Annotated in this window: 93 protein-coding genes and 13 pseudogenes (1 of these 106 only partly in view); 50 read left to right on the forward strand and 56 right to left on the reverse strand. The window is 47.2% G+C overall.

Annotated features, from left to right (window positions below; genetic code table 11):
- A protein-coding gene (speA, locus tag ON05_RS27600) for a biosynthetic arginine decarboxylase (protein WP_236619024.1) crosses the window boundary here: on the forward strand, window positions 1-738 show its 3' end. 1200 nt of this gene lie to the left of the window's left edge; 738 of the gene's 1938 nt are visible here — the last part of the coding sequence; its start codon lies beyond the left edge, outside the window; it ends in the stop codon at window positions 736-738.
- A 129-nt stretch (window positions 739-867) separates the two neighbouring features.
- Here speA and ON05_RS27605 read toward each other — a convergent pair whose 3' ends face one another.
- The gene (locus ON05_RS27605) at window positions 868-3540 is read right to left on the reverse strand and encodes an NAD(P)-binding domain-containing protein (protein ID WP_010475923.1); all 2673 of its coding nucleotides are present in this window, start codon (window positions 3538-3540) and stop codon (window positions 868-870) included.
- A gap of 990 nt (window positions 3541-4530) precedes the next feature.
- Between ON05_RS27605 and ON05_RS27610 the strand changes: the two genes are divergently transcribed.
- Entirely contained in the window at window positions 4531-9747 is a 5217-nt protein-coding gene (locus ON05_RS27610; protein WP_010475921.1) for an ATP-binding sensor histidine kinase, read from the forward strand.
- On the opposite strand, the gene ON05_RS27615 is transcribed toward ON05_RS27610, so the two are convergent.
- From ON05_RS27615 to ON05_RS27630, 4 genes are all read right to left on the reverse strand, one after another.
- Window positions 9744-10394 (reverse strand): transaldolase family protein, encoded by a 651-nt coding sequence (locus ON05_RS27615; RefSeq protein ID WP_010475920.1) that lies wholly within the window; start codon window positions 10392-10394, stop codon window positions 9744-9746. The two genes, ON05_RS27610 and ON05_RS27615, sit on opposite strands and share 4 nt — an antisense overlap.
- A 92-nt stretch (window positions 10395-10486) precedes the next feature.
- Complete coding sequence (locus ON05_RS27620) at window positions 10487-12220, reverse strand: R3H domain-containing nucleic acid-binding protein (RefSeq protein ID WP_010475919.1); 1734 nt, start codon at window positions 12218-12220, stop codon at window positions 10487-10489.
- Between the two features lie 40 nt (window positions 12221-12260).
- Window positions 12261-13397 carry a circadian clock protein LdpA gene (gene ldpA / locus ON05_RS27625; RefSeq protein WP_010475918.1) on the reverse strand — a complete coding sequence of 379 codons (1137 nt, stop codon included), beginning with the start codon at window positions 13395-13397 and terminating at the stop codon, window positions 12261-12263.
- Window positions 13398-13475: 78 nt separating this feature from the next.
- Window positions 13476-13931: an NAD(P)H-quinone oxidoreductase subunit N gene (locus tag ON05_RS27630; protein ID WP_010475916.1), complete on the reverse strand. Its 456-nt coding sequence runs from the start codon at window positions 13929-13931 to the stop codon at window positions 13476-13478.
- 392 nt (window positions 13932-14323) lie between these two features.
- Here ON05_RS27630 and ON05_RS27635 point away from each other — a divergent pair, with 392 nt between their 5' ends.
- The 4 genes from ON05_RS27635 (at window position 14324) to ON05_RS27650 (ending at window position 19439) form a co-directional block, all read left to right on the forward strand.
- Entirely contained in the window at window positions 14324-14632 is a 309-nt protein-coding gene (locus tag ON05_RS27635) for a 2Fe-2S iron-sulfur cluster-binding protein (RefSeq protein ID WP_010475914.1), read from the forward strand.
- Window positions 14633-14883: 251 nt separating this feature from the next.
- On the forward strand, window positions 14884-17103 hold the full coding sequence (locus tag ON05_RS27640; protein ID WP_010475912.1) for a DUF3488 and DUF4129 domain-containing transglutaminase family protein: 2220 nt from the start codon (window positions 14884-14886) through the stop codon (window positions 17101-17103).
- A 332-nt stretch (window positions 17104-17435) separates the two neighbouring features.
- Window positions 17436-18581, forward strand: coding sequence for a response regulator (locus ON05_RS27645; protein WP_010475910.1), 1146 nt, complete (start codon window positions 17436-17438; stop codon window positions 18579-18581).
- 153 nt (window positions 18582-18734) lie between these two features.
- Window positions 18735-19439, forward strand: a complete 705-nt coding sequence (locus tag ON05_RS27650; RefSeq protein ID WP_010475908.1) for a hypothetical protein — start codon at window positions 18735-18737, stop codon at window positions 19437-19439.
- Window positions 19440-19453: 14 nt separating this feature from the next.
- Here the strand turns inward: ON05_RS27650 and ON05_RS27655 are convergent, their stop codons facing one another.
- Entirely contained in the window at window positions 19454-20008 is a 555-nt protein-coding gene (locus ON05_RS27655) for a universal stress protein (RefSeq protein WP_010475906.1), read from the reverse strand.
- A gap of 38 nt (window positions 20009-20046) precedes the next feature.
- Window positions 20047-22497, reverse strand: coding sequence for a phosphoenolpyruvate synthase (gene ppsA, locus ON05_RS27660; RefSeq protein ID WP_010475904.1), 2451 nt, complete (start codon window positions 22495-22497; stop codon window positions 20047-20049).
- Window positions 22498-22723: 226 nt separating this feature from the next.
- Between ppsA and ON05_RS27665 the strand changes: the two genes are divergently transcribed.
- From ON05_RS27665 to ON05_RS27685, 5 genes are all read left to right on the forward strand, one after another.
- Entirely contained in the window at window positions 22724-23620 is an 897-nt protein-coding gene (locus tag ON05_RS27665) for an RnfABCDGE type electron transport complex subunit D (protein WP_010475903.1), read from the forward strand.
- A gap of 176 nt (window positions 23621-23796) precedes the next feature.
- The gene (gene gpmI / locus ON05_RS27670; protein WP_010475902.1) at window positions 23797-25401 is read left to right on the forward strand and encodes a 2,3-bisphosphoglycerate-independent phosphoglycerate mutase; all 1605 of its coding nucleotides are present in this window, start codon (window positions 23797-23799) and stop codon (window positions 25399-25401) included.
- A gap of 105 nt (window positions 25402-25506) precedes the next feature.
- On the forward strand, window positions 25507-25734 hold the full coding sequence (secG, locus tag ON05_RS27675; protein WP_010475901.1) for a preprotein translocase subunit SecG: 228 nt from the start codon (window positions 25507-25509) through the stop codon (window positions 25732-25734).
- Window positions 25735-25751: 17 nt separating this feature from the next.
- The gene (locus tag ON05_RS27680) at window positions 25752-26501 is read left to right on the forward strand and encodes a hypothetical protein (RefSeq protein ID WP_029315328.1); all 750 of its coding nucleotides are present in this window, start codon (window positions 25752-25754) and stop codon (window positions 26499-26501) included.
- A gap of 39 nt (window positions 26502-26540) precedes the next feature.
- Entirely contained in the window at window positions 26541-27689 is a 1149-nt protein-coding gene (locus ON05_RS27685) for a quinone-dependent dihydroorotate dehydrogenase (RefSeq protein ID WP_010475899.1), read from the forward strand.
- 123 nt (window positions 27690-27812) lie between these two features.
- On the opposite strand, the gene ON05_RS27690 is transcribed toward ON05_RS27685, so the two are convergent.
- The 3 genes from ON05_RS27690 to ON05_RS27700 all read right to left on the reverse strand — a co-directional run bounded on the left by ON05_RS27690 (window position 27813) and on the right by ON05_RS27700 (window position 31143).
- Entirely contained in the window at window positions 27813-28742 is a 930-nt protein-coding gene (locus ON05_RS27690) for a hypothetical protein (RefSeq protein ID WP_010475897.1), read from the reverse strand.
- 581 nt (window positions 28743-29323) lie between these two features.
- On the reverse strand, window positions 29324-30304 hold the full coding sequence (locus ON05_RS27695) for a diguanylate cyclase domain-containing protein (RefSeq protein WP_316964626.1): 981 nt from the start codon (window positions 30302-30304) through the stop codon (window positions 29324-29326).
- Window positions 30305-30501: 197 nt separating this feature from the next.
- The gene (locus ON05_RS27700; protein WP_010475893.1) at window positions 30502-31143 is read right to left on the reverse strand and encodes a phosphoribosylanthranilate isomerase; all 642 of its coding nucleotides are present in this window, start codon (window positions 31141-31143) and stop codon (window positions 30502-30504) included.
- Between the two features lie 177 nt (window positions 31144-31320).
- On the opposite strand from ON05_RS27700, the gene psaK reads away from it, so the two are divergent.
- A complete protein-coding gene (psaK, locus tag ON05_RS27705) occupies window positions 31321-31581 on the forward strand; it encodes a photosystem I reaction center subunit PsaK (RefSeq protein WP_010475892.1) in 261 nt (86 codons plus the stop codon).
- A 148-nt stretch (window positions 31582-31729) separates the two neighbouring features.
- The gene (locus ON05_RS27710; protein ID WP_010475890.1) at window positions 31730-32737 is read left to right on the forward strand and encodes a D-cysteine desulfhydrase family protein; all 1008 of its coding nucleotides are present in this window, start codon (window positions 31730-31732) and stop codon (window positions 32735-32737) included.
- 44 nt (window positions 32738-32781) lie between these two features.
- Here ON05_RS27710 and ON05_RS27715 read toward each other — a convergent pair whose 3' ends face one another.
- Entirely contained in the window at window positions 32782-33567 is a 786-nt protein-coding gene (locus ON05_RS27715; protein WP_010475888.1) for a hypothetical protein, read from the reverse strand.
- A gap of 294 nt (window positions 33568-33861) precedes the next feature.
- On the opposite strand from ON05_RS27715, the gene ON05_RS27720 reads away from it, so the two are divergent.
- Window positions 33862-34419, forward strand: coding sequence for a hypothetical protein (locus ON05_RS27720; RefSeq protein ID WP_262562420.1), 558 nt, complete (start codon window positions 33862-33864; stop codon window positions 34417-34419).
- A 179-nt stretch (window positions 34420-34598) separates the two neighbouring features.
- Window positions 34599-37199, forward strand: coding sequence for a bifunctional aconitate hydratase 2/2-methylisocitrate dehydratase (acnB, locus tag ON05_RS27725; protein WP_010475884.1), 2601 nt, complete (start codon window positions 34599-34601; stop codon window positions 37197-37199).
- A gap of 24 nt (window positions 37200-37223) precedes the next feature.
- Here acnB and ON05_RS27730 read toward each other — a convergent pair whose 3' ends face one another.
- The 4 genes and pseudogenes from ON05_RS27730 to ON05_RS38750 all read right to left on the reverse strand — a co-directional run bounded on the left by ON05_RS27730 (window position 37224) and on the right by ON05_RS38750 (window position 41120).
- Window positions 37224-38324 carry a diguanylate cyclase gene (locus ON05_RS27730; RefSeq protein ID WP_010475883.1) on the reverse strand — a complete coding sequence of 367 codons (1101 nt, stop codon included), beginning with the start codon at window positions 38322-38324 and terminating at the stop codon, window positions 37224-37226.
- Window positions 38266-39904, reverse strand: a pseudogene (locus ON05_RS27735) (IS5 family transposase). Before ON05_RS27735 ends, ON05_RS27730 begins: the two are co-directional and overlap by 59 nt.
- Before the next feature lie 208 nt (window positions 39905-40112).
- Entirely contained in the window at window positions 40113-40679 is a 567-nt protein-coding gene (locus tag ON05_RS27740; RefSeq protein WP_010480255.1) for a molybdopterin-dependent oxidoreductase, read from the reverse strand.
- Window positions 40680-40961: 282 nt separating this feature from the next.
- Complete coding sequence (locus ON05_RS38750; protein ID WP_201768006.1) at window positions 40962-41120, reverse strand: DUF2809 domain-containing protein; 159 nt, start codon at window positions 41118-41120, stop codon at window positions 40962-40964.
- 474 nt (window positions 41121-41594) lie between these two features.
- On the opposite strand from ON05_RS38750, the gene ON05_RS27745 reads away from it, so the two are divergent.
- Window positions 41595-42272, forward strand: a complete 678-nt coding sequence (locus ON05_RS27745) for a BON domain-containing protein (RefSeq protein WP_085945254.1) — start codon at window positions 41595-41597, stop codon at window positions 42270-42272.
- Between the two features lie 70 nt (window positions 42273-42342).
- Here ON05_RS27745 and ON05_RS27750 read toward each other — a convergent pair whose 3' ends face one another.
- The 5 genes from ON05_RS27750 to ON05_RS27770 all read right to left on the reverse strand — a co-directional run bounded on the left by ON05_RS27750 (window position 42343) and on the right by ON05_RS27770 (window position 47172).
- Entirely contained in the window at window positions 42343-43143 is an 801-nt protein-coding gene (locus ON05_RS27750; protein ID WP_029315694.1) for an SDR family NAD(P)-dependent oxidoreductase, read from the reverse strand.
- Window positions 43144-43156: 13 nt separating this feature from the next.
- A complete protein-coding gene (locus ON05_RS27755; protein ID WP_010480264.1) occupies window positions 43157-44146 on the reverse strand; it encodes an LLM class oxidoreductase in 990 nt (329 codons plus the stop codon).
- Window positions 44146-44982 carry an enoyl-CoA hydratase/isomerase family protein gene (locus ON05_RS27760; RefSeq protein WP_010480266.1) on the reverse strand — a complete coding sequence of 279 codons (837 nt, stop codon included), beginning with the start codon at window positions 44980-44982 and terminating at the stop codon, window positions 44146-44148. Before ON05_RS27760 ends, ON05_RS27755 begins: the two co-directional genes overlap by 1 nt.
- Window positions 44983-45187: 205 nt before the next feature.
- Window positions 45188-46060, reverse strand: a complete 873-nt coding sequence (locus tag ON05_RS27765; protein ID WP_010480268.1) for a DUF4437 domain-containing protein — start codon at window positions 46058-46060, stop codon at window positions 45188-45190.
- Window positions 46061-46161: 101 nt separating this feature from the next.
- Window positions 46162-47172 (reverse strand): zinc-binding alcohol dehydrogenase family protein, encoded by a 1011-nt coding sequence (locus ON05_RS27770; RefSeq protein WP_010480269.1) that lies wholly within the window; start codon window positions 47170-47172, stop codon window positions 46162-46164.
- Between the two features lie 107 nt (window positions 47173-47279).
- Between ON05_RS27770 and ON05_RS27775 the strand changes: the two genes are divergently transcribed.
- Window positions 47280-48164, forward strand: a complete 885-nt coding sequence (locus ON05_RS27775; RefSeq protein ID WP_010480271.1) for a LysR family transcriptional regulator — start codon at window positions 47280-47282, stop codon at window positions 48162-48164.
- A gap of 93 nt (window positions 48165-48257) precedes the next feature.
- Here the strand turns inward: ON05_RS27775 and ON05_RS27780 are convergent, their stop codons facing one another.
- From ON05_RS27780 to ON05_RS27805, 6 genes are all read right to left on the reverse strand, one after another.
- Window positions 48258-48866 (reverse strand): SMI1/KNR4 family protein, encoded by a 609-nt coding sequence (locus tag ON05_RS27780; protein ID WP_010480273.1) that lies wholly within the window; start codon window positions 48864-48866, stop codon window positions 48258-48260.
- A 166-nt stretch (window positions 48867-49032) separates the two neighbouring features.
- Window positions 49033-49743, reverse strand: a complete 711-nt coding sequence (locus tag ON05_RS27785) for an SIMPL domain-containing protein (RefSeq protein WP_010480275.1) — start codon at window positions 49741-49743, stop codon at window positions 49033-49035.
- Window positions 49744-49900: 157 nt separating this feature from the next.
- Window positions 49901-50392, reverse strand: coding sequence for a hypothetical protein (locus tag ON05_RS27790; protein WP_139026139.1), 492 nt, complete (start codon window positions 50390-50392; stop codon window positions 49901-49903).
- Between the two features lie 189 nt (window positions 50393-50581).
- Window positions 50582-50842, reverse strand: a complete 261-nt coding sequence (locus ON05_RS27795) for a hypothetical protein (protein WP_029315695.1) — start codon at window positions 50840-50842, stop codon at window positions 50582-50584.
- A 33-nt stretch (window positions 50843-50875) separates the two neighbouring features.
- Window positions 50876-51202, reverse strand: coding sequence for a hypothetical protein (locus ON05_RS27800; protein ID WP_262562426.1), 327 nt, complete (start codon window positions 51200-51202; stop codon window positions 50876-50878).
- Between the two features lie 240 nt (window positions 51203-51442).
- Window positions 51443-51976 carry a hypothetical protein gene (locus ON05_RS27805; RefSeq protein WP_010480283.1) on the reverse strand — a complete coding sequence of 178 codons (534 nt, stop codon included), beginning with the start codon at window positions 51974-51976 and terminating at the stop codon, window positions 51443-51445.
- Between the two features lie 221 nt (window positions 51977-52197).
- On the opposite strand from ON05_RS27805, the gene ON05_RS27810 reads away from it, so the two are divergent.
- Window positions 52198-53373 (forward strand): FtsX-like permease family protein, encoded by a 1176-nt coding sequence (locus ON05_RS27810; protein ID WP_010480285.1) that lies wholly within the window; start codon window positions 52198-52200, stop codon window positions 53371-53373.
- Between the two features lie 57 nt (window positions 53374-53430).
- Window positions 53431-54213, forward strand: coding sequence for an ABC transporter ATP-binding protein (locus ON05_RS27815; RefSeq protein ID WP_010480286.1), 783 nt, complete (start codon window positions 53431-53433; stop codon window positions 54211-54213).
- Between the two features lie 166 nt (window positions 54214-54379).
- Here the strand turns inward: ON05_RS27815 and ON05_RS27820 are convergent, their stop codons facing one another.
- From ON05_RS27820 to ON05_RS27830, 3 genes are read right to left on the reverse strand one after another with little or no spacing between them, the layout of a single operon-like run.
- Window positions 54380-54811 (reverse strand): HNH endonuclease, encoded by a 432-nt coding sequence (locus tag ON05_RS27820; protein WP_010480288.1) that lies wholly within the window; start codon window positions 54809-54811, stop codon window positions 54380-54382.
- Entirely contained in the window at window positions 54801-55040 is a 240-nt protein-coding gene (locus ON05_RS27825; protein ID WP_010480289.1) for a hypothetical protein, read from the reverse strand. The genes ON05_RS27820 and ON05_RS27825 overlap by 11 nt, the downstream gene beginning before the upstream one ends.
- A gap of 50 nt (window positions 55041-55090) precedes the next feature.
- On the reverse strand, window positions 55091-55249 hold the full coding sequence (locus ON05_RS27830; RefSeq protein WP_236619148.1) for a hypothetical protein: 159 nt from the start codon (window positions 55247-55249) through the stop codon (window positions 55091-55093).
- Here ON05_RS27830 and ON05_RS27835 point away from each other — a divergent pair.
- Window positions 55186-55434, forward strand: a pseudogene (locus ON05_RS27835) (ABC transporter ATP-binding protein); the annotation flags it as partial. The gene ON05_RS27830 and the pseudogene ON05_RS27835 sit on opposite strands and share 64 nt — an antisense overlap.
- 390 nt (window positions 55435-55824) lie before the next feature.
- Here the strand turns inward: ON05_RS27835 and ON05_RS27840 are convergent.
- From ON05_RS27840 to ON05_RS27850, 4 genes and pseudogenes are all read right to left on the reverse strand, one after another.
- Window positions 55825-56202 (reverse strand): hypothetical protein, encoded by a 378-nt coding sequence (locus ON05_RS27840; RefSeq protein WP_010480295.1) that lies wholly within the window; start codon window positions 56200-56202, stop codon window positions 55825-55827.
- Between the two features lie 156 nt (window positions 56203-56358).
- Window positions 56359-56586, reverse strand: coding sequence for a hypothetical protein (locus tag ON05_RS38755; protein WP_010480297.1), 228 nt, complete (start codon window positions 56584-56586; stop codon window positions 56359-56361).
- 260 nt (window positions 56587-56846) lie between these two features.
- Window positions 56847-57118 (reverse strand): annotated as a pseudogene (locus tag ON05_RS27845) (hypothetical protein).
- 32 nt (window positions 57119-57150) lie between these two features.
- A complete protein-coding gene (locus ON05_RS27850; protein ID WP_010480301.1) occupies window positions 57151-57672 on the reverse strand; it encodes a hypothetical protein in 522 nt (173 codons plus the stop codon).
- 87 nt (window positions 57673-57759) lie between these two features.
- On the opposite strand from ON05_RS27850, the pseudogene ON05_RS27855 reads away from it, so the two are divergent.
- Window positions 57760-58005 (forward strand): annotated as a pseudogene (locus tag ON05_RS27855) (ABC transporter ATP-binding protein); the annotation flags it as partial.
- A gap of 146 nt (window positions 58006-58151) precedes the next feature.
- On the opposite strand, the gene ON05_RS27860 reads toward ON05_RS27855, so the two are convergent.
- The 3 genes and pseudogenes from ON05_RS27860 to ON05_RS27870 all read right to left on the reverse strand — a co-directional run.
- Complete coding sequence (locus tag ON05_RS27860) at window positions 58152-58958, reverse strand: hypothetical protein (RefSeq protein ID WP_236619149.1); 807 nt, start codon at window positions 58956-58958, stop codon at window positions 58152-58154.
- Window positions 58959-59490: 532 nt separating this feature from the next.
- Window positions 59491-60663 (reverse strand): transposase, encoded by a 1173-nt coding sequence (locus ON05_RS27865; protein ID WP_010474356.1) that lies wholly within the window; start codon window positions 60661-60663, stop codon window positions 59491-59493.
- 102 nt (window positions 60664-60765) lie between these two features.
- Window positions 60766-61260, reverse strand: a pseudogene (locus ON05_RS27870) (IS630 family transposase); the annotation flags it as partial.
- A 100-nt stretch (window positions 61261-61360) separates the two neighbouring features.
- On the opposite strand from ON05_RS27870, the pseudogene ON05_RS27875 reads away from it, so the two are divergent.
- Window positions 61361-62514, forward strand: a pseudogene (locus ON05_RS27875) (IS4 family transposase).
- Between the two features lie 19 nt (window positions 62515-62533).
- Here the strand turns inward: ON05_RS27875 and ON05_RS27880 are convergent.
- Window positions 62534-63043, reverse strand: a pseudogene (locus tag ON05_RS27880) (transposase); the annotation flags it as partial.
- 232 nt (window positions 63044-63275) lie between these two features.
- Here ON05_RS27880 and hpnA point away from each other — a divergent pair.
- Together hpnA and ON05_RS27890 are read left to right on the forward strand one after the other, a co-directional pair.
- The gene (gene hpnA / locus ON05_RS27885; protein ID WP_010482240.1) at window positions 63276-64271 is read left to right on the forward strand and encodes a hopanoid-associated sugar epimerase; all 996 of its coding nucleotides are present in this window, start codon (window positions 63276-63278) and stop codon (window positions 64269-64271) included.
- Window positions 64272-64387: 116 nt separating this feature from the next.
- On the forward strand, window positions 64388-66352 hold the full coding sequence (locus tag ON05_RS27890) for a serine/threonine-protein kinase (RefSeq protein WP_010482238.1): 1965 nt from the start codon (window positions 64388-64390) through the stop codon (window positions 66350-66352).
- A gap of 151 nt (window positions 66353-66503) precedes the next feature.
- On the opposite strand, the pseudogene ON05_RS27895 reads toward ON05_RS27890, so the two are convergent.
- Window positions 66504-66677 (reverse strand): annotated as a pseudogene (locus ON05_RS27895) (DUF4334 domain-containing protein); the annotation flags it as partial.
- A gap of 54 nt (window positions 66678-66731) precedes the next feature.
- Here ON05_RS27895 and ON05_RS27900 point away from each other — a divergent pair.
- Together ON05_RS27900 and ON05_RS27905 are read left to right on the forward strand one after the other, a co-directional pair.
- On the forward strand, window positions 66732-67040 hold the full coding sequence (locus tag ON05_RS27900) for a transposase (protein ID WP_010482233.1): 309 nt from the start codon (window positions 66732-66734) through the stop codon (window positions 67038-67040).
- A gap of 76 nt (window positions 67041-67116) precedes the next feature.
- Entirely contained in the window at window positions 67117-67629 is a 513-nt protein-coding gene (locus ON05_RS27905) for an IS3 family transposase (RefSeq protein WP_262562492.1), read from the forward strand.
- Here ON05_RS27905 and ON05_RS27910 read toward each other — a convergent pair.
- Window positions 67601-68659 (reverse strand): IS630 family transposase, encoded by a 1059-nt coding sequence (locus tag ON05_RS27910; protein ID WP_262562434.1) that lies wholly within the window; start codon window positions 68657-68659, stop codon window positions 67601-67603. The genes ON05_RS27905 and ON05_RS27910 overlap by 29 nt on opposite strands.
- Before the next feature lie 46 nt (window positions 68660-68705).
- Here ON05_RS27910 and ON05_RS27915 point away from each other — a divergent pair.
- Both ON05_RS27915 and ON05_RS27920 read left to right on the forward strand, forming a co-directional pair.
- Window positions 68706-69059, forward strand: a pseudogene (locus ON05_RS27915) (integrase core domain-containing protein); the annotation flags it as partial.
- Between the two features lie 193 nt (window positions 69060-69252).
- A protein-coding gene (locus tag ON05_RS27920; protein WP_262561039.1) for an ISAs1 family transposase occupies window positions 69253-70342 on the forward strand; the annotation gives its coding sequence in 2 pieces (ribosomal slippage) (window positions 69253-69792 and window positions 69794-70342; 1089 coding nt in all).
- 89 nt (window positions 70343-70431) lie between these two features.
- On the opposite strand, the pseudogene ON05_RS27925 reads toward ON05_RS27920, so the two are convergent.
- The 3 genes and pseudogenes from ON05_RS27925 to ON05_RS27935 form a co-directional block, all read right to left on the reverse strand.
- Window positions 70432-71462, reverse strand: a pseudogene (locus ON05_RS27925) (transposase).
- A gap of 13 nt (window positions 71463-71475) precedes the next feature.
- Complete coding sequence (locus ON05_RS27930; protein WP_010482193.1) at window positions 71476-71742, reverse strand: hypothetical protein; 267 nt, start codon at window positions 71740-71742, stop codon at window positions 71476-71478.
- A 128-nt stretch (window positions 71743-71870) separates the two neighbouring features.
- Entirely contained in the window at window positions 71871-72269 is a 399-nt protein-coding gene (locus ON05_RS27935) for a hypothetical protein (protein WP_029315888.1), read from the reverse strand.
- Here ON05_RS27935 and ON05_RS27940 point away from each other — a divergent pair.
- Window positions 72264-72779 carry a transposase family protein gene (locus tag ON05_RS27940; RefSeq protein WP_236619204.1) on the forward strand — a complete coding sequence of 172 codons (516 nt, stop codon included), beginning with the start codon at window positions 72264-72266 and terminating at the stop codon, window positions 72777-72779. The two genes, ON05_RS27935 and ON05_RS27940, sit on opposite strands and share 6 nt — an antisense overlap.
- Before the next feature lie 45 nt (window positions 72780-72824).
- Here the strand turns inward: ON05_RS27940 and ON05_RS27945 are convergent.
- From ON05_RS27945 to ON05_RS27955, 3 genes and pseudogenes are all read right to left on the reverse strand, one after another.
- A pseudogene (locus tag ON05_RS27945) lies at window positions 72825-73247 on the reverse strand (Uma2 family endonuclease); the annotation flags it as partial.
- A 39-nt stretch (window positions 73248-73286) separates the two neighbouring features.
- A complete protein-coding gene (gene recF, locus ON05_RS27950; RefSeq protein WP_010482188.1) occupies window positions 73287-74411 on the reverse strand; it encodes a DNA replication/repair protein RecF in 1125 nt (374 codons plus the stop codon).
- 6 nt (window positions 74412-74417) lie between these two features.
- The gene (locus ON05_RS27955) at window positions 74418-75047 is read right to left on the reverse strand and encodes a ribonuclease H-like domain-containing protein (RefSeq protein ID WP_010482186.1); all 630 of its coding nucleotides are present in this window, start codon (window positions 75045-75047) and stop codon (window positions 74418-74420) included.
- Between the two features lie 120 nt (window positions 75048-75167).
- Here ON05_RS27955 and ON05_RS27960 point away from each other — a divergent pair, with 120 nt between their 5' ends.
- Together ON05_RS27960 and ON05_RS27965 are read left to right on the forward strand one after the other, a co-directional pair.
- Window positions 75168-75437, forward strand: a complete 270-nt coding sequence (locus ON05_RS27960; protein ID WP_010482184.1) for a YciI family protein — start codon at window positions 75168-75170, stop codon at window positions 75435-75437.
- Window positions 75438-75648: 211 nt separating this feature from the next.
- Window positions 75649-76200, forward strand: coding sequence for a hypothetical protein (locus tag ON05_RS27965; RefSeq protein WP_010482182.1), 552 nt, complete (start codon window positions 75649-75651; stop codon window positions 76198-76200).
- A 17-nt stretch (window positions 76201-76217) separates the two neighbouring features.
- On the opposite strand, the pseudogene ON05_RS27970 reads toward ON05_RS27965, so the two are convergent.
- The 4 genes and pseudogenes from ON05_RS27970 to ON05_RS27985 all read right to left on the reverse strand — a co-directional run.
- Window positions 76218-76634: pseudogene (locus ON05_RS27970) on the reverse strand (transposase); the annotation flags it as partial.
- A gap of 28 nt (window positions 76635-76662) precedes the next feature.
- Window positions 76663-77310, reverse strand: coding sequence for an ISAzo13-like element transposase-related protein (locus tag ON05_RS27975; protein ID WP_010482544.1), 648 nt, complete (start codon window positions 77308-77310; stop codon window positions 76663-76665).
- The gene (locus tag ON05_RS27980) at window positions 77294-77854 is read right to left on the reverse strand and encodes an ISAzo13-like element transposase-related protein (RefSeq protein WP_262562439.1); all 561 of its coding nucleotides are present in this window, start codon (window positions 77852-77854) and stop codon (window positions 77294-77296) included. The genes ON05_RS27975 and ON05_RS27980 overlap by 17 nt, the downstream gene beginning before the upstream one ends.
- Window positions 77855-77937: 83 nt before the next feature.
- Window positions 77938-78517, reverse strand: a pseudogene (locus tag ON05_RS27985) (IS630 family transposase); the annotation flags it as partial.
- Between the two features lie 80 nt (window positions 78518-78597).
- Here ON05_RS27985 and ON05_RS27990 point away from each other — a divergent pair.
- The 4 genes from ON05_RS27990 to ON05_RS28005 all read left to right on the forward strand — a co-directional run bounded on the left by ON05_RS27990 (window position 78598) and on the right by ON05_RS28005 (window position 81547).
- On the forward strand, window positions 78598-79368 hold the full coding sequence (locus ON05_RS27990; RefSeq protein ID WP_010476672.1) for a hypothetical protein: 771 nt from the start codon (window positions 78598-78600) through the stop codon (window positions 79366-79368).
- A gap of 87 nt (window positions 79369-79455) precedes the next feature.
- Window positions 79456-79878: a hypothetical protein gene (locus ON05_RS27995; protein ID WP_010476673.1), complete on the forward strand. Its 423-nt coding sequence runs from the start codon at window positions 79456-79458 to the stop codon at window positions 79876-79878.
- Window positions 79879-80021: 143 nt separating this feature from the next.
- The gene (locus ON05_RS28000; protein WP_010476674.1) at window positions 80022-80717 is read left to right on the forward strand and encodes a hypothetical protein; all 696 of its coding nucleotides are present in this window, start codon (window positions 80022-80024) and stop codon (window positions 80715-80717) included.
- 254 nt (window positions 80718-80971) lie between these two features.
- Window positions 80972-81547, forward strand: a complete 576-nt coding sequence (locus ON05_RS28005) for an isoprenylcysteine carboxylmethyltransferase family protein (RefSeq protein ID WP_010476675.1) — start codon at window positions 80972-80974, stop codon at window positions 81545-81547.
- A gap of 69 nt (window positions 81548-81616) precedes the next feature.
- On the opposite strand, the gene ON05_RS28010 is transcribed toward ON05_RS28005, so the two are convergent.
- The gene (locus tag ON05_RS28010) at window positions 81617-83266 is read right to left on the reverse strand and encodes an AarF/ABC1/UbiB kinase family protein (protein ID WP_010476677.1); all 1650 of its coding nucleotides are present in this window, start codon (window positions 83264-83266) and stop codon (window positions 81617-81619) included.
- 1 nt (window position 83267) lies between these two features.
- Between ON05_RS28010 and ON05_RS28015 the strand changes: the two genes are divergently transcribed.
- Complete coding sequence (locus ON05_RS28015; RefSeq protein ID WP_255345105.1) at window positions 83268-83402, forward strand: hypothetical protein; 135 nt, start codon at window positions 83268-83270, stop codon at window positions 83400-83402.
- Between the two features lie 51 nt (window positions 83403-83453).
- On the opposite strand, the gene ggpS is transcribed toward ON05_RS28015, so the two are convergent.
- Window positions 83454-84956 carry a glucosylglycerol-phosphate synthase gene (gene ggpS / locus ON05_RS28020; RefSeq protein WP_010476679.1) on the reverse strand — a complete coding sequence of 501 codons (1503 nt, stop codon included), beginning with the start codon at window positions 84954-84956 and terminating at the stop codon, window positions 83454-83456.
- 276 nt (window positions 84957-85232) lie between these two features.
- On the opposite strand from ggpS, the gene gghA reads away from it, so the two are divergent.
- From gghA to ON05_RS28035, 3 genes are all read left to right on the forward strand, one after another.
- Window positions 85233-87752, forward strand: coding sequence for a glucosylglycerol hydrolase (gene gghA, locus ON05_RS28025; RefSeq protein WP_010476681.1), 2520 nt, complete (start codon window positions 85233-85235; stop codon window positions 87750-87752).
- A gap of 17 nt (window positions 87753-87769) precedes the next feature.
- A complete protein-coding gene (gene glpK, locus ON05_RS28030) occupies window positions 87770-89278 on the forward strand; it encodes a glycerol kinase GlpK (protein WP_010476682.1) in 1509 nt (502 codons plus the stop codon).
- Window positions 89279-89810: 532 nt separating this feature from the next.
- A complete protein-coding gene (locus ON05_RS28035; RefSeq protein ID WP_010476683.1) occupies window positions 89811-93842 on the forward strand; it encodes a DUF4347 domain-containing protein in 4032 nt (1343 codons plus the stop codon).
- Window positions 93843-93859: 17 nt separating this feature from the next.
- On the opposite strand, the gene stpA is transcribed toward ON05_RS28035, so the two are convergent.
- The 3 genes from stpA to ON05_RS28050 form a co-directional block, all read right to left on the reverse strand.
- The gene (gene stpA, locus ON05_RS28040; protein WP_010476684.1) at window positions 93860-95143 is read right to left on the reverse strand and encodes a glucosylglycerol 3-phosphatase; all 1284 of its coding nucleotides are present in this window, start codon (window positions 95141-95143) and stop codon (window positions 93860-93862) included.
- Window positions 95144-95190: 47 nt separating this feature from the next.
- The gene (locus ON05_RS28045) at window positions 95191-96804 is read right to left on the reverse strand and encodes a B12-binding domain-containing radical SAM protein (protein ID WP_010476685.1); all 1614 of its coding nucleotides are present in this window, start codon (window positions 96802-96804) and stop codon (window positions 95191-95193) included.
- Between the two features lie 149 nt (window positions 96805-96953).
- On the reverse strand, window positions 96954-97637 hold the full coding sequence (locus ON05_RS28050; protein WP_201767984.1) for a CDP-archaeol synthase: 684 nt from the start codon (window positions 97635-97637) through the stop codon (window positions 96954-96956).
- Here ON05_RS28050 and ON05_RS28055 point away from each other — a divergent pair.
- From ON05_RS28055 to ON05_RS28090, 8 genes are all read left to right on the forward strand, one after another.
- Window positions 97623-98909 (forward strand): diacylglycerol kinase family protein, encoded by a 1287-nt coding sequence (locus ON05_RS28055; RefSeq protein WP_262562446.1) that lies wholly within the window; start codon window positions 97623-97625, stop codon window positions 98907-98909. The two genes, ON05_RS28050 and ON05_RS28055, sit on opposite strands and share 15 nt — an antisense overlap.
- A gap of 112 nt (window positions 98910-99021) precedes the next feature.
- Window positions 99022-101256, forward strand: a complete 2235-nt coding sequence (locus tag ON05_RS28060) for a hypothetical protein (RefSeq protein WP_010476688.1) — start codon at window positions 99022-99024, stop codon at window positions 101254-101256.
- An 88-nt stretch (window positions 101257-101344) separates the two neighbouring features.
- The gene (locus tag ON05_RS28065; protein ID WP_010476691.1) at window positions 101345-101980 is read left to right on the forward strand and encodes a CDP-alcohol phosphatidyltransferase family protein; all 636 of its coding nucleotides are present in this window, start codon (window positions 101345-101347) and stop codon (window positions 101978-101980) included.
- A 105-nt stretch (window positions 101981-102085) separates the two neighbouring features.
- The gene (gene lipA, locus ON05_RS28070) at window positions 102086-102961 is read left to right on the forward strand and encodes a lipoyl synthase (protein ID WP_010476692.1); all 876 of its coding nucleotides are present in this window, start codon (window positions 102086-102088) and stop codon (window positions 102959-102961) included.
- A 26-nt stretch (window positions 102962-102987) separates the two neighbouring features.
- The gene (locus ON05_RS28075; protein WP_010476693.1) at window positions 102988-103587 is read left to right on the forward strand and encodes a hypothetical protein; all 600 of its coding nucleotides are present in this window, start codon (window positions 102988-102990) and stop codon (window positions 103585-103587) included.
- A 182-nt stretch (window positions 103588-103769) separates the two neighbouring features.
- Window positions 103770-104231: a hypothetical protein gene (locus ON05_RS28080; protein ID WP_010476694.1), complete on the forward strand. Its 462-nt coding sequence runs from the start codon at window positions 103770-103772 to the stop codon at window positions 104229-104231.
- Between the two features lie 58 nt (window positions 104232-104289).
- Window positions 104290-105621 (forward strand): 30S ribosomal protein S12 methylthiotransferase RimO, encoded by a 1332-nt coding sequence (gene rimO, locus ON05_RS28085; RefSeq protein WP_010476695.1) that lies wholly within the window; start codon window positions 104290-104292, stop codon window positions 105619-105621.
- Window positions 105622-105962: 341 nt separating this feature from the next.
- Entirely contained in the window at window positions 105963-107378 is a 1416-nt protein-coding gene (locus tag ON05_RS28090) for a DEAD/DEAH box helicase (protein WP_010476696.1), read from the forward strand.
- 65 nt (window positions 107379-107443) lie between these two features.
- Here the strand turns inward: ON05_RS28090 and ON05_RS28095 are convergent, their stop codons facing one another.
- Window positions 107444-109726, reverse strand: a complete 2283-nt coding sequence (locus tag ON05_RS28095; RefSeq protein WP_010476697.1) for a transglycosylase domain-containing protein — start codon at window positions 109724-109726, stop codon at window positions 107444-107446.
- 304 nt (window positions 109727-110030) lie between these two features.
- On the opposite strand from ON05_RS28095, the gene cobS reads away from it, so the two are divergent.
- Together cobS and ON05_RS28105 are read left to right on the forward strand one after the other, a co-directional pair.
- On the forward strand, window positions 110031-110783 hold the full coding sequence (gene cobS, locus ON05_RS28100; protein ID WP_010476698.1) for an adenosylcobinamide-GDP ribazoletransferase: 753 nt from the start codon (window positions 110031-110033) through the stop codon (window positions 110781-110783).
- 488 nt (window positions 110784-111271) lie between these two features.
- Window positions 111272-113296 (forward strand): Rne/Rng family ribonuclease, encoded by a 2025-nt coding sequence (locus ON05_RS28105; protein ID WP_010476701.1) that lies wholly within the window; start codon window positions 111272-111274, stop codon window positions 113294-113296.
- A 15-nt stretch (window positions 113297-113311) separates the two neighbouring features.
- Here ON05_RS28105 and ON05_RS28110 read toward each other — a convergent pair whose 3' ends face one another.
- A complete protein-coding gene (locus ON05_RS28110) occupies window positions 113312-114040 on the reverse strand; it encodes a dienelactone hydrolase family protein (protein WP_010476702.1) in 729 nt (242 codons plus the stop codon).
- Window positions 114041-114231: 191 nt separating this feature from the next.
- Between ON05_RS28110 and ON05_RS28115 the strand changes: the two genes are divergently transcribed.
- The gene (locus ON05_RS28115; protein WP_010476703.1) at window positions 114232-115248 is read left to right on the forward strand and encodes a GntR family transcriptional regulator; all 1017 of its coding nucleotides are present in this window, start codon (window positions 114232-114234) and stop codon (window positions 115246-115248) included.
- Window positions 115249-115343: the final 95 nt, after the last annotated feature.

A 115343-nucleotide genomic window follows, 5' to 3' on the forward strand; every position in this document is an offset into this window, starting at 1 on the left:
GAGAATTATCAGGAAGCCTATCATGATGCGTTGCAGTTCAAGGAAGAAGCCGTTAGTCTGTTTGGGTTTGGCTATCTGAGCCTGGAAGGGCGGGCCAGGGTCGAGCGACTCTGTGGAGCCTGTTGTCAGAAAATACTTGCGATCGCACGACAAGACGATGATGTGGCTGTCGACTTAGAAGATCTTGAACGCCGAATGGCGTCGCTTTATTACACGAATCTGTCGGTGTTTCAATCGGCCCCTGATACCTGGGCCATTGATCAGCTGTTCCCGATTATGCCGATTCACCGCTTAGAAGAAGAACCCACCCAACGAGGAACACTTGTCGATCTCACCTGCGATAGTGATGGCAAAATTGATCAATTTATCTATTCCCGCGACACTAAACCCATTCTGGAGCTACATACCTTAAAGCCCGATGACCCCTATTACTTAGGGATGTTTCTGAATGGTGCCTATCAAGAAGTCATGGGTAATCTGCATAATTTGTTTGGCGATACCAATGTCGTCCATATTGATTTGACGCCGATGGGGTATCACATTGCCCATGTGGTTAAGGGAGACACAATTACCGAGGTGCTGGAATATGTCCAATATGATGCCGACGATCTGATTGAAGAAATTCGCAAACAGTCTGAGGTGGCATTGCAAGAACAGCACATCACATTACCAGAAGCTCAGCTACTCCTCAAAAATTATGAGCGTAGCCTCAGAAGCTATACCTATCTCAAATCATAAGGCTGGCAAGTTGATCTGCAAGTGCTCAACATTATCTGATTTGGCGCTTGCAGACCCAGCTCAATCAGAAACTCTCCTCCATATTTCTATGAAGGAGAGACCATCATTCAAGGGAAAAAATGGATTACATTAATTCAAGACAGCGACTTCTGGTTGAGTAGCCGTAGTTGGCTTGGCAAGATGTTTCATCATGTATTCAATGGTTTGTGGTGTCACCCAACCATGATTCACTAAAATTTCTCCTAAGCGTTTGTTAGAGGTTTGCTGCTCTAGTAATGCTTGATCGACTTGCGTTGATGTCGCTAAACCTGCTTCAACTAGATTGGCTCCCAGCTGAGCACAGGTACTTAACTCAGGATTGTCCACTAGCGTTTTATTGACTTGGTTCAATAAGAACTGAATGGTTCGCTCTTTCACCCAACCCCGTTTTTGGATAACCTCTCCTAAACGAGCGGTGGCTTGCAGTTCTTGTTCTGCTAAGGCTACTTCTAGCTGTTCTGAAGTTAGCAGCCCTGCTTCAAGGAGACGGGCTCCGATGCCTTGAGAGTGAGCCAGCTGCTCTGTCAGGAATTGTGACAGTGGTTGAATATGAACCTCTTCTTTCCATTCACTAGCGATATCTTCAATGACATGATGCTCAGCAATTAAGGCACCCTGACAGTAACGTCGAATAATAGGGTGAATACCAGAACTCAACTCAGCTCTTGCTAAATCATCTTTGTGGATTCTATCAACTGCAAAGGGATCTGGGCTAGCATTAATTATGTCTAAGCCAAATTCCAAAGTAATTGTGTAGTAATGATTATTTCTACTCAATGATTTCTCAGTTACGTAATCGACGGGAATATCCTGATAATAATTTGCAGAGCTACCATCATTAGACACAACAATGACATCACAAAGATAACCAGTTTGCTGCCATAAACCAGAACTTGAATTAACTCGGTTTAAGATTAAATCAGTGAATTTGCCAGCATCTGTACTAATCAACTGATGAGGAAGGGATTGACTATAATATTTCTTCTCAAGAATATTATGAAGTGCTCGGATATTGTAACGAAAACCATGAATGAAGCCAGACTGCTTTTTCTTAAAGTCACGCATGTGCATCAAGACCCCAGCAAAGTATAGATCTGGCACATTAGTTGACTCCCACTCACTAGTTTGATTAGGGAACCTTTGATTGATAGTTAATTCTGGTTTGCAAGAATCATCAAAAATTGAATCATCAAATTTAAAGCCTGTACAAACAATTACGCGATCATAAACTAAAGTTTCTTTTTCACCATCAGCATGCGAATAATCAAAATGTACAATATATTCTCCCTGGACATACTCAATATTTTCTATATCTGCATCAATTAAAACATTCTGTGATTTTAATTGATATGTATCGAGCAAATTATTGTTAACGGCTCTCAGATGACCAACATACTTAGTCTTCCATGCCATAGAGATGGGATTAGGACTTGCAATGTGAAGCAGTGAAGTAGTGCTAACCAAGTTATCTGCAGTTTCAAAACCAGAATTCCCTTTGCCGATAATCAAGACACGCTGATTAGCAAAGTCATCTGCATCAATGGATATATCAGTATAGTTTTCAGCATACTCAATTCCAGGTATATTCGGAACATATGGAATAGCAGTACCTGAAGCAATGATTAGCCTTTTTGATTTGTAGCAATTACCGTTCTGATCATAAACTGTAAAGGTTTTATTTTTCGATACTTTACTCACCTTGCAGTTATATTCAATGTTAAGATTGAAATATTTAGCAAAATCACCGAGATATTTTACGTAATCAGTTGAACTTGGGAAATAGTCCTTGCTATAAAACTTAAATAACATATCCTCGCTATCACTTAGAAGTGAGTTCCAATCCCATCTTAAATTGATTTCAGGATCGGTATAGCCAGTAAATCTTTTATTTATTGATATGAGTTTTTTATGTCTAGGATACTTTTGGAAAAAAGTTCCTGGGTTATTCCCAGCCTCTAGTATTTTGTAATCTCTTCCTGCTCTCTCTAAGAAATATCCCATTTGAAGACCTGCGGGGCCGGCCCCAATGATTAGATACTCATGCTCATTCTCAGAGAAGGATTCAAACATATTTTTATCTATATACGACATTAACTCATGAGTAAAATCGGTAAATACATCAAAAACTTTATCTACTAAAGCGTAACAGTTAGATAAGTTATAAGAGCTAGGAAGATGTTCAGAGAATAACGCTTCCTTAAGCTCTGAAGAATCTGTTTCAAGTGAATGGCTTTCCTCAGCTTCTAAATGTGAATCTCCAAAATATAAGTAGGATTGCCCCGTCTGTTCTTGAAGCTCGCTACCTACAGATGCAATAAAAGATGATGAAACCTGTGCTGTAGCTTCAATCGCTTCAATAATGATGAGCTTCTCAAGAGAAGTAGTTTGGGCAGAGCACTCTATCAATTTTCTGCATAAGGCTCTAGTTTGTACTGTTTCTTTTCCCCATACAAAACGTAGCACCTCTGAAAAACGCATAGATTTGTCAAAACCTAACTTCTTGAGATCTCGAAGAAACCAAACCCAGTGATGATCATCAGCATAGGTATGCTTATTGATCATTAACTGTATCTCGTCATCAGTTGGTTCTTCTCTCAATACACTTTTATTCAGCTCACCAAAACTCATAACAAAAGGAGCTGCACAAGGTGCAAATGAAAGGCGTGTTCTTGGGTCAACTTCTTTATTTTGAAGAAAATTAAAGAACGGTAATTTTTCAAATGTTTTCTTCTTCATTTCAATGTAAGCAAGAACATCCTTCATAAATGCAGTTCTCCTGATTGAGATTGATAGGTATACAGGTACACGAAATACCAGAAGAAATTCTCTGTATTTTCTTCCGTAATAAGATAAAAACTTGATCATCAACCTAAATATCGATGATCAAAAGAACAAATTGATCTTGGCCCAAGATGAAATAGACTCGAAGATATTGATAGAAGGCTACCAAACATCTACCAGAAAAATTAAGAGAATAAATTCCTACTATTCCTAATAAGAATAGTTAGAATTTATTTGATTGCTGATATATAATTCATCCGTAAGATTACTGATTATAGAGATAAGACAAAAAATATGTTCCGAAAATATACGGATAAAAAATAGATAATTGTAACAATATATTAAGTATTTTTATACTAAAAAATATTAATATTAAAATGGTAAGTTTATACACAAAAAAATTAAACTACCCATGTTGTATGTATAACTAGATACACTATGAAATTAGTCTTGGAGTAACTACTACTAGGAGTTTTCTCTCATATACATACTGTGATTTTTTGAGTTGAAAGGAATTATACAATACACAGAAAAAATACTGATATGTCTAAGAGTAAGTATTAGAATGAAAATTAATTTCAAGTTTTTATAATATATTTAATAAGTAAAATAGTAAAGAAAAAATCATGGATAGATGATATTTTCATCATTGAAAATATTTTAACTTCAGTAATATTGTTAGTAGTATATAAATCTATAATTTATATACTACTAATATTGCTTCTATTTAATAAAAGGTAGTTTTTATAAAAAAATAGTAAATCAATAAAAATAGTAATCGTTTCTTGTTTCTTTGAAAAATGAAAATTGATTTATTCCTGTATATAATTTATACCTAACTTTGTAGATGGAGATATAACGATAATATTTATTGGTATCATTAGCCTTGAAGGATAGTGTTCAATCTAATAATCTGAATTCCAAACTAGTACAGATTTTTATTCATCTTTCAGCAAATAATAGGTAATAATCATGCTGGAATTCCCTGGATATACTCTTCAAGAAGAAATATATATTGGACCAAAGACAGTCGTATTTCGTGCCATCAAAGAATCTGATAATGAATTCGTTATTTTAAAGACGGTTCAAGCTGAATACCCTTCAATTACTGAAATCAGCCAATTGAGGTATGAGTATCAAATCAGTCACAGCATTGATTATTCAGGGATAGTAAGGACCCATTCGTTAGAAATCTACAAGAATAATATTGGGATAGTTAAAGAAGACTTTAATGCCATAACACTGAAGGAGTTTTTTCAGGCCAATGCAACATCCATATCTTGTTTTCTTGAAATTGCGATCCAACTGGCCGACATACTAGGACACCTTCATCAGAAAAATATCATCCACAAAGATGTAAATCCGTCCAACATACTCATTAATACTGAAACAACCCAAGTAAAAATTACTGATTTTAGCATTGCTTCTCGGCTACAGACAGAGACCTACCAACGCAGTGACTATACACTTTTAGAAGGGACGCCAGCCTATATATCTCCAGAGCAAACGGGACGGATGAATCGTGCACTGGATTATCGTACTGACTTGTATTCTCTAGGAGTAACTTTTTACGAATTGCTCGTAGGCCATCTTCCTTTTCAGACTTCAGATATATTAGAACTCATTCACTATCACATATCTGAATATCCCTTACCTCCTGATAGATCAAGTTCTGGCGTTCCTACTGTCTTGTCTGATATTGTCATGAAATTAATGGCAAAAAATGCTGAAGAACGCTATCAGAGCGCATTAGGACTGAAAGCTGATCTTGAGTACTGCTTAAGTCAACTAACAAGTAGAGATCATATTCCTCTTTTCACACTGGGCAAGCTCGATCATAATAGCCAATTTCTCATTCCACAGAAGCTATACGGTCGTGCAACCGAAGTATCCAGATTACTTTCTGCATTTGCAAGAGTAAGTAACGGTGATACAGAGCTAATGTTGGTTAGTGGTTACTCGGGAATTGGTAAGACCTCTATTGTAAATGAGATACATAAACCAATTCTTCAGAAAAGAGGCTTTTTTGTTCGAGGTAAATTTGAACAGTTTCAAAGGAATATCCCATATTTTGCTTTTCTTCAAGGATTTCGGGAGTTTACTAAGTATTTGCTTTCAGAGCCACCTGAAATTATCGATTCTTGGCGAATGAAATTACTTTCTACGCTAGGTAACAATGGTCAAATTATCATCGATCAAATTCCTGAAATAGAGTTAATTATTGGTTCACAGCCTGAAGTGCCAGAGTTAGGCACTATTGAGGCTCAAAATCGTTTTAACCAGATATTTCAATCATTCATTCGTGTATTTAGCCAAGCAGAGCATCCGCTAGTAATATTTTTAGATGACTTACAGTGGGCAGATTTTGCATCTCTAAAATTTATCGAGAGAGTATTATTAAATCCTAATAATCATCATTTGTTATTGATTGGAGCTTATAGAGATAATGAGGTAAATGCAATCCATCCGTTAGCTCAACTAATTAGTAGTACGAATAATAAGACTACTAAAGCTACTAATATTTATTTGAAACCCCTACAATTAAATGCAGTTCATCAGTTGGTTCTTGAGACTTTGCATAGTGATCCTGATGATTCCATATTATTGTCTGAGCTTGTATACAACAAGTCTGGAGGAAATCCATTTTACCTAAATCAGCTGCTTTTAGCCCTTTATCATGAAAAATGTATTTACTTTAATTATCAAGAAGAGAAATGGGTTTGGAATATACAAAAGATTCAATCGGTGAAAATTTCTGATTTTAGTATTATTGATTTGATTATAAAAAGTATTGAAGAATTACCTGCTGAAACACAGAGGATACTAAGATTCGCAGCATGTATTGGAAATAATTTTAACTTAAAGACTCTTTCAATAATTTCTAAGAAATCAATGCATGATACTGCGAGAGAACTGTGGCATGCTCTTCAGAAAGGTTTGGTCTTGCCATTAGATAAAAACTATAAAATTCCACTTGTCTCTATGAGTAGGAAGAGTGAGATAGAGGATAATATAAACTATCAGTTTTTACATGACAGAGTCCAACAATCAGTATATTCACTAATACCAAGTGAAAAGCGTAAACGTTTTCATCTAAATATAGGAGAGATTCTTCTCAATAAACGAGCTGAGATAGAGAAATATAATGATAATGATATATTTGATATTGTTAATCAGATGAATTTTGGGATTGATCTTTTAATTAGTCAATCTCAAAGAACACAACTAGCATATCTTAACCAATCTGCTGGTAAAAAAGCAAAACATTCGGCAGCCTATGAAGCAGCTAAGCAATACTATGATATTTGCCTAAAATTACTTCCTGATACAAGTTGGCAAGATAATTATGATTATACAATAAATGTCTATCTATCAGCCTTAGAACTGTCATATTTGAACATTGATTTTGAATGTGCTTCATCCCTCTTAGAAAAGATACTAAGTGTAGCAAATAAACAAGAAGATATTGTTCAAGCTTATGAATTTCAGATTCCATACTATTTCACACAAAATCAGCCTGTTAAAGCTATCAGTACTGCTCTAAAAGCACTGAAGATGCTAGGGATATCACTTCCTTATAGGCCCAATGAGATTGACATCCTTATCGGAATTTTGAGGGTTAAAATATTCCAGAAAAATATAAAAATAAGTGATTTAGCTAATCTTCGAATAATGGATGACTCCAGATATCTATTAGCAATGCGGATACTAATGGCTGTCATACCAGCTACATTCGTGGCAAATCCAAAGTTGTTTCCTGTTGCAATTTCTAAAATGGTTGAGCTTTCCCTGAGATATGGAAATTCTCAGTATTCAATCTTCGCATATAACAGCTATGGTACTCTTCAATGCGGCCCGTTACAGAACTTTAATGCTGGATATAGCTATAGTATTTTAGCTCTTGACTTACTCAAAAAATATAATGCTGTTGAATTTTCAGCTAAAGCATATATGGTCTTTAATGTGTTCAATAGGCTATGGATTGATCATATTAATAAATCTGTTGAATCTCTGCCTACAGGGATAACAATGGGCCTTGAATATGGAGACTTGGAATATGCATTACATTGTGCTTCTTTTTGTGGGATTTTTAATTTTTTGAGTGGCTCTACCTTGGATGATGTTAGAGAAAAACAGAAGCAGTATTCTGAATTTTTGTTGGCAAATAAGCAAGAGTTTCAGCTATATCATAGTAATGTATGGAGACAAGCTTCTGAAAATTTAGCCAATAACAAATTTATAACTTATAAGCTTAAAGGATCTTTTTTTGATGCCCAAAAAGACTTGCCTTTATTGCTAGATTCTAATAATGAATTATGTATTGTAGCCTGTTACTTAGCAAGTTCAATGCTTGCATATATCTTCAATCAATTTCGATCGGCATTGATGTTTGCAAATTATACTGATAGTTATATTTCAGGTGTACCAGGTCTTATATATATCGCTATTCATTATTTTTATATGTCGTTATCTATTTTATATCAGTACCCAAATCTAGAAAAAGAGACTCAAAAACCTTTGCTAAAAAAAGTAAAAAAAATAATCAATAAGCTTGAATTCTGGTCTAAAAGTTGTCCAGAAAATTTTTTTCATAAGTATCAATTAGTGAAAGCAGAATATTCACGAGTTTTGTTAAAGTATCCAGAGGCTATGGATCTTTATGATCTAGCAATTTCTGCTGCTGCGAAATCTGGTTATGTACAAGAAGAAGCAATTGCTAACGAGCGGGCCGCAGAATTTTATTTTGAAATTGGAAGAGATAAAGTTGCCCAGGTCTATTTAAGTGATGCATATTACGGTTATGCTAAATGGGGGGCGATCGCTAAGGTTCGCCAATTAGAAGAGCAATACCCTGCTATTTTCTCTCGATTACAGAAGTCTTCTCATGCAATATCCTCTATTCAAACTACTGAAAGCTCTTCTACTACAACTGGCCTGATCGACTTAGATTTAGCTTCAGTCTTAAAAGCCTCACAAGCTATATCTGAAGAAATAATATTAGACCAACTTCTGGAAAAATTAATGCAAGTTTTGATGCAGAGTGCAGGTGCTCAAGCAATTTTTCTGATTCTAGATAGAAGCCATCATTTTGTTATAGAAGCCTCAGCAACAAAGGACAGTAAATCTATCCGGCAATCAATACCTGTGGCTTCTAGTGCACAAGTTCCTTGCTCCATAATTAATTATGTTGCCCGAACACTAGAACCTGTTTTCTTAGGAACTGCTACTACATCAAATTTCTCCAATGATCCATATATCCAATTACACCAAATAAAATCCTTGCTTTGTCTACCCATGATTAATCAAGGACACCTCATGGGGATGGTTTATTTAGAAAATAATCTCGCTTATGATGCTTTTCGAGGTGATCATTTAGAAGTATTACGCTTGTTATGTGCCCAAGCTGCTATTTCCCTTGAGAATGCCTATTTATATGAAGATTTACAGCAATCTCAAGCTAGAGAACAAGCTGAGCGAGAAATTAATGAATTGAAATCTCGTTTTATCTCGATGACTTCCCATGAATTCCGAACCCCTTTAACAGCTATTTTAGGGACAACAGAGTTAATCAAGCATTATGGACAAGGGTGGGATACTAATAAGCAACATACTTATCTAGATCGTATCCAAAAGAATGTTAAGCATATGACTGGACTTCTAGATGATGTCTTAGTTTTGAGCAAAGCTGATGTCAATAAAGTTGAGTTTAATCCTAAACTAATTAACCTTAAAGTTTTCTGCAGTAGTCTTGTTGAAGAATTTCAACTCAATACTAAACGCGATCAACAGATTGAGTTTGATGTTTTTGGGAATCAACATGAGGTCTATTCTGACGAGAAAATTCTGAGACAAATCCTCAGTAACTTATTGTCCAATGCCATTAAATATTCTCCTGAAAGTACTAGTGTTCGATTTCAGGTCAATGTCAATGAAGAAGAGGTAACCTTTTTCATAAAAGATCAAGGAATTGGGATTCCTGAAGCTGATCAGCAGCATCTGTTTGAATCATTTCATCGCGCTACAAATGTTGGACAAATTCAAGGTACAGGCCTAGGTCTCGCAATTGTTAAAAAGTCCGTTGAGCTGCATCGGGGGACGATCGATTTTGAGAGTATTGCAGATAAAGGCACAACTTTTATTGTCAAGCTGCCGATTACTACAGAAGCATTAGGCCTTGAAACCCATTAGCCATGTGCTGCTTTTTCAAAGGCTAACGCTGCATCTATGGTTGCATCGACCTGGAAGAGTTGTTCTGAGATCGCAGGTGATACTGTAAACGTATCGAGGGATTGCTGAGTAAGAGCAGTAATGTCTTCAATGCTGCGAATACTAGCAACTAAAAGCTTGGTAGAACTCTTGACTCCGTTCAGACCTCTTTGCATCGAAATGATATCTTGCCTACCGTCTTGTCCCAGATCTGTCATGCGTCCTAAATAGGGGGCGGCATAGTCAGCCTTCAAGGCAGCAGAAATCAATGCCTGGTGAACAGCATAAACCCCAGTTAAAGTTACCCGTATTCCTTGTTGGATTAATTGGGCTGCAGCTTCTGTGCCTGTCAACGTGATAGGTACTTTGACGACTACGCGGGAATCAATCGCTGCGATCGCAGTTCCTCGACGAACTAAATCCTCAACTTCAGTCCCCCAGGTCTGTAAATGAATTTCTTGAGCACCTCTCTGAAAGGCGGCTGTGGCTAGCCCTTGGAGTTGGTCAAGGGTGCAAGGAATATGGGCTCTCTCCAATAAGGTTGGGTTGGTTGTAACGCCATAGAATAAGCCCTTGCTCAACCAAAAATCCCAGGCCTTGATATCTGCGGTATCTAAAAATAGGTACATAAAGCCACTTCCGCGTAACCCTTGCCAGAGAATCTTACCCGAAATAGGGGGCTATCCCATTCGTTTTTGGATCTGTGTAAATGCCACCCGAACTAAGCCGGATAAATCCGTAGTCGGCGGTTCGGATCTTCTCCAAAGCTACGAGACTGTAAGCGGTAATGCTCAATCAATTCATGCTGCATTTTGCGAATACTAGCAGAACGGGGGAGTAGCTCCACTGGCTGCTTTTTGGGGATAACGATTTGTTCAACCGCCAACCTGGCTTCTTCCAGCGCTTCGATCTCATCGTCATCATTACTGCCGGAAAACAGCTTGAGATCCACCAATTCCGGGGTACCTGGATCATCCATATTCACTAGTCGGCGTAAACCTCTGGCAATTTGAGGGATGGTGCTCGACTTAACGGTGTGGATGGGGACCTGGCGGGTCTTGGCTAGATTGCGCAATTTGGAATGATGCTTAAGATGCGATCGCAAGGCAAATATCACATCCGCATGATCCATATCCTTGGTGAGCACAATCGGTAGATTCAAGGTGGTAATCACCTGATCGAGTTGAGACCGACTCACAGCATAGGGATAGACATGGAGGGGCAGATCCTCGCCATTGGGGCCAGCAGCAAAATGGAGGGTATTGCCATACTGATCTTGCTGCTGCAAAGACGCATCCAGTAGCGTTTGAAACTCATTGAAATCTGTTTTAGCTGGGGCAACCGGATTGGGGACGGGCTTCATCCGACCTGAGGATCGCCAGCCACTGGGAGCAGACTCAATGGGCGTCGGCTCAACGATAGGCGAGGTCGATAGTTCATGGGTGATGGTGACCTTGCCGCTCTCGCTAACCGTCCGGACTTGGGGATTCGGCATCCGACCGCGCAGGAGGTTGTCAATTGTGTTGGCGACCTCTTCATGGACAATCCACCGGGACCGCTCTAGCATTTCGACGGCGATATCGAAGGTCGGAGGCGCCTTCCGCTCTAGCACACTTTTTTGGCTACCTCGGCGACGGGCTTCATCATCTCCAAGGGTGACGGACTGAATCCCCCCGACCAGATCAGACAAGGTGGGGTTTTTCAGCAAGTTCTCAATCCGGTTGCCGTGAGCAGTACCGATCAGTTGCACCCCTCGTTCGGCAATGGTGCGGGCCGCTGCCGCTTCCAGTTCGGTGCCAATTTCATCAATCACGATCACTTCTGGAGTATGGTTCTCCACTGCCTCAATCATCACCTGATGTTGCAGTTCAGGACGGGCCACCTGCATCCGCCGAGCCCGACCAATGGCGGGGTGAGGAATATCGCCATCCCCAGCAATCTCGTTGGAGGTGTCAATAATCACGACCCGCTTAAGCAGGTCATCGGCCAGGACCCGGGCAATTTCTCGCAGGGCAGTGGTTTTACCGACACCGGGACGTCCCAGCATCAGGATGGAACGGCCACTTTCCACCAGGTCACGAATAATTTCGGTGGTGCCTAACACCGCCCGACCGACGCGGCAAGTGAGTCCAATAATCTCCCCTTGACGGTTGCGCATGGCGCTAATCCGATGCAGGGTCCGCTCAATACCGGCCCGGTTATCGCCACTGAAGTGACTGACCCGCTGGATGCAGTAGTCTAAATCGTCTCGGCTAATAGGTTCTGTGGATAAATATTCGGCTTGGCCAGGGAAGCGAGCTTCCGGTTGGCGACCCAGATCCATCACCACTTCAATCATCACACTGCGTTGGGGATGGTGTTGCAGGTGAGATCGCAATGTCTCGGGCAAAATATCGAGCAATTGTTCAAGATTATCGGTGATTTGCTGGTTTTCTCCTGATGCTTGTTCAACCATGAATTTGCAGTAAATGAAATAACAAAGGGCTAGCCGCGAGCTAGCAGATCCGAGATGAGCTCCCCCGGCTCACCGATGGGACTAGCGGTAAATCTTGGCCAAGCGTGCTCCTAGGCTGAGGTTGATTCAAGCCAGGCTTGAGCTGGGCCACCAATGCAGAGGCTAGAGAGACGGCCTCTTGTAGTAATTGAGCATGATCTTCGATCTGATGGGTCGATAAGGTTTCCAATTGAGTTTGCAGGGGGGCGAGGAGGTTTCGGGCAAAACTGCCGTAGGCGACCCCCGCGATATAGGATGCATAAATGGTCATGGATGAACTCATCAACCGAGGATGCAGTAACCCTTTGGCTTTGAGTTTAGCAATAGTATGCCGATTTGTGCCGCCGGCCAGTTGGACATAACCGGGTAATTGTGCTTTTAAAACTTTTTCGGCTAGGAGTACGGTCGCTCGGGTGGTACCGTCCCCAATGTCTCCACTCATGGGGCGGCCATCGGTCTGCCAGATGAGGGTAGGGGGTAACGGCTCCATCAGTTGATAGAGACTCGCTAGATAATCCAGAAGACCCTCCCCATCAGGACAGCTGACCGCCAAGACCTGTAAATGGGGCACAAAGGGTTGGAGGGCTTGCCATAACTGCTCAAAATCGGCCAAATGTCCCACTTGGGTGTGAATTTCTAAGGCTTGCACCACGCCAGCCTGAATAAAGGGGCCGACGATGTCGGGTTTAGCGGTGTGGGACACCGTGGCGATTTGCTCGATGGGGCAAACGGGTAAACAGCGGCCACAACCATAACATCGATCGGTCACGATGCCGGGACTGGGAAATGCGATCGCATCTGCAGGACAAACCTGCACACAGGGTTGAGGGCAGTCAGACGGACATTGTTCAGGCTGGAGGGTCGCCTTGCGAAAATGCGGATCCTCACCCGCATTGAGGCTCACCATCAACAGGGGACGAGGATGGGTAGGGGAGAGCTGGAGCGCGATTGCGATCCCATCTTCCGCGACAGCAATTACAGCTGGATCCGCCGCAACATCAATACAGTCGGCTCCTGCCAGGGTATAGGCCAACACCAGATTGCGGACAGCGGGTAAATGCTGATAACTGGCTCCACAAATTAACTTGAACCAGGTGCCTTGAGCGAGGGACTGGAGAGGAGAAGCAAAATCAATCACCCTAACAGCCTAATCTGAATTGATTAGTCCTGGGTTAACCTTTTGCCTTGTCTTAAGGGAGTCGGGATATACAGGTGTCTAAGCTGCAGCGACGATGTCGGAGAGGGGCTGCCATTCAAAAGTCCGCGCACCCCCTAGCTCAACCACTACCTTTAAGCGAGGCTCAGAGGCTGTAATGGCGCTAAGGTAGGCCAGTTCTTGCTTCGCTAGTCGCTTCCCGTCATAAAGCCATAAGGCTAAGCCCTTAGCTTGGGGGGGCAAATTCTCTAATTGATAGGTAACGAAGGGGGGCAAGAAATAAGTGCGAATTTGATTTTTGCCTAAATGAGGAGGGCGCACCCCATGGACATCGGTGAAGTAAGAGGCTAAATCCCCCATGCCTGGGGCTGACACAAATAATGTCAGGTAGCCCGTTGCCCGGAGTCGGCGCTTGTAGCGGCCTTCAAATCCGCCTTCAGACGGAACATAAATGCCAACAGCGCCCGATTGTTCAATGGTGCGAATGAATTTTTTCCCGGTCGCAAGCAGTGGCATAAGCAGAAATTTATCTTGAGTGTTGATGGACGCATAAATACTTACCCTAAACTTACACGAAATCCAGGGTTTCTGTTCACTTCTTCCCCATCAATTCAGCGATGGGAATCCGCGGGATTGGCTCAGTCCGATGTTGAGTCACCTCGATAGCGGGGAAAAACAGCCAAGAATCGTCCAAATTACCGCCATACCAGAGCCAATTAATAGGCTGCTATTCTTCCAGACTCCGGCATTCAGTATTTTCCCTGAGGATATTTGTAAAGATTTGTGAATAATTGATAAGTAATTGATAGATGTTGCTTGCCTTCTACCGATCTTCAGGGCAGGGGGGAGGTGGTGTCTTCCCCAAATAAAAGCACTTATTCATTTTAATGCGGAGATAAGCACTAGCAATGATTTACGATGTAACGTTTCGAGATGAAACAACTGGGGAAGAGAATACCATTTGTGTCCCAGAGGATGAGTATATTTACGATGCAGCGGAGTTAGAAGGCCTAGAACTTCCCGCCTCTTGTCGGTCTGGATCTTGTATTACGTGTGTCGGCAAAGTTGTTGATGGTGAAGTCGAGCATGATCGCTCTATTTTGAGCGATGCAGAAGAAGAAGCCGGTTTCATGCTGACCTGCTGTGCTTATGCTCGTTCCAACTGCACGATTTTAGTTAAGCAAGAAGATGAACTCTTAGATTTTGCTGCTGTGTAGTTTCCCGTCAGAGACGGGCGTGTTGAAACTTTGTCAACGAAGTTCACTGTAGGGCTTGGGCCCTTTGGAAACGTGGACGCTCTGAGCAGCTCCCATCTTTGGCCTGATAATACAGTCTGGGTCGTACCCCTAAGGTCACCCACCATCCCTGGCTTCTAGATTGGAGAGGTTCTGTTTAGGGAATATGTTAGGGGTCGCTGGGTAAACTAAGGCTGCCCCATAGGATGATGCCGTTACCTTGAGAACAATTGATGCAGCGTTCTGTCTTATCTCAATCTTGGCGTCAACGGTTACAGCCTCGGTCGCTCCCTCCTGAAGACTCCAGAGCGCTGCGTTTAGGAGTGCAAATCCTGGTCTGTGTGGGAATCCTGGCGACCGATTCGGCGACAGGGAGCTGGCACAGTTTATGGGCGATTCCATTGAGTTTGATGGGGGCCACCTGGAGTTGGCGACAGCGGCATCGTCGAAATATTGCCGCCAAATGCGGGATTGCCATTGGTATGATCCTCGTCTTGGTCGTCTTTCTCAACCGTTTAGCGGGCCAAGCGGGGGATTCGCGTATCCTGTTGACGGAGTTGCTGATTCAGGTGCAAATCCTGCATGCCTTTGACCTCCCCCGACGTAAAGATTTGGGGTACTCGGCGGTGATTGGCATCATTTTAGTTGGAGTCGCAGCCACCGTCAGCGAAACCATGGTGTTTGGGGGATGGCTCTTACTGTTTATTGCTTGCGCCTTACCCGTTCTTATCCTCGATTATCGATCCCGTCTAGGGTTGAAGCTGCTCAAACGTCGTTCGGTGAGCTTGCCCCCCGCCCAGATTGGCAGGATGCTAGTGGCCGTGGTGACCGTGGGATTGGTCATTTTTGCTCTGCTGCCCCGCTTACCTGGATACCAGTTGAGAACGTTACCCGTGAGTGCGGCGATTGATATTCCGGGTAAGTTTGATGCCCAGCAAATTGTTAATCCTGGTTATGGTCAGGGAGATAGTGCCACTTGGGATGGCACAGGGCAAGACGGCGAAGATCTGGAGGGAGAGATTATCTTTGATGATCAGTTTTATTACGGGTTCAGTCAACGCATTAATCAAAATTTGCGAGGTGTCCTCAAACCGGAAATTGTGATGCGAGTGAGGTCCCAAGCTCCTGGGTTTTGGCGGGTCTTAGCCTTTGACGAATATACAGGTCAAGGCTGGCAGATGTCTCGCAATGATAAATCCGAAACCTTGAGCCGACCAGCGTGGTCCTATCGGTTTGTGGTGCCTCAACTCGGTCAGCGAGGCCGCACCAAAGAAGTGATTCAAACCTATTCCATCGTTTCTCGCTTTCCCAATCTGATTCCTGCCCTTAGTCAAGCCCGTGAAGTCTATTTCCCGACTCGTGAAATTGCTCAAGATCCAGAAGGGGGATTTCGGTCGCCTGTGCAGCTTCAGGATGGACTAACCTACTCGGTGATTTCAGATGTTCCGTATCGCGATCGCAAGCAGTTACGAAAAGCCTCCCGCCAGTATCCTCAATTTATTCGCCAGCATTATCTGCAAATCCCAGATGGCATTGCGTCTCAGATTAAAGAGCAGACCGAAGCCCTCTTAGAAAAAGCCAATCGTCCTCCCATTTCCGCTTATGAGAAAGCCCTGTATTTAGCGCAAAGCCTCAAACAAACCTATTCACTGCAGCCTGATCTGCCGGTGCTTGAGGCAGAAGAAGATTTGGTGAGTGCCTTCCTATTCAGGTATCAAGGAGGCTATCCTGATCACTTCTCCACAGCCTTAACCATGATGTTACGCTCCATCGGCATCCCCGCACGCCTAGTCACGGGATTTGCCCCTGGGGAATTTAATGCGTTCACGGGGCTATATGAAGTGAAAAATGTAGATGCCTTTGCGATGGCGGAGGTCTACATTCCCCAGTTTGGTTGGTTTACCTTTGATCCTATTCCCGGACATGACTTGGTTCCCCCGTCCGTAGATGACGACTACACCTTCTCGGTGTTGAAGACCTTATGGAACTGGGTAGCGGGTTGGTTACCCTCGCCGATGATGAATGGATTGACGGCAATATTTGCCATGATCGGTGCAGGGTTGGCCCAAGCCTTAGGATTTTTTACAGGGGGTTGGCAAGGCTGGATGGCAGGACTACTGGTGCTGAGTGCTATCGCGGTACTCGGCTGGTTGGCTCCTCAAGGCTGGCAATGGTGGCGCTATCGGCGACGTCTGGCAACGTTGCCACCTATGGAAAAGCTATACCAGCGAATGCTGCATGTATTAGCGAATCGAGGTGTACCTAAACGCCCCCATGAAACGCCATTTGAATATACCCATCGTTTACATCAAAAAGGGGAAGGGGCAATCGCTGACCTCGTAACTGAGATTTCCCAGATTTATGTAAGTTGGCGATATGGCCATCAACCTTGTGACTTCAGTGACGTTCATCTCAGATTTCAAGCCCTCAGGGAAAAATTGAGGTCGCAGTAGGTCTGCACACCTTAAATGAGCTGACAATGAGGCTACAAAATATTTTTGGTTTGCCTACTCTTTGAAGTTTTACTCAAAAGTAAATTCTGATGGGTTTTTAGTCCATACTAATACTAAGAATCATCCGTATATTGCTGCTATTTGTTACCAAGAATTCGCTCCTAGAGCAAAAATACGTGATTTTACGCATATGTTCTCAGGGTTAAACGGTCCATCCTAAGAATGAAGGCATGTACCTGAAAAAGTTGTTCTAGATCAAATCTGCCACTTGCCATCTTGCTGAGCTGGTAACTGCCAATGCTCTGACTATTAACTACCAAATCAGTTAGTTTATGACCTATACCTCCAGTCTTCCAACACCCACCCAACAGGACAAACCACAGGTCGCACCTGCCAAAGTGCTACAGAAAGTGATCTCTGAGCAACGGTCTGGCCGCATCACTATCACTGATTCTCGTGATCCGTCGATTAGCTGGCGGGTGTATCTAGGCGGTGGGCAAATGCATTTTGCAGAGAGCACAATGGGACATGCCGAGCGATTACCCTACGTGCTCAAAAAGCAGCTACCCGACTTTAATTTATCTGAGCCTCTACCGAATAATACGTCAGAGTATTCCTATCTGTGCAAGTATTGGCAGGCCAATAATTTACCTCTTAATTTCTTCCGAAAACTGTTGGCTATTCTGACTCAAGAAGCCTTGATGCAGTTCTTAGCTCTCCCCCAAGGCTACTTAGAGTTTGAGCCCAATGTAGGGTTGGATCCACTGTTGCTATCTGCTCCGTTTCGGCAGCTGGTTTTACCGGTCCGTGATCAAATTAATCAATGGGCACAGCTGCAGGCTGTCATTGGTTCTCCCTTCCAGAAGCCCCGTTTGGAAGACCCCGATCAATTCCTAAAATTAGCTTGGAAGGAAAATGGCCAAGGGCGACACTTACAAAATATCGTCAATCTATTAGAACAAGACCTTTGCTTCTATGAGTTGGCCAACCAGGTAGATATGGATGTCTTGACGCTGGTGTCTGATTTAGCGCCGATGGTCCAAGCTGGAGCCATCAGTCTGCACCCGTATCGAGTGATCGAAGAGCAAGTTCGCCCCGTGGTTGCTTGTGTAGATGATAGTCAAACCATTCAACAATTTGTGAAACTGTCCCTAGAGGCAGAAGGCTTTGAAGTCCTGCAATTGATGGATCCGAAACAGGCATTAACGGTCTTAATTGAGCAACAACCCAACGTCATTCTTATGGACATTGAAATGCCGAAGATGGATGGGTATGAGCTGTGTCGCATGGTTCGCCAAGTCGATATGCTCAAGGAAATCCCTGTTGTGATGTTGACAGGTCGAGAAGGTCTGATTGACCGGATGAGAGCCCGGATGTCTGGATGTACCGCCTATTTGACCAAGCCATTTAATCCTCAAGAATTATTAGCCTTGGTACAAAAATTGTCGGCTGAAGGCGCAGCCGTATCCCAGATGTAGTGTTCAAGAGTTACTGTGTACAGTAATCGCTGCATCACAACCATTAGTGCAATCGCCCGACAGGGCTTATTACCAGCGAGTTCCTTTTCAGTGCGCGTTTCAAACTCTCTGATCGTCATTGTCTACGAGGGTAAGTAGACTGGAACCACAGTGATGGGTGAGGGTGCTATGCAGCGTTTATGGTTTCAATTCTTGCTAGTGGGTTTATGCCTTACGGCTTGTCAACTGCAAGCCAGCGAACTTCCTGCCACCACGCAACCGCCGGATCAGGGCAAAATTACAGCATTACAAACTGAATTTGAGCAAGAAATGAAAATGCAGCTTGCTCAAAAAGATCTTGATGACTATAGCTTTACGGAATTGTCTGATATTGCTTTGAGCGCTGCGAAGAAAGTGTATGGGGCTAACCCACAGCTTATGAAGCAAAAAGCTTTGTTTGATTTGCAGCAGATGACAGTTTTAGACGCTCAAATCTTATCTGGTTACCAGGTCAAAGAATCCCTAAACATTAGGGATTTGGAGAAGGGAATATCTGGCTTTTCCCCAGCGAAGTCTGAACAAGTCTTGGAAGACTTTCTCCCCCTCTTCTATGGTAAAACGCCGGGGGATGTGGCCCTCAGATTGAAGCAGATGATTTATTTGCGTCATACGGGGCCTAAGCAGGTGGGGCAACGAGCCATCATTAGCCAGTTTATTCCTGACCGGACCTACCGGATTCAGGCCAGTGATCCACCGCAATTGGCAGTCAAAACCTTTGAGGAAGACATCTTCGTTATGACGGTTCAAGTCACGGAGTCGGGACTCATCAAGCCTTTGCAAGTAAACTGGATGCAACCTAAAGAGGTATCCCAGAAATAGCTAGCTCGACTAGATTATTGCCAGCCCCCTAAATTGGACATAAGTTGTCGGTTGAGATGATCTGGGATGGAGTTTGGGGGAGGCGTCTCAGTTTCTCTACAAATCAGCACTGAACAGGGGGCATGATGCATGACGTAATTGCTGACACTCCCTAATAACCATTCACTCAGACCGGCTCGTCCTCGACTCCCGAGCAAAATTAAGTCAGCCTGCCATTCCTTCGCCACTTCGCAAATGGTTTCACCAGGAGCGCCCTGTTTTTGGGTGGTTCTGACAGACACGCCTGCTAACCTTGCTTCTTCAGATTGGGCCTCCAGAATATCTTGGGCGGTATGGGCATATTGCTCCCACTGTTGCTGATAGACCTTAATTGAGGTGGCTGATAACCCTGGATAGTAATACATGCTAGGGAAGGACGTGGGGGCATCAGGGGCATCCTGGTCATCCATGGATAGTACATGTAATAACATCAAATTCGCCTGGGTGGTGGCAGCTAAATCAAGGGCTTGATCAAAGACATCCAGAGCTGTTTCTGAATGGTCAAGGGCAACTAATATCTTGCGGAACATGATGAATACCTCCGAGGGGCGTGGAAAACGATATGAGACTAGGACGGTTGAGACGATGACAGGTGCGTTTCAGCTTGGGCAATCGTGAACCTTGTTTTGAGCACTGAATCAGGATTGAGACTGATGGAGTCAATCCCTTGTTCAACGAGGAAATGGGCAAATTCTGGGTAATCGCTGGGGGCTTGGCCACAAATACCGACTTTGCAGTGATGGCGTTTGGCCTGGTCAATCACTTGACGAATCAGGGATTGCACACCTTCATGACGTTCATCAAAGAGGTGGGCGACTAAGGCTGAGTCTCGATCAATCCCTAGGGCTAATTGGGTGAGATCGTTGGAGCCAATGGAAAACCCATCAAAGATTTGGCTGAATTGATCCGCCAAAATGACGTTGCTGGGTACTTCACACATCACATAAACCTGGAGGCCATTTTCCCCCTGGACTAACCCAGCATTCGCCATTTCTGCAATAACTTTGCGGCCTTCTTCTGGTGTTCGGCAGAAGGGCACCATGGGGATCACGTTGGTTAAGCCCATCTCGTCTCGGACGATCTTGAGGGCTTTACATTCCAAACCAAAGGCTTCTCGAAACGTATCGTCGTAGTAACGAGATGCCCCCCGCCATCCCAGCATGGGATTTTCTTCCTGAGGTTCAAATTGCTGACCGCCGAGTAAGTTTGCATATTCATTACTCTTGAAATCAGACAGTCTGACAATGACAGGCTTGGGATAAAACGCAGCGGCAATAATGCCTACCCCATGGGTGAGCTGATCCACAAAGAAGTCTGGTTTGAAGGGATAGTGGCGAGTCAGGTGGGCAATTTCTTGTTGAGCTAACGGATCTTCCAGTTGATCGAAATGGATTAAGGCCAGGGGATGCGCTTTGATATGGTTGGCAATAATAAATTCCAAACGGGCGAGGCCCACGCCATCACAGGGCAGGGCTGCCAGTCTAAAGGCTTGGTCAGGATTTCCCACATTGAGCAGGATTTTAGTTTGGGTGGTGGGGAGCTGTTCTAGTTGGGTTTCTTGAACGGTAAAGGACAGTAGCCCATCGTAAATATGGCCGACTTCCCCTTCACAGCAGGCAACCGTGACCAGCCGACCGTTGGGGATCTGGTCGGTGGCATTGCCACAACCGACAATAGCAGGGATGCCCAATTCCCGAGCAATAATCGCGGCATGGCAGGTTCGCCCACCTTGGTTGGTAACAATGGCTGCTGCCTGCTTCATGATCGGTTCCCAATCGGGATCCGTTTTATGGGTGATTAAGACGTCCCCAGGCTGAAACGCACTGATTTGACTGACATGTTTAATGATTTGCCCCCGTCCCTGGCCAATCAATTCCCCTACGGCTCGACCGGTGCTCAGAACTGGCCCGGTTGTATCTAACTGATACGTCTTGAGCAGGGTGTCCGATTTTTGCGACTGTACTGTCTCCGGCCGGGCTTGGACGATATAGAGTTCCCCGGTGAATTCATCTTGAGCCCATTCAATATCCATGGGGGTGTAGGTGCCCCGCACGGCAGAATAATGATCTTCAATTTTGCAAGCCCATTGGGCGAGGGTAAGAATTTCTGGGTTGGTGAGGGTGAATTTCTGGCGATCGCCTGCAGATACGGGCACATTTTTCGTGAGTTTACTGCCCTCTTGGTCGTAAACCATTTTGATCTCTTTACTGCCGAGTCGCTTAGATAGAATTGGCTGATAGCCCTGTTGGAGTGTTGGTTTAAACACCAAATATTCGTCTGGGTTCACGGCACCTTGGACCACGGTTTCCCCGAGCCCGTAGGCTGCCGTGATCAGGACTGCTTGATCAAATCCAGTTTCGGTATCGATGGAGAATATCACCCCAGCGGTGCCGGATCGCACCATTTGCTGGACCCCTACAGCTAGGGCCACTGTGAAGTGGTCAAACCCTTTTAAGGTGCGATAGGAAATCGCGCGATCGGTAAAGAGAGAGGCAAAACATTTATGACAGGCTTCTAAGACCCCGCGAAGGCCTTGGACATTGAGATAGGTTTCCTGTTGCCCCGCAAAGCTGGCATCCGGTAAATCCTCTGCAGTGGCGCTGGAGCGAACGGCTACAGATAAGGATGACTGTTCACCACAGTGCTGACAGAGTCTGGAATACGCTTCACTGATAGCTAGTTCTAATCCGGGAGAAAAAGGAGTGGTCAGGATCAGTTCGCGGGCCTGCTGTGCTCGTGTGCGGAGTTGTGGAATATCTTCTACGTCTAACCCTTGTAAGAGCTGACGAAGGGGGGCTTCTAGTTGGGATTGTTGCAGAAAGGTTCGATAGGCATGGGCTGTGGTGGCAAAGCCGGTGGGTACTTGGACACCTTGCGCTCCTAGCTGTTGGATCATCTCTCCTAAGGAGGCATTCTTGCCGCCAACCAGGGGAATGTCTGCAATGCCAACCTGATCAAACCAAAGAATGAAGGACTGATGTTTGGTTGTTGGCGGTTGTTGGGGAGAGATAGGAAGCATGGGGTCTAGGTCCCGCTCTCTGGTGAAGATCGGAATCAGAATATTTGTCTTCTTTATATCCCGCTAATTTGAGAAACTTGTGAGGATTTTCGAAGACCTCGTTCAAGGAATCTGAAGCCTCAGGCCTCCTGTAAACAGGCTTGGGCTGGTAACCATTTAGGTAACCGCTGACGTCTAAGTTAGAAGTTTGGGATAAATTGGGACCATTCCAGCCAGACGAGGGTCTATGTCCTTTCAAGATGCGAGAGATTATCAAATTCTGTTTCTCAGCTTATTTTTAGTGCTAGGTATTGGAACGAAGGATTGGACCCTACGACCCGAAATGATCGGGGTTGCGATCGCAACCACAATTCTCGTCCAAGTATTAGCCTCTTATGGGACCTATCTGTACCAGCAGCGGCGTCAGCCGAACAATCGAGCCTTTAATCCCTCGATTCGCAGCGCCCTAATTACGGCATTAGGGTTGAGTTTGCTGCTGCGAACAGATCATTGGAGCACCATGATGCTGGCAGCGACCTTGGCGATCCTGAGTAAATTTGTCTGTAAGTGGAAGGGCAAACATTTTTTTAATCCAGCCAACTTTGGCATTATTGCCGCCCTCATCTTGACCTCTGATGCTTGGGTTTCCCCTGGGCAATGGGGAGCAGTGGGCTGGTATGGCCTTTTATTTGCGGGAGCGGGTGGGGTCGTGTTGCATCGGGTGGGGCGATGGGACACCTCTGTGATGTTTTTAGCCACCTATGGGGTCTGTCTGTCCCTGCGGGATCTGTGGTTAGGGTGGAGCTGGGATGTGTGGTACCACAGTTTGTCGAGTGGATCTCTGATCTTATTTGCCCTGTTTATGCTCACCGATCCCCGATCGATCCCGGATGCCCGAGGAGCCCGTCTGCTCTGGTCTAGTAGTATCGCGGTCGTCACGTTTGTGCTACAAACGAAGCTGTATTTATCCACCGGAATTTTCTGGGCATTGTTTGCTTTAGCCCCCTTAACGGTGCTGTTCGATCGACTTTGGCCTGCGCCTCGCTTCACATGGACCCCTCCACCCCTATCTGATGAATCTTGCTTGGAGGTATCATCGGCTCAGCCAGAGGATGGAGCAGACTTTCTGCCTTCCCATCCATAAGCGGGTGTTAATCTCGATATTGCTGGGGCAACCTAGTCTTAACCTGAAAATGATATTAATATCGAGGTCAGGATAATCTTGCTTTTTCCTTTAGATCCAAGTTGTGGTCTGTTCTAAGCGGAATTCTGAGTGTTATGATTGCATCACAAATAAATCCTTGAGGAAAACGATCCTGTATGACGTCGACACCTGTTTCCCCGGTGGTGCTAGTCATATTAGATGGTTGGGGCTACCAAGAAAATTCAGATGGTAATGCCATCGCAACAGCCAACACCCCAATTATTGACAGCCTCTGGACAGCTTATCCTAGTACTTTCATTCAAACCTCTGGTAAGGCCGTAGGCTTGCCTGCAGGTCAAATGGGTAATTCTGAGGTGGGCCACCTCAACTTAGGCGCTGGCCGCACCGTCCCCCAAGAGCTAGTCCGCATTGCAGATGCGATCGAAGATGGTAGCTTGGCGACCAATCCTACCTTGGATAAGGTTTGCAAACAAGTGTCTCAAGCCAGCACCAAATTGCATTTGATTGGCCTGTGCTCAAAAGGGGGCGTTCATGCCCACTCAGACCACCTTTTAGCGTTACTGAAGCTCGCAAAAGAGCATAATATTTCCCAAGTCTGCATTCATGCCATTTTGGATGGACGCGACACCCCTCCAAAAAGCGCGAAAGACGAAATTCTGCGATTACAGAAACAGATTGCCCATATTGGGGTGGGCCAGATTGTGACCCTGAGCGGTCGCTACTTTGCCATGGATCGTGATCGTCGATGGGATCGGATTCAGCAGGCCTATGACGTCATGGTGAACGATCAGGTGGCTGTCCCTCGGGATTGGTCTTCCCTAGATGCGATCACCGATGCCTACGATCACAAAACCACAGACGAGTTTCTTCCCCCCACTCGTATTGCTCCTGGGGCAATCGAGGCCGGGGATGGCGTGATTTTCTTTAACTTCCGGCCTGATCGAGCCCGCCAATTGACTCAAGCTTTTGTTGATCCCAATTTCGATGGGTTTGCGCGAGAGCAGGTGAAGCCTCTTCACTTTGTCACCTTCACTCAATATGATTCAGATCTGCCCACGGATGTCGCCTTTAAGCCCCAAAATCTAGACAATATTTTGGGGGAAATTGTCGCTAATCATGGTTTGAAGCAACTGCGATTGGCTGAAACCGAAAAGTATGCCCATGTTACCTATTTCTTCAATGGTGGCATTGAAGATCCCTTGCCTGGAGAGGATCGAATTTTGGTCCCTAGCCCCATGGTGTCTACCTATGACCAGGACCCACCCATGTCGGCGGCTAAGGTAACGGAAGAAGCGATCGCAGCCTTAGATAAGCGCATCTATTCTTTGATGGTGATTAACTACGCCAATACGGATATGGTGGGTCATACAGGCATGATGGATGCCACGATCCAAGCCGTTGAAACCGTAGATGGATGCCTTGGTCAACTCCTCAACCAAGTGATTAACGTGGGAGGCACGCTTTTAATCACGGCGGACCATGGCAATGCCGAACGGATGTGGGATGAGACCGGAAATCCGTGGACAGCCCATACCACTAACCCTGTGCCTTTCATTTTGGTAGAGGGGGAAGGGCGCAAAATTCCTGCCCATGGTACGGATGTGCAATTGCGAGCAGATGGCCGCTTGGCTGACATTGCCCCGACTATCTTAGATATTCTGCAGCTTCCCAAACCGGAAGAAATGACGGGATCAACCTTAATGCAGCCTGCAGGCTTTGAAGTTCGTCAGAACAAGAGTCCTGTCCGGATTCATCGCTAAAGGTTATACTTTGTGAGTATGTCTTGCCCAATAGGATGGGTAGACCGTCGTGCGGCTATTGATTTGCCGTCAGTATTTTTTATCGTTTACTAGGGTTTCAGTTGGATGCTGACTAACGTAATTCAAGGCGTATGGTTCTTCTCTGCCGTAGGGCTTATTGCCTTGGTACTCTTGCACAGCCCCAAAGGGGACGGTTTGGGGGGGATTGGTGGTCAAGGCCAGCTCTTCACGAGTGCTAAGAGTGCGGAAAAAACCCTTAATCGCATCACTTGGACCCTCACCCTAATGTTTATGGGCTTAACCGTAGTTCTCAGCGCTGGCTGGCTCGGTTAACGGATGAGCTTAACACAATGGGGTGGCCTAGTCTGAGGAAGTGGCCTGCAGTGATGGGCTTAGGGCTCATAGGCCTTGTCGTTGCTGTTCTTGTGCATTTCGGCTGGGTCCGTCCCAATCATGCGGCCCTCCAAGCTCCTGCGGCCCAGGTGCATCCGTTGCCAGCTGCTTTAGAACGGTGGCAAGATCCCCAGGAACAAGGAGATTATTTCGATCAGATCAAAGTCACTCGCGTGGGGTATCTGGTCTGGAGCCAATTTCCTGTCAGAGTCTATGCTCAGCCTGCGCCAACGTCTTTGCCATTAGTCCAAGAGAAATGGCCCCAGGCGGTTGATCAAGCGATTCAGGCTTGGCAAGCGTATTTTCCTCTGGAAGTGACAACTGATCCGAACCAGGCCGATATCGTCATCTCGGCGGTTGATCCCACTCAACGAAGTCAGGGACGTGTTCGCTCAGCAGAGACGCGCTTTAAGCTCTATGTGGATGACCAGCAGCGGTTGTCCCATCGCTGCACCATTCAAGTTCGAGCCAATCAAACAGAGACCTATATTGCTGCGGCGGTTCGCCACGAATTGGGCCATGCCCTGGGGATTTGGGGTCATAGCCGCTTAAAAACCGACGCCCTCTATTTTTCCCAAGTGCGGACACCCGCTCCTATTTCTGCACGGGATATGAATACCCTGAAACGGGTCTATCAGCAGCCAACTCGCCTGGGCTGGCCGGTGCAACAATCGTCAGACACTTCTGCGCCCCCTGCTGAACCTTAGCGGGCTATACTCTCAGTGCGATGCTGGTCTGAGAAAACTGTGGATTTATATCAACAAGGGTTACAACCTCTTTTATTTTCGGCTTTGAAAGCTGACCCAGAAACGGTCCATCGTCAATTGATGCGGACTTGTGCTTGGCTGGATCGGACTGTGGATCAGGGGTTAGCTCAAGGCTTGCAACGGCGGTTGGCCTCTTCTCTACAGGTAGAAGACCCTCGGCTTTCGCAATCTTTGTGGGGTCTCTCCTTTGCCAACCCCATCGGATTGGCGGCGGGGTTTGATAAGGATGGGGTGGCAACCAATATTTGGCCTCGTTTTGGGTTTGGATTTGCGGAAGTAGGAACAGTGACCTTCCACGCTCAATCGGGTAACCCTCAACCTCGCTTGTTTCGTTTACCTGAGGATCAAGCAGCGCTGAATCGGATGGGATTCAATAACCAAGGGGCTGCTGCGATGGCGAAGGTAATTGCCGCTTCACTGGACCGCCAAGCTCGTTCCTACCCCCTAGGGATTAATTTGGGTAAGTCAAAAGTGACGCCCCTCGAACAGGCGGTCGCAGATTATGTGGGGAGCTTTCAACTACTGAAAACCTATGGGGACTATTTTGTGGTGAATGTGAGTTCACCCAATACGCCAGGGTTGCGATCGCTTCAAGCCGTCGAACAATTGGCCCCCATTTTGGCGGGTCTGCAAGCCGAGAATACGGAAGGCAAACCCCTGCTGGTAAAAATCGCCCCAGACTTAGAGTGGGAGGATATTGCCGCGATTGTGGAGTTGGCTCAAGCCCATCAGCTCGCAGGCATTATTGCTACGAACACAACGATTCGGCGGGATCTGAAAACAGAGCGGATTGCCGCTACGGGGAATGCACCTATTGAAGAAGCAGGTGGGATAAGTGGTGCCCCGGTGCGATCGCGTTCCACAGACGTGATTCGATTTATTCACCAACACACTCAAGGCCAACTGCCAATTATCGGAGTGGGCGGCATCTTTACCGCTGAGGATGCTTGGGAAAAACTCTGTGCGGGGGCCAGCTTATTACAGGTCTATACAGGCTGGATCTATGAAGGGCCGTGGATGGTGCGCCGAATTTTGGAAGGATTGCTGGTAAAAATGCAGGAGGAAGGTATTCAGCAACTCTCTGAAATTGTGGGCCAAGATGATGACAAAAACCAGCAAGCTCTTTAATTTGCTTCTATGTAAGATTTATCGTATTGCTTCATTCATCAGTTTTTCATAATCATTGCTTACACACCCTGCTCAGAATGAATTCAAATTAATACCATTCAAATACAATTACTTGTGAAGTAACTATTGGTGAAGTCTCATCAAAATATCATTTTGCATTTGCTGCTCATCTTCAGGTTTAGCTCTTCGACGGAGCCAGTTCTTCCTACTAAAATGCCATCTCCCTATATCTAAAACTAAAGTCCTTAGATCTTTTTGAAAGGTACTGTCTTCAAAAAGATCTAGAACTGTATTGTAAATATTAAGACTACTTACACCCGCAATACCTGGTGCTTTTTCAAGTGAGTACATGAGGAAATCTTTGAAATCTTTGTTTTTAGGATCTAAAACTATATCCTTCAGTAAAGATACTAAGAATTTTTCATACAAATCAGGATCCGGTCTATCAATAGATTTAAGAGTAGATTTGAATAGTAACTGAAGATCCTTGTTTGCAGGATTATTAGCCATTCTTTGCAACAATAAGGAAGAGTACTTTTCAAAGAAAAGATCTATTGTTTCAACTACTTTGCGCTTAACAAGATTATCATCAGATTCAGGTAATGCCAAGTTCTCAATCGATTTTGAAATCTCTAAAAAAACTTCGTCACTATTATTATCTAAACGTGCAGTCAGGGTTTCGATCTCTTTTTTCTTTCCTAAAAGTGATTCGATTTGTGATAATTTATCTAGGCTATATATCTTTGGAGGTTCTTGAATACTGGAATACCAATATCCAGTTTGAAAAACCAACATCTTCACATCTTGATTATCAGGATTATTGATGAATATTTCTAAGACACAATCATAAACTGCTCTTGAGTTCAAGCTTCCTAAACTTTTTAGCTTTCTCAAGCCATTTAGAAAATCTTGATGCCTTTCAGGTTTTAATGGTTCAGCCTCTAAATATTCTAATAGCTCGTCGCGCTTCTTTATGGCTTGACTTTCTAAATAAACTGAAGCTCCAATATATATCCAAGCAAGAGCATCTCCTGCTTGAGTCTTGTTATACATTTAAGCTAATCCTCAAAATAGTGATCAAGATATAAATAATTTAGATAAAACTATATTTATCTTTTGTGAATTTCTCTTTAGCCTTATCATTCCCCAATCTCAAATATATTTTAACTTGTTGTTATTTTTTAAGGTCAGAGCCTAAATCTCCGTCTCATTTTTTATAATCAACTGCAGAACAATCAAGATGCACAAATTTGAGCAGGGATTGTCAAAGTACCGAGAGGAAATTTTGGACTTTTATGTGTACATACATCGATCCTCATAATAGACCTCTTTAATATCTCAGCTGACAATATAGACTTGCTGACAACAATGCAGGGAGAGGGTGTGCAGCAACTGTCTGAAATTGTGGGTCATAAATAAGTTGGGTAGTCTACTAGATATGGGAATGTAGATGGTTCTTACCAGACCAACGTCAATGCTCCCCTTCTCTCAATGTCGTTAGGAATGGTCGTATCCATAGCGGCAAGCCCCCAACTTTAAAGACTGCAGCCATCAGTTTGTTGATGCCTCTCAAAAAATAAGACTAGGGCTATCGCAAGGGAGGTATTGAAGAAGATGGGAAAGATATCGCGGCATTAATCTATTGGAGTACCGACTACTATCCGATCACCTCCTTCAGCTTTAGCTTTAGACAGGGCTTTATCTGCAGATTGATAAAAGCTTCCGGCCCCCATCAATTGAGTACAAGGAAGCACACTAGCAATCCCCAAGCTAATCGTGATGACATCTGAGAAAGCATTAGATTGATGAGGAATGGCCAGAGCCGCTACAGCTCCTCGGATTTTCTCTGCGATGTGGAGGGACCCTTCTAAAGACGTATTCGGGAGAAGGGCTGCAATTTTCCCGCCACCATATCGGGTGGTAAGGTCAGCCGGACGATTGAGACTCTGATGGATGGCATTATCGACTTGGGATAGACACTGATCGCTTTGTATATGACCGTAGGTATCAACGTAAGTTTCGAAGCCATCAATCTCGCAAATCATCAGGGATAAATGAGATTCCTCTCTGACCATCCGTAGCCATTCAACTTGGATTTGTTTTAGAAAAAACTGTCGATTGGTCAGTTGCCTAAACTCATACATAGAGGATAGTTGGAGTAGTTTGTGAGTTGTCTCTTCGAGTTGTTTCTTAAGCCGATTATTCTCAAGATGGATGTGTACACTCTGCTTCAGGATAGGCCAGCGGATAGGCTTGGTAATGAAATCAGATGCGCCACTCTCAAATGCTAAATTCACTGATTCCTCTTCGTCTAACCCTGTAATTATTAGGGTTAGAGGGGTGGCATTAGCTGGTGATTTCAAAAGTTTTCTGCAACATTCAAAACCGTTTATCTTGGGCATCCTGGCATCTAGAATCACAAGATTAGGCATTATGTTCTTGTATGCCTCTAAACACTCTTCCCCATTGGAAGTGGTCATCACTAGGTGACCATCCTTCTCCAGAAGTTGGGCTATATGATTACTGATTTCTTGATCAGGCTCTGCAATTAAGATGATGGATTGCTGACTCATGATATTTATGTCAGCTGAGGAGAATAAATGGTCCTGAGTCATCTTTACCGGATGTAATTGAGATGGAGCATTTTACAGTTCGTATTGTCAGAACATAAATGAGGCGTTCTCAAAATAACTGTACTTTTAGTGCAAAGCAATGTAGTGATTCCAAATACTAGAAGCAGAATAAAGGGTTATTCAGTCCTTTCATGAATTTTCTGATACGGAGTAATTTACACAATTACCCATACAACCCACTAATGAACCTGCTGAAAGAGCTGCTCTACTTTTCGTAAATCTTTATTCCCTGGAGCCTGTTCCACCCCACTTGAGAGATCAATTCCTGATGGCGTTAAAGCCGTTACGGCTTGTGTCACGTTATTAGGGGTGAGACCACCTGCTAGGAACCAAGGAAGCTTTGGTGTAAAAGTCTTGAGCAACGTCCAATCCCAAGTATGCCCGGTTCCGCCTAAGGCTTGAGGCGTATAGGCATCGAGGAGCAGGGTGTTTGCAACGGTCTCATAGGGCGTGATCTGAGCAAGGGTTTCAGCACTACGAACCCGAAACGCTTTGATCAATTCAACCTCTGGTAATTTCGCTTTGACTTGCTGACAATACTCTGGTGGCTCGTCTCCGTGAAGTTGGACTCCGGTTAACTGGCCGACTTCTACAGTTTGTTGAATCAGGTCTAGATCTGCATTGGCAAACACACCAATCCGGCTTAGGGGGGCTCCCTTTAGAGTTTGCGTGGGTAACGCTTGGGTAACCGCCTGAATCTGCTGGGGCGTAACGTAGCGGGGGGACTGAGAGACACAGATAAATCCGAGGGCATCGGCACCTAGGGTTGCGATCGCAACCCCTTGATCAGGCTGAGTAATGCCACAAATTTTGACTCGCATAAAATCCCCTGCATACCATGTATTTCTTTCAGCATAAGGTGGGATCACTTTTATGGCGAAATGTTAACTCTTAAAACAAAACAAAATTTTGCGCCAGTTCAATTTTTATAATTTTGTCAGCGACGTTACAGATTTTTAGATTTAGTCCGTTTCGCTGTTTTTAGGAGAACAATTTTGATGCATCCCATACTTTTGACGACCTTCGAAAGTCATCCCTGGACCGTTAACACAGGGATACTGATGCTGTTTATTAACTTGCTGATGGTGTTCTTAGGGCGTTATGCCATTAAGTATCCAGGCCAAGGCCCCGCTTTGCCCATTGGTGTGCCGGATTCTATGAAAGACTTTGGTGTGCCTGAAATGCTGGCGACTGGGGTGTTTGCCCACTGGATTGGTGCTGGAATGATTTTAGGTCTACGGTCTGCCGGAGCCCTCTAACCCCTCCTTGGTATTAGTCTGTATTTGTAATAGTCACTTTCCCTGTTTTTTACCCTAAAAAAGGCTAGATTGCGGGGATTTTTGATGGCAATATCCCTCTCATCTTCTACTTTTTTAGAATGCGGGTATAGCTGGTCTCTTTCTAAATATGCTATTTCACCATTTACCCCGTCGATCCCTAGGATTTTTCCCAACCCCTATTGTTGAGCTACCTCGACTGTCCCAAGTGCTGGATGGACCCAGAATTTTGATGAAGCGGGATGATCAAACTGGGTTGGCTCTGGGAGGCAACAAGACCCGAAAGCTAGAATTCTTAATCGCAGAAGCGCTACACCAACACTGCGATTGTGTCATTACGGCAGGGGCATCTCAATCGAATCATTGTCGACAAACGGCGGCAGCTGCAGCCATGGTTGGACTGGACTGCCATCTAGTTTTAGGAGGGACGCCATCTGAGCAGGCTTATGGGAATTTATTGCTGGATGAGCTTTTAGGTGCTCAAATTCATTGGACAGGGACGGATCGCAAAGGGGAGCAGTTGAGTGCGATCGCATCCCAGCTACAAGCCCAAGGTCGGCATCCCTACGTCATTCCCTATGGTGGGTCCAATGCGTTGGGGGCAGTTGGCTTTGTGGCGGCGATGGCTGAATTGCAGCTACAGCTTCAGGCCATGTCAGTATCCGTGGATGCGATTGTGTTCGCGTCCAGTTCAGGGGGGACACAGGCGGGGTTGACCGTTGGCAAATCGCTCTTGGCGATGGATGTAGAGCTGATTGGCATTCGTATTGATAAGGCTGAAGATCAGCCGTTGAGTTACCCAGATCAATTGGCCGAGTTAGCCACTACAACGGCAAAGTTGCTCCAATCAGATCGCCAATTTCACTCCACAGACTTTCGCGTCGAAACCGCCTATCTGGGAGCTGGGTACGGCAGGGTTGGAGATCTAGAGCGATCGGCGATTAACCTCCTGGCGCAATCAGAAGGCATTCTTGCCGATCCAGTTTATTCGGGTCGGGCGATGGGTGGGTTAATCGATTTAATCCGAAAGGGGCAATTTAATCCCCAACAAACCGTTCTGTTTTGGCACACGGGAGGACAACCTGCCCTCTTTGCACCACAATTTTCCTTGCAAAAGACCAGTTCGTTTTCAGAATGATGGGACTGGCTCAACGAGCATTATAGGTTTCATCTAGAGGGTCGCTACTCGGCAGTCCCGGTACTGTAGGTTCCTGTGGATGGGTTGTATTTATACTCCAAGGGACTAAGGCCAGAGGGATTGGAGCTAGAGGAGGACAGGGTGCTAGAAGAGCCAGCGCTGTTCGTTCCAGACGAAGGACGGGTATCGAAGGAAGACGTGAGTGGTTTGGGTGCTGTGGATGCTTTAGAGGTAGAAGCAGAAGGGGAGGTGAGGCGAAGATTAGGATCAATGGGCTGATTAAATTGTTGGATGGCCTTGCCTTCTTCCGTTAAGCCAGCGGGGGAGTCTGCTGCAGGTGGGGCAGATGGGGCCTTTGCGGTCGGAATATTCTGGGTTGGAGTATTAGCAGCAGGGATATCGGGGGGAGCAGGTTGACTGATACCCGAGGGAATCGGACTGGGAGCTGGCACTGCATTGGGGGGCTGAGCAGGGACTGTCGCTGCAGTGGGTGAGTTCGTTTCTGCCAGGCTGGTGGGGATTTCAATGGTGCTGGGAGGGACTTTTGAGGTCGCGGGGCTTGTCCCGAGGGGATTGGCAGGTTGAGATTTGGGAGTTCCTTTAACGGGCTGATTAGACGTCGGAGTCGATAGGTTGGTTTGGGGAGGAAGGTTTAGGGTTGGGAGTTTTGCGGATCTAGGTGCAACAGAACCCGACGATACTGGGGGCTTGCCCTCTTCCTTATTGGCTTGGTTATTACAACCATATAACCCAGGTAATGTGGTTAAAGCGACGCCTACACTGAGCAGTAGCCGCGTTGATAAATAGGTTGAATTAGAGTGATGGAACATTATCTTTGCCTCCCACAGCAGTAATTATTTAGCCTTTGGCTTTATCTAAAAAAAGGCAATATTTATAGCAAAATTATCAGATTTTGGTTTTTGATGATGTAATCTAGCTGCTTTTGCAGCCAGGCTTGATAGTTCCATACTGCATTCCAAGGAACGCACACAGAGAAAAGATATTGGCGGATTTTTATCCCTATGTTCCAGACTTATCGAACGAGATTAAAACGCGCTGGCTGGTCACTGATTCTATTTGGGCTACTCGATATTTTGATCCTGATTTATCGAGGTGAAAACGGTGTGAAGTCGATATCCGGTCTTGGGGGTGTAGGCGCAATCGCCGGGGTCTTCCTTTTAAGAGGGAACTTAAAGGTGACGAATGGGGTTGCTTGGTTCTCAGCTTTTTACTGGATGTACCGGGTCTTCTCCACCGTTATTGGAGTAGTGGTGTTTCAAGATCAAGACCTGTGGATGACTCAATTTCGCCTATATCCGATCTTGAATACGGTCTCATGGAGTTTCACTGGAGTTTTAGCCATCTACTTGCCGTGGTTGTACTTTCAACTCCGCCATCCACAGATCCTGGCTGCCCTAAGATCATCTGGGATGAAAGCACTGCCCCCCATTAGCGCATGGGTGGGAGGGGCTGGATTTGCGGTCATCCTTAGCGTCCTTATTTATCTTGTCTTGAGCAGTGCTGATGCGGCTGAAGCCTTGCAACGCGCCAAGCAGCAACTGGGACCAAACTACACCTATCGATTAACTTCAATGGGTTGGAGCGGTTCACAGGTGGAAGCGACCGTTACAGCCTACAACCGCACGACCATCAAGACTATTGATGTGGAATGGACGAAATGACCTGGCAGTATGAAGCGACACAATAGACTCTGACGATCCAACGATATATTGGATATAGTGGCTAAACCTTGTTTGATGCTGATACATCTGTCCAGATGTCTAGGCTCGTGATTCAAGTGTTGAGTAAATTAACTGTACTTTATATTGATTGAGAACGCTTCATGGGATCTGGTTTGGAAATGCTGACATCTTACCGCCAACACGCTCAGGAACGGGCTGCTTTAGGCATTCCGCCGCTGCCGTTGACGGCTGAGCAGACAGCCGATCTATGTGAGCTGCTCAAGTCCCCGCCAGCGGGTGAAGAAGACGCGTTAATGGCATTGCTGCGAGATCGCATCCCACCCGGCGTTGATCAGGCAGCCTATGTGAAGGCTTCGTTTTTGAGTGCGATCGCAAACAACGAAACTACCAGTCCCCTCATTACCCCCATCGCTGCGGTTGAACTCCTCGGCACCATGATGGGCGGCTACAACGTTCAGTCTTTAGTGGACCTACTTAAATCAGACAATGCTGAACTCGCTACTGCTGCCGCCACTGCCCTCAAGCATACAGTCTTGGTTTACGACGCCTACCATGATGTGATGGAACTCGCTCAAACCAATGCCTATGCCCAGTCCGTCGTTGACTCCTGGGTCGCAGCAGAATGGTTTACTAGCAAACCGAAGCTGCCCGAATCCATCACCGTTACCGTCTTCAAAGTACCGGGAGAAACGAATACGGATGATTTGTCTCCCGCCCCCCATGCCACTACCCGCCCAGACATCCCGCTCCATGCACTAGCCATGTTGGAAACCCGGATGCCAGATGGCCTAGAAACCTTGGCTCAGCTTAAGCAAAAAGGACACCCCGTTGCCTATGTGGGAGATGTCGTCGGTACCGGATCATCTCGCAAATCGGCTATTAACTCGGTTCTCTGGCATATTGGCGATGATATTCCCTTCGTGCCCAACAAGCGAGCTGGCGGCTATATCTTAGGGGGCAATATTGCACCCATCTTCTTTAACACGGCGGAAGACTCAGGCGCCTTGCCCATTGAATGTGATGTCTCTGGCCTCGAAACTGGGATGGTGATTACCATCTATCCCTACAAAGGCGAAATTACAGATGAGGCAGGCACAGTTCTCACCACTTTTACCCTCAAACCTGAAACCATTACTGATGAGGTCCAAGCGGGAGGCCGGATTCCTTTACTGATTGGTCGGTCCCTGACAGATAAGATTCGCATTGAGCTGGGGATGGAGCCGAGTGATGTCTTTACTCGACCCACCCCACCCCCCGATTCTGGAAAAGGCTTTACCCTAGCCCAAAAAATGGTGGGCAAGGCTTGTGGTCTTCCGGGGGTTCGTCCTGGTATGTCCTGTGAACCTCTTATGACCACCGTGGGGTCGCAAGATACCACTGGCCCTATGACCCGCGATGAGATGAAAGAGCTTGCTTGCTTAGGCTTTAGTTCTGATCTGGTCATGCAAAGCTTCTGCCATACCGCAGCCTATCCCAAGCCCGTTGATATCGATACCCATACCCATCTGCCCGATTTCTTCGCTTCTCGGGGTGGCGTCGCCCTGCGCCCTGGAGATGGCATTATCCACTCTTGGCTTAACCGGATGCTGCTACCCGATACCGTGGGCACAGGGGGCGATTCCCATACCCGCTTTCCTTTAGGCATTTCCTTCCCTGCTGGATCGGGTTTGGTGGCTTTTGCGGCAGCGATTGGGGCCATGCCTTTGGATATGCCGGAGTCGGTCTTGGTTAAATTCACTGGCGATCTACAGCCTGGAATTACCCTGCGGGATATCGTCAATGCTATTCCCTACGTGGCTATCCAAAAGGGATTGCTGACCGTTGAAAAACAGAATAAGAAAAATATCTACTCTGGCAGAGTCCTAGAGATGGAAGGATTGCCGGATCTAAAACTAGAGCAAGCCTTTGAATTAACGGATGCATCGGCAGAGCGATCGGCCTCGGGCTGCACGATTAAACTCAGCGAAGAGACCGTAGCCGAATATCTACGCTCTAATATTGCCCTACTCAAGAATATGGCGGCCCGTGGCTACCAGGATGCCCGGACGATTTTGCGCCGGGTGGCCAAAATGGAAGCATGGCTGGCAAATCCGACTCTGATGTCAGCGGATGCCGATGCAGAGTACGCCGAAGTGGTAGACGTAAACCTCAATGAGATTTGCGAACCCCTAGTGGCGGCTCCTAACGACCCAGACAATATCAAAACTCTGTCTGAAGTGGTGAATGACCCAATTCATGAGGTGTTTATTGGCTCCTGCATGACCAATATTGGTCACTACCGGGCAGCAGCTAAGGTCTTGGAAGGTGCAGGAACCACAAAAGCGCGGCTCTGGATCTGTCCACCGACTCGTATGGATGAAAAGCAACTCCGAGAAGAGGGCTACTACGGTATTTTTGCCGCAGCTGGGGCACGAACGGAGATGCCAGGCTGTTCCCTCTGTATGGGGAACCAAGCCCGTGTGGAAGATGGAGTAACAGTGTTCTCCACCTCAACCCGAAACTTTAACAACCGGATGGGTAAAGGCGCACAGGTTTATTTAGGTTCAGCAGAGTTAGCCGCTGCTTGTGCATTACTCGGTCGTATTCCCACCCCTGAGGAATACCAGGACATTGTTGCCAAGAAGATTGATCCATTTGCGGATGATCTGTACCGCTATCTCAATTTCGATCAGATTGATGGCTTTATTGATGAAGGTCGCGTGATTCCTTTAGAGGAGCTACCTAAAATTGAAGATATTTTAGGGATGCCCGTGAGCTAACAGATCAAGACCTTACAACAACGTCTAAAACTCGTTAGCACACGCACGATTGCGGCCCTGAGCTTTGGCTTGATACAGTGCCTGATCGGCTTGCTCGATCATCTGATGGGAATTCAGTTCTAATTGTGGAATCCCACTAGCAATGCCAATACTGATGGTGACATAGTCACTGATGATGGACTCAGCATGGGCCAAGGCTAGCTTTTGTAGGTTCTCTTGAATAACCTTAGCTTGAGCTTGAGCCCCAGGTAGCTGGGTATGAGGCAAAATAATCACAAATTCTTCGCCACCATATCGAGCTGCAAAATCACTGGGTCTGCGCATACAGTTGTGAATGGTTTGGGCAATTTGAAACAAGCAACTATCCCCTGCTTGATGACCATAATGATCGTTGTAGGCCTTAAAGCAATCAACATCACACAGGAGTAAAGATAAGCAAGATTGTTCCCGGAGCATTCTTTGCCACTCTTGGGCAAAAACGGCATTAAAATGGCGTCGATTGGCAATTTGCGTAACATCATCAATGGTGGCCAACTGTTCTACTTTTTCTAATAAGCGCTGACGGGCACGCACAAATTGCATCAGTAGGTAACCGACCAACAAGGTAAACCCGCAAAACAAAATGGTGATGATGCTCAATAGCTGTAGCGAATGGGAATGACGTCGGATTCGACTTTGATATTGCTTCCACTGTTGGCGTTGGTGAAGCAGAGAAACTTGATTGATATCGAGTTCTAGGTTGTCAAGCTGGTCAATAATTTGAGTCTTGAGCTTAGTATTGCTGGGGTCTAGCTGCCATCGTTGGATCTCAGGTTTTAACGACAACCAAGATTGAATTAAATGATCTTTAATGGTGGCAACTTGAGTATTTAAGTTGCGAGCTAGGGAGTGCCGTTGAATAATCGTGAATCGGCTTTGCGTAATCTTCAACTGTAGATTTAAGTTTTTGTTATTGGTAGTAGAGTTACGGGTCATCTGAAGTCGAAGACGATTCACTTCCCTCTGGAGCTGATTAAAATCATGGACGCCTCTAACTAAGTTAAGCTCTAGGGACTTGTCTTGCGTCTCAATTTGTTGCCGTAATGATTGTCCACCAGCAACAATTCCGATCAGTAGGACTAGCATAGGGTTTGCTGAAAAAGTAAATTGAGCTAATTCCTGGCATCAAATCGTACAATCAACCCAGTTGTGACGGCCAGGGCCATATTCCTTCACTGGCCCTAGAAAAGCCCCAAGGCAGCCCTGGCAGCTCCATAACGCTTTCCAACACCAGCAATCCCACCCAAAAATGAATGATAAAAGGTGGCGGAGCCACCGCTCTAGATTCATCACCAAGAACGTGATAGCAATCGCACTAGCAGCCGTATCCGCTAACTTCGCCATCACTCGATTCAAGCCAAATCTTCGCTTGGCCTGCCCAAACTTGCCCTCAATTTGGACTCTCACCTTTTCGTCCTCCCGTGCTTGTTGCTTGAGTTGGCCCTGCACCTGGGGTCTTGTTGAGGTCTTCCTAACGGTGGTCCACTCAATCGGATACCTCGAGCTTTACACCATCGTCGATTAGCTCGGGTTCGATAGATTTGGTCGGCATGGACTGAGAGAGGATAATGGCCAAAGCGACGATGAAAAGCTTCCACTTGATATTGAAGATGCTGGGATTCATTGAACGCATCCCAGCTTAAACGTTCCAGAAACACACATCCGTTGACACAACTGAGGGATAGCTTGGCCCCAAACTCAACAGGTACTCCAGCTTTGCCTCGGACCATCGGTCGGACATGAGGCTGAGTGAGGCTGACAATACGGTCATCTACTCGACGCACGTGCTGTTGATACATCCACTCTTGCTGTCGAAAGACTTCATGAATCACCAGCAACAGACGGTACTGTCGCCGGGACAGTCGGGACAGAGACGCTCCTAAAGCTATCAATCCATCAATGTGGGCTAGATTCCGACGCACATAGCCCAACTGCTGACGAATCCCTTTACGAATCAGCTTGCGACTCGGTTGACGTTTCTTGGCAATGGCCAGATAAGCTTTGCGGGCCTTTTGGCGGTAGGTGCGAGGTTTGCCCTTGAGAGACAGCATGACTTGAGCATATAAAGCATCAAGGATGGCTTCACTCGCTTTGCGGGCATCATTGAGCAGATCTAAGTCTGTCGGATAGCGAATATCGGCTGGCGCACAGGTCGCGTCTATCAACAATTGGCCCTGGTTGGGAGGGGCAGGAGGCTCATCTTCGTCATCTTCAGGAGAAGGAGATGACTCAGGGGACATCACAACAGGAGAACCCTCAGATGCGAGCACTGATTCCACGACTGCGTCGTTGACTTGAGTCAGTAGCTCTAGATTCAACCGTTGGCGAAAGTGAACCAGCATGGAGGCATCAAACGGAGCACTCTCTCGATATTCACTAAAACCCAGAAAGTACTGCAAGTAGGGGTTCTCTCGAATCTGTTCTACGGTCTCTGCATCGGATACACCCAGTTTCTCTTTGATGATTAAGGTCCCTAAGGCCACACGAAAGGGTTTGGCAGGTGCCCCCATGGTCTGACTGAATTGCTCTGCATACTCTGACTCAAAGCTCTCCCAAGGAATCAGCTCGGCGAGTTTGACCCAGCGATTCTCTTCTGATAGTTTGCCTCCGAAGGGCAAGTAGAAGTTCTTAAAGGACAGTTGACCGGGGGATGGACGACGATACATTGGGGTGCATGTGCAAAGGTTTTGAGTATTTTGAACGATTTTCCTTGCACTTCTCAAGGGCGCTCAACACTTGGATACACTGCAAATATTCAACCTTAGACTTTCGAAGCAAGCCCTAGCATAATTCCAGGGAATAGAACGAGTTGCCACTGCGTTATCCAGGACTGTCGGGCCGCTGGTCGAATGCCAGAATGATAATGCATAGCTATTACTGCACATTAATTTCTGCGATTTGCCAGATCCAGTAGGATTCTTCTGCAAATTCTGATACGGATGGGAATTGTTGATATGGAAATACCAGCATCGCGGGTCCCCTGTAATCAGACTGCATATTTTTACCATCTTGCTGTAGGGCAAAAAGAACAGGATATTGCTTGAGCCAAATGATGGGGACCTGAATGTTGTAATCGTTCAGTGCTTTGAGGTTCAACGTTGTTGCTTGGGAGTCGACCTGCCAGAGATCGAGCAAGTCTCGCATCAAAACACCTCGAAATATATGATTTTGCTGTTCAAATAAATCTAGAACAGAATATTCGACTAACCCAAGGGATTCGATGGTTTGCCGATCCATGATGATGTGATCGTCTTGATTGGTGTTTCCCAATCGACCTGTGACTTTAAGGATTGGTTCACTGTTTGGCAAAGGAATGGGTTGACCTGCCTGCAGTTGTGGGGGTGTTATTTGAGTGTAAACATCGTTAAATTTAGCGTCTGTGGCACAACCTCCTATGAATAAGACCAGAGCGGGTACTATCCATTGTTGACGATTATGCATGGTATTTGCAGCAACAGCATCTTTAACCTACCAAAAGATATTAGTCTTTTTTGCAGTAACAAATATGCAGTACTTATTGAAACCGATAATCTCCTCCTCGCTGCTATTGATTGCCTTAGTTGCAACGACAACACATTGTATCGTTAGCATTTAAATCTGGGTTAGGCGTGATGGATTTGCCTGTACAATGCTGTTTACCTGAAAAAAGGTTGGGTCTAATTACTTAACGGAAGACCACTCTTTTGTATGGGTCCCTATGGATTTCTCAAGGTAGTGCAGAACCTAAATACCCAGCCTATAGGCTACTAAATCTTCCCAACTAAAGGTGGTACCTATGACTGTTCTCGCCAATGATGAGGATCCTAATCCTAGAAGTTCTAAGATTTTGAAATACTGTAAGACTTCAACTGCAATTGTGCAAACACCGATAGCAGTGGTCAAAATTGCAACCTTAAAAATGCTCTAACGATTGTATAAATCAAAATAACGACTAACAGTTCACCGATATACGGACGGATAAAGCAGTCATCAATATGGAGTGCAATATACAGCTCTATCAAAAATAAAATGATCGACCAGTTCCAGTAATAGGTATTCAATCTCATATCAAGAGAGTGAGGCGATTCGATAGCATCATGCTAATCGATGCTTCGCAATTATTATGACCCGAAGCTATAGATCGCTTATTTCAGGCACAATTGTTATCGATCTGCACCGAAAAATAACAAGTTACAGGTCTGCTCAGACGACTCTCAGATTTTTGCGGTACCCTGTAGTTACTGAGCTTGGGTGAAGTTCATTACCAACGGCTAACTCACTTAGCTAAACATGATGTTCAATCATCAGTCATGGGGTAATGTACGGGGGAATGAATGATGCAATCTCCCACGGCTGTACTCAAACGGAGGTAACCGTATGAAGTACCCATCCCTAGTATTGGCATCCCTGCTAGCTGTCTTCACTGTTGATGTGGCAGTCGTTAAAGCAGAAGATCTGGCGCAATCTCCTACAAACGAAACCGTTCTATTGGCAGGTAAGCATAAAGGTGTGCGGCGGGGTGGTTTTAAAAACCGACGTCGATTTCATCCTCGCCGTTTTAGACGATTTCCCAAGCGGAATTTCCGGCATCGAAAGTTTCGACGTTTCCCTGGACGCCTTCGCCATCGACCTTTCCGCCACCGATCCTTTCACCATCGTCGCCGGTTTGGACGACGGTTTCGCCACTACCCTTATTTCCATCGACGATTTCGGCATTATTCTCCCTACTACTATCCTTTTTCTCGAAGACTGTACCTGCATCACTCAACCTTTCCCCGTCGGCGCTCCTATATTGCACCGGAACATCGCGGACCAGAAGGTCAATACGATCACCAGGGCTTAGCTAAGCGGGTAATTTTAGGGTTGGTTGCTGATCCAGATCTGAAGCCCTTGGTGGCAACGCTTGATATTCAACAAAAAGGGGACAAAGTACTGCTGAGTGGTGAAGTGCCAGATCAAGAGGCTTTGGATAAGGTCATTGAACTGGTCAAAAAAACTAAGGGTGCTAAATCCGTTGATACCACAGAGGTGGTTGTGCTGTCTGAAGTTGAATAAAGGGCGATAGCCTCTCCTTTTGCATTTAGACAGGAAAACTTTCTTGATATCTAGTTTTATTAGAGCTGACTTATAGGTCTGCCAACAAGGTCTCAATAGCAGTCACAACTGTTTGGCATTTCTGCGGATCGAGTACATCGGCATGGGGCGACGCAAACTGACCTTTATCGTTGTCAAAATATTGACCTGAGGCAACCGCGAATTCATCTGCTAGGGCTGCGCGAGTCAATATGTCCGCGCCAATCCGTAGATCACCCCCAGCTACGCCAAAGCCCTCTTTCACCATCTTGCTGCCCAGCATGGACCCAGGATTGACGGCGATTATGGTGAGGCCATCCCCTGTAGGAGAAAGGGCCAAACTGCGAGACCACATGGTTAGGGCCAGCTTACTTTGGGCATAAGCAGTAAAGTCCTCAGTGAGCTGGACTCGTCCAGCCAAAGCCTCTAGATTCACCGGAGATTGGGCTGCGGAGGACACGTTAACGATCCGTCCAGAGGTAGGCATCAGCGGGCGAAGCTGCTGGGTGAGGAGATAGGGTGCGATCGCATTTACCGCAAAGCGGACATCCAGCCCTTCCGGCGTAACTGTATTAGGTGTTTTAAAGACCCCTGCATTGTTGATCAGGACATCCAAGGTAGGGTGGTTTTTAGCCACCGCTTGAGCTAGTGAGGCCACATCAGCCATCCGAGATAAATCGGCAACATAGCTGGCAACACTGCCCGGTAGAGCGGAGAGGGATTTTGCGGCGGCCTCTAGCTTGGTAGGGTTGCGTCCATGCAACAGCACTCTGTGACCTTTTGAAACTAATATTTTGGCTGTCTCTAAACCGATGCCGTCGGTGGAGCCTGTAATCAGGATTGTTTTTGTCATGGTTTTTGCTTCCTTAATCACCCGCGAATTCTGGCAAGATATCGTCGGCTAGACGTTTTAGGGTTGTTTCGATATCTGCTTGGTTAAAGCGCAGGTTCAGCGCTACATGGTTCATGCCGATTTGTTCCAGGGATTGGAGATAGGCCCGCAGATGGTTGACTCCTAATCGGAATCCCAGATGGATCGGTTGTGGTCGGGTGTTGGGGTCTTCGGTGAGATCTACATATAGTGGCTGCATGATGGGTTTGTCAGTACCGTCTAATGCTTCAACCCGTGCCTGCCAATCGCGAATGACGCGTGCTTGCATCACCGTATCGCGGGGATAGGTCATCCAGCCGTCCCCATTTTGTGCAATCCACTCAGGAGTTTGCTGACTGCCTCCCGTAATCAGTAGGGGCAGTTTGCCCGAGGTGGGTTTGGGCAGCATGTCCATTCCACCTTTCAAGTGACCAAAGGCATTGTCAAAGGTGGGGGATTCTTGACTCATCTGCCGGATGTAGTCAAAGCTCTCTCGAAACGCTGCTCCACGATCGCTAAAGGAGCGGTTAAGGGCTGGATACTCCTCTGGTCGATCTCCCGAAGCGACCCCCAGAATCAGCCGTCCCCCTGACATTACATCAACAGTCGCGGCGGCTTTAGCCACATGGGCTGGATGTCGTAAGGGCAGAATGATACTGGCCACCCCGAGGGCGATGCGCTGGGTTTGGCCTGCCAATAGCCCTAGATAAACAAATGGGTCGTAGGTCTGCCCGGCATCCCCAAAGGTGGGCACGTTGAAGGGCACATCCCGTAACCACACCGCTGCAAACCCGAGGGCCTCGGCTAGCTGAACCCGTTCAAGATGACGTTCCAGGGTGGGGACAGGTCCCTTTGCATAGGTCTCGATCGGCACCACGAGACCGAGGCTTAATCGGTTGGGACGGAATACGGCGTTGTAGGCCCGATTAATGGGTTGAAACCCGGTATCTTCCACAGGCTTGCGAGTCTTGCATTCTGTGTTCATTATTGGATCTCCTGCACACTAATGACCATGTCTTGCCAATTGTGTTGATTGTTCATGTCGAACTGAGCACCATTTTCATCTGCCCAGGTAAAGCGCTTTAAGGCCGGGGTTTGACTGGTGGCCTGATAGAGCCAATAGGCTTCTTCCTGCAGGGCTTCATCAATGGGTTTGTCAATGGAGGCGTAGACGCTTTGTTTGCAGGCGTTGATCGATTCAGCGGGCCAGAGGGCGATCCGGTTAGCCAAAGCCTCCACAAATGGGCCAATTTCCTCTGGGGCAAGGGCTTTGTTGATGGTGCCATAGGCCTCGGCCTGGTCCGCGTCAAAGTCTTTTGCACCTAAAATAATTTCCAGGGCTCGCCCTAAACCGATCTGACGGGCCATTCGCGATGCGCCCCCGCCACAGGGAAGGATGCCCATGGCAACTTCCATCTGCATAAATTTGGCTTTACCCCGAGCGGCAAATCGCATATCGCAGGCCAGGGCAAATTCATGACCACCGCCACGGGCAAAGCCTTCAATCTTGGCAATGGTGGCTTGGGGCAGCTTGCTGATCCGCTCTAGTACCACCTGTAAATCCAGGAGTTTGACTTCGTTGCGAGAGACTGCGATCGCAGACATGTCTTTGAGGAAATTCGTGTCGGCATGGGCCACAAAAATTTCGGGATGGGCGGATTGAAACACCACAACTTTGATGGTGCGATCCGTTTCCAGCCTTTGGGCCAGCATATTGAGATCCGCTAGCATCGGCAGGCCCTGAATATTAACGGGGGGATAGTCGAAGGTGACCCAAGCGATGGCGTTTTTGATTTCAACATTGAACGTGGTGTAGCTCATTTGCGATTTCCTTATTTCGTGATTAATTGGGATGGTTTGTTTGGGTGTGAAAGATTTGCGATCGCACCTTCGATTCCTTCCGGCCATCGGACCCAAAGCCTTCGTTGAAGCATGGGGAACCGCTCCACGGCTTAAGGCTTTTCGTGAATCGATAAGAATATGACTGATGGTTGTCTGGGTAAAACTGGTGCGATTACTGCTTGGACTACGACGAAACGACGTTATATTTGCCCTGAGCACGCACGTAGATAACGCACTCCTCTTTGGCTTCACATGAAACTTTATGCACCGTCTCTCTTTCCGAGCCAAAATAGCTGCCTGGCTCCAGGATGTTGGTCTGACCCGAGTGGAGGCTGGGTTGCCCCTGAATCACAACCGCACGGAAGGTTGAGCTGTGGCTCTGTATTTCTCCCGTAAACCCAGTGGGCAGCTTAATTAAGGTTCCGTTCAATTGGTCCTCCTGGGGGGTACCCCAGAGAAAGGCCACCTTGGCTCCGTCCGGCATTTCAGGCTGATCGACCCAGGTGATATTCGAGGCATTCAGCCAAACTAGATTCGATTTGTCGACGTTAACTGGCCGTTCACCATTGTCAAACGCAGCTTCCGGTGGGCGGACCAGATAGGGGCCTTCCTCAATCTCTATATACGCCAGGTTATTACTATCGTCGGCAGCGGTAACGTGGACTTCTCCGGCGGGTTGGGTCCAGAAAGACCCTGCTGGCAACCACATTTTATTCGCATCCGGATCATCATTATGAAGGAGGCCCTGAATGACCATGCCCTTATAGGTAACATTGTGGATATGAGGGGGCGACGAGAAGCCGTCCACAAACTCCACGAGAAATCCGGACGGTCCTGAGCCAGTACGATCGCCCCAAAGCTGACCTGCCTTTGGGCTTTTGTCGCCACGGGCGGGGTTGAGTGGTCCCCACTGAACATCAGACATTAGGAGGATCTCAGCGGTAGCTTTCGGTTTCGGAGCAAGACTTTGGGATGAAACCATCGTGTTACCCAGGACGGTAATGAAGAAGGCCAGCGCCAGGATGAGAACTGTTTTGATGTTCCTGATGTTGAGCATTTTGATTTCTCCAAGCGAGTGAAAGAATGCAGTCCCCGAGGTTCCCAGGGGGGCGCGATCAACCCCAGTGGGCTATCCCCCCTTAGCAACCGGAATAAGGTTTAACCAGCTGCCGCCAGCCCATCCAACACGGTCTTGCCAATGGCCTTTCCGCTTTCTTGGAATTCATGGGCAGCTCGTAGATTTTCAATATTCAGACTGCCACCATGGTGATTGACCGTCGAGATCAGCGTGCCATTGTCGAGTAGTTCTGAAACTCGATTCAGCAACTGATGCTGGACGTCCATATCCTCGGTTTGGAACATTGACCGAGTAAACATAAATTCCCAGCTCAAAGAAATAGCCTTGGTTTTAAGAGAAGTCACATCCAGAGCGCCTGGATCATCAATCAGCGCCATATGTCCCCGGGGCTTAATCAACTCTCGGATGGCAGCAAAATGCTTGTCCGTGTGGGTTAAGGCCGCTACATATCGGGGGGTAATGCCCAAAAACTTCAGTTCTTCGTCTAGGGGGTTACGGTGATTAACCACATAATCGGCTCCCATTTTCTTGACCCAAGCATGGGTATCCTCGCGAGATGCTGTCGCAATCACAGTTAGCCCTGTGAGTTTCTTGGCAAGCTGAATCAGAATCGAACCCACTCCCCCCGCACCGCCGATCACGAGAAGTGCTTCCCTCGCACCTTCGCCTTCTTTAAGCCCGAAGCTATCAAATAGCATTTCCCAGGCTGTAATACTGGTCAGGGGGATGCCAGCGGCTTCTGTAAACCCCAGGGAGGAGGGTTTGTGACCGACGATTCGTTCATCGACGACCTGAAACGGGGCATTAGTCCCAGGGCGAGTAATGTCACCGGCATAGAACACTTCGTCACCAGGCCGAAACCGGGTCACATCTGAGCCTACTTCCTGTACGACTCCAGCAGCATCAAACCCCAAAATGCGAGGTTCACCATCGGGTTGCGCACTGGCCCTCAGTTTGACATCCACTGGATTCACTGAAACACCCCGGACCTCCACGAGTAAATCTTTTGGACCCGGTTGGGGCGTTGCTGTTTCAAATTCAATCAGGACATCTGCTGCTGACCCCGCATCTTTATACCCAATGGCTTTCATTATTTCGCCTCCTATCGAATTATTAAACCGTTATCCGCATGATAATTATTTAAATTAGAAAGATAAACAGGCTTTTCGCGAAATAATAATTCGGATATTTTTGATAAATGGATATTTTGTCCCTCCGTTTATTTCTCAGGATTGCTGCCCGCGGCGGGGTCTCGGCAGCGGCGCAGGATCTTTCCCTATCTCCTGCCAGTGCCAGTGCCCGTCTGGTGAAACTCGAAGAAACGTTGGGCTTTCGGCTGTTTAACCGCACGACCCGAGCCGTTTCTTTAACCACGGATGGTGAGGCATTTTTGCCCTACGCCCAGCAGATGATTGAAACCCTAGAGACGGGGTTGAGTGCCGTCAAGGGACAAGGGACCGAGGCGGAAGGGGTACTGCGAATTACCATGCCTGGCTCCTTTGGTCGGATGTATATTATTCCTGCCTTGGCTGAATTTCACGCCCGCCATCCGCGAGTCAGCCTGGATTTACGCCTATCAGATGAGGTCTTGGATGTGGTGGAAGGGGCCTATGACCTGATTATCCGCAATGCCCCCTTGGCCGATAGCAGTCTGATGCTGCGAAAGCTAGCTGCTGATCGGCGGATTCTGGTTGCTTCTCCTGCCTATCTTGAGCAGTATGGTATGCCTGCAACCCCTGATGATTTGGTGAACCATCAATGTGTCAGTCTGGCTGAAGTGACCAAGTGGAAGTTTAAAAATGGACAGGCCATTAGCGTTCCCCACTCGTTTATGGTCAATGACGGTGAGGCTCTGCGTAAAATGCTGGAGCAGGGATTGGGAATTGGCATTAAGTCTGTCTGGAATGCCAGTGAAAGTTTGAAGTCTGGGCTGTTGGTTGAGGTATTGCCAGACTTCCCACTGATGGTAGATGTTTCTATCTGGTTGCTGTACCCCAGTCGCCGGATTATTGCTCCGAAAGTTTATGCCATGATTGATTTTTTACTGGAACGGTTCCAGCCAGTGCCGCCTTGGGAGCGCTAGTGAGGAGAAGGCGAACCCACATAAATGAGCAAAATTAACATCTACTGCTAAGCACAAACTATTAATCAATTTTGTGAAGCATCAAGTCGCGTCTTATACATACTTAAGTCTAATTCTAGAAACTTCTTGTGGATCCTCTTCTAAAAATTCAACAATAGTGCCAAATTGATCCATCACCTTTGTCTCAAAGTAGTAAGCACCGGATTCATAGCACTCAGCAATTACAGTCATCATGCTAGTTAAGCTAGGATATCTCGCTTCAAAGATTAAATCTCCGCTATTCCAGCTTAAAAAGAATACAGGAGAGGAGATACACATATTTTTGTCACCAAGAACTAGAAAGTATCCCAAATCACTGCTCAAGATAGGAAACCATGGCCGATGGTAGGCTTTGTCTTGTAAAAAAGTGCAGTTTTTCTTGAACTCCTTTAAATGCTCATATTCCTTGAGTGTCTCTGCCAATGGTAAAAACCAAAAGCCGGGGATAAAATCAAGTGAAATATCGTGGAATTCTGGAATCTGAATACCATTTCGCCAATGATAGAGTTGATAAACTTCTTGAGGTAATTGGAACGGCAGATTAGCTATATATCCTTGAATATCTTGAACACTAAGACCTGCTTGTATAAGCTCTATCAAATCTTCTCTATCTTGTTGCCAAATATCAATGATTTTGTCCAGTGAAGTGAGTAATGATTCCATGAGGATAGACGTCTCAATATTATATTGAATGGCAGTTTGAATTTAACGAATGGCCTTACTGGAATGAGTCAAGACCTAATAAAAATGTAGTCTGTTCGTCGAGCATTCATTTGTAGGTCTGGGTTAAATGCAAGCCCATTCAATAATCAAAAATCACTTCTAAACATCATCGACCTCTATTGAAGATTGACTTATATGACACTGCTGGTTTGATTTCATAGCGAACCCTCAGTTTTACATATACCGTTCTATTGTTGCCTTTTAGATAACTGGCTGGCTCGTCATCAAAACCAGCGGAACCTGCCGCCCACATCATTGCGCCAGAATCACCCCACCAATCTGGGTCGCCATAGCTACCGGAACTACGGGTATTCCTTTTCCACTCTTCAATTTCTAGGACTTCTCCCAGAACACAAGAAGCCAATTGAGCTAGATGTCCAGCTTTTTCCCTCGTATTTTTCAGGGCGGCTTCTAATGCCTCAAAATCAGCACCCTCATGGGCTGCATAAATAGGTTGTCTCTCGGATATCTCGACTGTAATTCGCTTGCTCTCTCTGTAGCGATTAATCTGCTCAGTTGCTTTATAGACAAGCTCTCGCTTGGAAGAAATGATGGTAATCTTCGTCCGAGTTTCTTGCCCAGCCTTTTTTCGCTTCCACCACGGAACAACAGACTCTCGACCGCCAAAATAAATTTCTTCTTGAGTTAAGCCACTTCCAAGCAGCTCATTAACGAGAGTATTTGCAAGTTGCCTATTTTCTTCGCCTGCACTTTCCTCTTTAGCTGCTCTAACTGAAAGCTCTATATCAAGAACGACTTTTTCAGGGAATTCTTGGTAGGAACCTTCGCCAACAACCTCAATGTACTTTTTCGGCATAGCTATTACTAGGGTGATTCTCAATGATGGGTAACGGTATTCGAGATAGGGGTATGAAATGAACCTCTACAAACCTGTGCTTAAACCATCCTAAGCGCCTACCCGAAGACGAAAGCATACGTTATCAACCTTTTGGCCTGAATTAGGCCTCATGATCTCAGTCATAACCAAAAACTAAACGCTCCGCTAAATCTTTATCTGGACTTGCGCAGATAAACTCCCGAAAAATCGTAAGCACAAAACCCCAATCATGGAAACACTCTTGGTCATCCTCGGTTAAACGAAGACCGAACAACCATGTATGGCGGTTGCTCACCTCAGATACAAGACGCTGGACCGCCTCCCACTGCTCGACAGTGGGAGGCTCTGTGAAACCTGAAGTTGCAGGTATGGCTGCAATCAGCTCTTGAAAACGCTTGGGTGTAATTAACTCAAAATCGGAATCCGAAATCAAAGAACTCGAAAATGGGCCGTGAAGTTCTGGTGTGTGTGATGACTTTGGGCCGACGAAACTATTACCAAATGCCTCACTAAGCCGATACTCTCGAATGATCTCTTGTGGAGACTGGCAACGAGGAAGTGAAACGTGTTCATGCTCGCACCAACCATAGTCCCATAGCGGGAGAAGATTTCGAGGCGACTCAGTCATGGGTGGGGAAATTCGATGTTTCGAGGTGATCAACAACTGCTAGACGAGATTGACGTAGTTCTTCAAATTTTTTGTGCAAGATTGAATCTAGAGGATTTGGCAGCTCTACCTCGTGACATGCACTCCGCCATAGGTTCAAAATTGGCCTTAAATGTCATAATCCATTCCTGGTATGGTCTTTATGGGCTGTTATCTAAAACACTCTATCCAATCAAACTGAGTAGCGCGACTAGAACCTGGTGGAATCTGCTCATTCGCATATCGAATGATTTTGGCAACCGAAGATGGACGAATAATAAGACCAATCTCGTTAAATTTAACCGTGCACCATAGCCGCTTCCCGCAGCTCTCACACCAAATTCGGACTTCATGCTCTGGCCACATGAGTTCCTCTACCATCCACTGATATTCAGCACCAGCAACAATAATTTTTCTGGTTTTTCGCTTCATCAATACTGTGATGTAAAAGGTCACTGCCTGAAGCTAAGGTGTAAAGCATGACCGAGAACATCCATATTCAATTGCTTGCCCTAGACCTTTCAAAGAGTACCAAGGGAAAAAGCAGCGAGGCGTTCCATTGGCAACTGTACACCAGGCGCTACGAGAAAGTTCCCAGTTTCCCTGTGTATCTTTTTTAAATTCAACCAGCATATCCTGCCCACCTGTCTCAACCATAAATGCAACGATTCGTTGATCGTTGTACTCAACTACTTTGAAGAATTCTGGAGGTAGCATCCACTCATTAGAATTATCCTTCAAGAGTTTTTCAACCTCTTGCCCTTTTTGTGCAGTTAAGAACTCCCATTTCACATATGAGTTACCTAGAAGGAGCAGTCCTAACAAGATCAGAACCCCATTAATCTTCTGTTTTGTTGTAAGTTTTTTCACTTTGTAGAATGAGTTAGATTTTTCTCAGCACAGGTGAAGTCGTTTAACTCTAACCCAATCCTTTGACTTTTCATGGTTGAATATCTCCACAACGGTAATTTTAATCCTCCATATGGACATTTAGCCCCAGCGGATCTGAGTATTCGGTTGTGATTTCCGGATTCAATTATCAAACCAAAATATTATCCTTGAAGCATCATTTCTGAACCGATGATCAATGGATTGCATGAAGTCCATTACCATTTGAAATTCATCCGGCGCATTCAATAAATCATATCCAGCGTGTTTGCAGGCATCGATTATTTCATTGCGAGTCAAATAGCTGGCATGGTGCCAGTCGGGATTTGAAACGTAACGATGGCCATCCTTGTACTCTTTGATATGAGCATTACATTTGGCGACATAGTGCTTGGCATCGGATTCATAGCACCATTCATGCATGAGGTCTGTCCGCGAGTCGTCGGCATCATCGGGAATGATTGTGGTGTAAAACTGCTCGTGAATATCTTGTGATACGTCGTCGGGTAAACCACGGGGTACGAAAAGCGCGGGCACATCATCGTCGTAGCTGTGCACACCAGCGAGTGCTGTGAATAGGCGATAATCGCGGCTGACAGAAAAGAAGTTGGCGATTATAGGTTCGATGCCCCATGAAGGGTGGCAGTATTCGAGAAATAAGTGAATGTCGCATCCCATCTGTATGGACTCCTCGTGGATCTGATGTTTCGGCTGTGAGTGAATGAAAATTACAGCGTAAACCCGGCTTCTTTTCAGATTACTCTCAGCAAAGTTCTGTAGGTTTAGGTAATCATGCTTATACTGTTAGGTGCGAAAAAAGAGTTTGCTTCCACCTAATTGAGATGATTTAAGTCCACTGGTGAGCCATTGCTCCCTAAATCTCCCCCCGACGTAAACGAATGGTTTCTATCGCCCGCAAAAATTTATTCCAGGACCTACCTCGCTTTATTGTTGCCCAGGCAGGCATCATGTTTTCCGTTGGGTTAGTCACCATTCAAATTGGTATCCTCAATGGGTTTACCCGTTCATCCACCGTACTGATTGAAAATTCCGATGCAGATATCTGGGTGACCTCCGAAGAGCTACGCCATTTGGCCTTAACTCTACCTTTGGAATACAAACAGCTGGCTGAAGCGAAAGAGGTAGAAGGGGTCGATCGCGCAGAACCCCTAATTGCTCAATCCACCGTGTGGCGGGATAAGTCCAATCAGATTGCCCCCATTCGGATTATTGGCTTTAACCCCGAAGATACCCTGTTTCGACCGCGTACTCTTTTGGAAGGAACCCTAAAGGATATCCAACAGCCCTATAAAATCTTTGTAGATCAAGCCGATCTTAAACTCCTGGATGTCTCAGCAGTCGGTGATCGGGCTGAAATAGGATCCTACGAAGGAGAGATTAAAGGGATTACAACCGGGACCCGCTCGATTGTGGCAAGTCCTTATATTTTTACGTCTTTACCGAATGCTACGGCCTATCTGAACTCTCCCATCGCTAAACCGGATGAGACCCCACCGGATCCGCCTGATTTAACGGATCAAAACCGGATTACCTATATTTTGGTCAAAGCGAAATCCGGTGAAAACCTTTCCGCCCTGAAAGATCGCCTAGAAGAGGCCCTACCGGGTACCAAAGCCTTTACGCAAACTGAACTCACAGAATTAACCCAAACCTATTGGCAGCAGAGTACTGGGGTCGGCTATATCTTGGGTTTAGGTGCAGTGGTAGGCATTGTGGTTGGAACCGTTGTGGTGGGCCAAATTCTCTATTCCTCCGTCACGGACCATCTGCGGGAGTTTGGCACCATGAAGGCCATGGGCTCGTCTGATTGGTATATCTATCGCGTCATCTTAGAGCAGGCACTGTGGATGGCGGTGTTGGGATATTTGCCAGGTATGGGACTTTGTGTAGGCTTAGGGGCTTGGACAATTCAGGCTCAAGCGATTCAGATCTTGATTAGTCCGGCAACGGCGGCCGGGGTTTTTGTCGTCACCGTCGCCATGTGTAGTGGAGCAGCGATCTTTGCCATTCAAAAAGTGACTCGACTCGATCCAGCCCTCGTCTTTAAGTCGTAAACTGATTCGGAAACAAAACTGACTCAACTGGGAAACCTGTCAAGAGAGATATACCTGATGCAACTTGCTTTTCGCCAACGACCTCAACCGATGACATTGATGCCCTCCACTCCTGATACTGCTGGTGATCTGGCCACGCCTGCCATTCAGGCCAAAGGTATTGAAATGGCATTCCAAGTCGGCGATCAGCAATTCAAGGTTTTGAAAGGCATTGATCTAGAAATTAAGACTGGGGATGTCGAATTACTGATGGGGCCGTCAGGCTCGGGGAAAACGACGCTGTTGTCCATCTTGGGAGGAATCCTGACTCCCACGAGTGGGCAGGTTTCCTTACTCGGCCAAAGCATCACGGGACTACCTCGCCATAAGCTTTCCAAGTTTCGCTTGCAGAATATCGGCTTTATTTTTCAGGGTTTTAATCTCTTTCCTGCCCTGACGGCGGCGGAGAATATTGAAGCGACCCTGAATTTAAAGGGGATTCGCGGTCGGGCCGCAAAGAAGCAATCGATCAAGCTACTCAGGCAAGTAGGGCTGGCGGATAAAACCCGAAGTCTGCCGCGGGACTTGTCTGGGGGGCAAAAGCAACGGGTTGCGATCGCACGAGCGTTAGCCGGAAATCCCAAGCTGATTCTGGCAGACGAACCCACGGCTGCCCTAGACTCTCAGCGGGGCCATACGATTATGGAACTGCTGCGCAAATTAGCCAAGGAAGAAGGCTGCACGGTTCTCATGGTCACCCATGACCCCCGAATTATGGATATCGCCGATCGCGTCGTCTATGTAGAAGATGGGCTGATCACACCTAAGCCTGCCAACCTCTCCTTTGCGCATGATCCTTAGTGATGGATCTTGGCCTCATTGATACAAAAGGGTAAGAAGAAAAAGAATAATGGTGGAGTCGGATGGCGGTAGTAATTTTAGCTTTCAGTTAACTGCTTGTGCTCCGCCATGGCAACACAGTGTTAGACAACTTGCAAACCAATAGCTTAAGCGCTAGGGCAAAGACTTATGGTGAATGAAATCCTGTTTTGGTCCAAAATCGCCTTGTCTCCCGGATAGAATCTTTTTCTGGATAGCGAGTGTCATTCAAATCCAGACGAACACAAGTTGCACGACCAACTGCGGTCATTCCCTTTATCAACATACCTTGATCGACCCAAGTGAAATGCTCATCCCATTTCTGTAATCGAGGATTAAAGATAGGCACTGTAGCTTGTGACTCTGGATCAATGCTTGCAACAAAGTTATAACGTCTTTCATTGCAGCGACGACATGCCAGTGCAAGATTCTCAAGATCATCAGATCCACTTAAAGATTTGGGTGTAATGTGATCAATCGTAAAGCGGCTTGCACTCAGACGCTCTGATGAATGGCAATATTCGCACAAATACTTGGCTTGTTCTCGGACTGCCCTTTTCGTTTCATCGCTAATTGGCATGCTGAGCCGCAAGCATTGCGTTCATATGGGTAAAAATGCGATCTAATTCTGATATGGCATCTAGCTCTGCTATTTCCTCAAGGGAAAGTTGGTCAGCCTTTTTTTTATCTAGCAGACTTTCCATGCGAAGTTGAAGCGTATCAGTGAATTTAAACAAATACCAATTACCGACTGGTTCGAGCCGAATTTCGTGTATCAACGAGGATGGCTGTTTCAGTGTTGTAACCATTTTTTCTTTCTGAAACCGTAGTTGCAGATATTTAGAGTTCAATTACATCGTCATTCTAACTTGGCAAACCTGACCGACTCAGAATGCAGAAAGACCGTGGTGTTCAATAGAGTGATCAACCGTTCATCGTCACTCAATAGAAACTGCGATCGCACGAGCGTTAGCCGGAAACCCCAAGCTAATTCTGGCAGACGAACCCACTGCTGCACTGGACTCCCAACGAGGCCATACGATTATGGAATTGCTGCGTAAATTGGCCAAGGAAGAAGGTTGCACGGTTCTAATGGTTACCCATGACCCCCGAATTATGGATATCGCCGATCGGGTGGTCTATGTAGAAGATGGACTGATTACACCGAAACCTGCTAATCCTTCTTTTGTGCATGAGTCTTAGTTCCGGATCTTAGCCAATCTATAAAGACCGATCAAAACGAGAGAAATATCAGTCAAGATCCAAATTGCTCTAAGTTTTTATCAATTTCGAACATCGCAGATTGCACACACGTTATTAAATCTTTCTGAATCTCATTCTGAGTTTTATAGACTACGCGTTTATCGATCCTGGACAAAGATTGTCTGTGTATGACTCTTACTCCTATCCAACCGCTGGTCTTCAATAACTCTACTTCCCAATGATGCTTGCTTATCTGTAGCTCACGGAAAATATATTCGACCAAAGCCTCCCTAGAAATATTTTTTGGCTTCTTTCTACTAACCATTGAATACTAGGGTCATTATATGAATTTGAAATTATTAGTTTTCAGATGAAAATTAGATAAATGCCTTAAAACTCACCTTCAAGAATGAATTGAGTTTGTGTTGAATGTTCACGTATGAAGTCAACAATCGCCTCCAGCATGGCAATATACCATTCATCTGAAGCAGTTTTATCAGACTCCTTAAGCAATTTGATGTTCTTCTCTAATAGATCAAGATCGCTCTTGTTTAAAATCAGAAGATCACCGTCACAATCATCGTGCTTAGTCGTATATACGTACCTAAGGTTTTCGCTCTCATCATCGTCTTCATATCGAATGAGATGATATTCTCCAATACCTAACTCCGTATTGATTCTATGCATCTCGGAAGCTTGAGTCCCAAATCCATATTTCCAAACAATCTCGTATTCATCGCCAATCTTACATTCAATATATCTACCCATAAATGCTCTGTAGTGAAATTGAATAATTGATAATAAGATGCCTTGAATTCAATCTTTTACTAATAGTACTTGTGGCTTGCATTAAAACGCTCTGGTAAATGGCAATATTCACACAAATACTTGGCTCGTTCTCGGCATGCTCTTTTCGTTTCATCGCTAATTGGCATGCTGAGCCGCAAGCATTGCGTTCATATGGGTAAAAATTCGATCTAATTCTGATATGGCTATTTCCTCAAGGGAAAGTTGGTCTGCCTTTGTTTTATCTAACAGACTTTCCATACGAAGTTGAAGCGTGTCACTGAATTTGAACAAATACCAAGTATCGACTGGTTCGAGCCGAATTTTGTGTATCAACGAGGATGGCTGTTTCAGTGTTGTAACCATTTTTTCCGTTCTGAAACCGTAGTTGCAGATAGTTTGAGTTCAATTACATCGTCATTCTAACTTGGCAAACTTGACCAGTTCAGAAGGTAGAAAATCCGTGGCCTTTAGTAGAGCGATCAACTGCTCATCGTCTCTCGATAGGAGTTGAGATCGCACGAGCGTTTGCTGGAAATTAAAGTCAAACAGAGTTTTACTATTCGAGTTGCCAACTGGGAGGGAAAGTGTTTATTCATAGGGAAAATTGACAACTCCATGAATCATTAATCCTTTCTCAGGCTTCTCGCTCCAAAATGATAGACCGCACTATGTCCAATCCGAAGGGTCCAAGGCTGAGCATCGGGTTGACGTTCAAAGAGCCAATCGGTTGCCCCATGAGCGTTTCATTAACCTCAAACTCTCCAGTTTCAATATCGATCGCCACGATTTTGCCCTCATTTTCTGCTTCGACTTGTTGCCGAATGCCAGACTCGTAGAGTTCTTGCCCACGTCTGGCTAACTCTTCCTTACTGTGGCGTCGTTGGCGAACTGCCATGGGTAGCTCCGAGACTTTGATTTATCGCATTGTTATACGCTGTTTTGGGAGGCATATAGATGCCAGTCGAACAAATGGGAATCGCCCCTATTGTAAGTGTCACCATAGTAGTTGAGCATCGATTCGTTGTCATTCAATAGTGGTTGATTGCGAATACCCATCAATGCGTTGCGGATAGCGGCAATAATATCTGATCCAACAAATCCGAACACGTCTGTAATGTCGTTTGAAGTGAAAACAGCACCATCGGTGGCTACCCACATCACGCCACCTTGTTTGTGTGTAAATGCAATACCTATAAATTTTGTACGGAGTAAAGATTGCCATCTTTCCGCATAAGCACATAGCGGCTGAACGAGTTGAAAATGTATGTCATTGGCCGCACATTCCAAGCCGATTGATGATTCAGGATGAATGTGAATATCATTGAACGAATCTAAGATGTCCCAACCTATGTGGTTATGGTGGTTTGAGGATGGGTGAAAGCCACGTGATTCACCTGTCCATCCAGCGGCAATGAACTGAGATTCGAACTCTGGTGGTGGTTTAATCACGATTCACTTAGCTTAGGTGGTTGACTATGCTGACAAGTGGAAAATTTGCCCGATTTAAGTAAAGCATGGGGCAAAGAGCTGAGCTAGATCGCACGAGCGTTAGCCGGAAACCCCAAGCTAATTCTGGCAGACGAACCCACTGCTGCACTGGACTCCCAACGAGGCCATACGATTATGGAATTGCTGCGTAAATTAGCAAAGGAAGAAGGCTGCACGGTCCTCATGGTCACCCATGACCCTCGAATTATGGATATTGCTGATCGGGTGGTCTATGTAGAAGATGGACTGATTACACCAAAACCTGCCAATCCTTCTTTTGTGCATGAGCCTTAGTGATGGATCTGGTCTTCGTTGGGTGAGCCAAGATAAAAAAATAATGCCACGCATGTATTGGGTTACCACCAGCGATACTCAATTTCAGAAAATATTACCGTCGGTAACTCTGGCGCATATGGTTGTTGGGTTACGGCTTGAAGATTCTATCCTGTGAGATGCCCCCACGTACTGATGATGTCATCAACATCCGAATCGGCTTCAACAATTACTGCTGGGCAGCCAGTGTCAGGGACAATAGCGATCGGGCCACATTGTTGAGCAATACGCTGCGCGACTTTGATAATGAGTTCAGGCCACCCTTTTTCGAAAAAGTATTCGCAAGGTTCATCGGGCGAGGTGTATTTCAGGACTTTGACTATCGTCCAAGGCCCGTCTTCCAGTGAATTTGGATCATTAATCTGTGCCTGCCAAACTCCTCCGCTGGTGTTGAACGACACACTGTGATCGGTCAGTGTTTCAAGAGCCATCTGGAGCTGATTCGGCGTAGGTGGAGAGCCATTGGCTCTTGGTACGGAATGCCCTTCTTCGGCAAGCCATTCGCGTACTTCGCTGGTTACGGGAAATGCGGAATAGAGAACGCCCATTACTGTTTTGCTGGTTGTGGTGTGTAGGAAAGTGCTGAACTTTATCGCATAACGGATTGTGGTCAGGGGCGCGAAAAATAATGAAAAAAGACACGACAAACAGCTTGCTTCAAGCGTCCCTTGCACCACCATGTTAGGCCGTGACAAATTTAGATCGCAACTCATTTGGACATCTCTCAGTAATGCAAATAACCCCCCAAGGCTGGTCTTTTCCTCTGCCGGAAATACCCTGGATCGTAATGAACAAGTCAAACGCAGTAGCTGCACTTTTTGCAACAAACGCAAGCACTGCTGTATCGGAACATGACGCTGATACCGTCGAGTGTATCCAACGCGGGTCATGGTGAACATGGAAATCAAATTCAAGGCCCTGTGCTGTGTCACGAGCAAATGTGTAATCTGTGAGGCCTGTACCGGAGAAAACTATACTGGCTGCTTCGTCAACAGTGCCTTGAAATTTGTAAGGTGGGTCGCTTTTTCCGAGATGGGAGACGGAAATGTCATGCCCCTCTAATGCACTTAGGAATCTACTAACCTGCGACATTGTCGGCTTTGCAATGTATGCATAGAGGATGTAGGACATAGCTGCCTAACTACTAATTATATGGATGGTAGCTGATATACTCCGAACGAGTTGAAAGTTTACTTTTTAGATGAGCTTCAAATTCCTTGGTAGAGAGAGTTATAGCTCAATCTGAAATGTTAAGCTCTCAGCCGTTGACAGTATAACACTGGCTGTAGGGGTATTATCCGCCAACTATCGTATAAATCTAGAGGTTAGGGCATTATCAAGCCAACGCCGGATATACTCTAGACGGCTAAGATATTAACTTTCTTAAAGGACTGAAACTTGAGTGATAGAAGGCTGACTGCCTGACAGATCTTTGTATTCCATAGCTCATAAAGCTTTGCACTGTAGAGAGCGGATACGAGAGAACCAGATTTTGTTGTAGTGTTTCTTTTGAGCTTTTTTAGAGGCAAAACACGGTTGCGGATCCTTGGTGAATAAGGGGACTGGCATCAACAACTCCCGTCCTTTATGGACCACCCCCTTGAGCCACCGCAATCCAATCTTGAGATAGCTAATGCCTCTGTGCCAATGGGGATCAACCTGTTGGCGTAGCCCTTTAATATGAACAGCCATCCCCTGAGCCGTGCTGTATAGCAGTGCCACAGCAGCAATCAGGTACAGCCTCTCCAGAGCATCAGCACAGCGAATTTTCGACTCTTCAAGCTCAAACACACCAGATTTACTATCGAGGAATAATTCTTCCACCCGAAACCTCAAGGCGTATTGCCACAAGGTTTGTAACGAGGGTGATTCATCTGTAATCACTGCCCATGGTTCTTTTACGCCTCGGATATTCGCCAGTACCAAATTGCACCGATAGAGGCCATCATCCCAAAGCCCGACATTACGGTAGAGGAGAGCTTCTCCTTTGGATGGCCATAACCTACGGACTTCTCTTGGACATTGACGGGGGCCATGGAGAAGGACATCACATGGGATACGCAGACAGTAATGCCAACGGCTCTGCTGTAACCAGCTCATCAGTTGATGGTTCGCGAACCCACGATCTGCTAACAACATGACATCTGGATGCTGCCGTAATAACCAACGGGCCTGACGCAATAGCGGTTGATATTCCTCAAAAGCAACCGCCGCACTCTTGTGCTCTAATACTTTCCATAACAACGGTACTGCTCTGCCACAGCAGACAACGGATACATGAATCATGCAGTATTCATTCCATAAAACCGTGGTATCCATCGCTAGGTAAAGGCGATGGGTTCGCCAGTTCTTAAGCGCTAGAAGGACCAAAGGGACATACAGTTTGTGGACATCAATGAGCGGATTGCACAGAAAGCGTTGCCAGCGACGCTCGACACTTTGGGCTTTTTTTGCTCGGCAGGGGACATAGGATTCCCAAGCAGATAAGCATAATCGTTCACTGCAGATTAAGGCGCTCACCATCCATCCCAGGGTCATGAGATGACGCAAATCTCGATAATGGCTGTGTTGACGTAAAAAGGAGAACAGTTGACGATAAATTTGGGTGGAGCCTGACATTTGAGTAACGCTGATTTGTGCTTAAATCTAGCTTCACATGTCGCTCCACTCTTTTCTCAAAGACTATGAAAATAAAGGCTTTGAGATACTTCTGTCAGGCAGTCAGGATAGAAGGCTTGTGAGTTTCGCCTTATGCTCACCATTGCACTGGTCGAGGCACTGTTGAATGGCCCCTTTGAAGGCGGGAAAATCAGCATAATACTTCGAGTAGAGACATTCTTTGCGCACAAAGCGCCAGAGCCGCTCAATCAAATTCAACTGGGGTGAATAGGCGGGCAAATAGACTAACTCAATATCGACGATCTCGGCAAAGTCTGTCACCAGTTGGCATTTTTGATATCGAGCATTGTCTAAAATCACGCTGATGGGTATGACTGGATCGAGTAGTGCGAGCTTGGCTAGCAACAGACACATGCTATGAGAGTTGATGTAGGTGTGGTTGGTGATGCTGATGACGTCTTTGGTGATGGCGTTGAGTGCACCGAGAACATTGAATCGTTGACGACCAGAAGCAGAGGGAATGAAGATCCGACGGATGCACCAGAGAAACCCCAGATAAGCCCGGTGAACAAAATGAGCAGCATCCACAAAAAAGCTTTGGAGATGACAAGGCGCTTCAAATCTAGAGTCAGTAGTAGATGTAGCAGTCTAATTTCAAAGAAAATAGGGTGGTCGAAACGACTACCCTATCCAAAATATGTTGCCAACATGCTACCAAAAAGTACTACGTGCTCACCTGAGCGAAAGCCAATATTTGACCTTGCAACTGTTGATACTGTTATTGCAAAGTCATCGCCAAATCCAACTGGCTCGGCTAGCCAGCATGTTTCCTCAACCGATTCATTACAGCAGTCGCATCCGCAACTTGCAGCGGTTCTTAGTCCTACCCCAGTTGAGTGTACGTCTGTTATGGTTTCCCATTCTTAAGCACTGGCTTTCAGAAGAATTCAAGACAGGCCATGGCAATCGAGCCTATCGCCGAGCCCGCCTCAAACGCACCGTTAATGGCTATGTGGTGATGGCCGTTGACCGCACCGGGGTAAACATGCCTTGCCTGTGTACTGGGAACCCTTGCCTAAATCAGGCAGTAGTAGTCTCAAACAGCAACTCCGTTTGTTGAAAACGGCTCTAAAAATCTTCAAACCCTATCCAGTTGTGGTACTAGCAGACCGAGAATTCCACAGTCCTAAACTGGCTCTGTGGTTGAGCCAACGACAGGTTGAGTTTGTGCTCAGGCAAAAAAAGAGTGCTTATGTTCAACTCCAGGGTGAAGTGGACTATCAACCCCTCAAACAGAGGGGATTTGCCCCAGGCCAGAAAGGGTTCCTTCGCGATGTCTATTGGGGAAAGCGAGACCAGTTGGGACCGTTTAACCTCGCGTTTTACTGGAAGCGACAGTATCGAGGCAAGGGGGGAAAAGATCCTTGGTTTATCATGACGAGTTTACCGACACTGGAGCAGGCTCTCTCGCTTTACGCTTGCCGATGGGGAATAGAGATGATGTTCAAAGACTGCAAGAGTGGGGGATACAATCTCGAACGAACGAAAGTCAATGATGCTCGTTTCCTTGCTTTGGTACTGGTGATGGCGATGGCCTATTGTTTAGCAACAGTCGCTGGCTATGGTTTGAAAAAATTGAAAGTCAACCACTATGTTGCTCGGCTCAATGAGCACTCTCGGCGGCGGCCTCGACACAGTGATTTTGGCACGGCGTTGTTTGGACATTTATGGTGTTGTGGCATGGAAATTTGGACCTCATTCGCCACTGAATTAATGCAACTGATACCCCATAAACGACTCAATTATCAGAGGGGCATGAGGGCGCTATCACTGATTCAGACTATGTTGTAAAACCCTTGTCATCCCCAAAGCGAAAGTGCTCTTGTTCCTCAATTTTCTCGGGCAGACTCGACTTTCCCGGCACATACCCCACTTTTCGATAGCAACAACCGATGCGCTTGAGGAAAGCTTTGATCTGGGTTGGACTACGCTTAATGCCCGTTAATTGTTCAATGACGGCTTGAGCTTCTGCACTGGTGCGGGGCGGGTGTTGCTCAAAGTAGGCTCTCACACTATCGCTATAAGCGTTGAGTGAACTGGGTTGACCTTTGTATTCCAGGGTCTTCAGCCCTTCAATTCCTCCTTGTTGATACAGACGAAGGGTTTTGGCTAAGGTCGGACGGCTAATCTGACAAAGCTGGCAGATTTGGGTATGGGAAAGACCTTGACTCTTCAAGTAGAGAACTTCCATCCGTCGCTGCACCCGTGGGTGAGGATGATGATAGCGTTCGTAGTTAAGGTGTTGGATTTCCTCTACGGTGAAATCAATTTTAATCATGCAAGTAGGAGAGTAGGTTGGGGGATACTCCCAGTGTGCCAAATCTCTTCGTGACTATGTTAAGTCACAAGTCGTCCGCAGTATAACTCCGATTCTAAGGGTATTATCTGGTTGTCAACTATGTTCAGAAGACCCAGATTGAAAATCTCAGGATAGAAAATCTCTGTACGAGTAAAGTGTCTGCGTTGAAAGGGGTTTTGTTCTCTTTGCTAATGCCTGTAAGGTAAGACATTAATCTTCTCTACCCTACTCGAAGGGACAAAGAGTCTGAGTTATGGCCAAATTAAATGTTTTTGTAACCGGAGCAACTGGCTTTGTCGGCGCGAATCTAGTCCGTTTACTGTTGTCGGAAGGCCATCAAGTACGAGCTCTGGTCAGACCCCAAAGCGATCTGACTAACCTAGCTGGGTTAGACGTGGAGCAGGTGATTGGACGACTTACAGATGATGACTTGAATCAAAAATTACAAGGGTGTCAGGTACTCTTTCATGTAGCGGCCCATTACAGCCTCTGGCGGGCAGATCGCGATCAGCTTTGGCAGAGCAATGTAGAGGGCACGCGCAATCTCCTCCAAGCAGCCCGAGACGCAGGGATTGAACGCACCGTTTACACCAGCTCAGTGGCCGCCATTGGCGTTAAAGCAGGGAATAGTGCCGATGAAACCTATCAGAGTCCGGTGGAGAAGCTGATTGGTGACTATAAAAAATCGAAATATTGGGCAGAGCAGGAAGCCCACAAAGCCGTTCAACTGGGCCAAGATATTGTGATTGTCAATCCTAGCACCCCCATTGGCCCTTGGGATATTAAACCTACACCTACAGGCGATATGATTCTGCGGTTTCTGAGACGGCAAATGCCCTTTTATTTGAATACGGGGTTGAACCTTATCCATGTTCAAGACGTGGTTCGCGGCCATTTGCTAGCCCTAGAAAAGGGAAAAACGGGAGAGCGCTATATTCTGGGCAATCAGAATATGACCCTAAAAGAAATGCTGGATGTGTTGGCTGAGTTAACAGGGTTGTCCGCTCCCAAAGGCGAGATTCCTGCATGGATTCCCCTGACCACAGCCTGGATCGATGAAGTCGTTCTAGCGACGGTGGGCAAAACCCCCTCTGTGCCCTTAGCTGGGGTACAAATGGCCAAGCAAATGATGTTTTACAACCCTACCAAAGCGATTCAAGAGTTAGGACTGCCACAAACCCCAGTCCGTCAGGCACTGCAAGAGGCAGTCGATTGGTTTGTTAGCCACAACTACGTTCCCCAGACATAATACAGACTGCAATGTTTTGATTATTAATCCTGCAAAATGCATAGGGCAGCGTTAAATTAACGATAGAGTAATGTGTTCCTCCTGAGACTCGCAAACTCTAGCTCCAGAGAAGAAAAATGGTTTGTTGCCTAAATCCTGACTGCAAAAAGCCAATTAACCCTGATTTCCACAAGTTTTGTCAGCAATGTGGCACGCCTATTGTTCACTTGTTGCGGGATCGTTTTAAGGTGATCAAGCCCCTTGGTCGAGGTGGCTTTGGCAATACCTATCTCGCGGAAGATCTAGATCGACTGAATGAGCCTTGTGTGGTCAAAAAGCTCACCTACCAAGCAACGGAGGCTTGGGAACAGAAAAAAGCGATTGAGATGTTTGCCAGCGAAGCCCGACAGCTTAAGCAGTTAGGGCATCATCCGCAAATCCCCAAGCTGACGGCCTATTTCCAGGAAGGGCAGAATTTATATCTCGTTCAGCAGTATGTGGATGGCCACAATCTGATCGAACTGCTTGAGCAGAACGGAGCCTTTAGTGAACAACAAATTCGCCAGGTTCTACTGGATGTATTGCCCGTTTTGCAAAGTCTGCACGATCAAGGGGTGATTCATCGCGACTTAAAGCCCGACAACATTATGCAACGGCGAGATGGTAAGCATGTGCTGATTGATTTTGGTGTGGCAAAACTGCTGAAGCAAACGGCAGTGGCTCATGCTGGGGCTGGCACCATCGTTGGTTCACCAGGCTATGCCTCACCCGAGCAGATTCAGCGGGGACGCGCGACGCCCGTGGGCGATTTGTACGGTTTGGGATCGAGCTGTTTCCACTTGCTTAGCCATGTCTCTCCCTATCACCTGTCCTTAGAGTTCAATTACCTCTGGAGTGAAGACTGGCAGCAATATATTGCTCAATCCCTCAGTCCTGACCTCCAGAAAATCCTTGATAAGCTGCTGCAAATCGAACCGGCGCAACGTTATCAGTCTGCCAATGAAGTGTTGCAAGATCTGAGGGTTGCACCGGAGTTGCCATCGCCAAAAATATCCTTGCCCACTCGCTCTACTTTGCCTGGGAAAATTCCCCAACTGTCTGGGAAAGTGTGGGCTGCGATCGCATCCCTCGGTTTAATAGGTGTATTCGGGATTGGATACGTCGCGATACAGGCCAACAATACCGTATCCGTATCGCCCATGAGCCAATCAGAAGCTCTACTTCGGAGTGGGTATGAGAAGTATCGAGCGAAGGATTATGAAGGTGCGATCGCAGACTACGACGAGTCTATCGACCTAGATGACCAGAATGCCGATGCCTTTAACGAGCGCGGGCTAGCTAAATACGGTCTCCAGAACTATCAGGCCGCCCTGTCCGACTACGACCAGGCTTTGACCCTAGACGACCGACATGCCAATGCTTACGGTAATCGAGGGCTGACGAAACATGCCCTGCGAGACTATCAAGGGGCTGTCGAAGACTACAATCAGGCGATTCGCCTCAATCCTCAATATGCCTATGTCTATCACAATCGGGGAGTCTCCAAGTACAACCTCAAAGATTTGCAGGGGGCGCTTTCAGACTACGATCAAGCCCTACGTATTGATCCAAAGCGTGAAGATACCTTACGGAATCGAGGTCGTATTCACTATGACTTAGGAAAGTTCCGCGCTGCTTTAGCAGACTATGATCAGGCGATTCGCCTGGATGGAAAGCATGCTAATGCCTATAATGGCCGCGCCCATGCTAAAGGCAAACTGGGGGATTGGAAAGGTGAGTTAGCAGACTTTGATAAAGCGCTGGAGCTAGATGATCAGCTGATAGATTCATACAATGGTCGAGGCTTAGCTCAATATAATCGTAAAAATTATCGAGAAGCCATCCAAGATTACAATAGGGCGCTTCGCATAGAACCGGACTATGCGGTTGCCTATTTCAATCGTGGATTTGTCAAAGAAGTTCAGAACGATGTTGAAGGAGCAAAAGCGGACTTCCAAAAAGCTGCGGATCTCTATCAAAGCCAGGGCAATCAGCGTCGGCAAGATGCTTTGCGAGAGTTGAGACGGCTCCAAAACTCTGAAGCTAAACAAGTTGGGAATTAATACATCACGCGTAAATTTTCCTTGATCCAATTTTCTTGTGGATCGAGAATAATATCTGAATTCAGCGAGCATAAATCTCCATAGGAATTATCTCAGCTAGCATTCCAATGACTGAATAAAACTCCGAACAAAATATTCAAAAGAGTATGGATTAATGTTCTCTCACAAGCACAAAAAAGAAGGGAATTGGAATATCTTTGGAGTCCATAAGCCCCAGAACCGTATCATCATCTACCTTTCTGAAGGTGTCGTGAATGGGCAAAGAATCGTAAATCATCGTTGCACTAACCTTGTGCCGATATTCCATCATGCGTAATCTTGACCTTTACTCGAAAAAGTGGACATTCCCGAAGAGTCGATAACCTAGGAGAATGTTTACATGACACAAAGACCCCGTCGAACCTTTACTACTGAACAGAAGGCTGAGGCCGTCAAAATTGTTCAACAGTCTGGTAAATCTGTTAATCAAGTGGCGAGAGAACTGGACTTAACCCCGAGTGCCTTACGCAAATGGATCAAACAAGCCCAAATTGACCAACACCCTATCCCCGGTGGCCCCTTGACATCTGCTGAGCGTCAAGAACTCAACCAATTGCGTCGAGACCTCAAACGCGTTCAGATGGAACGAGATTTCCTAAAAAAAGCAGCAACCTTCTTTGCTCAGGAAAGCTCAACCCCTATGAGTTAATCAAAGCAGAGAAGGTGAACTTCCCCATTGTCTTGATGTGTAAAGTCCTCAAGTTATCGAGAAGTGGCTACTATGCCTGGGTAAAGCGAAAGCCCTCCCTAGACACCAGGAGAATGAAATCTTGTCAGAGCAGATTCAACAGATTCATGATGAGAGTCGTCAAACTTACGGCTCACCCCGAATTCATGCATCGTTGGTTGAAAAAGGATTTCCAGTCAGTCGCCAACGGGTGGTCCGACTCATGGCAAAGCTAGGGATTTGTGCTCAAGCGAAGCGTCCATTCAAAGTCACTACTCATTCTGAGCATGATGGGCCGATTGCCCCGAATATCCTAGACAGGACGTTTACGAGCGAGAAACCTGACCAAGCTTGGGTTGCAGATATCACCTATATCTCGACCCATGAAGGATGGTTATATTTGGCCGTCATTATTGACTTGTTCTCTCGACGAGTCGTAGGTTGGTCCATGGCTGAGCATATGCGGACACAATTAGTTCTCAATGCCCTAAAGGCTGCCTTATACCAAATCCGACTCATTAAATCCCGAAATATCTCATCTGTCAAACTGGCCACCAATGGTAGTGAGTGAGAGCTTGAATGTCTGATTGCATTGTCATTAAAGTTCGACAGCGCTGCTCGAGAACATCTTCGAGGTCTTCCAGGGTCTCAAAACACCGATTAGCCAGTGGTTCATCCGCTAGCCGCCACAACCGTTCAGCGGGCTGTAGCTCTGGAGAATAGGGGGGTAAAACCTTCAGATGAATGCCAGGTGGCACCACCCGATTCTTACAGGTATGCCATCCGGCTCCATCGAGAACGAGAAGAATCTGTTTGTGCTTTCCCGCTCCAACTTGCTGAGCAAAGCTTTGTAGGGCTTGATTAAACCATTCTCCATTGACCCGAGGCAGAATGAACCATTCGGTATTGCCAGTTGCGGGATGAACGAATCCATACAGATAGGTCCATTCATAGCGATGGTCCACCTCAGCAATTGGACGCTGACCCACAGGTGCCCAAATCTTTCGAATAATGGGTTTAAGGCCTAAACGATGTTCATCAAAAGACCAAACTTCGACCTGAGCATTAGGGTAGCGTCGCTCCAATTCTGCTTTGTACTCAGGCAGTTTTTTAAAAGCGGCTTGGGCCTCTGGTTCACCTTTACGATGATGAGGACGTGGGCATTGCAAGGACTGCTCCAATCGCTTGAGATAGTCCCAACCGCGTTGGGGCCACACCTTCTCGACTCCGGTCATCTGAGCGATGACCTGGGCTACTTTAGGTCCGTTCCATAGACCACCGTCGGCGGGTGGGGTTTGTAGACGAGTCAACAATTGTGCACATTGGTCTTGAGTCAGAAGACTGCGAGATTGATGAGGTCGCTTATCTTTGCGTCGGTTGCGTAACCCATGGGCGCCATTGTGGTTATACTCCCTGACGATTTCTCGAGCGTAATCGTAGTTGAGACCGACCACTTGGGCTGCTTGAGTCAGGGTTGTTTGCTCACTGACGAGCCATAGTAGATGCCAGCGGCGCGATTCTACTGGGTCTTGGCTGGCTCGGTAATGAGACTTCAGCTCGTCAGGCGAAAAATGGGGTTCGAGATATAGTTTTCTTGGCATTCTCTAATTATGCATTATATCGGAGTTATATAAATCGGATTTGGTATTAGGACAACGGATACCAGCACAGACTGGATTAATCTTTCATTCTGACCGAGGCAGTCAATATGCCAGTGGGGACTATCAACAGGCTTTAATCAAGAAGGGAATCACTTGTAGTATGAGTCGTCGAGCCAATTGCTGGGATAATGCGGTGGCTGAAAGCTTTTTGGGGACCCTCAAAACTGAGTTAATTTATCCCACAACGTTCCCTAATCGAGCGATGGCTAAGACGGCTATTGCAGAATGGATTGAGGTTTTCTACAACCGACAACGACTTCATTCAACCCTTGGATATTGCGCCCCTGTCCAATTTGAAGAAAATTACTGGAGGACACGAAATCAAACACTCGCAGCTTAAATGAACTGTCCACTTTTTCGAGTAAAGGTCACGTCTTGCGTCGAAAGGTTGCATTACGTCGTCTCATGGAGGCATTAAACGCTTCAACATGATTAGCATGTATCTCTTCGTTAGACACCTCATGAGCCAGGGTTGTTTTACGTTACTCCTAGAAAAAATAGGATGGTTCTACTGACCAACAGTAGAGAGACCGATGAGCCATCTAATCGATACTTTGAAGCAAGTCCCGGATTTCCGCAGTGCCCATGGCCGTATTCATCCGTTATGGCTGCTGTTGCTATTGATGGTGATGGGCATGCTTGCTGGATATCAAGGGTACCGTCCGTTAGAAACCTTTGTGAGCGATTATCGCCAGCCTTTAAGTGAGCTATTGGGGCTTGAGAGCCTCGAAGTTCCGTCTCACTGTACCTTTCGTCGAGTGATGAAGGGGCTTGACTTCCAAGCGTTGAGCCACCAATTTGAAGCATGGATGCTCTCGAAAGCCCAGACTCACTCTCCCGATAATTATGCAGCCTCCATTGATGGCAAACGGATTCGTCAGGGGCTGACAGATGCCAAGGGGAAGCAGCGTTTTGTAGGGTTGGTGAGTTTATTTGCGGTGGAAGCAGGCATCACCCTCAAGCTCGAAGCCCTCACTCAGGAGGATAATAGCGAAATCAAAGTCGTCCAGGCACTGTTGGAAACCCTTCAACTCGATGGCTTGCTGATTACCATGGATGCCTTACACGCCCAAAAAAACACTTGAGAAGATTGTGGCCTCGGGTAACGACTATCTTGTGGCGGTCAAATCCAATCAGGGAAGACTTTACGACCACCTCCAGACTTACTTTGAGTGTCTTAAACCCATGGCTGAGCACATCCACTCCGCCCAAAGTAGAGGACGAGATGAACATCGGTGTATACAGGTTTATGAGCCTGTCGGCATAGCCTTACAGGAATGGGAGGCAATTCGCTCTGTGCTTTGTGTCCAACGATGGGGCACTCGCAAAGGAAAGGAGTATCACAATACGGCCTATTACATCAGTTCAGCTGCCACCTCACCCCAGCATTGGCAATCTCTGGTCCGAGAACATTGGGGCATTGAAAATCGGTTGCATTGGCCGAAGGATGTTGTTTTTGGCGAAGATGATTATCGACTCGAAGATGAACAAGCACTGCTCAATTGGTCAGTGCTTAGAACTATTGGGATTAATATCCTGCGGCTAAACGACTATCAATCCCTCAAAACCGCGATGACTAAGCTGGCTAATCGGGTCGATATTATTTTTTCGCTGCTAACTTAAAACAGCCCTGCCTCATGAGCTGTATCAGGATGCTCTGGAATAGGTGATTGATACAGGACTAACGCATTGACAGAAATTACCCCCAATGTTCAAGAGAGCCATCCCAGCAGTGGTTGTTCAAGAATGAATTGTCGAGCAACCTCTTGATATAACTTGCGTTGTAGGGCATACCAGTTGTCTATCTGTTGATGCCAAACTTGTAATTCCAGCTCTACAAAAGCCCTCAGCGCACAAAACACATGGGTATGAACAGCCTCAGTTAAACGCACACGAAACCGCTGAAGTCCACACAATTGTTTGCCTGCACGATGAAAGCATTCAATGCCCCAATGGAGTGTGTGTAAATGCTCAAACTCAGCTTTACCTGCAATAGCAAGCTCCTTCGGGTCTGGCGCATACAGAAGGTAATAGCGACACGATTCGTTTTTGAATCGCTGGCAAAAAACCTTCACGATGCCCACCCCTTTGAGGTAAACATGTAATCCTTGTTCAGGGATGACAAGGGTATCCACGCGTTGATACTGGCTCTGGCCCAATCGCACCTGTCGATTTTGGCAACACCAACCAGGAATCCCAATTGCACGTCTTTGAGTAAATTGAGATTGGCCTTGGATGCATACCAAGCATCGCTGGTGAAGGTCGTCGGTCGAAGCCCCCAAGCTAAAACCTCTTGGAGCATTTCCTGGAGATATTGATTCTTGGTTTTGCCCTCCTGTTTGTCATAAATACGATAGTTAATGGGGACTCTCAAGCCATTGGGACTGGTGTAGTACAGGGTGATTAAGGGGATTCCCAAAATCGGTTTGCTATGTTTGCTACTCCAGTAATATCCCAACAGGTCCATTTTCTTGGGGTTGCTGTAGAGTTTCTCAAGAACAGTATCATCAGCACTCAAAACGCCTCCGGTCAGCTCAATCCATTCATTGTCTGCAAGTAAATCAAATAGATCTTTGGGCTCATAGCGTTCTCGAAGCAAAAAGCGGTTGATGCTGTCGTGAGAAACATCTTTGAGGATTTCTGCCATATGGCTGCATCCATCTCCTTGGGGTTGAGCTAGGAGATAGCGGACATAAAGGTCTTGGGTGCACTGAGCAGTTGAAGGCTTGCTGGGTATTCGCAACAGAGGGAGAACATTAACGGCCTTTATCTTTCAACCCACAAAATAAAACCCGTGTCAATGCGTAAGTCCTGTGATACTTTTGACGAGGACGCCCCTTCTTTGTTTTGGCTCCTTTGTTTTTAATGCGCACTCTTACCCCTTTCGGCAGTCGTTTGAGAGGCCGCCCCGGTTTGCCATTGCGAATGATGTCATGGCAAATATCAAACAGAATATTGCCATAGCGCCTTTCTCCATCCGTTAATAGACTCAAATTGTCCGTTTGCTCAATCACTCGAGCCAAACACTATAACGCCTTCTCAAATAATTGCTGGTCTTTTCGCCCACAATGCAATTCCCACAGAAACCGACTCCCCCGTTCCATCAGAACAATTGTCCAACCTTGCGACTCTGAGGGCGGTTTGTTTTTGTTCACCTTGGATAAAGCTTATCCCCCTCTATTTCTTGGTCAATGAACCGATGGACTAACGAATAGAGCATTAAGGTCGGCTTGAGGCTAGATAGGCGTCTTTCCCAATCAATCACACTTTTTTTGGATACATTGTGGGTGCGAGCTGTGGCATTCAGGCTCATCCCTTCACTCCTGGCTTTGAGGATGGTGATAATCCAGCTTAATGGGGTTTTGAGTCCTGAGATCGGAGTTGCAAACGTCTCACTGAAATAGATGTCACATCGACGGCAATGGAGGATAGTCCGTGAACCATGCCCTTTTGTTAGATAACGAGTGTGGGTATTGGGTGTCACCATAAGTACAGCATGGACAATAATGAACAGAAAAATCCATTGAAAGAACGATGTTATAGAATGCATCGATTATCTCTCAAATTAATATATAGAAAGCTTCTCTGCTGCCCCACTCTACGGAACCAGTACCAAAAAGCCCACACGGTCAAAAACAATATCATCAGCGAACGAGGAGGCAAGGTATTGTTTTTGAGTGATACCTATGAAGGCAAAAAGCATGATAAGAAGATTGCTGATGAAGAAGGGTATCGGTTCCCAGAAGGGAGTAAGCTTTGGCAAGATACTGGGTTCCAAGGATTTGCCCCAGGTGGGGTGAGCATCAAGCAACCGAAGAAGAAACCTCAAAAAGCAGAATTGACAGATCCACAGAAAGAGGAAAATCGACAAATTTCAAAGGTCCGAGTTGAGGTGGAGCATCAAATCGGGGGGATTAAGCGTTGTCAGATAGTGGTTCAGAGATTTAGAAATTGGGTTGACCATTATGTTGATGACGTGATGGAAACGGCTTGTGGGCTTCATAATTTCCGGTTGACTCACCGGCGCGGGAAAATTACCGGGCAATTTGGAACTGCCTAATCACAAACGTGAAAGTAAAAAGCGCTTCTGCAAGGTGTCTATGCTATTTCCGATAAGGTCTATAATATTCTTCGTCACACGAGTATGACTTTGATCAGGCGATAAAATTTCAATCGTCCAATCAGGTGCAAGCGAAAAAGCATTCGCCACTTCTCCACTGTCATCACAAAGAATTCGACTCCATGTAAACACCGCAATATCAGGAACCGTTGATCGTCCACCATAGACATCCGCAGGATGGCTTCTCGAAGGGTACGTGCAGCGTAACTCAGGGAAAGCACAAGCAACTCGTTCTGGCTTAACCACCGCATTAATCGCAGCTAATAGCTCACCTTGGATACGGCTATGTTTTCCTTGAGGCATTGGCTTTTGCAGGATCTGCTCTTCAATATACTCACTGGCTGGTTTAGTCTCCGGTAACCTAAGGAATTCTTCCAGAGTCAGGGATTTAGAAGGAACTTGAACCATTTTGAGAGCATCGCTAACAGTGCTAGTTACAGAATAGCGTTAGGGTGAAAACTGGACCTGCCCTGCTTTCACCGTCAAGACCTGTGCAGAATCTAGCCATTTAGCATCAAAAGCACCTAAGTGAGTGGTCGTAATCAGGGTTTGAAAGCGGGTCTGAATCGCATCTAAAAGCTGGTTTTGCCGATTCAGATCCAGCTCCGCTAGCACATCATCTAGGAGCAGTAAGGGGGCTTCTCCTACCACTTCCTCAATCAACTTCAGCTCCGCCAGCTTCAGAGCCAAAACTAACGTGCGTTGCTGGCCTTGCGACCCATACTGACGAGCTGGAGTGCCATTAATAAGCAACGTAACTTCATCCCGATGAGGACCAACCAGGGATAAACCTTGCAATTGCTCCAGCATCGACTTTTCCTCCAGTTGGCTGAGGAATTGAGGGTAGAGCTGCTCAGGAAATTGGGGGTCGTAGCTGACATTAGGGGTGTAGAGAATTTCAAGCTGTTCTTGGTGACCGCTAATGGTTTGGTGCCAGTGGCCCGCCAGGGGGACTAACCGCATCAACATCCGCTGACGTCGCTGAATCACCCGTGAACCACTCGCTGCCAGCTGCTGGTTCCAAAGAATAAGTTGCTGGGGGTCAACCTGAGGAGCATTGTCAGCACGATGATGCTTCAGATAAGCATTGCGCTGCTTAAGGACCTGCTGATATTGCTGCAGCAAATGGGCATAGACAGGTTCCAACTGCACCAGCACTGCATCAAGCCAATTCCGTCGCTCTCCTGGACCTCCCCGCACCAGATCCATATCAAGACTGGAAAACTGGACAATATTGAGGTGCCCCAGAAAATCGAGCTGGCGACGAATCGTTTCACTATTCACAGAAACCGTGCGACGACCATTGGCCCGCAGAGTCAAACTCAAGTCGAGAGGACCACTCTCCCGTTGGAGGGTTGCTGTAACCTGACTGAGGGATTCACCTTCTTTAACCAAGTCGCGATCGCGGCTGACCCGATGAGATTTTAAGGTTGAGAGCAGCTCCACTGCTTCTAGTAAATTGGATTTGCCCTGGGCATTTGGTCCCACCAAAATCGTTTTGGGAGCAGAGAACTCCACCTGCTGGGCGACATAGTTGCGAAATTGGATCAGGTGAAGCTGCTGGAGATACACAAGGGCTTAATGCTCAAAAATATTGTCAAAATGCATCAGATCCAGGGTGACGATGGTGGGTAGGCATTGGAAGCAAGCCATCGCTAATTCTAGGCGCTCTTCCCGCTCCAGCATCTTCACAAGGGTGGCTTGGGCCGATAGCAAATAGCGGACATCATTCGATGCATAGTTCAACTGCTCTTCTGAGAGGTTTTCCGCATTTCCCCAGTCAGAACTTTGGGCTGACTTGTCGAGTTCTTCACCCACTAACTCTCTGACTAGCTCCTTCAGACCATGACGAGGGCTGTAGGTTCGCACCAATTTACTGGCTATTTTTGTGCAGAAGATCGGCATGGTTTCAATATCAAGGTGATGCAACAGCGTGGCGATATCAAAGCGGGCAAAGTGAAAGACCTTTAGGACTTTGTCCGCTTCCATCAGCTGCTTCAGGTTAGGCGCATCCATTTGTCCCTGGACAATTCGCACCACGGTGACTTGGCCTTCAGGATTGCAAATCTGAACCAGACAGAGGCGATCACGATGGGGCTTCAATCCCATGGTTTCGGTATCCACTGCAATCCGATCTGCCTGGAGATAGTCCTGGAGAAAGGCGTCGCTAAGATCGCGATCGCAAACCTGAAACTCACTAAGTGCCATTCAATGCCCCCATACGTTCTGATGGGCATTGTACAGAAATTAGGGAAGGTTCAACCAAAATAGCCTCAGAAAAAGACGGCTTGACCGCTATAATCACCACAGAGTATTAGGGAAGCACAAATGCCGAAGTACGTCATGTGGGGTAGCTACTGCGATGGAGTGCTAGAAAAGCGGGCTCCCTATCGCCAAGCTCATTTAGATGGTCTCAATGCCCAAAAAGAAGCGGGGACGCTGATTACGATTGGCCCGACTAAAGATATCAAAATGGTGTTTGGTATTTACGACGCTGAAGATGAGGATACTGTACGCAAGTTGGTGGAGTCGGATCCGTATTGGCAAAACGGCATTTGGACCGAATACGAAATTCGAGAGTGGATTCAAGCCCTTTAGGTCATTGCTCCATCCCTATTACTTGAAGAACAGCTTGGTGTACTAGCGCCCGCCGATATTACATCCAATGAAGGCATTAAGGTGGATTATATTCTGTACTCAGTCGATAGGCTTATTTTGATCGAGATTGAGCCTGGCATTGCATAGCTTAAGTCTAAGTATCAAACAAACAAGGTCAAACCTCATAAAACGCATCAGCCAGAAGGGGAGTATGTCCACTCAGTTCCAATACAATCCCCTTCATCCTGATGCACTCAACACTTTGATTGAAGATGGCGACGCCTACGATATTTTCTTAGACTGCTTTGGCCGTGGCAAATTTTACAATACCCAAACATGGCTCAATACTTTTCCTAATGTGACAGGTGATATTTGGAAGTTTTGCCAGGAAGAAAACCATGAAACGATTGTCCCCTATGGCTTACACCAATTTCTCTCAGGCGAACTGATCACTGGTGGATACTGCCCGCATACTGCTCCTGTTTTTCTCGTGAAAGAGATTCACGGTGTAACAGCGGTAAATGCAGTATTTGGCGGCAGAATACATGAAGATGACGATCACCTCAGATACTGGTTGCCTGATGAAGTACAGGAAGTTCATCGAGCGTTATTGCAAATCCTTGAGAGTAATTTGTACAAACGAGAAGCGCAGATCGGTACTGACTATGGTGAAGGATGCTATGGAGACATCAGAGAATTAGCTCAATGCTATACGAAAGCGGCCAAGCATGGATATGCAATGCTAATCACCATCTCTGATTAATTTCTCAATATAAGTACTTAGCTAAAATTAATTACATAATCATCGCCGTAGGTTTTCAAAACTCTTTCCACATATTCGACCAAAGATGACCACCCCCAGTAGGCACTCATTTCAATCCACTGATATTTCATGAATTGCCACAGACGCTCAATCAAATTTAGATGGGGAGAATAGCTTGGCAACTCAAACAAGGTAATTCCCCGTTCGGCCCACTCTGCCTTCATCTCATAGATTGCTTGGCTCGTATGGATAGGGGCTTGATCCATCACAATGACGGTGGGCAACTCCACGTCAGCAAAGAAGGTATCAATGCAATGACTGACAACCTCACTGGTGATGGTCTGTTCTGATGTATAAGCATGTAGCCCTTGTCGTCGACTCAAAAACCCCAGAACATTCAAGCGTTTACTTGAGCGAGTCGGGATTTCCAGATAAGGGATCTACAAATAAATAAGGTACCCATCAATTGGGCACAATCTTGATATCCCATTTGGGTAACGCTTCAGAACATAGCCATTGTTGTTTGTAGGCTTCTAGCTCATCTGAGGGCACAGTAATGTTCTTTTCATAGGTGCCCTCAATCAAATGAACCAAAGGCTTCAATCCATTCCAGGTCATATTCGATGCCCACTGGACAGCCGTATCAATGGAGTTGAGGATAGTGCCATTCCAATATTGTTCCAAGGCTGCCCAACATCGCTCAATCGGATTGTATTTGCTGTGATAGGGCGGATAGTAAATCAGATGAACCGATAATCGTGTCATTTGGACAAACTCAACCATACGCTTGATAAATTGTGTGCGGTTACTGCGCACTGCAGAGCCGCCATCAAGGTTAATTTCTAATCCCTCTATCTGAGGATAGTTATCGTGATGTTCGCGCCACCAAGCCTCTAAACAATCAACAATAAAATCAGTAGTTTCAGCAGACTGACCAAAGTAAATTGACAGTTGCCCTGCGAGCACATCGAGAATCCCGAAGGGTACCAAAATAGCGTCCCAATGGTCATCATGGTCATTGGCTTTTGTCGCGTCTAGGGTACGAGCTTTGCCGCCACGAGAGAGGTTGCCAATTTTAACTTTGGCTTTGCTATCAATCGAGATGCGCAATAGGTTGGGGGCCGCATCGGCAGCATAATTGGCTTGAGCGACATTGCGAAAATCGCATCGGTTTGCGGCAGTTTTTCAGGGGTTTAACTTTTGGGTTTTTTAAGCGATAACCCATTCGATTCAATAGATTGCCGATGGTTTGACGGGTTGGTAATGCCTCATCGCTGTAGCCTTTCTCCTCAATCAATGCCTCACGCACGGCCCTGGCACTGATACGGGTGTAGTACAACGTTGATTTGAACTTCGGATCAGCTTGGGCTTCACCATCAACTAAATCCCGAATGTCAGTTGCTAAATGGGGTAGTTTCGTTTCGCTAAGCTGACGACCTCGGGCTTGATAGTTGTCAACGCATCTAATGCCAGTCCGTCGTTCATCAAGGCCCAGTTGAACACTGGTACGTCTCCAACCTAAATGACGCTCAGCTTTGCGGGCAGAGCCGTCCAGGTAGTCTTCAGCCACTTTTGCCATGAATGCTCGCTTGTGTGGGCCTGTCAGTTTCTTGGCGGCATCTCGAAACGTCTCTTTTATAGGGGCATCTAGCATCAGATATCCTCAAAACAATCGGTCAATCATGTATTGACTTGTTTCTTAGATTCGCAGGTACTTTATTTCTTGGCAAGTCCCTAAGTCCCTATGGGTTGCCATCCATAGGGAATACAGGGGACTAACGAAAAACCACTCTCATCCATAAAGAATAGGTGGATGTCTCCCTTCTCTTCTTGTTTCTTGAGATGTTCTAACTGCTGTTTTTTCGAGGTAGTCGGCATATAAAGGCTGGCCTGATGTCCCTTGGCGAAAGCGATGCCAGCTCATGTCCATCTGCTTCAAGACGCGTTTAACGGTGGCCTTTGACACGCGTACTGACCACTGCTGTTCAATCTGAGCTAGCACCCGATTGAGTTGGATGGGAGATGCCTGAGTCCACTCATAAATCTGCTGTTGTTGGTCGGGATTAAACATCGGTTTTCGACCTCGGCCTGGGCGATTATAGAGTCCTGCAAAACCACGGTTATTCCAAGCCTTAAGCCAGTTGTACACGGTTTTAGGACTCACACTAAAAAGGGAGGCTAAGGTGTAGGGACTCCAACCCTGGGCAGACAAAATGAGGCAATGGGCGCGTTGTCTGACCTGATGATGGCGACTACAGTGATAAATCCGATGCAATAAGCGTAAGCTTTCGGTGGAGATAGGACGGACTAATGACATCAAATCAATGGATGTAAAAAAGAGGACTCAGGTAGTTTACAACCTGGAAATTCTATGTAATTAATTTTGTCCATCTGCTTATGTCTATTCATGCGCTTGCTCATAAACGAGGATTTGGCCTGACAGGTGGTTTTTGGAACCGTTTTGGCGTCATTCTCATTGAAGCTCCTATTCACATTGTGAGTGGTACTCTGGCTAAACACTTCCATGCACAATGTTCCATAGAAGCCTTGCCAGCATCTTTAGAGGAGCAAAACAAGCATTTTCTCTGGCAGTATGTCGGACACACTTGGACTACTTGGTGGGCATTTTCATCGGAAGAGGTCGCGTTTGCCCTGGCTCTTTTTCTAGAAACGAAGGTGATGGTTCTCACCCATCAGGGAACCAGTGACTGGACCACATTCAAAGTTTTTGATCAGGATAAATGGGTTGAGCACTATGAATTTGGACATCACGGCTTTGATGATCCTGATCAAAAAGTCGGAGATCTGGGTTGGGGGATTGGATTTTGGGATCTTGAAGTCACCTATGAATACTTAGCATCTCCCAATTCTGAGTTTCCCATCCAAACTCGACATTTATTCAGCAGTGCGATCAGAAAGCTGACAGAAAAGAACATTCATTCAGCGCTACACACTAGAGCAAATGAAACAGGTTTTCTCAATACGACTCTTCAGTGTTTCGGAGCCTATCTTCCAGATTGCGTTGAAACACCTTTGACCTACTCCCGCTCGGCTACTGATTTCCAACCAACCCAATCAGATTTTGCACGAATTGATTCCGTTATTTTACCGGCAGAAACGTTTTATTGGCAGAATATGCTGCCTGTTCTACAGCGTGTAACCCTATAAATAAAGAGGGTTGAACAGTGTCTGAGGTATCATCTTTCCAAGCAAGACAAATCACCAGATTCGTTCCTATGTGCAAGACTGGCAAACATGAAAAAATGGCACATCATTCATCATCAACAGCGCAGATTCAGTCCCGTGAGTTGGTGGGTGCACAAAGCGGTTCATGACACTCCTCCAACGGCAGAATGGAGGAACGCAGATCAGTATGACCCCGCCTTTCCGCCCTGCATCTTTGGCAAAGGATTTCCCTACTTGTTAGTAACGGTTGATGGGTTTGCCTTAGAGTTTGCCTCATCCTATGAAGTCAGGCACTGCATTGAGATATTGCAGCAAAAACATTTACCGGCAACGAAAAACTTAGTTTGCAAAAACAGTACAACCTACCAAGGGTTTAATCACTGGTTAGCCATTTTTCCTGCGTCCCTCAAGTCATGGAAACAGCGCCAAAGAACAGTGAAGATCCTGACCCAGACGTTGATGGAGTTGGAACAAGACGACATCCATTTTTAGCCCTTGCTTATCTTGCAGACGTTTTGACCTAATCTGCTATACTCAGCGATTAAATCCTGGGTGTGATGTCTATCAATGCGTCAGTCAGGGCTAGATGAGAGTATGGCAACAAGACTGGGTATCGGTTAAGAGATTTTGTCGCCATGATCAAGCCATCTGTCATATCTAAAGGTTGGTTATCGGTATTAGTCGTGTTGATCAGCACTCCTTTACTCTGGGCCTGTAATCGAGTCCCCATCGTTAGAGAATTCTCAAACGATCAAGCTCAAGCAACCGATCCAAAGCCCGACAAAGTCCTACAAGCCTTTGAATCCATTCCTGGTACGCCTTATCTAGTCGCCAATATCGCACAAGTGAAAGCGGGAAAATCTCGCATATCTTCTTCCGAATTCTATTCGCGAAAAGGGGGCGGTATTGCTAACCTTGTCTTTCTTGATTCGAGTTCCCTAGAGTCTCACAGCCTATTTGACACGAATCAATACACCATTGTTGAAGCCAAACAATATCCTCTCGACGAATCAGCCTCCAATCCAGAAGCAAAGAAGATCAAGAAAACGGCTCGCTTTGTCTATCAGGTGCTCAAGAAGGATACCAATGGAGACCAGTACTTAGACAGCAGAGATCACCGAACTATTGCGATTTCAGATGCTTTTGGTAAGCAGTATGTTGAAGTCTTGACTGATATCAGTCAGCTTTTCAACTTACAGCCTTTAACTGGCAATCGCTTGCTAGTGGTGTATGTCAAAGATGGAACGAAAATGGCGAGTATTCTGGATCTCAATCAAAGAAAGGTCGTCCAGACCAATGACCTGACCAAACTTGGAGAAGATGTCGAGTAGTGGAATGGTAGAGCCTTGTCCAAAAGTCACTTTCACAGATCATTTCCTTGAAATGCAGACATCTATGACAACGTATCAAAGAAATGATATCTAGATTGACCTTCGAATAAATAACAACCACGCTGCACCCATCACCAGGTGCCAACGCTGTTAGAGTAATGGCAACATATCTCTCTGCCTTGGCGATCCACCGTATTGGAAGACGACCACATTAGCAAGCCATTCTCAAGATAAAACCGTTGGGTCATCTAGTCATGCAACCGACTGCTCTTTTGATTTACCCCCTAATCATCGTTATTTTTGGCATTGAACGAGTCCTCCGAAAAGGGCAAACAGCTTTAAACCTCAACCCAGGAGAGATGGATAAGGGTAGCTCCAAGCGTCTCTGGGCCTCGAGTCTGTTCAATCTTATTATTATTCTTGCGGCACCTTGGTTCGGTTCGTCGACAATTGGGTCTTTCCCATCTGCATGGATGGGCTGGTTCGGCATCATCACCATTCTGTTCGGTATCGGATTACGGTCTTGGGCCGCGCTCACGTTGGGGCAATACTATACCCGCACCCTTACTACGCTGGAAGATCAATGCATCATTGATTACGGACCTTACAGATGGATCCGCCACCCTGGATATTTAGCAACATCTATTATTGATATTGGTGCAGGTCTAGCCGTTATGAATTGGCTTGTTTTGCTGGCTTTACTGTTGTCTGGACTAACCGCCAAGGTTTATCGCATTCAAGTCGAGGAGGAAATGTTAACCGTTGCCTTTGGACCGTCTTATCAACAATATGCAGATACCACTTGGCGATTATTGCCCTTCTTGTACTGAGTAGAGCTAACGTCAGTAATGCTTGAATTACACCTAAATATCCCATGGCGTTACACCTAAAAATTCGAGTCAGCGGAGATTCCCCGATCGCAAAATACTAACTGCCAACCACAGTCCCAAAAGGCTCGCCACGGCAAACAAAGTATTACTCAACCAATACAAAGCCGTTTGTTTCTCCGCCGAGATCATCGCCGCCCCCATAATCAGCGACCCCACCAAAATACTGAAGGAGAGGCGATTGGCCGCGTTATCGACCGTAATCCGTAAGCCATTTAGACCCAATAGATTTAAGTTCCACTGCAAAGATTCTGACGTCACTTGGTCCAGGAGTTGTTCTAACTGACGGGGCGATCGCAAGGACAAATTCTTCACATCTAGGGCCGTTCTGAGCAGCGTCGGCAAGGGATCTTCCCCAACAAACTGACGTCGGAACAAATCGCTCATTAACGGCTTAATTTCATCCAGGACATTAAACTTGGGGTCAAAAGTCCGGGCTGCTCCTTCCAAGTTGGCTAAGGCCTTGACGTATAGACCCACATTGCCCGGTAGCTTGAGCTTATTGGTACGGGCCACTTGCAGCACTTCGTACAGCACTTCTCCCAGATTAATTTCCGCCAGATTGCGGTTATAGTACTTGCGCAGCAGGGCTTCAAAATCACTTTCGAGCTGGGCCAAGTTCTCTGCCCGCCGAGTTTTCGCCAACTGCAGCGTCAAACGACTACAGCGCTGGGCATCCAGATCCACAATCGCCAACAGCATTTCCGTTAAAATCTGCTGGGTATTAGGGTCCAGGCGTCCGACCATGCCGCAGTCTAGAATTGCCGCTCGACCATCGTTCAGATAATACAAATTGCCGGGATGGGGGTCAGCATGGAAGAAGCCATCCACATAAATTTGCTGCAAAAAAGCCCGAAATAACAGCGTTGTTACCTGCCGCCGGGCACTATCGATTCTGGGTTCTTGTTGAGAAAAAGGCAGGTTTGCCGACAACAAGGGCTCTCCGTCTAGCCACTGCATCACCAGCACTTTCTGGGTGGTCAAGGCCAGATTGATTTTGGGGACCACGAGCTGCTGCGGATCAAACCAGCGGCTGGTGGAAAGATTCTGGCGAAGCTGCTCTGTATGGCTGGCTTCAACCGTGAAATCCAGTTCATCTAAAAGGGCATTGGCAAACTCTGCCGCCAAGGACTTAAGGTCGTAATCTTTGCCAATATCCGTTCGGGATGCCAAATCCGCGAGGGTATTGATCAGGGCAATATCTTGATTGACGATGACATCAATCCCCGGTCGCTGCACCTTAATCGCCACTTGCTGTCCGTTTGCCAGGATCGCTCGATGAACTTGGGCAATGGATCCTGATGCCACGGGAGTCGGGTCAATTTCTTTGAACTGAGACCGCAGTTCCTGGGCAATCTGCTGCTGAATCACCGCCTTGATTTCCGGCCAGGCCACAGGTGGCACTTTGCTCTGAAGGGTAGACAGAGCGTCAATATAGGGGGCAGGCAAAATATCCGGTCGCGTACTCAAAAGCTGGCCTAGCTTGACATAGACTGGCCCTAAATCTACCAAAATATTGCGCAGCACCGCAGGCGTCGGCAAAGCAGGCTGATCCGCTTTGCCGCCCGTTAACAGCTGCTGCATATAGTCCCAGCCATTCCGGAGGACCACTTCAATAATGTCGCGTTGCCGGGAGGCTGTTTGCGTTAACCCTGAGAACACAATGCCTCCTTTGAGGTTAGTTGAACCGTTCGAACATCTTGCTGTTGCGATCCTAGCTCAAAACTCCCTGGGGTCATTGCATTGGACTCAACAGCCTGGGAAGTGGGCGATCGCAGACCAACATCACACCTATTAATTCAAACGCTTTAATTAGGTGCAATATCGCGAATTGAAAAAATTGGGCCGCCTAGGAAACAGAAGCTTGATTCGACGGAGCCGACTGAATCGCCTTGAACTTCTGCAACAGATGATTGGCCCAATAATCGACGTCGTACTTCGTAACCGTTTCAAACATTTTAGTCATGGCAGCTTGGCTTTCCTCAGGCGACATTGCCAAAGCTTTGTCTATGGCTTCATCCATCCGATCCATTGAATAGGGATTTGTGAGAACGGCTTCTGGTAGTTCCACTGCCGCCCCCACAAATTCCGATAGCACCAGAACACCGGGCTGTTTATCCTTAGCAATGATGTACTCCTTTGCCACCAAATTTAGGCCGTCCCGTAAAGGAGTTGTCCAGCAAATATCAGCGGTTCGATAGTAACAAAGCAGATCATCTAGGGATAAAGGCTGCGTATATAGCAAAATCGGCGTCCAGCCCAACTTGGCAAAGCGGCCATTAATTTTTCCAACTAGTTGCTCAATTTGACTTTGGGCTGTTTTATAGACCCGCATGCCTGTAGCTGGTGTTACACAGGTCATCACGAAGTTGATTTTTCCATGAAGATCGGGGTGACGCTCCAGTAAGCGACCAAAGGCTTCTAACTTCTCGCGGTTGCCTTTGACATAATCCACGCGACCCGCCGCGATAATCAATTTGCGATCGCCTAGTTCTTCCTTGATTTCGGCCAACCGCTTCTGGGCAGAAGGCTGGTTCAGGGTTCCTAAAATATGCTGGGGATTGGTGCCGACGGGGAAGGCATCGATATTGACCAGCTGACCTTTATAGCGGAGGTAGGTCGTCATATTCGGTTCAGCCAAGGCCGTGCCCACTGGGGTGATGTGCTCAGGAATCGGACCTCGCTCAACCACTTCGACGGGTCGGAGACTACGGGCCACGTTCACGAAATTTTCGGAGTAGCGGGGAATATGGAAGCCGACGATATCACAGCACAATAGACTATCTACAATCTCTTCCCGCCAAGGCAAGATATTGAAAATATCCACTGAAGGGAAAGGTGTGTGGTGGAAGAAGGCAATCTTGGCATTGGGTTTGAGCTGGCGGATGTAGTGAGGGGCCATCCACAGGTTATAGTCATGGATCCAAATGAGGGCATCATCGGCAGCTTGCTCACAGGCAGCCTCTGCAAACAGGCGATTGATGGTGTGAAAGTTTTCCCAATCTGAAGATTCATAGGTGAAGTGATAGGGGAAAGAATGGAGAATTGGCCAGAAGGCCTCTTTGGAGGTGATGTGATAGAAATGCTTGACTTGATCGGCGCTCAGGGGAATGCGGCAGACATTATAATTACCCTCGCCTTCTACTGTGACTAAGGTTTCGAAGTTACTCCGTTGCTTGGCCGTTACCTGTTTCCAAGCAATCCAGGTTCCCTGATTCACACTAGCAAAGAAGCTCTTTAGAGTTGGCAAAATGCCATTGGGACTTTTTTTGGGCCGATAGTGAACTTTACCGTTCTCAATCACCTCATCATAGGGTTCACGGTGGTAAAGAATCACCAGGGAAGATTTCATTAAGATGGCCTCCTATGCTTTATGGTCATCCAGATCGATGGGACTACAAATGTTCGAGCGCCCAACCCATTGCTGTACCTTTAATTCAATGCGACTGGAATAGGCGAGTTGAGTCTGACCCAAAACGACTTGCCTCCAAATCCCTAGCAATTTAAAGATGACCTCAAGATTACCCTATGCCAACATGCCTCCCACTGCAAATTAAGAACCGCTAAAATACTGCGGCTTTCTGTTAGGCTGGACAACAACAAAAATGTCATTCACGTTGCAAAAATTGTGGTTGATTCTGCTTTCCCCGAGCCCGTTCTGGATGACCAAGAAACGCAAGTCTTACTCGACTGGGCCGCCAATATTGATCAGTCGGACGCTACTTATTTTCAAACGGGCCAACTCCTCGCCACCCGACTAGGCGCCCATTACCGAGAAGATGGCCTCACGGAGATCGGCTTCTGGACCCCTGGACTCGCCGCTGAAGTGATTCAGTCCGAACGCAGTATTTATCTAGAAGTCTTTACCCCCCTAGAACCCATCGACTTTCAGGCAACTGAGCAAGAAATTACCTGGCAACGCGATCGCATCTCTCTTATTCTCCAAGGTGAATATATCTGGGGTGTGATTAAGGGACTGCGACCCGGTACCCGCGAGGAAGCAGGTAGTTTCTACTGGCTGCGCTATATCGACTACCAAGGGCATGTCAAGACCATCCGTGATCCATTAGCTTACTCCCTCCCTTACGGTGTCTTTGCCCCCGCCGAACTTTACGATAGCGATCGGCTCCAGCGTCAGCGGGCTGATTTAGACTATTTCAAAACCACAGGAGCCCAAACCAAATCTCGCAAAGGATTCTTAGCCTCAGACCTCGAAAACCCGCCGCCTCGCCTCCCCGCTCCGATCTGTATCCTGCAGCTTCATGTTCATACCGCGTCTCCCGAAGGCACCCTGGCAGGTCTAACACGCATCTACCAGCGTATCTCGGACAAACTCGCCCAAGGGAAAGACCTTACCCCAGTGGAGCAAAATTATGTAGGTTACGACGCCATTGAGCTACTGCCCATGGAGCCCACCATTGAATACCGCTTGGACCAAGACAACCACCACCATGAATTCTTTGCTCGTCCCCCCGAACCCACTAGCCTGACGGACGAAGATACCCAAACCATCAAAATTACCCTCCGCAAACCCAACACCCAGAATTGGGGCTACGACGTCCCCATTATTGGCTCTGTGGCCACTAATCCAGCTGTCTTAGAAACCCTGCGTCCCGACGAAACCATTGACTTTATTGCCACTCTCCATAATTTTTTCACGGGTCCGATTCAAGTTATCTATGACCTGGTTTACGGCCATGCCGACAATCAGTGCGAACATCTGATTAGCCGCCAATACTTAAAAGGCCCCAATATGTATGGCCAAGATTTAAACCATCAGTTGCCTGCTGTCCGGGCCATTCTCCTAGAAATGCAGCGACGCAAGAATAATACCGGGGTCGATGGCATCCGAGTGGATGGGGGTCAGGACTTTCGGTTTTTCAATCCCCTCACTAATCTCGTGGAACAGGACGATGGTTACTTACGAGCCATGGGCAATATTGTCCAAGAGATACAAGGCAATGAGCGCCTGATGTTCACCATCTTTGAAGATGGTCGCCCTTGGCCTCAAGAAGGTTGGGAAGAAACCTCCCGCTATCTAGAGTTGGTTGAACTCGAACCCCATTCCTACCAGTGGGGACCGCTAGTGTTTGCCCACAATACCCCCGCCCTGAAACACTTTTGGGATCAGAAATGGCGGCGCGTCTGTGAAGTGATGTTCCAAGGCTCTCACTGGATTACCGGCTGTGCCAACCATGATACGGTTCGTCGGGGCAATCAAATTGATCCTGAAGGTCCGATTAATTGGCATTTGGGAGACACCCTCGTTGAGGTAACCAAAACTGCCTACGACAATCCCGCTATCAAGCTATGGGTTTTAGGATTTTGTCCTGGGTTACCCATGGAATTTCTCAATGCCAACTTTCGCGGCGCTTGGGGCTTTTTCCGTAATACGGATGAACTATATGGCGTCAAAGTCGTATCCGAAGAAATTGGCTTCCTGGATTGGCAACTCACCCCCGAACTCTTTCAGCCCCCTGAGGTGTTTCCTCAACTCAAGGCCCTCGGATTTACAGACTTAGAGATGCTGCGACAGTTTGCCAAAGCCTTGCAAGCCACCATGCTGGAGTCAGATTATAACTTGGAAATTGTTGCTGAGACCTGTCGACACTGTTTTGGGGGAGAAGCGGGTGTCTGTGCCAACGTCAGCTTGGAGACATTGAGACATTCAGATCGCCCCGAATTCCTAAATGATTTAGATGTGCCAAAGCTTAAACAGTTTGCTCGCGCCTTTATGGAAGATGGCTACGATTTTTCCAATGTTAAGCATTGGGGAGATAGCTTAGATCCGGACCAGGTGGCCTTTAATTTAGCGGCCCGCCAATATCGATTTGCCCACCCTTGGCTAGGAGAGAATTTAACGGAACGCGATCGCTTCAACCGGATCACGGAAGATGCCTACACCCTCTTCTATGGTCACCGCACCCAACATGATCCTGACATTGAACAGCCCGAAGATATCGTCATGGTCAGCCATATGGGGGGTGAACCGGCCATGGTCACCTTAGGGGACTGGTTACAGCTGGAATTAAGCGAATGGCGGGTGGCATTGACCTCTCCCGGCTTAGAAATCGGGAATGATGTCGAAAGCTTAAGATCTTTTGAACTAAGGGACACTCAAGGGGTACTCCTAGAGAAGATTGTGTAAACCCTTCGAGGAAGATCATGACTTCATCCACCTATATCATGGCCTTGGATTTGGGGACCACTGGCAATCGTGCCATTCTCTTCGACCCAGACGGCCAGATTGTTGATCAAGCCTATAAAGAGCTTCCTCAGTATTATCCTCAGCCAGGATGGGTGGAACATGATGCCTTAGAAATCTGGCGCGATACCCGTTGGGCCATGGAAACGGTAGTCGCCCAAGCCCAAATTGATCCCGCTCAGATTGCCGCCATTGGCCTCACCGTGCAGCGAGAGACCTGTCTGCTCTGGGATAAAACTACGGGACAGCCCTTGCACAAAGCCATTGTTTGGCAAGACCGGCGTACAGCAGCCTACTGTAATCAGCTAGCAGAACAAGGCCATACCCAGGATATTTACGATCGCACGGGCCTAGTCCTGGATGCCTATTTTTCCGGGAGCAAGTTAGCCTGGCTGCTCACCGAGGTGAAGCAGCAAAACCCCAACCTTAATTTAGACAACGTTATTGCTGGCACCATCGATACCTGGGCCTTATGGAATCTTACAGGCGGAAAGGTTCACGCCACCGATCACAGTAATGCCAGTCGGACCCTGCTACTGAATTTAAGCCAAGGCACCTGGGATGACCATCTTCTCGATCTATTTGGGATTCCCAAGTCATTTATGCCCGCCATTCAGCCTAGCTTAGGCGTTTTTGGCAAAACCGATGCCAAGTTCTTAGGACAGGAAATTCCCATTGCCGCCATCTTTGGGGACCAGCAGGCTGCCTTATTTGCCCATGGTTGCGATCGCCCAGGTTCTCTTAAATGCACCTATGGCACTGGCTCTTTTCTCGTGGCCCATACGGGTAGTGACATTGCTCGCTCCAAGAACCGTCTGCTGTCCACCGTGGCTTGGACTCAAACTGATCAGGGGCAAACCCAAACCGGCTATGCCATCGAAGGCAGTATGTTTACCTCCGGGGCCTGTATCCAGTGGCTGCGAGATGGCCTCAAGCTGATTGCCAATGCTGCTGAAACAGAAGGGCTGGCCCAAGCAGTTGAAGATAATGGTGGGGTCTATTTTGTCCCGGCCCTGAGTGGCCTTGGTGCTCCCCACTGGGATATGAGTGCTCGAGGAGCCTTTTTGGGAATTACGCGCGGGGCTCAGCGGGAGCATATGGTGCGGGCCGTTCTAGAAGCCATTGCTTTCCAAACTAAGGAAGTGGTTGATGCGGTCAATCAAGATTGTGGCTCTCCGATTCAGCAACTCAAAGTCGATGGGGGCGCTTGCCAGAACAATTTCTTGATGCAGTACCAAGCCGATGTTTTGGGCATTCCGGTCGAACGTCCTGCGGTTTTAGATGCCACCGCCCAAGGAGCAGCGTTCGGGGCCGGGTTAGCCATAGGGGTATGGAAAGACTACGCAGGGTTAGTCGCTGCTCGCAAAATCGATCAAGTCTTCAAACCAGGTGCGAATGCCCAAACCGCTCAAACCAACTTTAAAACCTGGCAAAAAGCAGTGGAGCGCGCTAAAAAATGGGCTAAATAGTATCAATTGAGACATTTTTTATCACCTTTTAGTCATTTAAGAAAAGAACTTTTAAATTTTTTGGCGGGAACCAGAATCGCCATTATTAGGCTATTAGCAATAGCCTCACGCATCAAAATTGCATCTCATAAATTTATCTACAATAAAAATTAATTAATATACAACTATTTATCTTTAAAAAAAATCTATTAATAGCTAATATAAACTCAGATTGAATGAATTTCTCAACTGAGAAATGCTGTTATTTGTGTTAGGAAGTCATCACATTTATTGATGAGTCAATATCCATTCATCGAATGATGTGGGTTTATCCCCTGTAGAACAGTTCTTCCCCTAATTTAGGACGGTCCAAGATGTTGTAAGGCGTTCTCCTTGCAATCGTTTCTCGATGGAGTTTCTTGAATGATAGAAGCCCCAAAAAGTTCTATGGCAATTTTCAAACAGCGCTCCCAAAAAGATACACCCATGCATCTGGAACGGAAGAACAACGCTGAGGTTTATATCACGTTTTTCTTATCTTAAATTCATAACAATGAACCCTACTTCTTTTGGTCTAGGGCAACCGATAAGGTCGGTTGCTTTTGTTGATGCTGAGCTATCCCAAACGGATATTTTAATTGAATCGTTAGATGTTGATCGTGTCTTTGTACTCGATGATCCCACAGATGCCATCGAAGATATTGCCCAGACCCTATCCCAGTTTCAAGACTTAGATAGTATTCACGTCATTTCCCATGGCAGCCAGGGCACCGTTCAGCTGGGCAGCACCGCTTTAACTCAAAACAACCTCCATGCTTACGACCTGGATAGTTGGGGAGCGTCACTCGCAGACCATGGCGATCTGTTGTTCTATGGCTGCAATATTAGCGCTGGCGACGACCTCACCTTCCTGCAGGCAATCAGTGATGTTACCGACGCAGATGTTGCGGCTTCTAATGACTTAACGGGGCAAGGGGGCGATTGGGTCTTAGAAACCAGTGTCGGACAGGTCGAAACCGCCATGGCTTTAAGCCAGGCTGGCCAAACCGCTTATCAGGGCACATTAGCAACGATTGGTGAAAGTGGCAGCATAGACACCCTGAGCGATCAATGGACTCGCATTACCCTCCAAGAAACCTATGCCAATCCTGTTGTTATCGCTGGCCCCCCTTCCTTCAGTGGGCCTGATCCTTCAACGGTTCGGGTGCGGAATGTCACCAGCAACAGTTTCGAAGTCCGCATTGATGAGTGGGAATATCTCGATGAACTACACACCCCCGAGTCCCTGGGCTATCTGGTCGTTGAAGAAGGCATACATACCCTTACCGATGGGACGGTCCTTCAAGCTGGGAGCAGTCAAAGCAATACCGACTGGGATTCGATTGATTTCACATCTGCATTCAGCGATACGCCGTTGCTATTTGCCCAAACCACGATCGAGAATGAAGCCACAGCCGTGGCAGAGCGCATTCGGAATATCTCCAACACTGGATTTGACTTGAGGCTGCAAGAGGAAGAAGCCGCAGATCAAGTCCATGCAGTAGAAGATGTGGATTGGATTGCGATCGCACCCGGTAGCAGTACTTTTGGCCCAGTCCCCTTCATTGCCGATCAAATCTCCAGTAATCATCAGGATTCTACGGCCAGCTTTGGCAGTGTCTTTAGCGGTGACATACCCGTATTTCTAGCTCAAGCCAACACCAGTAATGGCGGTGATCCGTTTGCCATTCGTTATCGGACCCTGGCCCCGACCGGCACCACCCTCTTTTTGGAAGAGGAGCAATCCAGGGATAGTGAGACCTGGCATGTCTTTGAAGATGTTGCTTATTTAGCTCTGGGCACCGGATTGTTAGAGGTCCCAGATCCCGTTGTGGAGACCTTTGCCTTAGGGGATACGAATCCCATTTTGGTAAATGAATCCGCTGGTGTTGTCACCATCACAGCTGTACGTTCAGGACCAGCCCTGACCCCAGCGACCCTCGAGTACACCACCAATGAGGTAGGGGCTGATACAGCCTTAGCCGATATCGATTTCATCACGCCCACCTTAAATGGGCGCAGCAATACTGGTGAAATTACCTTTGGCATTGGTGAAATGGTGAAAACGTTTACGATTCCCATCATTGATGACACCTTATTGGAAGGCAACGAAACCTTCTCTGTCGGTATTCAAAATCCCAGTACAGGTAGTTTGGGTGCCCCCCGAACCACCCTGGTGACGATTATTGATGATGACGCAGCATCTACCTTATCCGTCACAGATACTGCCATTAGTGTGGAAGAAGGCACGGCAACTGCCTCGATCACGGTTCAGCGGAGCGGCAATAGTGCGAGCGCTGCATCCGTTGATTTCAGCACCCGTGACGGCACAGCCATTGCTGGACAAGACTATCGGGCAACCTCTGGTACCCTGACCTTTGCCGCGGGTCAAACGTCCCAAACCCTTACGGTTCCTATCCTCAACGATATTGTTGTGGAAGGGGACGAACTATTTTCTGTGACCTTAAGCAATCCCATGGGTGGAACCCTAGGCGATAACATCACCAATATCACCATTATTGATAATGATTTGGCTTTGGGTAACCTGAATCGCACAACAGCGGTGTCAGGGCTCACACAACCCACTACCCTCGACTGGACACCGGATGGTCGTTATCTATTGGTTGCCCAGAAGAATGGGGTTGTTCGGGTTATTGATAATGGCGTACTCCAAACCACTCCCTTAGTCGATCTATCAAGCCAGGTGAATGACACCCGAGATCGCGGCTTACTAGGGCTAGCCATTCATCCAGATTTCCCCAATTTACCCTATGTCTATTTGCTCTATACCTACGATCCGCCCGAAACGATTGGCAATACCGGCTTAGCGGCGCCAGATGCTAATGGCAATCGCCCGTCGCGGATGGTGCGGCTCACGGTCGATCCCACCACTATGGTTGCGGATCCCAGTAGCTTAGTCGTCTTAGCAGGGACCAACAGCACCTGGGCCAATACCAGTCAACCCGGTAGCAATAGTACGGGCAATCTCGCTATTCCCCCTTCTGGTATTGTCAACGGCACCACTATTACGGCTCCCTTAAGCCAAATTGATACGGGCACCCAAGATAATGACCCGGATCGGCCTGGAATTCAAAACCAAAATATTCGAGACTACCTAGCCACCGATAGTGAATCCCATTCCATTGGTGACCTAGAATTTGGACCCGATGGATATCTGTATCTCAGTAATGGTGATGGTACTTCCTACAACTTTGTGGATCCACGGGCCGTTCGGGTGCAAGATATCAACAATCTGTCTGGAAAAGTTCTCCGTATTGATCCCCTTACGGGAGAAGGGATTTCTACCAATCCTTTCTTTAATGGTGATCCCAATAGCAATCAGTCCAAAGTGTTTTACTCAGGACTTCGCAACCCTTACCGCTTTACCTTTGATCCGTTGACCAATTTACCTGTGATCGGTGATGTGGGTTGGACAGAATGGGAAGAAATTAATACCGGAATCCCTGGTTCTAATTTTGGTTGGCCTTACCTGGAAGGCCCTAACCCAACAGGGGGTTATCAGGATTTGTCCTCAGCCATTTCCTTCTATAACAATGGCAATCGAAATAATCCCGGAGATGCAGCCGCCATTTTTCCGCTCCTATCCCGTACCCATGGAGCACCGGATAATGCTAGAGCCATTACTGTAGGCGATTTTTACAATAGCAACACGTTGATGTTTGGAGATGTGAACAATGGCACCCTTTATGCCGCAACCTTCGATAGTAATCGCCAAATTTCGAATGTCCAAGTCTTTGACTCCAATATTCCGTTTGTAGTGGATATGAAGACGGGGCCGGACGGTCGACTCTATGGGGTCGATCTCGTCTCTGGGGAAATCTTGAGATGGGAGCCGGTGACCCTTCTGCCATCTCCACAACCCAACTTATCGGCATCCTTCAATAATTTTGCGGACCTGTCTTCCTTAAATCTCAATGGCAGTGCATCAGGAGCCAATAGTCGCCTTCGATTAACGCCTGCCAGTGGCAACCGAGCGGGAAGTGCCTTTTTCAATCAGGCTTTTCAAGTGGGTGGGAGCACCAGCTTTTCTACCCAATTTCAGTTTCAAATTACGGGTAGCCAGGGGACCAATGGTGCAGATGGTTTTAGCTTGGTTCTGCAAAATAACCCTGCAGGAAGCAATGCTGTGGGCCGCTTTGGCGGAGACATCGGCTATGGCGGCATCACCCAGAGTCTCGCCATCGAATTTGATACCTTCAATAATGGCGCGATGGACCTCAATAGCAACCATTTATCAATCTTGAGCAATGGAATTACCGACGTCCCATTGGCCTCGGTTAATGCTCCCTTTGATCTGAATAATGGCGATACCCTGACTGCTTGGGTGGACTATAACGGTACAACCAATCTTCTGCAGGTATATTTGGCTAACAGTACCGTTCAACCCAGTACTGCAGTATTATCTGCCAATGTTGATTTGGCCGGACTTTTAGGCAGTCAAGCGTTTATCGGATTTACGGCAGGGACAGGGGGCCTCGTGAACAACCATGAGATTCTGACCTGGTCCTTTAGCAGTACGGTTTAGCGCCACCCTCTAGATCTCTACTGATGACGGCCTTGGGCAATGGCCTGGAAACACTGAATATATTGGGTATGCCCTTCGGGGAACACCACATTCAGCGTTAGAGGATCGTCTGTATCCCGATCATCCCCAGGTCCCGTCACCACTCGATGAGATACCTGGGACCCTGCGGGAGAGTCAAGTATGTGCTCTAGCTGCAAGGGTTTACGGTTTTTGACCTCACCACCACTGCTATCCACATAAACCACGACGTTATTCGTATCGAATTCTTCACCTAAGGATTGAATTAGGTGTAAAAAGTTGCGATCGCTTCCTCCCCGCTGAAACCGCAATTCTCCCTGCTCTTCGACCGCCTTACTGGTAACCGTATCACCCACCCCAATGAGAGTTGGCATTTGCCCTGGATCAAATTTTTCTTTGACTAAATCCACCAGCTCGGCGTGGGCGGGTGGGGCCTGACGGGCATTGAAGTCTGCCCCCAAAGGGTACTGTCCCGTTCGCTGATGATAATAGCGATTTAAAATCGCCAGCACTCCCGCTTCTTTAATGCCACCCTGCAACATAAATTGGAAATCCGTGGTCCCTGCTTCTTCAGGAGTCGCTGGCTGCAAAATTTCATTTCCCTGGGAATCTTTCCCGAGATTAGGCGCGTAATGCACAAAAAAGGATTGTTCTAATCCTTGGGCTTGAGCTTGGGCCAATAGCTCCGCCGTCAGCGTTTGCATCTCTTGCTGCAGCCGAGCATATATCTCAGTTCTGTCTGCCAGCAGATCGTAGAAGACATTTAAATTGGCCGTGGGAGAGACGGGATTGTCTAATACAGCAGCCTGGATACAGGGCTGAATTTGGGAACTATCTTTAGCCAGGGTTTGAAAAAACTGTTGCAACCGCTGACTAATTTGCTCAGGCACTGCTGCCAAAAACGCTAACTCCTGGTCGCTCACCCCCGGATGGGAGACTGAGCCGAATCGATCTTGCCATTGCACTCCTCCCGCTGCGAGGCCGGGTAAATATAGACCTTCTTGAACAACGGTTTCGGCATCAAATGTTTTCTCAACAATGCGATTGACCCCGCGATTGCCGATATGTTCACCATTGGTGAGGACATAAAAATGTCCATCTAGCTGACGTGCCGCTCGGACATAGGCTGGATCAAGGGTACGGGTCAGGGGATCTTTCACCAACCCCATGCACACCCCATCTAAATCTTGAATGATTAACAGATTGTTTTGCCGCTGGCCCAGGTCAATCAAAGCACCATGGTCTAAGGACCAAGCTTGCTTAGACAAAGGTAAGTTAGACATGGTGGGTAGATGAAGGAATCACGACCGTAACGCTTAAGCTGCTGCCATTAAGCCGTTTTCGCTGGAATTTGTTCCGGCTGAGGTGACTCTTCTGCTGGTTTAACTACCACCCGAGGATGATTAGCCAAATGTACGGTTAACTGCGACTCAATTTCCTCCCGGACAATTTGGCGGTACTCCATAAAGTGCTCAATAAAAGCAGAGGCAGACAGATACCGGGTCAGAACCTGTGGATTCTTTTGGATGATCCGGAACAAGTTAATCCAAAATTTCCAGCGCGTCTTACGCACTACGCCTTGGCGCCAAGCCAAGGTAGACAAGGCTCGAATATCAACCCAGCTCACCTTAACGGAACTCTTACCCGACCCCCCATACTTGGGACGGATATTCATACTCATAAAGTGGCGGAAGGTCCGATCCAAATATTTCACCGGATCGTAAATATTACAGAAGGCCTCGACATATTCATTGGCAATTTCATCGATGGGACGAGTCGGCACATAGTTCATCAATGAGGTTTGATTACCCGTGCCTTCTTGACCTTGGATAAGACGACCTTCTTTTTCTAGGCGATGCCAAAGCGCTGTATTGGGCAAGGCTTGCAACATGCTAAACAGGGCAATGGGAATGTTCGTCTTTTCGACGAAACGGGTAATGCGATCGCCGGCTCCCTTCTTTTCTCCATCAAACCCGATAATGAACCCAGCCATGATCCGCAGTCCTTTCTCGGACATGGTATCGATGGCTTCGCTGAGGGAGTCACGGGTATTCTGGAATTTTTTGGTTACCTTTAAGCTGTCTTCATCCGGGGTCTCAATCCCCAAAAACACACTGTTAAAGTTACATTCGATCATCAGATCCATCAATTCCTCATCCTGAGCCAAATCGACGGAAGCTTCAGTGGCAAAGGTAAAGGGATAATCTTTCTCCGCAATCCATTCCCGCAACTCCGCTAGCAATAGCTTCACATTCCGCTTATTGCCAATAAAGTTGTCATCGACCATAAATACAGAGCCACGCCACCCTAGCTCACATAAATAATCGAGCTCAGCAATCAGCTGCTGCGGGGTTTTGGTCCTAGGCTTACGACCATAGAGGACGATAATGTCGCAAAATTCACATTGAAAGGGACATCCTCGGGAAAACTGCACCGACATATTGTCGTAAGCCGGAAATTTCAGTAGGTCAAAGCGAGGAATGGGGGTTTCGGTAACGGCAGGTTTCTCGGTCGCACGATAGACACCGCTTTCATCGCCCCGCTCTATCGCTTCGATAAACATGGGCAGGGTGATTTCCCCTTCGTCCAAGATCAAGTAGTCTGCGCCAACCGCCTGCAAATCTTCAGGAACAGACGTCGCAAAGGGTCCACCCACCGCAACTTTCTTCCCGCGGCGATGGGATTCTCCCACAAGGTTCAGCATGTCTTCTTTCTGAACAATCATGCCGGATAGAATCACCATCTCAGCCCAGTCCCAATCTGACTCAGGCACGGCTTCAACATTGCGGTCAATCAGCCGAAACTCCCACTCCTGGGGCAAAATTGCGGCTACCGTCACTAACCCCAAAGGCGGCAATAATGCTTTTTTGTCAACTAGGGACAAGGTTTTCTCAAAGGACCAAAAACTTTTTGGAAAGAGGGGGTAAATTAGTAAAACTCGCATAGAGAAGCCACATCTCCTAATCCAAATACCTCAAATCTTACCGCTAATTCACTTTTCTTGCTGAGAGTAGATTTAACCTTAGACATTGACTCAATTTAATCTTAATTTCTCAGATTTGTTAGGTGCATTGTCAATTTTGTCAACCAGGGTTATGCCTTTAAACCCAACTGTCTACGCACCCATGTCGCCCCCATAAATAGTAGCGGTGTCACAATTGCTCCTGTTAGGACCAAATGCAGGGGAAAGTGAAAATAGAAAAACCATAGGATCAGCACCCCATAGGTGGAATCCATATGATCAATTACATAGAAAACTTTGTTGTTTTCATCTCCAGGGGGAATCTCCAGCCGTCGTTTTACAAAGGAATTAGGCAACTCGGATAGATTAAAAATAAACCCAACTAATAAGCCATATTCGATAAAATTGAACTGAGAGAGTTGAATCTGCAGACCTGAGTTTGTCAAAAATTGCGCCTCTAAGACTTGCAGAAAAAAGGTACTAACCACACAGGTTAATGGTAAGCTAATCAATCCTCTCCAGCGTTTATTAGCGCCAAACCATTGAGTCTGGATCGGTATATTTACCAGCTCAAAAGGTTTCGTCTTCCAAAGAAACGCTTCTAAAATTCCGGCAATGAATAGCCCCACCCCAAGCCATAGAATATTTAAAGTATCTTGGGCAAAATGAGTCCAGAAAAGCATTGTTTTCGCAATAGATTGAACTTGGATATTGTCTTCGAGGAACAACTTTTTTTCGTCAGCGACGCCGAGTCCATCGCTGTCGATATGCGGGCTAGAGGTTGGTTGACGACCTCCAGTTTGTCCTGGTTCCACGCAGGTCTCAGGCAAACATTAACCTTTGATGACGTGGTCGGCGTCAAGCCAACTGATCAGCCATATCCCCAAGGACTCGTTGGATTTATTCTGTGTGCCTATCCTGCTCCTAGGACTGTACCCCACCACCGACAGTTACGGGAATATGAGTTTGTCTGTGCCACGGAGCAGATGCGTTCCCAGTGGATGAACGCCATTCGCCAAGCGTTACAGGGCCACCCCATCCAACCCCAGCAGGCCGTCAGGCCCCGCCATCTCCAAGTCTTAGTCAATCCCAAGGGGGGACGGCGACAGGCCAAACAAGTCTTTCAATCCATTCGGCCCATTTTAGAAGATGCCCATTGCCAGGTGAGCATTTTGGAAACCCAGGGGGGCGAACGAACGATCCAGGCCGTGCGAGATTTCGACGTATCGGCGATAGATGGATTTGTCGTTGTCGGTGGCGATGGAACGGTTTATGAGCTGATTAATGGGCTGATGACCCATGGGGATGCGGAGGTTGCGATCGCAAAACCCATCGGCATCATCCCAGCCGGTACCGGCAACGGCCTAGGAAAAACCATTCTCGACCTATCCCAAGAAACCTACGATCCGAGTAATGCTGCTTTTATCATCGCCAAAGGCCAGTATCAGCCTATTAATTTAGGCGTCGTCAAGCAGGATGGCAAAGAATATTACAGCATTCTCTCCTTAGCTTGGGCCTTGATCAGCGATATCGACATTAAGTCCAACAAGCTCCGTTTTCTCAAGTTCCTGGGCTCTTTACGCAGTGATCTCTATGCTTTTCTCAGCATCTTGGCCCTCCGCAGTTATCGAGGTCGAATTTCCTTCCTATCCGCCCCAGACTGGCCACCTAGCCCCGATGCCCCTCAGCCAGACCTCCTAGCCGAGCCGCAGCCAGCAGGCATAGAGCAGTCTCCAGCATCAGATTGGCAAGTGCTGGAAGGTGAGTTTATTGCCCTTTGGGTGATGAACGTCGCTTGGGCCACCCATAGCGTTTTGGCAGCCCCTCACGCCCGATTAGCCGATGGTTATATGGATGTCTTAATCATTCGTAAAGGAATTACCCGCTGGCGTTTATTAACCGCATTTCTGAAAATTGCCACGGGCGAACATCTCCTTATTCCCGAAATGGAATACTACAAGGTGCGCTGTCTCCACTTAGAACCTCTAAGTTCTGAAGGCTTACTGGCTGTTGACGGAGAACAAATCAAATACCGCTCCGTTAAAATGAATGTTTTGGCAAACCATGCCCAAGTTTTTTGCCGTTAATCTGCAGGCTAACCAGCCGATGTATACTCTTCCCCAACTGCCCGAGCTGAGCTAGGGCTGAGAACATCCCTGTACGACGTATTAGGGATTCAGTGGAGTCATTATCCTCAATATGAAGTCAATTTCCCTATCGACTGGAGTTTTCGTGGCCATCATGGGTTTGAGTCTGCCAGCCCATGCCGAAACCGCCCCATTCTCAGATTCACTCCTCACCCCTACTTCATGTGACACATGCCATCTCAGCCCATCTGAGCTAAGCACTGCCGATTTTAGTTTTAGCCCCAGGCCAATCGTTCAGATTAAGCAAACCTCCAGCAGTTTGCATCTTTCGAGTTCCAAGGACACTGCTCCCGCCGTAAATGGGCAAACTACTGCAGCTCAACCGAATCATCTTGAATTCCCTAGTGCAAAAGCAGGCTCAGACAAGACAACAGATGGCACACTGCCCTCATCCCAGACACCATTACCATCCCGCTCAACCGTCTTAATTCCGCAGCAAACTCTCATTTCTCAAGCCACAGCTCAGCAGGATGTTACGTCTCCCCTCCCCATCTCGACTCGTGCCGCAGATCTAGCCCAAGTCGACTCTGTCCCTCCAGCCGAAGCGGATAGTGATACTGAAATAAACGGTGCGAAAGAGAGCGAAGAAGCTCCAGCAATTCGTTTTAGCCCTTTAGCAAATCAACAATTTCAGCAACCTACAGCAATTCACCTGCCCAAAGGGGCAGTGGCCCTGAGCCTCTATAATCGACTGTTCTTTTTGCCCGGAACTGAGGCGGCTAGTGGTACAGCAGCCTATCCAAATTTCGGCGTTACCTGGGGATTAACAGACAGTACTGAACTGGACCTCACCCTACAGGTGGTAGATACGGGTACCCCCGACCGATTGGGACCTTTCGGCGTTGTTAGACGGGTTAACAACCGAGATTTAACCCTATCGGTTAAGCAAAGACTATGGGACAACGCCGACGATACGCTGGCCTTTAGTGGTTCTTTTTCCCTAGCGGTCCCCCTGACGAATCGTACGTTTGAATTTACTCCCGGTGGGATTGAGCAAGAAGACAACAGTTTAATCCCAGCTTTACAATTTCCGTTCACGGCTACCGTTAGCGATCGCTGGCAGTTCACTCTTTCTCCCACCATTGCCTTCTTCCCCGATAGCAATGCCGTTTTTATCCCCCGACCGCCCCTCGCCAATCCAGGCTCCTTTGGCACCACCTTGGGACTCAGTGGGGCAATTTCCTACCAAGTCCATCCTCGGATCACCCTCTGGGGCGATGCCTTCGTGCCCTTTACCGGCAACAACAGTTTTAACCGGGATACGGGTCTACCGGCCAAATCGATTGCCTACAATGCGGGTCTGAGGTATTTCCTCAATCCCAGCCTCGGTCTCGATATCTTTGCCTCTAATACCTTTGGCAGCAAGGGACCGTTGGCCTTAACAGCGGATCGAGACTTAACTGCGTTGGGATTGAGAGTTATATCTTTACCGAGTCTATTTGCCTCCAATCGCCGAATTGCAGACAGTTTCAACCGTGATCAGGATGGTCAAGATTCACCCAATACCACTGATGGCTTGGCCTTTTTTGATGGCGGGACCGTGCCTAGTCAACGGTTTCTATTCCATTTACAGGGGGGTGGCCAAGGGATTCAAACTGCCCTGCGCTATGGAATCGTCAAAGATTTCGAGCTATTTGCCTATTTGGACTATATCTCGGGTGAGGTGGACGAGTCAGAGCAAGGCTTTGGTGTAAAGCTGCGATTGCTAAACCAAGATGAAGCAGCACCATTGACCGCCAGTGCCGCCGTAACCGTGGGACTCACCAACAATATCTTTGACAACTTTGATAACAACAATCGCAATGGCTTGTTCCGACAAGGAGCGCCTAAAGACTTTCCTCTAATTTTCAGAACGGACAGTCCTGAAGGCAGACGGTTTGTGGTGACTCTATCCTTGCCTTTACATTACAAAGTCAATGACCAGTTAGCCTTTTGGTTTACCCCCATTGCAGGATTTGTTCAACGAGATGGTTTAGAGCTAGGCGGCTTTAACGTCGGCGGCTCTGTTGAAGTCATTCAGGACCTGAGTCTAGTCGGCGAATTGGGCGCTAATTTCTTGGGTGAAGGTAATGCCTTTATCGGCGACACCTTAGCGGATCGGATTCCCTGGTCCGTGGCCGTCCGCTGGAATCCCCGCAGCATTATCGGCGGGGATGAATCAAACCCGAATCAGCCCAATGTTGAGTTCTTCGTTACCAATCGCGTAGGCTCATCCACTTGGCATCAGCTACGAGTCAGAGATCAAAACGAGATTACCGTTGGTGCAGGCATTTCGATTCCGTTCTAAGGGATGGGGAAGGGCTGCATCAATGCTTTTGATTTTTCGCTAGAGGACATGTTAGGGTCGCTGTTGCCTGAGTTTATGGGAAATAGCCATGCCCAACGAGTCCACACCTGTTCAGGATTCTGTCCAAAGCCAAGAAGAGACCACTATCACGGTGCCCCTGTCTTTGCTGGACCGGATTGTGCAATTTTTCACCATCAAACTGGCTAAGTTTCTCGCTCGATTCACATGGATTACTCCCAATCGGGTCACCTGGGTGTCTGCAGGGGTTGGCGGCCCCTTGACAGGATGGCTGATTATTCAGGAGCAGTTCTGGCTGGCAACGGCATTAGTGGTGGTCAGTGGCTTGATGGACGGCTTGGATGGGGACATTGCCCGAGAACGTAATCTGACTTCGATTGAAGGCGGTATTTTAGACAGCGTTTTAGATCGCTATGTCGATTTTTTCCTGATTGCAGCACTTATTTTGGTCAACCCCACTGAACATTTACTCGTGGGCCTATTTGCCCTGATGGGAACCACAATGGTGCCTTACATTCGGGCTAGAAGTGAGGTCGCCGGTAAAAGTTCGATTGCCAGTATTGGCAGCCGAGCGACCCGCATCGTCTTGATTATTCTGGGATTGCTCACCCAGCAGCTGTTTATTTTGCTGATTGCCTTAGCCGTTATTTCCAATATTGCTGCAGTTCACCGATTCTGGTTCGCGCTGATTCCCGTCGAAGATTAGCCAACTCCTTCTCCATGCCTGTTCTTCAGAGAGGCAAACTCGTTATAGTGAGTACCTAATGCATGGGTTGCTTCCATGCTCTCAGGTAGTCAGAAGGCAAACCCTATGGCGAATACAGAAATACGAGAACGCTTACCAGAATGGCTACGCCGTCCGATTGGTAAGGCCAGTGAGCTATCTACCGTCCAACAAATCGTCAAACGCCATAATATCCACACCATTTGTGAAGAAGGTCGATGCCCGAATCGGGGCGAATGCTACGCCCAAAAAACAGCCACATTTTTACTCATGGGGCCCGTCTGCACTCGGGCCTGTTCGTTTTGCCAGGTCGATAAAGGGCATGCGCCCCAACCCTTGGATAAACAGGAACCACAAAAGGTCGCTGATTCCGTACGGTTACTGGGGTTGAAGTATGTGGTACTGACCTCAGTGGCCCGCGATGATTTGCCCGATCAAGGGGCGGGATGGTTTGCGGCGACGATGGCAGCCATTCGGGCAGTCAGCCCCCATACGGATATTGAAGTGCTAACCCCTGATTTTCGAGGCGATCGCAACTTGATTGCCACCGTTGTTAAAGCCCGACCCGTGTGCTACAACCACAACCTGGAAACGGTTCGACGTCTCCAAGGACCCGTGCGACGAGGAGCAAAATATGAGCGTTCGCTACAGGTATTGGCCACAGTCAAGGAACTTGCACCTAAAAATGATGTCATACCTAGTATTGCGACCAAATCTGGTCTAATGCTGGGATTGGGAGAAACGGAAGCTGAAATCATTGAAACGATGGAAGACCTAAGGGTAGTGGGATGCGATCGCATTACCCTAGGTCAATATATGCGCCCGTCCCTCAACCATCTTCCGGTCCAAAAATACTGGCATCCCGAGGAGTTTGATCGCTTGGGTGAGATTGCTCACTCTCTCGGATTTAGCCACGTTCGGTCTGGTCCTTTAGTCAGAAGTTCATACCACGCAGGAGAGTAGGCTCCTGGCTATCGCTGGAAGCATAGATGAAGGATGTTGCCGCTCAAACCAACGCCATTGCTGATTGTCTCAAAACCTTGGAGCAAGCCTCCACAATGGTACACGGCCTAACCGAACAGGCTAATCCTCTGACTGAGGCGCTGGATATGGCCCAATTTAATCTTGGTGTAGCAAAAGCCCTGACTCATCTGTTTGAGTTAGAAGCGGATTTATACGATCTAGCCCCTGGCTATACCCCCGAACATTTACGCCCCTCTTTAGCGCCAATCAATTTAGGAGCTGTTTTAAATTACTTATCCACCCCCAATAAACCCGCACAATATTCTGCACAACGACAGCTTGCTAGCCATATGACAGATGCTATTGCGGCTGAATTCATGGAAGCCTGTGCCCAGGGGCAAGGGTCAGCATTCGCACAGAAATGGTGGGAGTCGCAGAATAAGCCCTTTATTCCAGTCATTAAGGCCTACCGAAACCTTCACCATGCCAGGAAATATATGCGTTATCACAGTGCAGCATTGCTAGAAGACATGTTTAACATCAATCTGTGGGACGACGACGCACAAGAGGTATTACTGAACGACGCAAAAGATTGGTTTACTCAATGGTTACAAACACAAGCCTGAATATACACTCCAGCAAAGGTTAGACGGCATTGGTTTAAATTATTTCGAGTCTTCAAATTTCTAAGCTTCCGGTTACAGGGAAATCCAACCCCTATTGCATCATTTAAACGACATTCATCATGCTTGTGAAAACTCTCTTTAACTCCATTCGTACGGGTCTCATATTGAGCACAACCCTCTTGATGTTCAGTTGTGACGCAAACCCAGGCGAATCCCCATCCACCTTTCAATCCGTCCCCATCTTGGGGAAATTATCAGTCGGGAAAACGTTACCGAGTTACGCAGGCAGTTCAGAATCCGGTCAACAGGCGGGCAATACGCCCAAAGGTCGGAAGTATCTAATTCATCTGTTACATACAGACCTACCTCCCCTTTGTGTCAATGAAGAATGCGGTGCATTTGGTTCCATCGCCAATATCAAAGGCGCGGATCTCTATGGCGGTTCTGATCTGAAATTAGCTGATCAAGTCTTTGGTATTTTCCCCACGGACAATAAAAGCTTTCAGCAACAATCACAAAATTATGGGGTTTTAATTATTTCCGATCAGCAGGCCAAAATTCGAGCCATTTATCAACATGTCTATCTGCCAGATGTGGAAACTATCCTGCAAGACTCGGAGGCCATCTTCGCCCAAGCTGACTGAATTTCAGATCATGAGATAGGATCACGAAGTATTCTTTCTCAAAATTGATCTACTCTGCATGGCCAATCAGCCCTCCGTCGCCGTTGCTCATCTCGGCTGTGAAAAAAATCGCGTTGACACTGAACATATGCTAGGACTGCTGGTGGAAGCAGGTTATCCCGTTGACAGCGATGAAGCCTTTGCCGATTACGTGATCGTCAACACCTGTAGCTTTATCCAAGCAGCCCGGGAAGAATCCGTGCGCACCCTGGTCGAACTGGCCGAAGCCAACAAAAAAATTGTAATTACAGGCTGTATGGCTCAGCACTTCCAAGAAGAATTGCTAGAAGAACTCCCCGAAGCCGTTGCCCTCGTCGGTACCGGAGACTATCACAAAATCGTAGATGTGATTCAGCGGGCCGAAGCAGGAGAGCGGGTGAAAGAAGTCTCTCCTGAGCCGACCTATATCGCCGATGAAACCGTTCCTCGGTATCGCACGACAACTGAGGGCACCGCCTATGTCCGCATTGCTGAAGGCTGTGACTATGGCTGTGCTTTTTGCATCATTCCCCATTTGCGGGGAAAACAGCGGTCCCGCTCGATCGAGTCCATCGTGGCTGAAGCCCAACAGTTAGCAGCCGAAGGCGTGCAGGAGCTAATTTTAATTTCCCAAATTACCACCAACTACGGCATCGATCTCTACGGTAAACCCCAGCTGGCTCAACTCCTCAGAGCCCTAGGTGAAGTGGATGTCCCTTGGATTCGCATGCATTACGCCTATCCCACGGGCTTAACCCCAGAAGTGATGGCTGCGATTCAAGACACCGATAACGTTCTGCCGTATCTGGATTTACCCCTCCAACATTCCCACCCAGAAGTCTTGCGGGCCATGAATCGTCCTTGGCAAGGCCAAGTGAACGATCAAATTATTGAGAAAATCAAAACTGCCCTGCCGGATGCGGTTCTCCGCACCACATTTATTGTGGGATTCCCAGGAGAAACAGACGAGCACTTTGAGCATCTTTGTGAGTTTGTGCAGCGGCACGAATTCGATCACGTAGGCGTGTTTACCTTCTCGCCAGAAGAAGGCACTCCCGCATTTGACTTACCCCATCAATTACCTCAAGACGTGATGGATGCGCGACGCGATCGCTTGATGGCATTGCAACAACCCATCTCCTGGCAACAAAACCAGCAAGAAGTTGGCAAAACGGTACAAGTCTTAATCGAGCAAGAACATCCTGGATCTGGTCAGCTTATCGGTCGCTCGCCTCGGTTCTCTGCCGATGTGGACGGTCTCGTCTATATCGATCCTAGAGAGGCTCTAGCTCCCCGTTTAGGCAGCCTAACCCCTGTCCAGATTACTGGTGCAGATACCTACGACCTCCAGGGACAGCTGGTAAGTCACTAATCATTGCTCTTGGCATTGGAAATGTGTTCTTAGACGGTTGGAGTCGATCATCTGTCTAACCAAATGTCATGATTACTTGACTTATAATGCATTTTGTTACACTTTGTTGCAGAATAGAAACAATAGAGAGAACATAGTTCTGTTTATTATCGCCAACTCATACCTGTTGGCACCCTACTGCCCTCTTTTAATCAACCACTCCCTACAGAGTGGTGTAGACCGCCTAACTTCATATTTGACGAGCAGACACTGATAGTCATGATTCAGATGCTGCGGTGATTGCTCGGTAGATGTTTATCTGCACGAGCGGCAGTAGCCCGTATTAACCTCTAGGAGAGTTCATGACCCTTACGTTTAGTCAACTTGGTCTTTCACAAACTCGTGTTGATTGTTTAGAAGCGCTTGGTTTTACCACCCCCACTCAAATTCAAGCAGAAGCCATTCCCCACTTGCTAGCTGGCCGCGACATTATCGGCCAAGCCCAAACGGGAACAGGTAAAACTGCCGCTTTCTCACTTCCCATCCTAGAGCAGCTGGATCCTACGGTTAAAACCCCTCAAGCTCTGATCTTGACACCGACTCGGGAGTTAGCCGTTCAAGTCAGTGAAGCTATTTACCAATTCAAAGCAGATGGTGCCCTGCGGGTCGTTGCTATCTACGGGGGCCAATCCATTGACCGACAAATTTCTCAGCTCCGTCGTGGCGCACAGTTGATTGTCGGTACCCCTGGCCGAGTTTTAGACTTACTAAGCCGTGGTGAAATCGTCCTGGACCAGCTCAGCTGGTTTGTCCTCGACGAAGCGGACGAAATGCTGAACATGGGTTTTATCCCCGATGTTAGAAAAATTCTGGAGCGGGTTCCTGGCGATCGCAAAACAGCCTTTTTCTCTGCCACCATGGCCCCAGAAATTTACAAGCTGTCAAAACAGTTTCTAAATGATCCCGTTACTGTTACTGTCGAGCAACCGAAAGCCGCTCCGACTCGAATTAATCAAGTGGCCTATCGGATTCCTCGAACATGGGCGCGTTCTACGGTCTTACAGGCGGTTCTGGAACTGGAAGATCCGGAATCAGCTATTATTTTCGTTCGTACCCGCCGGGAAGCGGCCACCCTCACTCAGCAGCTACAAACTGCAGGCTACAGCGCCGATGAATATCACGGCGACCTTAGCCAAAGCCAACGAGAGCGACTGTTGGATCGATTCCGCCAACGACGCATCCGTTGGGTGGTGGCGACAGATATTGCTGCCCGTGGATTACACGTTGACGATTTGAGCCACGTGATCAACTATGAGCCACCCGATAGTGTAGAAAGTTACGTTCACCGCATTGGTCGGACCGGACGTGCAGGCAACGAAGGGACCGCCATTTCCTTGGTTCATGCCCTTGATCGTTGGAAGTTGCATGAAATTGAGCAGCATATTCGGCAAGAAATCCCGACCTTGCCCACTCCAACCCGCTCAGCCATTGAAGGACGGCGGTTAGAAAAACTAACCGAAGAGCTACACAGTATCCTAACAGGAGAGCGTTTGGCTTCTTTCTTGCCCACTGTTTCTCAACTGGGTGAAGACTATGATACTCAAACCATCGCTGCAGCTGCGCTGCAAATGGCCTTCGACCGCTATCCTGCCATTACGGCCAACCTTGATGACTGGTCTTCTAAGAATAAGAATGGTGGCCGCAGTAGCCGGAAAGCCAAGCCAGTACTGAACAAGCGTCGTAGCTCTAACCGTTCTGAGATCTCTGCCTCTACTTAATGCCAGATCGGGTGCAATTACATCGCACCCAATTGAAACAGGCAATAGGGATAGATTTTAGAGATTCAGTCTACCGTCTCCTGTGCGGCTGGATCTGCCGCAGGCTCTTCCTGCTGGGGCATGGGCAAATTCCTGATCTGTTTCGGCTTAACAGGCTGAGGTTTAATGCTGCCCTTGCGTCCTGCCAATTTCGGCAAGGCGGGGAAAGGCTGGGCAGGGATATCTTTGACTGCCTGCTTCATAAAGTTGCCCCAAGTCGCTGCAGCAGTTGCACTACTCCCAGTGGTGGGGTAGTTATCATCATTTCCCAACCAGACCCCAGTTACCAGCTGCGGAATATACCCGACAAACCATAAATCCCGATTATGTTCAGAGGTACCCGTCTTACCGGCAACGGGACGACCAATTTGGGCCGGCTTGCCCGTTCCGGTCGTGACAACCTGTTGCAACATCCAAGTCATAATGGCTGATGAGGATGAATCAAGGACGCGCTGCTTGGCCGTTTTATATTGGAACAGGACCTTACCCTGACGATTGCGAATGGAGCGAATCCCATAGGGCTGGGTTCGATAGCCTTGGGCAGCAAGGGTACCGTAGGCTCGGGTCAATTCCAATAAGCTGACTTCATTCGCCCCTAACGCTGTGGAGTAATAGGGCTTTAAGGGAGATTGAATGCCCAATTCTCGGGCCAGCTTAATGGTGGGTTCAAAGCCAACGGCCATAAAGACCCGTACTGCAGGGATATTCGCAGACTTGGTCAGTGCCTGGTTCATGGATATCCAGCCCTTATAGACATGGCCATAATTATTGGGTTGATAGCCATCCACCATAAAGGGAGCATCTGGAAAGCCGTCATGGGGAGAGAATCCTGATGCGATCGCAGCCGTGTATACAAACGCTTTGAAGGTCGATCCAGGCTGCCGTCGGGATTGCGTCACCCGGTTAAATTGAGATTGTTCAAATGCGTTACCGCCCACCATTGTCTTGATTTCACCATTGCGGGGATCAATGGAAACTAAAGCCGCCTGATCAAACCGCTGGGAATAACCATCGTGGTACACCGCATCTTTGATGGTTGAGGCAGCTGCTTTTTGCCACTTTAAGTTCAGAGTCGTTTGAATTTCTAATCCTCCCTGTTTCAGCACTTCCTCCGATACAAGTTCTGGCAGTTGCTGTTGAAGGTATGCCGTAAAGTATGGGCTGTGGTCTTGGGCATTGGGGGGCACTTTTGGATTTAAATCAATGGGGCTTTTTTTGGCTTTCGCAGCCATTTCAGGCGTAATCACCTCTGCTCGAACCATCCGCTCAAGCACTAAATTCCGTCGTTCCTTCGCCACTTGAGGATTGCTTAATGGAGAGTACAAGCTCGGAGCTGCAGGTAATCCTGCCAGAGTCGCACTTTCCTGCAAATTAAGCTGATCCAACGACTTGCCAAAATAGACCCACGCGGCATCAGCAACCCCATAGGCCCCACTCCCCAGGTAAACCTGATTAAGGTATCGTTCGAAGATTTGGGTCTTAGAGAGTTTATCTTCAATTTTTTGGGATAAGCGGGCTTCCTTCAGCTTCCGAAGAATCGACCGTTCTTGATTGAGATACGTCATCCGTGCTAGCTGTTGGGTAATCGTACTTCCCCCCTCTGCTAGCTCCCCGGACAACACATTGGTGACCATGGCCCGTAAAATACCCTGGCCATCAATCCCATCATGCTCAAAAAACCGTCGATCTTCCGTGGCAATAAAGGCCTGCTGCAATTGCTGAGGTATTTGATCGATCTTGACCTTTTTATGACTCGCCGGTCCATCTTGAAACAGGATAGAACCATCTGCAGACTTCAGAGTGAGCGTCCCGGCACGGACCTGGGTTTCAATGTCCATATGGGTTGTATCCGGCAGATTCAGCTCGAGGGCAACCCACCCCCCTGCACAAGCCACGCCAGTTACCCCTAACAAAATTCCGAGGCGTTTTAACGGTCGCCATCGGGATGAGGTTGAGCGACGAACCACCTTTTTGGGACGTCGGCACACCGGTACCGTTTCTACAGGAGAAGGTAGGGCTAAAGCCTTTACTAACGCTTTGTCTGACGATTGAGAATCCGGGGCAGGGGCAGCAGTTTGACGAGGACGGTTACGGCGTTTTGATTTTTGCCGAAGGGCTTGTTTTCTTTGCTTTTCTTGCTGCTTCTGCTGACGTCGTTTATCTTTTAACTTTTTACGGAGACTATCCGTCGACTCAGGTATCGGGTCCAGATTGAGGGGTCGATCTTTAGCTTTGCTCAGTTTGGAAGGAAGGACTTGAGACGATCGTGGATCAACAGAAGGACGAATTTCTGAAATTTGTTTAGCCACAAAACGCCCCTCTTGCTGAAAAAAATACTGATTGGCTCTGCTCTATGCTCACCAGATCCATGCAACTTGGGACTTAATTTAACGCAATGTCTTTAAATAATCTATGTTCTGGATAAAAATTCAACAAAAATCTTTGTTTTAGAACAACATTAATAGGCTTAAACCCCGCTTTAAAATCCCCCCATCAATCTCTCAACCCTAGAAATAACCGGTCTGGCTACTCTATTCCACCATCAGCTCTAGATAGATGTAAGGGGGTTAGCATCAGAATTCATCGCTCTTTCTTTCTTTTTCTCTGGCACAAATGAAACATATTTTGAAGCAAATCGGGGGTGCGATCGCATTTTACAGCTGTATTCCCCTCCCCCCTAGCTGGCCCTTAGAATTTGAGCGCATTGCCCGTTGGGCCCCTTGGATCGGTTTGCTCTTGGGAATGGGTATCGGCACCCTCGACTATGGTCTTGCCCTAGGGCATATGCCTAACCTAACTCGTAGTGCTTTAGTCGTCGCCCTATGGATAGGTCTCACCGGGGGTCTCCACCTTGATGGCGTCATGGATACCGCCGATGGCCTTGCCGTGATGGAACCCGAACGGCGTCTCATGGTCATGTCTGATAGTCGAACCGGCGCCTTTGGGGTCATGGCTGGTACCTTGGTGATTCTTCTTAAGGTCTGTGCATTAAGTAACCTCTCGATTGCGCACCTGCCCGCCCTAATGACTGCTCTAGTCTGGGGACGCATCGCTCAGGTAATGGCTATTGCCATCTTTCCTTATCTCAAACCTGAGGGGAATAATGCCTTTCACACCAACGCTTTTCAGGGGCTAGGGGATCTATGGCCTAGTGCCATGGGTTTATTTGCGATCTCAGTCTGCCAATATTATGGGTTTCCCTTAGCATGGCCATCCGTTTTGGGGGGTATCCTAATGGCAAGCAGCCTATCCCTTGGCATCAGCTACTGGTTTTATTACCAATTTAAAGGGATGACTGGTGATGTTTACGGTGCCATCGTAGAATGGACAGAAGCATTAATCCTATGCTGCTTGACACTGGTTTAATCAGTCTCCCTTGTCAAAATCCCATAGGCTAGCGTGAGCATAACCGAGACTCCACGCTATAATGCTTCTCAACAGGAGCTATCTCGACTTCGGTACGGCTAGATTTCCCATGTTCAAGCTTTTTTAACGAAGTGATGCATGGTTAATCTACCAGGCTGTAAACCTACCGTTGATGCGAGGATATCCCGGTCAGTATTTACACCAATTTAAGGTTCAATCCTGTCGGTCTCGCCAGGCTCTTTGTAAAGATTCTCGCCACTTTATTCCTGAAATAGCCAGAATCACCCTACCCTTGCGAGAAGATCTAAAATCTTCTCAAAAAATCTTTCCATTTTTAGGTAACAAATCTACGATTAGTTTCCAATATACATTCAGTTTGCCTTCCCCCACTTTTGAACGTCCAAGCCCCACAATCCCTTTTGTTATTACGAGTTAAGCCCAGACATGAAACGTGTTGTCTGCTGGCTCAGTTTCTTTGAGGAATTTGAATGCCCAAGCAAATTATCATTGCCGAGCAGCATCGGATCGCTGCCGTATTTTCAGAAGATCAAATCCAAGAACTCATCGTTGCTACCGGCAGTCATCAGGTAGGAGACATCTATCTAGGTATCGTTGAGAATGTATTACCTGGCATTGATGCTGCCTTTGTGAACATTGGCGATGCTGAACGCAATGGATTTATTCATGTCAGCGACTTGGGTCCGGTGCGATTAAAGCGTAATTCTGGTGCAATTACCGAGCTGCTTGCCCCCCAGCAAAAAGTATTAGTCCAAATCATGAAGGAGCCCACAGGGACTAAAGGTCCACGGCTCACGGGGAATATATCTTTACCCGGTCGCTATCTAGTCCTTATGCCTTCAGGGCGGGGGGTCAACCTTTCTCGTCGCATCCGCGCAGAAGACGAACGAAGTCGTTTACGGGCTCTCGGTATTTTAATTAAGCCTGCAGGTATGGGCCTGTTGGTTCGCACGGAAGCCGAAGGGGTCGCAGAAGAAGCCATCATTGAAGATTTGGAACTCCTGCAGCGACAATGGGAAAGTGTCCAGCAGCAAGCCGCTTCAACTCGAGCCCCTGCCCTACTCGATCGAGATACAGACTTTATCCAAAGAGTTCTCCGGGACGTCTATAGCAGTAACGTCAATCGAATTGTCGTGGACTCTACCCCAGGGCTAAAACGGGTCAAACAGCATCTAGTCAACTGGAACAATACCGATAAATTGCCCCAAGGGGTGCTGGTGGATCAGCATCGTGAATCCACCTCCATCCTGGAATATTTCCGCGTTAATGCGGCCATCCGAGAAGCCTTAAAGCCCAGGGTTGACCTACCATCTGGTGGATATATCATTATTGAGAAAACGGAAGCCCTCACTGTTGTTGACGTCAACTCCGGCTCTTTCACTCGCTCCGCTACCGCCCGAGAGACTGTTTTGTGGACCAACTGCGAGGCTGCTGCAGAAATCGCTCGTCAGCTGCGATTACGGAACATCGCTGGTGTGATTATTATCGACTTCATCGATATGGACTCTCGCCGCGATCAGCTACAAGTCCTAGAACATTTCAACAAAGCCCTCAAAGCTGACAAAGCTCGCCCTCAAATTGCTCAACTAACCGAATTAGGCTTAGTCGAACTAACTCGCAAACGACAGGGACAAAATATTTACGAGCTATTTGGGACTCCTTGCCCTGCCTGCAGTGGTCTTGGACATCTGGTCCATCTGCCCGGTGAAGCGGCACCAACCGTCGGTGAAGTGGAATGGTCTGAACCCTCCAAACCTTCACTCACCAGTACATCCGGTGTTCCTCTACCCGGCATCTCGGCGAACTTAAATGATCAGATACCTCTCGATCCATCGGATGACCTACAAGAGCTTGATTTAACCAATCATCCTAGCTACCAAGAACGAGGCAATCGTCGACGCCGACGCCGGTCTCGATTAGGGGATAATTTGTCCCGTGAATCCCTCAGTCCTCGTTTAGTTCGTAATGGGTCTGCCTCCGATTCTAAACCCATTAAAAGCACGAGCGATACCAATGGCTCAAGCTCTAGCAAGAGCGGAGGAAATGAACGGTCTCGGGGTCGCTCCAGTACTCGTCAGCGTCAAGAAATGCCCCCAGAAGTCATCTCAGTGACCATGACTCCTGAAGAACAAGATATCTACGCTTTTATGGGCATTTCACCGACGGTCCTATTCCCAGGAGAGATAAAAAAACCTAAATCAGCCATTGTGGAAATCCTCGCACCAGGGGAGACCCCATCTACGCCTGATACAACAGCAACCAAAGTTATCACCAAAGAACTAGTCGTTGCCAAAGACACCAAAGCCGATGCGGATGATGTTGACACAACCAAACCGGAAGAGACTCAAGTTGAACCCGTCTTGGTTGCCACACCTGAACCGACCGAAGAGAAACCAGCTGACCCCGCTCGCACGTCCACTCGTCGCCGTCGTCGCCGCTCTTCCGCCTCATCGGCCAAGCAGCTTTCCTTAGACCCGAATGAAAGTTCTGAATGACGGTTGGACACAGCCTTATAAATACTGCTTGAAAAGCTGTTGAACCTGGAGCCAACTCTGAGCTGCCGCTTCAGGCTGATAGCTGGCCCGCTGATCACAGAAGAAACCATGGTCGGCAGGGTACATAAACACTTGATGACGGATCTGGTGTGCTTGCAACTCAGCCTGAATTTGCGCCACATCCGTAGGTGGAATCAAAGGGTCCTCAGTGCCAAAAAAAGCATAGAGCACCCCTGAAATTTGAGGGGTTAAGGATAGCGTCGGCGCTCCCCCTCCTGGTGTCATCATGGTGATACCCGCCCCATAGAAGGATGCTGTCGCCTGAATCTCTGGCAAAGTCGCTGCTAAATAGGCGACATGTCCACCAAAACAGAATCCAATGGTGCCAAAAGATGATTGAACCGGTTCTTGTTGCTGGAGATAAACCAACGTAGCTCGGGTATCACTTAACAAGTCAGCAGCGGTCGTTTGATTTTTATACGTTCTTCCTAGTTCTAAATCAGCAGGACTATACCCCACTTCAAATCCTGGAGCTTGGCGTTGGTAAAGGGCAGGGGCAATCGCCACATAGCCCAGCTGAGCGATCCGATCCGTAACAGATCGGATGTGCTCATTGACCCCAAATACTTCTTGAAAGACAACAATACCTGGCCAGGTCCCCGCGCCGATCGGTTTGGCCACATAGGCTTCTATGGGGATATCTCCAGTATGAAGGGTCACCGATTGGGCTTGAGTTTCTACCACTACACTTCTTTTCCCCTGGATTACGCCATGTCTAGTGTCTCGAAATATCTGGGGTTTGGGAAGGGATTTGACGATGAGAATTGATAGGCTTGGCAACTGAACTCTTGCAGAAAGAACTGATTTAAGTCTGTCAATCCTTCTCTTCAGCTCATATGATAGAGGGATTGCTGCTTTCACATTGCCCTTGGCCTATGATGGTCCAGTTTAAAATTCAGCCGGATAGCGAGATTCCGGCCTCGACGCAGTTATTTAACCAAGTCTGCTTTGCGATCGCATCTCGGCAGTTCGCCCCTGGCTACCGACTCCCCAGTACTCGACAGCTGGCCATGCAAACGGGGCTTCATCGCAATACGATCAGCAAAGTCTATGAACGCCTCGAAAATGCGGGCTTTGTAGAAGCCCAAGTGGGATCTGGGATTTATGTTCGAGCCTTAGGCCAGGAATCCTTACCGATCACGGAAGAAGAAACGGCCACTCCGGTTCCTGAACTGATTGAGCAAAGTTTAGACGGCTTTCTTCAACGAGGCTACACCCTCAAACAGGTAGAAGAACTATTTCTCAATGCCATCACTGAGCGTCTGCGGGCCAGCACCCGCGTCATAGTCACCGTCCCTAAGCATGACTGGGGGGCGGGTGAAATTATGGTGCAGGAGCTTCAGCAAGCCTTATCGATCACCATTCAGTTAGTGGCCCTAGAAGAGCTAGCCACGGACTTAAAAATCCGTAAAGCAGCGACGGTGCTGACGGTTCGCTATTTTGCCACCCAAGCCGAAGAAATTTTGGCCGATGTGCAGTCCAAACACAAAGACCCCAAAGCTTTTCGCATTATCCCCATCGACATTTATGACTACTCGGAGGAACTTGAGCTGATTAAAGCCTTACCCGAAGGCAGTCGTCTGGGGTTAGTCAGTCTCAGCCCTGGCACCTTAGGGGTTGCTGAAGTCATGATTTATAGCCTTCGGGGGGAAGATATTTACGTCATGAGTGCTGAGTGTAAGGATACCTACAAACTCAATGCCGTTATCCGCCATGCTCAAACCATTATTTGCGATCAAGCCAGTTTTGATCCCTTAAAAGCCGCAGTTATTGCAGCAGAACCAGATCTAATTCGTCTCCCTAAGCTGGTGTGCTGTCGCAATTACATCGATCCACAATCCATTGAATTATTACAGCGAGAATTAGGCATAGAAGATCCATCTAACGCTTAAATCCGTGTTTATTATCCTTTCTTTACTGCAGCTTATATTTTTCTAGACCAAAGGATAAACCCTGTCATCAAAGTCTTTTTACCGAGATGCTTGAG

It is taken from the genome of Acaryochloris sp. CCMEE 5410 (assembly GCF_000238775.2).
Lineage (GTDB): Bacteria > Cyanobacteriota > Cyanobacteriia > Thermosynechococcales > Thermosynechococcaceae > Acaryochloris.

What these genes read in the sequence shown, in the direction of transcription:
- ON05_RS27605 (WP_010475923.1), bottom strand. Translation starts at nt 3,540, where the DNA reads ATGAAGGATGTTCTTGCTTACATTGAAATGAAGAAGAAAACATTTGAA.
- ON05_RS27730 (WP_010475883.1), bottom strand. Translation starts at nt 38,324, where the DNA reads ATGCTAGTCCTACTGATCGGAATTGTTGCTGGTGGACAATCATTACGG.
- ON05_RS27715 (WP_010475888.1), bottom strand. Translation starts at nt 33,567, where the DNA reads ATGTTCCATCACTCTAATTCAACCTATTTATCAACGCGGCTACTGCTC.
- ON05_RS27780 (WP_010480273.1), bottom strand. Translation starts at nt 48,866, where the DNA reads ATGGAATCATTACTCACTTCACTGGACAAAATCATTGATATTTGGCAA.
- ON05_RS28015 (WP_255345105.1), top strand. Translation starts at nt 83,268, where the DNA reads ATGCCTCCTTTGAGGTTAGTTGAACCGTTCGAACATCTTGCTGTTGCG.
- ON05_RS38755 (WP_010480297.1), bottom strand. Translation starts at nt 56,586, where the DNA reads ATGGTTACAACACTGAAACAGCCATCCTCGTTGATACACAAAATTCGG.
- rimO (WP_010476695.1), top strand. Translation starts at nt 104,290, where the DNA reads ATGGCCAATCAGCCCTCCGTCGCCGTTGCTCATCTCGGCTGTGAAAAA.
- ON05_RS27635 (WP_010475914.1), top strand. Translation starts at nt 14,324, where the DNA reads ATGATTTACGATGTAACGTTTCGAGATGAAACAACTGGGGAAGAGAAT.
- ON05_RS27910 (WP_262562434.1), bottom strand. Translation starts at nt 68,659, where the DNA reads ATGCCAAGAAAACTATATCTCGAACCCCATTTTTCGCCTGACGAGCTG.
- ON05_RS27680 (WP_029315328.1), top strand. Translation starts at nt 25,752, where the DNA reads ATGGGGTGGCCTAGTCTGAGGAAGTGGCCTGCAGTGATGGGCTTAGGG.
- ON05_RS27700 (WP_010475893.1), bottom strand. Translation starts at nt 31,143, where the DNA reads ATGCGAGTCAAAATTTGTGGCATTACTCAGCCTGATCAAGGGGTTGCG.
- ON05_RS27650 (WP_010475908.1), top strand. Translation starts at nt 18,735, where the DNA reads ATGGGTGAGGGTGCTATGCAGCGTTTATGGTTTCAATTCTTGCTAGTG.
- ppsA (WP_010475904.1), bottom strand. Translation starts at nt 22,497, where the DNA reads ATGCTTCCTATCTCTCCCCAACAACCGCCAACAACCAAACATCAGTCC.
- ON05_RS27805 (WP_010480283.1), bottom strand. Translation starts at nt 51,976, where the DNA reads ATGGGATGCGACATTCACTTATTTCTCGAATACTGCCACCCTTCATGG.
- ON05_RS27865 (WP_010474356.1), bottom strand. Translation starts at nt 60,663, where the DNA reads ATGTCAGGCTCCACCCAAATTTATCGTCAACTGTTCTCCTTTTTACGT.
- ON05_RS27825 (WP_010480289.1), bottom strand. Translation starts at nt 55,040, where the DNA reads ATGGTTACAACACTGAAACAGCCATCCTCGTTGATACACGAAATTCGG.
- ON05_RS27995 (WP_010476673.1), top strand. Translation starts at nt 79,456, where the DNA reads ATGAAAAAATGGCACATCATTCATCATCAACAGCGCAGATTCAGTCCC.
- ON05_RS27790 (WP_139026139.1), bottom strand. Translation starts at nt 50,392, where the DNA reads ATGACTGAGTCGCCTCGAAATCTTCTCCCGCTATGGGACTATGGTTGG.
- ON05_RS27955 (WP_010482186.1), bottom strand. Translation starts at nt 75,047, where the DNA reads ATGGCACTTAGTGAGTTTCAGGTTTGCGATCGCGATCTTAGCGACGCC.
- ON05_RS27610 (WP_010475921.1), top strand. Translation starts at nt 4,531, where the DNA reads ATGCTGGAATTCCCTGGATATACTCTTCAAGAAGAAATATATATTGGA.
- ON05_RS28045 (WP_010476685.1), bottom strand. Translation starts at nt 96,804, where the DNA reads ATGCGAGTTTTACTAATTTACCCCCTCTTTCCAAAAAGTTTTTGGTCC.
- ON05_RS27760 (WP_010480266.1), bottom strand. Translation starts at nt 44,982, where the DNA reads ATGAGCTACACCACGTTCAATGTTGAAATCAAAAACGCCATCGCTTGG.
- ON05_RS28065 (WP_010476691.1), top strand. Translation starts at nt 101,345, where the DNA reads ATGCCCAACGAGTCCACACCTGTTCAGGATTCTGTCCAAAGCCAAGAA.
- ggpS (WP_010476679.1), bottom strand. Translation starts at nt 84,956, where the DNA reads ATGAAATCTTCCCTGGTGATTCTTTACCACCGTGAACCCTATGATGAG.
- ON05_RS27655 (WP_010475906.1), bottom strand. Translation starts at nt 20,008, where the DNA reads ATGTTCCGCAAGATATTAGTTGCCCTTGACCATTCAGAAACAGCTCTG.
- ON05_RS27750 (WP_029315694.1), bottom strand. Translation starts at nt 43,143, where the DNA reads ATGACAAAAACAATCCTGATTACAGGCTCCACCGACGGCATCGGTTTA.
- lipA (WP_010476692.1), top strand. Translation starts at nt 102,086, where the DNA reads ATGGCGAATACAGAAATACGAGAACGCTTACCAGAATGGCTACGCCGT.
- ON05_RS27840 (WP_010480295.1), bottom strand. Translation starts at nt 56,202, where the DNA reads ATGGGTAGATATATTGAATGTAAGATTGGCGATGAATACGAGATTGTT.
- ON05_RS27770 (WP_010480269.1), bottom strand. Translation starts at nt 47,172, where the DNA reads ATGAAAGCCATTGGGTATAAAGATGCGGGGTCAGCAGCAGATGTCCTG.
- ON05_RS27695 (WP_316964626.1), bottom strand. Translation starts at nt 30,304, where the DNA reads ATGACTCAGGACCATTTATTCTCCTCAGCTGACATAAATATCATGAGT.
- ON05_RS28075 (WP_010476693.1), top strand. Translation starts at nt 102,988, where the DNA reads ATGAAGGATGTTGCCGCTCAAACCAACGCCATTGCTGATTGTCTCAAA.
- gpmI (WP_010475902.1), top strand. Translation starts at nt 23,797, where the DNA reads ATGACGTCGACACCTGTTTCCCCGGTGGTGCTAGTCATATTAGATGGT.
- psaK (WP_010475892.1), top strand. Translation starts at nt 31,321, where the DNA reads ATGCATCCCATACTTTTGACGACCTTCGAAAGTCATCCCTGGACCGTT.
- ON05_RS27630 (WP_010475916.1), bottom strand. Translation starts at nt 13,931, where the DNA reads ATGCCACTGCTTGCGACCGGGAAAAAATTCATTCGCACCATTGAACAA.
- glpK (WP_010476682.1), top strand. Translation starts at nt 87,770, where the DNA reads ATGACTTCATCCACCTATATCATGGCCTTGGATTTGGGGACCACTGGC.
- ON05_RS27645 (WP_010475910.1), top strand. Translation starts at nt 17,436, where the DNA reads ATGACCTATACCTCCAGTCTTCCAACACCCACCCAACAGGACAAACCA.
- ON05_RS27785 (WP_010480275.1), bottom strand. Translation starts at nt 49,743, where the DNA reads ATGCCGAAAAAGTACATTGAGGTTGTTGGCGAAGGTTCCTACCAAGAA.
- ON05_RS27765 (WP_010480268.1), bottom strand. Translation starts at nt 46,060, where the DNA reads ATGCTCAACATCAGGAACATCAAAACAGTTCTCATCCTGGCGCTGGCC.
- ON05_RS27690 (WP_010475897.1), bottom strand. Translation starts at nt 28,742, where the DNA reads ATGTATAACAAGACTCAAGCAGGAGATGCTCTTGCTTGGATATATATT.
- ON05_RS27795 (WP_029315695.1), bottom strand. Translation starts at nt 50,842, where the DNA reads ATGAAGCGAAAAACCAGAAAAATTATTGTTGCTGGTGCTGAATATCAG.
- ON05_RS27960 (WP_010482184.1), top strand. Translation starts at nt 75,168, where the DNA reads ATGCCGAAGTACGTCATGTGGGGTAGCTACTGCGATGGAGTGCTAGAA.
- acnB (WP_010475884.1), top strand. Translation starts at nt 34,599, where the DNA reads ATGCTGACATCTTACCGCCAACACGCTCAGGAACGGGCTGCTTTAGGC.
- ON05_RS27665 (WP_010475903.1), top strand. Translation starts at nt 22,724, where the DNA reads ATGTCCTTTCAAGATGCGAGAGATTATCAAATTCTGTTTCTCAGCTTA.
- stpA (WP_010476684.1), bottom strand. Translation starts at nt 95,143, where the DNA reads ATGTCTAACTTACCTTTGTCTAAGCAAGCTTGGTCCTTAGACCATGGT.
- ON05_RS28060 (WP_010476688.1), top strand. Translation starts at nt 99,022, where the DNA reads ATGAAGTCAATTTCCCTATCGACTGGAGTTTTCGTGGCCATCATGGGT.
- ON05_RS27900 (WP_010482233.1), top strand. Translation starts at nt 66,732, where the DNA reads ATGACACAAAGACCCCGTCGAACCTTTACTACTGAACAGAAGGCTGAG.
- hpnA (WP_010482240.1), top strand. Translation starts at nt 63,276, where the DNA reads ATGGCCAAATTAAATGTTTTTGTAACCGGAGCAACTGGCTTTGTCGGC.
- ON05_RS28090 (WP_010476696.1), top strand. Translation starts at nt 105,963, where the DNA reads ATGACCCTTACGTTTAGTCAACTTGGTCTTTCACAAACTCGTGTTGAT.
- ON05_RS27815 (WP_010480286.1), top strand. Translation starts at nt 53,431, where the DNA reads ATGCAACTTGCTTTTCGCCAACGACCTCAACCGATGACATTGATGCCC.
- ON05_RS27980 (WP_262562439.1), bottom strand. Translation starts at nt 77,854, where the DNA reads ATGCTAGATGCCCCTATAAAAGAGACGTTTCGAGATGCCGCCAAGAAA.
- ON05_RS27940 (WP_236619204.1), top strand. Translation starts at nt 72,264, where the DNA reads ATGCATCGATTATCTCTCAAATTAATATATAGAAAGCTTCTCTGCTGC.
- ON05_RS27935 (WP_029315888.1), bottom strand. Translation starts at nt 72,269, where the DNA reads ATGCATTCTATAACATCGTTCTTTCAATGGATTTTTCTGTTCATTATT.
- ON05_RS28105 (WP_010476701.1), top strand. Translation starts at nt 111,272, where the DNA reads ATGCCCAAGCAAATTATCATTGCCGAGCAGCATCGGATCGCTGCCGTA.
- ON05_RS27820 (WP_010480288.1), bottom strand. Translation starts at nt 54,811, where the DNA reads ATGCCAATTAGCGATGAAACGAAAAGGGCAGTCCGAGAACAAGCCAAG.
- ON05_RS27640 (WP_010475912.1), top strand. Translation starts at nt 14,884, where the DNA reads ATGCAGCGTTCTGTCTTATCTCAATCTTGGCGTCAACGGTTACAGCCT.
- ON05_RS27740 (WP_010480255.1), bottom strand. Translation starts at nt 40,679, where the DNA reads ATGCATAATCGTCAACAATGGATAGTACCCGCTCTGGTCTTATTCATA.
- ON05_RS27890 (WP_010482238.1), top strand. Translation starts at nt 64,388, where the DNA reads ATGGTTTGTTGCCTAAATCCTGACTGCAAAAAGCCAATTAACCCTGAT.
- ON05_RS28005 (WP_010476675.1), top strand. Translation starts at nt 80,972, where the DNA reads ATGCAACCGACTGCTCTTTTGATTTACCCCCTAATCATCGTTATTTTT.
- ON05_RS27745 (WP_085945254.1), top strand. Translation starts at nt 41,595, where the DNA reads ATGAAGTACCCATCCCTAGTATTGGCATCCCTGCTAGCTGTCTTCACT.
- ON05_RS28035 (WP_010476683.1), top strand. Translation starts at nt 89,811, where the DNA reads ATGAACCCTACTTCTTTTGGTCTAGGGCAACCGATAAGGTCGGTTGCT.
- ON05_RS27710 (WP_010475890.1), top strand. Translation starts at nt 31,730, where the DNA reads ATGCTATTTCACCATTTACCCCGTCGATCCCTAGGATTTTTCCCAACC.
- ON05_RS27620 (WP_010475919.1), bottom strand. Translation starts at nt 12,220, where the DNA reads ATGGTTGAACAAGCATCAGGAGAAAACCAGCAAATCACCGATAATCTT.
- ON05_RS27810 (WP_010480285.1), top strand. Translation starts at nt 52,198, where the DNA reads ATGGTTTCTATCGCCCGCAAAAATTTATTCCAGGACCTACCTCGCTTT.
- ON05_RS27755 (WP_010480264.1), bottom strand. Translation starts at nt 44,146, where the DNA reads ATGAACACAGAATGCAAGACTCGCAAGCCTGTGGAAGATACCGGGTTT.
- cobS (WP_010476698.1), top strand. Translation starts at nt 110,031, where the DNA reads ATGAAACATATTTTGAAGCAAATCGGGGGTGCGATCGCATTTTACAGC.
- ON05_RS27965 (WP_010482182.1), top strand. Translation starts at nt 75,649, where the DNA reads ATGTCCACTCAGTTCCAATACAATCCCCTTCATCCTGATGCACTCAAC.
- ON05_RS28115 (WP_010476703.1), top strand. Translation starts at nt 114,232, where the DNA reads ATGATGGTCCAGTTTAAAATTCAGCCGGATAGCGAGATTCCGGCCTCG.
- ON05_RS27615 (WP_010475920.1), bottom strand. Translation starts at nt 10,394, where the DNA reads ATGTACCTATTTTTAGATACCGCAGATATCAAGGCCTGGGATTTTTGG.
- ON05_RS28000 (WP_010476674.1), top strand. Translation starts at nt 80,022, where the DNA reads ATGATCAAGCCATCTGTCATATCTAAAGGTTGGTTATCGGTATTAGTC.
- ON05_RS27990 (WP_010476672.1), top strand. Translation starts at nt 78,598, where the DNA reads ATGTCTATTCATGCGCTTGCTCATAAACGAGGATTTGGCCTGACAGGT.
- secG (WP_010475901.1), top strand. Translation starts at nt 25,507, where the DNA reads ATGCTGACTAACGTAATTCAAGGCGTATGGTTCTTCTCTGCCGTAGGG.
- ON05_RS28080 (WP_010476694.1), top strand. Translation starts at nt 103,770, where the DNA reads ATGTTCAGTTGTGACGCAAACCCAGGCGAATCCCCATCCACCTTTCAA.
- ON05_RS27775 (WP_010480271.1), top strand. Translation starts at nt 47,280, where the DNA reads ATGGATATTTTGTCCCTCCGTTTATTTCTCAGGATTGCTGCCCGCGGC.